Here is a 114465-nt window from a genome sequence, read left to right on the forward strand (position 1 = left end):
CTTTACACCTTTACCATGATTTTTCTTACCTAACTTCTCAACAACATCTGTAGCAAAATTACCACGCATTGCCGCTACACCTTCTACTTCAGCAGCTGCAATACCTGCAATTACTTCGATTACTTCTGGTGCAATTTCTACTTTCCCAAGAGTTGTATCTTGACCCATATCTAACATATGTTCAGCCATGAAAAAAACCTCCTTTAATGTATCACTGCGTCACAAGTTCATGCTCTTCCAAAAATTTCGTGTTAAACTCACCTTTTACAAAATCAGGATGATCTAGCAATTGCAAATGGAACGGGATTGTTGTATGTACGCCTTCAATGACAAACTCACTGAGCGCTCGCTTCATTTTTGCAATTGCCTCTTCACGTGTTTTTCCGTGAACAATTAATTTAGCAACCATCGAATCATAGAAAGGTGGTATTGAATATCCCGGATATACAGCTGAATCGACGCGAATACCAAATCCGCCTGGTGGTAAGTACATTTCTACTTTACCTGGAGATGGCATAAATTTTTTGGCAGGGTTTTCCGCATTAATTCGACATTCCATTGCCCAACCATTAAATTGTACTTCTTCTTGCTGTAACGATAACTTTTCTCCAGAAGCAACAAGAATTTGTTCTTTAATTAAATCCATCCCTGTTACCATTTCAGTAACCGGATGTTCAACTTGGATTCTCGTATTCATCTCCATGAAATAAAAGCTTTTCGTTTTATATTCATAAATAAACTCAACCGTACCAGCACCTGTATAATCAACCGCTACCGCCGCTTTAACTGCTGCGTCACCCATTTGCTTGCGAATATTCTCATCAAGTGCAGGTGATGGACTTTCTTCTAATAGTTTTTGCAGACGGCGCTGAATTGTACAATCACGCTCTCCTAAATGAATGGCATTTCCATGTGTATCTGCCATTATTTGAATCTCAACATGGCGGAAATCTTCAACGTACTTCTCCAAGTATACACCAGGGTTCCCGAAAGCGGTACTGGCTTCTTGCTGTGTAATTTGAATTCCTTTTACAAGCTCTTCTTCATGGCGCGCAACTCGAATACCTTTTCCGCCGCCACCTGCAGTCGCTTTAATGATAACGGGATATCCAATTTGATTAGCAAGCTCGATCGCTTCTTCGGTATTTTTAATAATCCCTTGTGAACCTGGTACAATCGGAACCCCTGCTTCTTTCATTGTATCACGTGCAACGTCTTTTGTGCCCATCTTTGAAATCGCTTCTGGGCTTGGACCGATAAAAATCAAGTTACACTCTCGGCATAATTCTGCAAAATCTGCATTCTCTGCTAAAAATCCATAGCCCGGATGAATTGCATCACAACCTGTTAATTTCGCAACACTAATAATGTTCGTCAAATTTAAATAGCTTTCTTTTGAAATCGTTGGTCCAACACAATACGCTTCATCTGCAATTTGCACATGAAGTGACTCTTTGTCTGCTTCTGAATAAATTGCAACTGTTTCAATATCCATTTCTTTACAAGCACGAATAATTCGTACAGCTATTTCCCCACGATTGGCTATTAATACTTTTTTTATCATCACAAAGACTCCCTTATTACGCTTTTACAAGAAATAGCGGTTGTCCATACTCAACAAGCTGTCCGTTATTAACAAGAATTTCAACAATTTCGCCCTCTACATCTGCGTCAATTTCGTTAAATAATTTCATAGCTTCAACAATACATACGATAGAATCTTTCGATACTCTGTCCCCAACACTTACATATTGAGGTGTATCAGGCGAAGAAGAGGAATAAAATGTCCCTACCATCGGTGATGTGATTTTATGTAGGTTTTCATTTTGAACAGCTTTCTTCTCTTCTTGTTTTTGCACTTCTACTTGCGCTGCCGCTACTGTTGTTTCTACTTCAACAGATGCTGCTGGTTGTAATACCTGTTTCGTTACCGGTGCTTGCACAGCAACAACTTCATTACCACGTTTTTTCATTTTGATTGTTGTACCGTCTTTTTTGTATTCAAATTCATCAATATTAGAGCTATCAATTAATTTAATTAATTCACGAACTTCTTGAATTTTAAACATGTAAAATCCACTCCCATACTCTTGTTTGTCCCGTTTTTACAGATTGGCATCAAACTGATTTACTGTAAAAATACGATGTATTCTATTAGAAAATTTATTCCTATGACATTTACTAATAGAAATATTTACTATTTCCATCTTACGCTAAATTTTTTAAACATTCCAATTTATATTTCTCTATTATAAATCGAAATTCCTGTAAAAATATTATTCCACCAAAAAATTATTACCTAGTAATAATACCAAGTTTCACACAAAATTGGCAAGACCACTTCCTAAAAAACATTCTTTACTTTTTCAAAACTGTAAAGTGTAAAAACGTAATTCCCTCAGCATTCTTCATTTTATCTACGTTGAAAAAACATATTTTTACCAAATATTATTTTTTTGTTTACGTGCCGTTCATTCTTCCTTCATAAAAGAATAGTATGTTCAAAGTGTAGAAAATTTATTGTAGTGAGGTGCGGACATATGATATGGCTCATCCTGTTCTTGCCTGCCGTAGTGATTTGGGCATTGGTCCTCTTCATTCACGTCAAATCTGGAAAAAGTAATCACCATCATCATGAACCATTAATCTTTTACTCACAGCGTATTTCCCCGTTTCCAATTGAAAATACTAAATACAACTGCAAAGATGAAATAGAAAAAAGCTATCGAAAACGATAGCTTTTTTCTATTATTCTTTTATCTAATTTGACGCAAAAACACCCATTATAATGAATATGCCACTTTATTTTACTGATGGATCAAATTTCACACCTACATCTTTTGAACCACCTTCACTTCTTACGAGCTGAATAATTTTATTCGCTTCTTTTTGTGAATGCTTTGCCGATTTAACCGTTACTTTAATGTCCGTTCCATCAGCTCTTACAAGAGCATCCTTATATCCACCTTGAGATTTAATCACTGTCTCAAGTAATTGTTGCTTCGTTTCCATTGTAGTGATTGCATCCAGATTATCTTTCGCTTTACTCTTTTCTACTGCTGAAGATTTTGATGACTTCATTACATTTTGTAACTTTTCTTTCTCTACACTACGCTGATCTTCCATTTGCATACGTAACGCTGTGAAATTCTCATCGCTTGATTGAACTGTTACGCTAGCCTCTTTTTTACTTGTTTCTTTTTTGTCATTCTCTTTTTTGTCTGTTTCTTTATTTGTAGTTTCCTTGCTTGTATTTTCTTTTGTTGTCTCTTTATTTGTAGTTTCTTTCGTTGTTTCTTTTGTAACTGCTTTATCAGCACCTTGCTTTTCTTGTCCCATCTTTTCACTCGTTGCCGGTGCTGCTGTATTCATTTTATCAGGAGTTGTTACGTAATAAACAGATAGTACAACCACTAAACTTAACATCGTTAATAGCCAAACCGTTTGTTTTTTTAACACTTTATTTCCTCCCTATCAATTTTTCGGTGATACTGAAACGCGATGAGCTGGTACATCTAATAATCGCGTCACAGCTTCTTTTACCATTGCTTTTATTTGTATATTATCCACTCCCTTTGCTACGACCAGAACACCCCGTACTTTCGGTTTCTCTGTTCGCAAAACAATTGGAGTTTCTTTATCACCTTCACGTATAATGACTGTCTTTTCATCAAGAGACTCGTCTTCTACTTCCCTTTTACCGCCTGCTTTATCAGTTTCACCTGTCGTTTGTGAACGTTTTACTGTATTTTTCTCGAGTATTTTTTCTTCAGATGAATCTAAGTTCACTTTAATAGTTACGTCTTTTACTCCGGCTATCTCTTCTAAAGAAGCTTTCAATTCTTGTTCATACGCTTTTTCGTATTTTTCTACATTTGACATATTATCATTGTTTTTTTGACCGAAAGTTGGTACATCTTTATCCTGGCTTTGACTTGTCTTTTCTTTAAACACAGGCACTTCTTCTTTTTTAGGTGATAAGAAATTACTAGAAAACATAAGCGCAATTCCAAGTATGAGTAGGACAAGCAAAAACTTAGGTGTTACCTTTTTCCCCTTCTCATTACTTTCTTTTCCATCCCCATTTAATAGGTTTCGAAAAAATGAGAACCTCGAATTTTTATCTTTATTGTCCATTTACGCTACCTGTCCTCCCTTCCATCTGAACTTGGATTTGTTTATCCTCTAGTTGCCACCTGCTTGAAAAGAAATCTTTCATTTCTACATTCGTTTCTTCTATTTTTTTTGGAGGTTCTTTCATATTAATTTCAATTGGCTTTACTGTTTCGATTGCATCATTTTTACTGCGTTCTTTTTCTTTCAACGTCACAACAACAGATTGAATATCTTTCGCTGACTTTACTTCTTCTGCATGTTCCACTGCAACTATTTGTATTTCAGAGACTGTCATACCATACTTTTTCTCAAACTCTTTTCCCACGTCTTTTTTCATTTTGGTAGCCATCTCTTCTAAACTATATGCACGTGTTAGAGCTTGTATTTCTTTTTTCTTCGAATCTATCGAATTTTTTACAGATCCATCTGCTACGTACTTTTCTTCATTGAAATTTGCGATAACTTCATTTACATCTGTTTGTAATAACTTAAATAGAGGCGTTAAAATTAATACGACTAACAGTAGACTTACAACGAATTTAACGTACTTTTGCAAATTTGAATTTGGAAGAATAAGATGAAGCATTGTCGCTAAGAGTAAAAAAACGATAATATTTCTAATCCACTCTGTAACAAATTGCACACTCTTCACCTCCTACCGCATCATGAGAGTAATGTTCCCGGCAGCAATAATAATTGTGATACTTAAAAAGAACATAAATGATACGATAGCTAAGCAAGCAAATACGTAAATGATACTTCGTCCAATGATATCTAAACATTGAATAATTGCTCCTCCGCCTACTGGTTGCAATACTGCTGCTGCGAATTTATAAATAAACGCGATACAAAAAATTTGAATCGCTGGGAAAGCGACAATTAAGCATAAAATAACGAGCCCGATAATTCCCACTGTGTTTTTTAATAATCCAGATGCACTAATAACAGTATCCGCTGCCTCAGTAAACATCCTTCCTACTACAGGAATGAAGTTTCCTGTTACAAATTTAGCCGTTTTCACAGCTATCCCATCAGCAACGGCTGACGCTGTTCCCTGTACAGATAATACGCCTAAAAAAATCGTCAAAAAGATACCAATAATCCCAACACTAACGTTTTGCAAAAGCTTGGACAATTTCGTAACTTTATATTGATCACTCATCGTGCTTACAATACTTAATATAGTTGCAAGTAATAAAAGTGGTAAAACGATATAGTTCATAAGAAGCCCACTCGTATTCATTAAGAAAATGATGATTGGGTGAAAAAACGATACAGAAACAACACCGCCGCCTGTTGCTATGAGTGCAAGTAATATTGGTAATAACGCTAGTATGAAATCTACCATTGTTTGTATCGTCTCTCTTGCATATGTCATGACGACATAAAAACTATTTAAAGCGAAAATAATAAGTACCATGTATACGACTGCATCAGCGATTTTACCCACGCTACTCTTTGAAAAAGCAGATTGCAACGATTGCAACAATGCACTGAAAATCGTTAGCATAATGAGCGTTCCAAGTAACTTTCCATTTGCAACAAGCTCGTGAAATAAATATTTTAGTAGACCTATCATCCACTCTTTTATGGAGAACTCTTTTTCTCCCTTTACAAACTCCATAAAGCTTCCTTTTTGACTCTCTGGTAAATAGCCTCCATACTTTGTAACAAGCCCGTCCCAAAATTGCTTCACATCTTCAATTCCGAGCTTATCCAATTGTTGATCAACGACGTTTGTTTCTATAGGAGAAGCTTGTACAACAATCGGTAAAGAAAAGAAAAGGAAGCAAGCAAATAATAGCTTAGCTCCAAACTTCCTCAACATTCACTCCCCCTTATCCCGTAGGTAAAAAACCGAGAATTGTTTCAATTACAACCGTCAAAATAGGAATTGCCATGACGAGAATTAAGATTTTCCCAGCTAATTCAATTTTCGAAGCGATTGCACCTTGACCAGCATCCTTTGTAATTTGCGCACCAAACTCAGCGATATAAGCAATCCCTATAATTTTCAATAACGTTTCTACATATACGTTGCTAACCTTCGCTTCACTCGCCACTCTCTCAATCATTTGTAAAATAGAATGAATTTGATCGATTAAGAGAAGAAACATCATGCTACCAATGAACACAATAAATAACGATGTAATACTAGACTTATGCTGATTTAAAACAGCAGCTAAAAATGTAGCAACGAGGCCTAATCCGACAATTTGTATAATTTCGATTCGAACCGCCTCCTTTACTGGAAGAGAAAGACACTTTTAATCTTGTCGAATAGAGTATTAATTAAAAATGCAACATGAAACAAAATAACGACAAAACCGACAAGGATAACCCAATTCGCAATATCCTCTCGCTTTAATTCTTTTAGTACAGTATGAATGAAAGCTAAAACAATGCCGATTCCGGCGATTTGAAATATTAATCCAACATCAATGGACATCGCCTTTCTCCCCCCTATAGCAGTAAAATTACGATAAGTAGCCCTGCTAGTACCCCTAAACTCTTTATCATTTTTTCATATTGTAGTTGTAATGCTTTCGCTTCTCCTTCTTCTCTCTCCAAATGTGTAATACATAAGCGAATATGTTTTTGCTGTGATTCACGATCATGCTGTCCAAGTGTTTCACCAAATTGTTGTAGTATTTCATACTCGGTTTGTTTAAATGCCGTTAACGTCCAGTTCTCCTTCAAACTATCAATCCAAGCTTCTCTAACTGTTTGCTCCCCGTCCTCTAGCCGTTTCGAAAAGCTTTGAAATATCCAATTTAACGGCTTCGGCATTTGTTTGACTAAACGCTCTGCAGCCTCAGATAACGGCGTGTGTCCATACATAATTTCAGCTTCTAATGATTGCAATGCAGCCTTCAATAACCTAAGCTGCCGCGGTCTCTCACTGTACCTTTTAGCGTATGAAAATCCGAAAAAGGTGCTGACCGCAACTATTAATACCGCACCAAATATTTTCACCATACGCCTTGAGCCTTTCTATGCGGTAATACTGGCTTGCCATATTTATCTTTCACTTGCATAACCGTTCCTGGTCCTCTCGCCTTTGACAATTCCACAAACCTATCAAATACACCAAGTTCCAACACCGCCTGCAGCGATGGACGTTTCACAACATCATCATAAGAAAATCCGTGTGCACTTATAAAAAGCTGAACGCCTGCATGCACCGCCTCCATAATCGCTTCACTATCTTCTTTACGTCCAATTTCATCTACGATCAAAATATCTGGGCTCATAGAACGAATCATCATCATCATTCCTTCAGCTTTTGGGCAAGCGTCTAATACATCTACTCGCACGCCAAAGTCATATTGCGGGATTCCTTTCACACAGCCCGCAATTTCTGATCGTTCATCAACAATCCCCACTTTACATGAAGGAATTTTCGAAGCACTTACTCCTTGACTCATACAGCGTGCTACATCTCTTAAAAGTGTTGTTTTCCCAGTTTGCGGTGGGCCAATTACCATCGTGTTTAACCATCGTGATTCATAAAGATATGGCAGAAGCGGCTCAGCAATCCCTATTTTTTGACGGGCAATACGAATATTAAAAGAAGAGACATCTCGAATCATTTTCACTTCACTTTTTTCTGTAATGACTTTTCCCGCCAGGCCAATTCTATGTCCCCCTCGTAATGTCACATATCCACGTTTCAATTCTTCTTCCATCGTGTAAATTGAGAATTGACTTAATTTATTCAATAAATGGATTGCATCTTCCGCTGTAGCAATATAGTCATAAAAAAACACTTCTCCATGCGCAATACACTCTAGCGGTCTTCCAATTCGAACACGAATTTCCTCTAAAGTATCGTATTGCTTACAACCTTCCACTAACTGTTTCATCGTTTTCGGTAAAACTTCTAATACTTCTTTCATATGCTTCTCCCCACTATACTCGACTTACTATTTCAACAACGCGATAAAAATACAGCCGATTCCAAGTGCTAGAAAAAAGAGTTTCAAGAAAGAAATCTCACTTGCTACACTCGCTATGCCAATTGTCATTGTTAAAATTAATACGGTCGGTCCAACAAACGCCAACATACCATTTATAAACAATGCTTTCTTCGCATCATTCACGTAAAGCATAAGCAAAGCGGCGAATATTTCCGCGCTACCTGAAAACAACCGAAGTAACCCCATCACAAGCACGGATGTTTCCATTGCCGCTAGCCACTGTTTCATTCTCCCACCTTCTCCCGTAACAGTTACTATTTCCTTATTCTGAAAAAGAATATATTTGTACAACCATATGCAGGGGTTGTCTATTTCAGAAGTAAAAACATAATTTTTCTCTATCGACTTTATTAAGATCTGAATATTCTCATTAATTTATGATATATTTAATAGAAAAGGAGCATAGACGATGAAGCAAGTTACTTTATTACCGCTCGATTTACGATATGCAAATGTGATTTTTGAACTATCAAGCAATCCACATGTAAAAAATGCATTGGGGATAAAAGTAGAATCAGTGGAAGATACAAAGGCATTCATTCTTTTTGCAATTGGAGAGGAACGAAAAAAACACTCCTTATCAAGAGTGATTGTAAGTGAGGAAAATGAAATAATTGGCCTCACGACACTTAAACATATTAATTACGAACAAAAGCACTCACATATTGGAAGTTGGCTCGGCTATCAATATTGGGGAAGAGGATATAACGAAGCTGCTAAAAAAGAGATCTTTAAAATCGCTTTTTTAGACTTGCAACTTACATACGTATTTGCCGGTGCTAAAACGAATAACATTCGCTCTTTAAAAGCACAAGAGAAACTACCTTACATTTCATTACATGTGGAAAAACAATTTCCAGACGAACATGTCGCTTTGGAGAAAGAAGTAAAATCACCTTGCGTACTGCATGTTGTATCATGCGAAAAATTTTCAAATTGGTTGGAAGTACAAAATGAGGGGGGAAAATATGAAGGGATTGAAAATTAGTTTAACAATTGTAGTAGAATTAGCTATTATTTATCTTTTTTCAAAAATGGTCGGCTGGTCATTTATGGAGAGCTTTTTCCTTGGCAGTCTAGCAATATTTGCAATTACGTGGTTAATTATTATGAGTAACTTTAGAAATAACAATATGGATCATGTAACGAATAAAACTTTTACCGGTGTTGGAACTGGTGAAATACGCCCGTTTCAAATTGTTTTGACTCCATATATTATGGGTACCCTTTCACTCGTCACAGTTAGTTTTGTTATAACCGCAATTTACTATCTTCCCTATTTCCTATAAAGTGAAACTATAATCAGTGTGGGGGCATCCCCCCACTGATTATTAGTTGAACCAATCGGGCGTTTACGGGCAGTTTATCTCCCACCTAACTTCTTTGCTCCAGCCGAATTTTGAGGTGGGAGTTTTACTGCCCGCAAATAGCGGGATAAAAAAAGCACTCGTGATAATCACGAGTGCTTTTCTACTATGCACGAGAAACGTATTTACCTTCACCAGTGTTGATGATAAGCATTTCGCCTTCGTTGATGAAGATTGGTACTTGTACAACAAGACCAGTTTCTAATGTAGCTGGTTTTGTTACGTTAGAAGCTGTGTCACCTTTAATACCTGGCTCTGTTTCTGATACTTTTAATTCAACTGTGTTCGGAAGTTCAACACCAAGTACTTCATCTTGGTATGTCATAATAGATACTCCCATGTTTTCTTTTAAGAATTTTAATTCGCGCTCGATTTGGTTTTCGCCAAGTTCGATTTGCTCATAAGTTTCGTTATCCATAAATACGTGAGACTCACCGCTCGCGTATAAGTATTGCATACGACGGTTTTCGATGTGTGCTTTTTCTACTTTTTCACCTGCACGGAATGTTTTCTCTTGAACAGATCCTGTGCGAAGGTTACGTAGTTTAGAGCGAACGAATGCAGCACCTTTACCTGGCTTTACGTGTTGGAAATCCATTACTTGCCAAAGGGCATTGTCCACTGAAATTGTTAAACCTGTACGAAAATCGTTTACTGAAATCATGTAAAAAAATCCTCCTGTGTATTACAAAATAATAAGTTCTTTTGGTGATTTCGTTATTACTTCATTACCTTCACTTGTTACAATGATATCATCTTCAATACGTACCCCGCCAACACCTGGAATATAAATACCTGGTTCTACTGTTACAGCCATACCTGGTTCAAGTACTGTATCAGAACGGAACGCTAAACCTGGTGCTTCATGGATTTCAAGACCGATTCCATGACCAGTAGAGTGTCCGAAGTATTCACCATATCCTTTTTCCGTTATGTAATCACGCGTTAATGCATCAGCCTCACGACCCGTTAAACCAACTTTAATACCGTTCACACCACGTAGTTGTGCTTCTAAAACGATATTATAAATTTCTTTTAATTTATCAGATGGTTCACCGACTGCAATCGTACGAGTAATATCAGAGCAATATCCTTTGTAATAAGCGCCGAAGTCTAATGTAACGAAATCTCCTTTTTCTATCACTTTTTCAGATGCCACGCCGTGCGGTAATGCCGAACGAAGACCTGAAGCAACGATAATATCAAACGAAGAAGATGTTGCTCCTTGTTTTCTCATGAAAAATTCAAGTTCATTTGACACTTCAATTTCAGATACTCCCGGGCGAATGAATGATAGAATATGCTCAAAGGCAGCATCTGCAATCTGTGCAGCTTCCTTTAATATCTTAATCTCTGAATCAGTCTTTATCAAGCGTAACTTTTCTACAAGCCCAGAAGTTGGGATGAATTCAGCTTCGATCGCTTCATTATGCGTTACGTAAGAGCTATATGTAAGAGTATCTTGCTCAAAGCCTAGCTTTTGAATTCCAAGTTCTTTAACTTGTTTCGCAACTTCATCAAGAATTAATCCTGAATGCTGCACTATTTCGTATCCAACCGCTTGTTTACTAGCTTGCTCTACATAACGGAAATCTGTAATAAATAGAGCACGCTCTTTTGAAATTAGTACAACACCAGCTGTTCCTGTGAAATTCGCCATATATCTACGGCTATGTTCATTCGTTAATACGATACCGTCAATACCAGCCTCATCAAACGCACTTCTTAATCTCTCGATCTTTTCCATTACTTTATGCCTCCCTCAATTTCTCCATTAATGCAAATAACGCTAGCTTATAACCATAAAAACCAAATCCAACAATTTGTCCCGCACAAACAGCCGCTGTCACAGATTCATGACGAAACGACTCACGCCCGTGAATGTTAGAAATATGTACTTCAATAACTGGAATCGAAACACTTGCGATAGCATCCCGAATCGCGTAGCTATAATGCGTAAATGCACCCGGATTTAGAATGATTCCTTCATATATGTCATCAGCCTCATGAATAATATCAATAATAGCTCCTTCATGATTCGATTGAAAACATTCTAACTCCACTCCCATTTTCTCTGCTTCTTGTTTCATATCTGTTTCAAGCGTCTCTAACGTTCCTTTTCCGTATACATTTACTTCCCTAACGCCAAGGCGATTTAGGTTAGGACCGTTTACGAGGAGTAACTTTTTCATTTTCTTAAAACTCCTTAATATTAAAGAATGTCTATACGACATTTTAACATAGGAATCACTTATTTGAATAGTTTGTCTTCTCGAGCCCTTCTCCTCTATTTGTATTATTCGATTCGAATGCTACAGAATACGAAATAAAAACACCATATAATATAAAGATACATACTGTCGTTACAATTGTTTCTTTCGGTAAATGGAGTGCACTTTTAATAACAGGTGCCATTAGCCCCATCCCCAAAAATAATAATGCCCACCAAAATAAACCGTATAGTACGCCAGGTAATACTCCTTCAAACTTTTTAAAAAGAGCTTTATAGAGAAATGCCACTAAAATTGAAAGAAGTCCCATACAAACGATACCTAGTACATTTCCCCAAACCCCTTCTTTCCAATCTCCAAATGCAAACGGTAAAAGTAAATAGTTAGGGCCAGCTTCTGTAAATGAGAATATATGAAGGAAATACCATATACCTCCCCAAAATAAGCCACCAAATAAACCAATTTGTACAAAGTTTCTTATTGTTGATTGTTCTTGATTCACATTGACACCTCCGCTCAATAGTATGCCCGAAACTATTTTGAAGCATGTTTAAATCCTGCAAAATTTGTCTATAAAAAGAATAAGAAATGTCCGACTCTCGTAACATTTTCCCTTGTCATCTGCCTGTATTTGTCGATAAAATAAAGGAAACTCGGTGATTGTCTTATTTCAAGATGACAAAACCAAGTATGACAATTGCCTCTTTTTCTACATAAGAGAGAAACAAATACAGGTTGGTGTTAACATGGCAGAAGAGTCAAAACAAATATATGGCGGGCAGGCAGTCATAGAAGGAGTTATGTTTGGCGGTAGAGAATATACTGTTACAGCGGTTCGTCGTAAAGATAAATCGATTGAATTTTATCGTTTACCACGCGTTCGTAATAAAGCATTGTCTCTACTAAAAAAAATTCCAGTTTTACGAGGTATTGCCGCTATTGTGGATGCAAGTGCGAATGGAGCGAAACATTTAAACTTTGCTTCAGAACGATTTGATGTCCACCCAGAAGAAGATGAACAATTTGCAAATAAAAAAGAAGAACATTCAAAATTAACGATGGTATTAGGAGTTGCAGCAGTTGGTGTTTTATCGTTCATATTCGGTAAAGTAATTTTCACAGCAGTTCCTGCACTTTTAGCTGAATTAACGAGACCGATTTTCCCATCTCATACAGGGCAAATCATTGTCGAAAGTGTCATTAAGCTCATGCTATTATTGAGCTATATATACTTCATTTCTTTAACCCCACTTATTAAGCGGGTATTTCAGTACCACGGTGCGGAACATAAAGTAATCAATGCTTATGAGAATAATCTTCCACTGACTGTAGAAAATGTTCAAAAGCAAACTCGCCTCCATTATCGCTGTGGCAGTAGCTTTATTATATTTACGGTCATTATTGGAATGTTTGTTTATTTCCTCGTCCCTACAGATCCGCTTTGGGCAAGGGTAGTAAACCGAATTTTATTAATTCCAGTTGTTCTCGGTATTTCTTTTGAAGTATTACAATTTACCAATCGATTACGAGATGTCCCTGTTTTACGAGTACTTGGATATCCAGGATTATGGCTGCAACTATTAACAACGAAAGAACCAACAGATGATCAAGCGGAAGTTGCAATCGCATCGTTTGAAGAATTATTACGTTTAGAAAACAAACAATAATTATTTAAAAATGGTGTTCAACTCCTTTCCTCATCGTTAATATACTAATTTTAATATATGTTTTTAGGAGGTGTCCCTTATGAACGGTCGTTCGTTTACATTCGCTATATTTGTGCTTATTATCGGATTAGCAATATTCGGCCTTGTTTCATCTGTTATTACAGATCCAATGGGAGTATTGAAAAACATTGGTATCATGTTGGCTGTCGTCGGTATCTTTTACTTACTCTACAAAATGTTTACAAACTCTAGTGGTTCTGCAAATTCGCAAAGCTCATATAAGCGTGCAGCGAAACAATCGAACCGCAAACACGGGAAACAAAATGTAGCACCCCTAAGCAATTCTTTCGTGAAACGAAATGCTTCTGATGACAAGGGGAAAAAGGGTAATTCTCCATCGTTGAAAAGAAAAAGAAAACAATCTCATTTAACTGTCATTGAAGGTAAAAAAAACAAAAAGAAAGACCGTGCTTCCTTTTAGGAAATACGGCCTTTTTTTATCCCGGTTGGTGCGGTGCTAATAATCAGTGGAAGATGAGAAAAACCCTACTGATTAAAGTTTCACTTTATATGTTGAAGCACTTCTTTCAAACTTTTTTCTTTCATACTTTCGATACGAAGGTGATGGTTTTCAAATTGCAAATTTCTTGTCACATCATTAGGCACGACGACACATTTTAATCCTGCTGCAACCGCTGCTTTCAATCCATTTAATGAATCTTCAAATACAACAGCTTCTGACAGTTCAATTCCTAATTCTTCTATCGCAACTTTATAAAGAGCTGGATCTGGTTTTACCTTCTCTACATCTTCTCTCGTTTTAATCACTTCAAAATAATCTCTAATTTGTAGCTCTTCTAAAAAACGAACGACCCACTCCCTAGATGAGCTAGAGGCTAATGCGATTTTCAATCCAAGTTCTTTCGCTTCTTCTAAATATTCTTTTACCCCGTCACGCGCTTTTGGTATTTTCATTTTCTCTTTATGTAAAGTTGTTACTTTTTCCTTTAATGCATGCTCGTTAAATTTTTCTTTTAATTGCTCTTTTAAATATGCATAAAGCACTTCATCTGTCGTTCCAATACATTTTGCAAATCCCTCTAAAGGTAACTCTCCGCCGTATTCACGAACAGCATCTCTGAAAGAGTGAAACCATATTGTTTCTGTGTCCACAATTAATCCATCAAAATCAAAAATAATGGCTTTCATTATTCTCCCGCCCTTTTCGATTTAACTAAAAAAGGAAACGCCACACGTTCCCCTTAATTACTTTTCTCTTCATTTGCTTTTTGAACACCACGAAGTGTTTCTACTCGAACTTCATCTTGTTCAAAGTATTGTACTAAATCACCGATACGGTCAATTGATTCCCAACTTAAATGATGTTCAATTCCTTCTACATCATTATAAATTTTGCTTTCATCCACACCGATAATGCGCATAAACTGTTCTAACAATTCATGACGATATACGAGACGTTCTCCGATTTTTTTACCTTTTGATGTTAATACAAGCCCTCTATATTTTTCATAAATTAGATATTCGTCTTTGTCTAATTTTTGTACCATTTTTGTTACAGAGGATGGATGTACACTAAGCGCTTCAGCAATATCAGATACACGGGCATAACCCTTTTCATCAATCAACAAATAAATTTGTTCAATATAATCTTCCATACTAGGGGTAGGCATCGGTTTCCTCCATCCAATTTCATTTTGCTTATTCCGTACGAAGCAATCAATAAAATGATACACCAGAAAGAATAACGTGACAAGGTGGAAACGAGCCTAAATATATAAAACAAAAAAAGAATACAGATTCCCTTTATGTAAAATATTGAATTTCTGCATCAGGAAAATACTCATATATATAACCTCGTATTGTTTCTTCCAATGTTTCTGCATCATCCTTTTGATATACATATTTACCAATCCCGTATCGTCCCCATTTATATTTACGCTTCTCTTCATCCATTTCAAGCTTTGTATTTGGATAACGCTCTTGAATGACCTTTTTTGCCGGTTTCGTAAAGCGATGTTGAATTAATTCAAATGTTAAATTTGGTATCGCCATATCTTTCAACGCATTGTACAATCGCTCAAATAATTCGCGGTATCCTTCTTCCCACCCTTCATGCATATAAATTGGCGCAACTATAAAGCCAAGCGGATAATTAGCCCCCGCTACTTTACGAGCAGCCTTAATTCGCTCTTCAAACGGCGATGTCCCTGGTTCAAAATTTTTAATTACATAACGTGAATTAATGCTAAATCGAAAACGCGTTTTCCCATTATGCTTTGCATCTAATAAATGATCAACGTGCGAATATTTCGTAACGAAACGTAAACGTCCATGTTCACTTTCTCCGATAAACTCTATCGCCCGCTTTAATGCATGTGTTAAATGATCAATTCCAACGATGTCTGATGTACACGCCGCTTCAAATCTTGTTATTTCAGGTGCCCTTTCATCCATATATTGCTTTGCCTTCTCAAATATTTCATCTAGATTCACATACACCCTTACGTAAGGTTTACTCCCCAGTGTCGTTTGCAAATAACAATAATGACAATGTCCCATACACCCTGTTGCAAGCGGGATTGCATATTCAGCTGATGGCTTTGATGTATCGAACTTTAACGTCTTCCTCACCCCAACGACAAGTGTCGCTTTTGCATTACGATACTTTTGCAATTCATTTTCGCCTGGCAAATTTCTAATTTGATTGTGTGATGTCGTTTCACGAATTTCTAATCCTATCTTCGTAAACTTCTCATAAAGCTCTTTTCCAAGCGGATATTCGAGTGCCCTCGGTTCAAAGTAAACGAGTTTTGGCATAAATGGTTTCATGTGCTTCCCTCCTCTCGTTAGTATGGGAAGCACAAAAAAATTAACACAGATTAAAGTTTTCCACTTCAGTAACTTGTAAAGCAAGTTACTGAATGTTATAATTTGGATATCAGCTACCTTGCAAGGCAAGTTACCTGAATAAAAGGTGGTGAAATCATGCACAGCCAAATGTTAAAAGGCGTACTAGAAGGTTGCATTCTATACATCATTTCACAAGAAGAAGTGTACGGATATGAACTAAGTACAAAATTAAATAAACACGGCTTTACATTTGTAAGTGAAGGCAGCATATATCCTTTATTGTTACGCATGCAGAAAGAAAAGCTGATTGAAGGAACGTTAAAAGCTTCTTCTCTCGGACCAAAGCGAAAATATTATCACGTAACCGATAAAGGATTAGAACAACTTGAAGAATTTAAAAAAAGCTGGGGAATGGTTTCAACGACGGTAAACAACTTATTACAAGGGGAGTGATAGGGATACTACTAATCGGCATTTCCTTTTTATTTATAAAAAAGCCCTATACTACTTTACAAATCTCACCTTGGATTGGCACTTTACTCGCCGTCTCTTGCTATGCACTATATAAAATTTTTTTCAAAAAAGAATACCTAGAATTTAAAAAGGAGTAATGAGGTTATGACCGAAAAAGAAATGGTTAAGTTAAACAATAAAAAACGAAAGTTATTAACACCTGAAAACGAATCTGCTTACGGTGATATGCTTATTTATTTACGCTTTACTAGCGTTCCGCAAAAGCAAATGGAAGAACTGCTATTAGAGATATTAGACCATCTTTTAGAAGCACAAGAAGATGGTAAAAATGCACATGATATTTTCGGAGAAGATTTAAAAGCTTACTGTGATGAATTAATTACCTCTTCAGAACATCAAAATTCTTTCCAACAAGCCGCCGTTATTGGATTTGCAGTTAGTTTATTCTTAGCTATTCAAATTGGATACGATACATTTACTACTCTTATGCAAAAACTATTTACAGATACAAATCACTTAGGAATTCCATTTAGTATTCCTGGAACAATATTATCTGCTATCGTTTTAACAATTGGTTCTTTCATAACCTTCTCGTTATTCAGACGTTTTTCTTTTACAATACTAGTATCTTGGCAACAAAAAGTACTCCTCATACTATCAGTGTTCATACCTTTTGTCTTATCAGTTTTTTCAAACGTATTTTTCAAAACACAACCGTACTTATTTTATAATTTATCTATTTGGCAAGGTGCTCTTGTCACACTTTCTTTTTATATCCTATACAAATTTTTATATAAAACATCTAAATTTTAACAGCCTTTCAAAAGGCTGTTTTTCTTCTGTCTAATTTTACAAATTGAAAAATTTCATAAAGAAAATAAGAAAAATGCAAAATAATTAAAGTTAATTGTTGACGTGATGCTTTTATTATCGGTATCATAAATCTTCGTGAGCAATTATTTTTCGTTATACGATTTTTTTATTATTACTGAGTTTTTGAGAGGAGAAATTTGATGTCAGTTAAGAAGAAAACGCAAGTACGCACCGGCAAAATGGTACGTGAACTAATGTTAGCAGACGAAGATGTAAATGCTTCGCTAATTATGGTATATAGTGAAAACGGTGTAAACGCAGAAATTAAAATCGAGGGCTTAACGCCGAAATGTAACGAAGAATTATTTTTGAGCGGAAACGTGGATTGGAACAAGAGTGTTATTTATAAAATTGTTGATTTCACTGGGAACGCGGAAGTTGGTAAAGTTACATTAACAGCGATGAATAAAAACAATGTTTCTCTAGAGATTGAACGCGTTATGTGGAGCAAAGAAAATAAAGAAGCTGCTGAGCAAGAAGAAACAGTTGTAGAAGCTACTCCTAAAAAAGAAGTAGTTGTAGAAGCTCCTAAAGCAGTTACACCCGCTCCAAAACCTGTTATGCGTGTAGAAACACCTGCTATAGCACCTAAGCCTACTCCGGTACCAACGCCGAAGTCAGTAAGTGTTGAAGCAGCTGTAGAACTATCTACTCCAGCACCTGTGAAAAAAGCAGTACCTACTCCAGTTACAAAGCAAGAGACAGCACCGGTTACTCCTACAAAACCGAAGCAACCTGCTTTGACTGAAACAAATACAAAACTACAAGAAAATTATGTTAAACTTGTGAAAAAGACAATTGAAGTTTGTCAAGATTACGAGCTTGGCATCGACATAGATGATTCTATTGAAGGATTAAAAAAAGAGCTACAAAGCCAAGGTATTAGCGTTACATTCGACAAAGAAATTATGGACGTTGTAAATCGCCTTCGTTCTTTACAAGATAAAGGAATCAAAGTAGAAAAAGTACTTAATTTACTATAAAAATAAGGAGATGGCGGTCGCCATCTCCTTATTTTTTATAATTCCATTCATTACTTTCATACTTCTCTTTTGCTAAAGTTTGAACTTCATGAAGCTGTTCTTCTGTTAGCTCATACGGCACAAGCTCTATATCTAAACCTTTTTCAAATCCAGTTTCAAACGCTTTAATTAACTGTTCAATCGTAAATGTACGGTCTGTCAACTCATTAATCGCTACCGCTTTAGAAGAAAACATGTTTTTCATACGCTCTTTTACACGTTCATTCGGGAATAAAAATAGATCGTATAACTCATCTAAATCTATTTCTAACGGAATAGAACCGTGCTGTAAGATAACACCTTTTTGACGTGTTTGAGCACTACCTGCGATTTTTCTTCCTTCAACTACAATTTCATACCAAGATGGTGCATCAAAACATACTCCTGAACGCGGATTTTTTAAATTCTCACGATCCGCTTCTGTTTTCGGAACTGCATAATACGCTTCTAATCCTAATGCCTTAAAACCGTCTAATAAGCCTTGCGAAATAACGCGGTATGCTTCTGTAACTGTTTTTGGCATTTCCGGATGATCTTCAGACACAATAACACTGTACGTTAATTCTTTGTCATGTAGTACACCCCTGCCGCCTGTTTGACGACGAACGAATCCATATTTCTTTTCGTTAACTACATCCATATTTATATCTTTTTCAACACGCTGGAAATACCCGACTGTTAATGTTGGTACTTCCCATTCATAAAAACGAATTGTTGGTGGCATTTTCTTTTCACTTTGCCAATTTAATAAACATTCATCTAACGCCATATTAAATGCTGGTGAACATTGACCAGAGTTAATATAACACCATTTTTCTTTTCCCATCCTACACCTCATATAACCAATTATTTTTCACATTCTCTAGTCTACCAAATTCGACAAAATTTGTGAAAGAATACGAAATTTCTTCTTATATACAAACGAATCTGTTGCATAAATACATATGGGCATTATAATATTGAAAGTAGGATAAGAAAAAAGGGAGCGATAGAATCGTGTCAACAAACTTGATTATTATACTAGCCGCAATTGCAGCATTCATCGGCTACACTGTATGGATGTATTTCTATCAGAAAAAATTAATTAAAACACTTTCAGAAGAAGAATTTCGCGCTGGCTACCGTAAAGCACAGCTTATCGATATTCGCGAAGCAGATGAATTTAACGCGGGACATATTTTAGGTGCGCGTAACATTCCATTATCACAAATTCGCCTTCGCTACAAAGAACTTCGCGAAGATCAACCTGTTTATTTATATTGCCAAAGCGGATTCCGTACAGGTCGTGCAGCTCAATACTTAAAAAAACAAGGCTACAAAGATTTCTACCAATTAAAAGGTGGATTTAAATCTTGGTCAGGCAAAATTAAAAAGAAATAACATACAAAAACTAGCTGTATAATTCAGCTAGTTTTTTATTCCATATTGTTCGCAATGTACAGTAGATTTTGTTTAATCACATCTTCATCTTTCTCATCCACATTACGATATAATAGCTGATATTCAATCCCCTTCTCTTTCCATATAAGCGTAGCAAATTCGTCCCCTCGCTCGTAATCATCCTTATTTTTAAAATAAGCAGGTGCTCCATTATTCAATTTCATTTGTTCTTGAAATCGATTCTCTTCTACGAGGTATGGAAAACTGTAAGAAAAGTTGGCCACTGTTAATTCTATATAATCGTGCCTTCCTTTCTCTTGTTGCTTATATTTGATCGTTAAGACAGCATTCTTCTTTCCCATCGTTCTTACCTCTCCCTTCACATCACTCGTAATGTCATAAGGTAAAAACGTTGGAACTTTAAACTTCGCTGGAAAATATTTTGGAAGTTCCTTTAGGGGAATCGGATCAGTAACACGGTCCTTAGCCCCTCCTGTTGTTCCTACAAATGTTTTTTCTTCTTGCATCGTTTGCTGAAATGAACATGAGCTAAGTATTACACTAGAAAACACGAAACAAATGATTCCTTTTTTCAATTTGTTTCCGCCCTTTCATACCGCTCTCTTAACGAGCGAAGCGTTTATACTCTCTTCTATTCGCTTCGTTATCAAACGCCTCCTCCGAAAACTTTCCACGTTATTCTCACACATTTTGACAAAAATTCTTTGCAGACATATAAAAAAAGACCCCGCTATTCTTACGCCCAAATAAAAAGGTTACGCGAATAACAAAAGTCATGCTTATAACATAGATTGTGAAAAGCTTTTCAGGTCAAGATTTTTTCATTCTTATTATTTTCCCCCTATAATTAAGTAAAGAGGTGATACATATGGCCAATATAAAACAAATTGCAAAAACTGCTGGTGTATCCATATCAACGGTTTCCCGTGTCCTTAATAATCATCCTTACGTAAAAGAAGAAAAACGTAAGCGTGTTCTAGATGCAGTTGAAGAATTGAACTATGCAAAAAATATTAATGCTATCCATTTAATAAAAGGCAAAACATATACAATTGGCGTTATGCTACCTTTTATTAATCTTCCGTACTTTAGCACAATCATTGAAGGAATCGGAAACGAAGCATTATTAGCTGGATATCATATTAATTTATGCCAAACGAATTACGATAGTATTGAAGAAATTCGCGTTCTTGAAATGATGAAAATGAAACAATTCGACGGGATGATTATTTGCTCTCGAACGAGTTCATGGGAACAAATTGAACCATTCGCAAAATTCGCCCCTATTATTTCATGTGAAAAAATGAACCATCCCCTCATTTCATCTGTCTATGTAGATCATTATGAAGGATTCCGTCTCGGTACTGCATTTTTACTAAGTAAAGGTCATGAAAAAATCGGCATTTGTTTAGCAAGAAAAACAAGTGTTAATTCAATCGAGCGTGAAAAAGCTTTCGCCGATACTCTTCGTCACGAAGGAAAAACAGTGCACCCTGATTGGATTTTCCATCAATGTTATACGATGCAGGACGGGGCAAAAATACTTCATCGTATTTTAAACATGAAAAATCGTCCAACCGCTATTTTCACAGCGAACGATCAAGTAGCTGCTGGTTTATTAACAGAGGCAAAAAAACATGGCATTCGCATACCTGAAGACCTCGCTATCCTGGGATTTGATAACCACGAAATTTCAAAAGCATTAGAAATTACAACTATTGAACATCCCGGTCTCACGATGGGATCACGTGCTTTTTCTTTATTCCATAAACAGATGCAAAACGAACAAATTATTGGGAACTCAGAAGAACTTTCATTCCATTTAATTGAGCGAAAAACAGTCTGAAAAAGGAGCGTTAATTACAGCGCTCTTTTTTCAACTCTTCACCTATTGACTTTATATTTTTCATCCCATACAATTAACCTAACGAACGGTAGGTAGGGGATGAAAATGACAGCAAACCGCATTAAAGCTGTAGCACTTTCTCATTTCGCACGTTACGGCTACGAAGGAACTTCATTAGCAAATATTGCTCAAGAAGTTGGGATTAAAAAACCATCGATTTACGCACACTTTAAAGGAAAAGAAGAGCTATATTTTACATGCTTGGAATCCGCTCTTCAAAAAGATTTGCAGAGCTTCACAGACGATATCGAATTTTTTTCAAAATCGTCTACTGAAGAATTGCTCTTACATTTATTAAAAGGCTATGCAAAACGATTTGGTGAAAGTGAAGAATCAATGTTTTGGTTACGAACTTCTTATTTTCCGCCGGATGCATTTCGCGAACAAATTATTGATAAAGCGAATGTACACATTGAAAATGTCGGAAAACTTTTATTCCCTGTGTTTAAAAGAGCAAGCGAACAAGATGAACTGCATAACATTGAAGTAAAAGACGCTTTGGAGGCTTTTTTATGCTTACTTGACGGCCTTATGGTTGAACTACTATACGCAGGTTTAAATCGTTTTGAGACACGTTTAGAAGCTTCTTGGAAAGTATTTTGGCGCGGACTTTCAAACTGACGGATTGCTCCTTTGCAATGCGTCGTTTTTAAGCCCTTTACCTAACGACTGGTAGGAAGGAGAAATAACATATGGCATGGATTTATGTTATCTTAGCTGGTATTATTGAAATTTTTTGGGTGATTGGACTAAAACACGCGGAGACACCACTCGAGTGGCTAGGTGTCGCTCTATTAATTACAGTAAGTTTCGTCTTATTATTTAGAGCTTATAAAGATTTACCTGTCGGTACTGTGTACGCAGTCTTTACTGGAATCGGTGCAGGTGGTATCGTTCTGACAGAGATTTTCGTCTTCGGAGAACCTTTCTCTATCGTAAAAGTATTATTAATCGGTTTAATCTTCTTCGGAGTAATTGGTTTAAAACGAGTAACAGAAGAAAAAGAAGCGAAGGAGGCTGCATAAAATGGCTTGGGTATTTTTAATTCTAGCTGGTATTTGTGAAATTATTGGTGTACTCTTTATGAAAGTAGCCACTGAAAAGAAAGGCTGGGCACCAAAAGTTATTTTAATCGCTAACTTCGGCGTAAGCTTCTTCTTCTTATCTCTTGCAATGGATACATTACCGATGGGAACTGCTTACGCAATTTGGACTGGAATCGGAACTGCCGGAAGTGCACTTCTAGGTATTCTTATTTTCCGTGAATCAGCGGATTGGCGCCGCCTTGCCTTCTTAAGCTGCATTCTATGCGGCGCTGTTGGCTTAAAACTATTAGGCTAACGTGAGGTGAATGTCATGTGGAAAGAAAAAGGAAAACAAATCTTAACATGGATCACACTTGGGATCGTCATTCTATTGCAAATAAGTTTTCATATAATAGAATGGTTGTTTCATAAAGTAATATCCATTCTTACATTCCTTCCCAACATGGCACTTGAAATTGCATCTATCGCTTGGTCAATTATTGCCTCCATTGCAATCGTAATTATATGGAGTATCGCCAAGCTTTGGAACAAACTATATAAAAAGGACAGTTCTTCTGAAAAGAAGTAACTGTCCTTTTTATATTTATTTAGATTTTCTATAGAAATTTGATGTGATAAGACAAAACAGACCAACTATGACAACACTCATACCAAGCCCTTTATGCAAATTAGGAAATAGCGGTGGTATATCCGAGTAAAAATTTGCTAATATGAGACCAATTGAAAATAAAAGTACTCCTATTCTATATAACCATTTTCTTTTTTTCATCATTCTCCCTCCTAAAATTTTTCATACCCTTTTTTCTTTTGGACATACTACCTAAAAAAGGAGTGGATAGTATGCAGAATTCTATACATAAGCAAATCCTATTTTTATTTTTCCTCTTTCTCATTCTCGTTATCGTTTTCAGCTTTATATTACATACTCCGAAAGATGTACCTAATAGCGTTTCTTTGTATAAACTTTTGCTCTCGTATTGTCGTTATTGAAGAAGGTGCCTTTTACGAGGCACCTTTTAAAATTCTCTTTTTTCATATACTCTTACTGAAATGAAGACCGATACTGTGAACATGCATATTGAACTAACGAACAATATGCTATTATATAGTTGAATTTGTTCCAGGTTGATTTGAAAGAACGTCTCTACAATAACAATCGGTGCTATAAATATGAATATCGTAATAAAAACAGTTTTTTTATATGCTAGCCAAAATGATATCGGTAAAACAAAGCTTAAATACACTAAAGTAAAGCTAATACTAGCAACCACTGTCGTTTCAATAAATTCAAATACATTAGCTCCATTCTTCATTCCCATCGTGAAACAACCAATCGTTACGCTTATGAAAAGAATAATAATTGCCACTATATATTTCGCAAACACAATTTGTTTTCTCAATATTGGTAAACTATTTAATATAACTTCACTCTCATTTTTACTATCTGCTTCAAATATTTTTACTGTTGCCCCGACTGTAAAAATGACTGACATAATTATGAATAAATTTTTCGTATCTGTTAAAGCCATATAAAAGAAAATAGGATACAGCATGTACCAAATTAAAAATTTCCAATGGACGATGAAATCTTTTAAAATTAGTTGTTTCAACAACATTCCCCTCCCCTCACAAATCACGCTCATTATACAAATTAATTGAGAGTACCATCGACATGACATATAAAAGAAGCAGCCCGGCTATGAAACAAATATTTATGACTATACTCGTGTTCCAAGCATTCTCTACATCTAACCATACGTTACTTACAATCAGTCCACTTAAATATCCAAATGCAATTCCGATAAAAGGAGCAATTTGTTTTGCACTGCTATACCCTACTGAAAATTCAATCGGAAGTACGATTACGCTATAAACAAAACCACCTGTTATTCCTCCGAGAATCGCTCCCCACAGCATAAATACAGTTATATGTTCATTTTGTAACTGGATTAAACCAACTACAAGTGAGAAAATGCCACCTAAAGCAATTAAAATGCTTACAAATATGTATTTTGCTATGACAATTTCTTTACGCTGAAACGGTAAACTATTTACTATCATTTCACTTTTATTTTTCCCCTCATAACTCATTGACAGTATCATGCCAAGAATAGGTATAGATATGCTAAAAGTCATAAGGAAGCTATCGCTACGGAAATCAACAATGACAAGAAAAAACAAAGATATAAGATACACAAATCCTAACTTTCTTTGCAACATCATATCTTTTAAGACTAGTTGCTTGATCATTTGTTACACCTCCTAGTATTAAAAGATCCTCTTCTATAATTCTGCCTTCTGAAACATTTTTATTGAGAAAAACATGGATATAACTATAACTACTAGCGACCCGATACCAAGAACACTCATCGAAAATGTAGCATCCTCAGAGTGAAGTACTTTTAACATAATTGTTTTATCACCAAAAACATTGCACATAAGGCCAATCATACTCATTAAAGGAAAAATCATTATAACATTCAAGACAGTAGTAGCTTTATATCCTCCGATGTAATTAGTAGGTATCGTTACTGCACAATAAATCAAAGTTGCTAATATTGCTGAAAACATTGCATATCCAGGAATAACTATATCTCTGTTCAACAAAATATTTCCTAATATTACGACTATAAAAGTTGCACTCAAACCGACTATAATAAATAATGTGGTTGAAATATATTTAGCTATAACTATCTCTTTTCTCGTTATAGGCAAACTCACTAATACTTTTTCTGTTTTACTTTTCTCTTCATAATAAAAAGAAATATATATAATCATACTACATGTTATAAATAATCCTATTGCAATCCCCATTGGTTCTACGGAATTCCTAAAAATAGATAAAATAGGTATTAAAAAATAGAAAGGAAGCATCTTCTTCTGTAAGAAAAACTCCTTCAAAATCAACTGTTGCATATGAATTCTCCTCTCTATAAATCACGCGTTTCATAAATTTTAATTGTAAGAAACATAGAAATGATATAGACACTAGCTAATATAATTCCTCCAACTATAAATACACCAATATGCATTGGATTCATAAGCCAACCAATGAATGAAGGTGTTGTTTCATTCAGCCCATCACTAATAAATATCCAAAGGATTCCCCCCACTCCTATTGATGCTGCTGATACTATACTTCTTACTACCTTCGATTTTGTACCATAATAACTAGGGAAAAACGTGACAACCAAAAATACGGCGTAAACAACTCCATTTATTACTTCATACCATGGAATTTCAATATATAGATTAGGATGATATGCACCGATATCACCAATGACCACAATGCCTCTTATAAGAAAAACAACTAACATCGTAGAGAGCATGCCACCTACAATAAATATTGCACAGGAAATATATCTAGCAATTATGATATCCTTTCGACTTACCGGTAAACTATTTATAATAATGTCACTTTTATTCCTTTCATCCATAAAGATTAACGTCATAACGGAGGAAAGGGTTATAAATAGACAACTCATCGAAAATAACAATTCACCACTTGGATCTAACATAAATAACACAAGAGGCACAACAAAATTCACTAACCAAGTTACCCGAAAAAAGAATAAATCTTTATATACGAGCTGACGCATAGGCACCTCTCCCTTTCGCAGTGTATACGATGATATCATCTAATTTAGGATTTTCTAGTACGACCTCATTTCCAAACCAATCTATAATTGCGTTTTTATCCTTCGCTAAACCTTCGAAACCAAACTTATTTTTTCGTAATCCAACAAATAGCTCTTTTCCTTCTTGATCTAATAAATCATTACTTCCCTTTACGATTACGTAGTTCTCCATTAATTCGTCTTTCTCACCAGTAAATATAATTTCTCCATCATTGATGAACGTAATATAATCTGCGATGCGTTCTAAGTCTGTAGTAATGTGTGTGGAAAATAAGACAGACACTTCATCTTCCATTACAATTTCTTGCAACATATCAAGTAATTCACTTCGAACAACCGGATCTAATCCTGCTGTCGGTTCATCCATAATAATGAATTCCGCATGATGTGAAAGTGCGATTGCAATCGCAAACTTCATTTTCATCCCTTTGGATAACTCTTTAATCTTTTTATACTTTGGAACTTGTAATCTCTGCATATACGATTGATACTGATTTTCATCCCACTTTTTATATAACGGTGCAATTATACGCTTCATTTGCTCACACGTTAAATCTTCGTAATAATGATTTTCATCATATACAAAACCAATATTTTGTTTTATTTCCTTTTCGGCTTTCTTATTGTCCTTACCAAAAATTTTTATATCTCCACTATCTTTTCTAATTAAATTCATAATCATTTTGATTGTCGTACTTTTCCCGGCTCCATTCGGTCCGATAAATCCCATAATATATCCACGTGGCAATATAAAACTTATATTTTTCACTGAGAAATCTTGATAAGTTTTACAAACGTTTTTTAGCTCCAACATCTTTCTCATTCCCCCTCGTATAAACACGCAATCATCTGTTGCAAATCTTCAAGTGAAAGCTGTAACACTTTACTTTCATTCACAATCTCTTCAGCTTTACTTTCCAATAGACGTAGCCGCTGTTCTTTTAATAGTTCATTATTTTTACGTGAAACATAAGTCCCCTTCCCAGCAACAGTTTCTATATATCCTTCTTTTTCAAGCTCCTCGTACGCACGCTTCGTTGTAATTACACTAATTTGTAACTCCTTCGCTAAGCTACGAATTGACGGTAATTGGTCTCCCCCCTTTAAACCACCATTTAAAATAAGCTGGCTTAATTGTTTCCTTATTTGCACATAAATAGGGTCTTGGGAAGAATTCGAAATAATAATATTCATGTTTCCCTCCAGTGTGTATATACTGTGTATACCTTATATGCACAGTATATACACAACTCCCTATTTTTGGCAAGAAAAAAAGACCAACATTTTCCTGTTGGTCTTTCGTATATGTATCACTTTTCAAAGCGATCTAACATTTCGTCTCTCATTCCGAAACTCACAACCGCAATTCCTACATACATAAATAGAAGGAATGCTGGATGAACTGTATTGTACCAGCTGCTATCAACAATTAAATAAATTGTTAACGCCACAACAAGAACAAACGCTAAAATAAACATATAAAAGTGTCTTGTACTACCCATGATAAACTCCTCTCTGCTCTCTTCACCATTCAACAGTATATTTTATCGAATAATTCGATATGACTCAAGGCTAACTTTCTGTTATGTAATCAAGTTCTACCTTTACAATGTCCTCACACGCTATTGAAATGATCGTTCCTTGTTTATCAATCGCCGTCAATTCTCTATTGTCCATTACACGATGTGCTACTCTTTCTAACACTTTTCCTTGGTCTCGATAACAAAATTCTTTTACATCTTTAATTGTTTCTCCGTTTTCTAAATGGTATACCATTCTATAACATCGATATCCCACACTTCCACCCCCGTCTTGCTCGTTTTTTCACATATACATAAAAATGAGTAATTTTTGCCTCATCACATCTTCTTAATTTCAATAAAATTCTAACAAAAATAAATACTTTTATCAAACCGACTTTTCCAACAAAATCACCTATGAAACTGCATCATTACAGCAATATGAAACAAAAAATAAAAATTTATAACATTTTTTTCATTCTATCCGCACCAATGTTGCAAAAAAAAAGAACTCGCATGTAGCGAGTTCTTTTTATTCCAATCACACTTGTACAGGTGCTAGCTTTTCATAACGTAAAACTGGTTTACGAGCAGCCAATGTTTCATCCAAACGTTTTATTACCGTTGTATGTGGTGCTTCTTGTACAACTTCTGGGTTTTCTTCTACCTCTTTAGCAATTTGAATCATCTTATCAATGAAACCATCTAATGTTTCTTTTGATTCTGTTTCTGTTGGCTCAATCATAATACATTCTTCCACATTTAATGGGAAGTAAATTGTTGGTGGATGGTAACCGAAATCAAGCAGACGTTTTGCAATATCTAATGTACGCACACCAAGTTTCTTTTGACGACGACCTGATAATACAAATTCATGCTTGCAATGTCTGTCGAACGGAAGATCATAGAATGGTGCTAATCTTCTCATCATATAGTTCGCATTTAATACAGCGTACTCAGTTACTGCACGTAGTCCATCTGGACCCATAGAACGAATATATGTGTATGCACGAACGTTAATTCCGAAGTTACCATAGAATGGTTTCACACGCCCAATTGCTTCTGGACGATCATAGTTGAAGTGATAGCCATTTTCCGTTTTCTCTAAAATCGGTTTTGGTAAGTACGGAATTAAATCAGCTTTCACACCTACTGGACCAGAACCTGGGCCACCGCCGCCATGCGGACCTGTAAATGTTTTATGAAGGTTTAAATGCACAACGTCAAATCCCATATCTCCTGGGCGTGCTTGGCTTAATACAGCATTTAAGTTTGCACCATCATAGTATAATTTACCGCCTGCGTTATGGACAATTTCTGCCATTTCTAAAATATTTTCTTCGAATAGACCTAATGTATTTGGATTTGTTAACATAAGTGCTGCTGTTTCTTCGTTTACAACACGTTTTAAATCATCTAAGTCAACAAGACCATGTTCATTTGATTTTACCGTAATTGTTTCAAAACCAGCTACTGTTGCAGATGCTGGGTTTGTTCCGTGGGCAGAGTCAGGAACAATTACTTTCGTACGGTTAAAGTCACCATTTGCTTCATGGTATGCACGAATTAACATTAAACCTGTCCATTCTCCGTGTGCACCAGCTGCTGGTTGTAATGTAACAGTATCCATACCTGTAATTTCAATTAAATGTTCTTGTAAATCGTACATTAATTCCATTGCACCTTGCACTGTTTTTTCATCTTGAAGTGGATGAATATTTGCAAAGCCTGCGAAGCGAGCTACGTTTTCATTAATTTTCGGATTATATTTCATCGTACAAGATCCAAGTGGGTAGAATCCAGAATCCACGCCGTGGTTACGGTTTGAAAGCGCTGTGTAATGGCGCATAATATCAAGTTCAGATACTTCTGGAAGCTCTGCATCTTCAACGCGAATATAATCGCTCTCAAATACATCTTCTAATTTTACTTCTTCTACATCTAATTTGGGTAAGCTATATCCTACGCGTCCTTCTTTAGTCACTTCAAAAATAAGTGCTTGGTCTTGGTTCTTCATTGGATAGCCCCCATTTCGTTTACAAGTGTGTCAATTTCTTCTTTTGTACGAAGCTCTGTTACTGCTACAAGCATATGATTTTCATGCTCTTTATAATCACGGCCTAGGTCGTAACCACCGATAATATTCTTTTGTATTAATACATCATTTATTTCTTTAACTGGACGTTTGCAATCTACAACAAATTCATTAAAGAATGGTCCAGTGAACGTTACAGTGAAGCCTTTCGCTTCGAATTGACGTTTTGCATATTGTGCTTTAGAAATATTTTGACGTGCCATATCTTTCACACCTTGTTTTCCAAGTGCAGTCATTGCAACTGATGCTGCTAATGCATTTAACGCTTGGTTTGAACAAATGTTAGACGTCGCTTTATCACGGCGAATATGCTGTTCACGTGCTTGTAACGTTAATACAAATCCACGTTTACCATCTGAATCTACAGTTTGTCCGACAAGACGTCCTGGAATTTTACGCATAAATGCTTTCGTTGTTGCAAAGTAACCACAATGAGGTCCACCAAACTGCGTTGGGATACCAAATGGTTGTGCATCACCGATTACAATATCAGCGCCAAATTTTCCTGGCGGTGTTAATGCGCCTAATGATAATGGATTTGAAGAAACGATAAATAATGATTTTTGTTGATGAACGATTTTTTCGATATCAGCTAACTTTTCCACTTGTCCGAAGAAGTTTGGATATTGAACGATTACGCAAGCAACTGTATCATCTACTTCACTTTGTAATACATCTAAATCTGTTACACCGTTTTTATGATCAATTTCAACAACTTCAAGATTTTGACCTTTTGCATATGTTTCAAGTACTGCTCTTGATTCTGGATGAACTGCATTAGACACAAGAATTTTCTTTTTGCGAGTATGACCAGCCGCTAGCATTGCCGCTTCAGCCAAAGCTGTACCTCCGTCATACATAGAAGAGTTTGCTACGTCCATTCCTGTTAATTCACAAATCATTGTTTGAAATTCAAAAATTGCTTGTAATTCCCCTTGTGAAATTTCTGGTTGGTATGGTGTGTAAGCTGTATAAAATTCTGAACGAGAAATAACATGATCAACAATTACTGGAGCGTAATGATCGTATACACCTGCTCCTAAGAAAGAAGCATATTCTTTTAAGTTCGCATTTTTGCTAGCCATTTGAGATAGCTCTTTTAAAAGCTCTGGCTCTGATTTTGCTTCTTTAATTTTTAAATCCCCTTTAAAACGAATACTCTCTGGAATATCAGAGAATAATTCATCAATCGTTTGAACACCGATTGTTTGTAACATTTCTTTTTTGTCTTCTTCTGTCATTGGAAGATAACGATGCAACATGAAATCTACCCCTCTCCCCGTTACTTTGAACGTTTATAAAATGGTGTTGGAACAACTACTGCTTTGACGCGTTTATTACGAATTTCAATTTCTACTTCTGTATCAACTGCTGCGTATTTTACATCAATTAGTGCTAAACCAATGCTTTTCTTTAACGTTGGAGATTGTGTACCACTCGTTACTTCCCCGATTTTTTCTTCTCCTATAAATACAGGGTAATGCGTACGAGGAATACCGCGTTCGATTACTTCGATGCCGACTAATTTACGAGATGCACCGTTTTCTTTTTGCTCTTTTAACGTTTCTTTTCCAAAGAAATCTGCTTCTTTATTTGGTTTTACCGCAAAGCCAATTCCCGCTTCAATCGGTGTAATATCTTTTGATAACTCTTGTCCGTATAACGGAAGTGTTGCTTCGAAGCGAAGTGTATCACGAGCACCTAAGCCACATGGTTTTAACCCCTCTTCTTCTCCAACTTCAAGAAGTTTCACCCAAAGTTTTGCAGCATCTTCACTCTTACAGTAAATTTCGAATCCATCTTCACCTGTATAACCTGTACGAGATACAAGTGCAGGAATTCCATCTACAAGAATATCGTTTTTAAATTTAAAGAACTTAATTTCTTTCAAATCTTCTGACACAACTTTTTGTAAAATGTCTTGTGCTTTTGGTCCTTGAATTGCAAGTTGCGCAATTTCACTAGAAACATTGACTACCTTTGCATCGCCTATTACATGACTTGCTAACCATTCGTAATCTTTCTCGATATTTGATGCATTGATTACTAATAAATAGTCTTCTTCACCACGTTTGTAGATTAATAAATCATCTACTGTGCCACCATTTTCATAGCACATAGCTGTATATTGTGCGCCTCCTACCTTTAAGGTAGAAACGTCATTTGTAACAACACGTTGTAAAAATGCTAAACTATCTACACCCTTTACCTCTACTTCTCCCATATGAGATACATCGAACAAACCTGCTTCTGTACGTACAGCTTCATGCTCTTCTTTAATGCTTGAAAATTGAACTGGTAATTCCCAACCACCGAAGTCGATTGTTTTCCCACCATACTTCGCGTATACATCAAATAACGGTGTACGTTGTAATGTAATCATGCTCTTTCCCCCTTATGCTCTGACAAATCAATAAAAGTTGCTTCCCATATCTAAACATTTTCATTCTGAAAAGATAAGGTTATACGGAATCTCAGTATATTTTTTTATGAAAGCGTAAATAAAAAGTTACTTTCTTGGATAAAATACGAAAGATTCCACACATTTCACACCATTATCCTAACATCATTCGCTATATTTCATCAATATTCTAGCATAAAAAATAATTTAGAATTTTTTATTCTTAATCTTATTAAATACAACTTTTGAAATTTAGCCCTTTATCCCGCATTAACGGGCAGTAAAACTCCCACTTCAAAATTCAGCGAATGCGAGGAAGTTAGGTGGGAGATAACTGCCCGATTGGTGAAGGCTAATAATCATTTTGGGATGGACAAAACCCCCAATGATTAAAGTTTCACTTTATCATTGCTTATTCTTTAACTTTTAGTAATTGTGATAGTGCCTTATTACGAGGCTTGTAATAAAGATTTTTTAAATAATCACTTTAGTTTATAAAAGGTGGGGGAGTCTTAATGAATGTCGATATTTCCGTAGATCGAACGTGGCAAAACAATTTTTTAAAAAGAATTGATGAAGATGGTCCTTGGACAAATTGGGATTTATATCATTTAGCTTATAAAACAGAGAAATCATTACTCGTCCCTACTTTTGATGGATTGCAAGCACCGAAACATTTATCACATTTCACGCCGCTTCCACATCAATTAGAGGTTGCTCAAAATGTCATTGAACAAATGAATGGTAAAGCGATTCTAGCAGATGAAGTTGGACTTGGAAAAACGATTGAAGCTGGACTTATTTTAAAAGAATATATGGTTCGAGGACTTGTAAAAAAGGTACTCATTCTCGTTCCAGCTTCTCTCGTATCTCAGTGGGCGTATGAACTAAACACAAAATTTTTTATTCCTGCGGTCGCTCAAAAGAAAAGTTATTCTTGGGAACAAGCTGATGTCATCGTTTCATCAATTGATACTGCGAAACGTTCACCGCATCGCGATATCGTTTTAAACCTAGAGTATGACCTTATTATTATCGATGAAGCACATAAACTAAAAAATAATAAAACAAAAAACTATGAATTTGCACAGCGATTAAAAAAGAAGTTTTGTTTATTACTAACTGCAACTCCTGTTCAAAATAAAATTGATGAAATCTTCAACCTCGTTTCTTTATTAAAACCAGGTCATTTAGGCAATCAATCTAATTTTGAAGAATATTATGCTTCCAAAAATCGTTCCACTGAATCCGATGAAGATTTAAAAGCTCTTATCAATAAAGTAATGGTTCGAAATAGACGCCATAACACTGGAATTGATTGGCCGAAGAGGCATGTACGAACAATCTTCATTGAATTTAATGAAGAAGAACAAGCTTTGTATAATGAAATTGAAAATTGGCGTGGACAAAATGCCTTCACATCTGCTTTCTCATCCTTAACTTTAAAACGGGAAGCATGTAGTAGTCGTGAAGCTGTTTACTATTCATTAAAAAAACATGTAGAAAAACGGCAGAAAGAAAATGAGCATTACATAAAGGACCCACATATTGATGTGCTTATGGATAAAGTTAATCATATTCCGTTCAACTCCAAAGCAAATAAAGCACTAGAGCTTATAAAAGAAATTGACGATAAAGTCATTATTTTCACTGAATATAGAGCTTCACAAATGTATTTACAATGGTTCTTACAACAACATGGCATTTCCTCTGTCCCATTTCGCGGTGGATTTAAGCGCGGAAAAAAAGATTGGATGAAGGAGCTTTTCCAAACTCATGCCCAAGTATTAATTGCGACCGAAGCTGGTGGTGAAGGAATTAACTTACAATTTTGTAGCCATATGATTAATTACGACTTACCGTGGAATCCAATGCGACTTGAGCAAAGGATTGGACGTATTCACCGCCTTGGACAAAAAAATGATGTTCATATTTATAACTTAGCAACAAAGCATACTGTTGAAGAGCACATTTTAAAACTACTATATGAAAAAATTAATTTATTTGAACGTGTAATCGGTGAACTCGATGAAATTTTAACGAGAATCAACATGAAAAATATTGATGCGCATATTCAAGAAATTTTCGCTCAGTCAAAAAGCGAAGGTGAAATTCGAATCAAGATGGAAAATTTAACATCTATTATCGATTTTGCGAAGCGCAATGAAGCAGAGGTGCAGGACTATGCAGCAAAATGAAATTCATAATTACTTATACAACTTTTTTGAGGCGAATAACTGCGAAATTTTAGAACGTTCCCCCCACCTATTAGACGTGCAGTTAACAATTGAAATGGATAAATTATTAATGAACCGCCCTTTCTATTGGCACTATCTTGAAAAAACAGGAGGCGTTCCGAACCCGATGCGCCTTACTCTTATTACAAATCCAGAAAACGAAGAAAACGACGGTGAACTTATTCATTACGGTTCACCACGTTTGCATCAAATATTTGAAACGACAAAAGAACTAGGCTCATATATACGTTTATATGAGGAAGTGAAACATAGCGGGGCAACTCATACCCCCCTTCATCCTTGGCTTGGTGTAAATATAAAAGTATCTTATCAATGCGATCGAAAAAAAGACATACTTCATTCCATCGGTATTCATCTTATTTCCGGGACAATGATTGCAAACTTTCATGACACTTTAGCAGAGATCAAACTCACACCGAAAATACCTGATTTTTGTTTTACGCTCTCACCTATCATTAAGCCACAAAGTGGCTTACAACGTATAGAGGATGCTTTAAAAAGTATAATCGCTGAAGATGACCACACGTGGGCAAAAGAAGCGAGAGTGCGTTGGAATCACGATTTAGACCTTTTAAATCGCTTTTACGAAGATAGCGATGAACTTCCAGAAAGCTATGAAATTGAAAAGCAAGCATTACAAGAACAATACGAACCACGCATTACAATACAAATTATAAACGGCGGTCTCTTTTATGTTACCGCAAATCATTTTCTATCTTAAAGAAAGCTCCTTCAACTGTTGAAGGAGCTTTCTTTAAGATGTTTTTCCATCCTATTCTCTATCGTCATTACGCTCTTGTTGTTTTTTCTCTGTCATACGTTTTTGATATGCACGATCCTTCGCGCTTACATGATTTGCATCAGTTGGAAGATTTTCTTTTGAACGACCAATTCCATTGCTCATCTTTTTCCCTCCTTTTTACACACTTCAAAATGCACCTTTATTTTCAGCTAAAAGCACAATCCTTATACAAAAAAATAAGAGCAGCCATTAGCTGCTCTTACTCATTCACGTATTTTTGAAACATATCATGGATGCCTTGATTTACGAGGTTCGAGATCTGTTCGTCAGATTTATTTGGATAACGATCACGCAATCTGATAGATGCCTTCACCATTAAATTTTCTAATACAGAACGGCCACCTTCTCCATAAATAGTTTCAGCATACTTAACAAGTCTTCCATCCTCTAATGTTGCTGGATTATGATTGAAGAAAAATTTACTCATTGTCTCCACCTCTCTCTTTGATAACGTTTACATTTATATAGATTATTTATGTTATTTATTTCACAATATTGTATGCATGTATATTTAATTAGTTTCATTATAAAGCAACATATCAATAGTAAATATGTGATTTTCCGTCCATTTTGTGAACAAACCAAAAATGAAAGCGTTTCCTTTATTGTACACTAAAAAAACTTACTACGCTAGGGACAATTTTTTTAATCTACTAATCATCTACTTTTCTTTTTTTTATTAAACCTTATACAATTTTCAGAAATTATATTATAAAATATATGTATGACTTAAGGAGGATTTGTATGAATCAAAATAAAAAAGCTATATTAGATCTTGTCTTTTATCTCGTATTCCCATTCCTCATTTGGAAATTTGCAAAGCCTTATATCGATCCTTATTACGCAATGTTAATTTCCTCTGTTCCGGGAATTATTTATACACTGTATACCTTTAAAAAAGAAAAACAGTTTAACGTTACAGGGTTCTTTATTTTAATTACACTCATTTCTAATACAACGGTAGACTTAATATCTGGATCAGCGGAACGAATGCTATGGAATGATGCATATTATCATATCGTACTTGGCTGCATCGTTATATGTACAATCTTTATAAAAAAGCCACTCATGTTATATTTCGCAGCGGACATTTCAGCACTGCAAGGTCATGATCGTGATAAAAGTCGTGAACTTTATCGTGATAGTCGTATATATCCAGCACTGCAATATTTAACACTATTTTTCGGTCTTCAATTTATATTAAAAAGCTTCTTGAAAATCTATTTCATCTCTGTTTTCGGTGTAGATGGATATGGTGAAATGAGAGCTATTATGACCGCTGTTGGCTGGGGGATTTCTATTTGTATCGGAATAGGGTTTGTATGGGTAAATAATAAGATACATGCGGTTACTGAAGAAAAAGAATCTGTGCAACAATAAATAAAGATCCCCTAGCAGCTTGTTGCACTAGGGGATCTTTATTTTGCTAGACATACTACCAAAAAGTTAGCTTGATTTTTTTCTTTTATTTTTTACATTTCGATAAAACAAAGTAGCGCTCAGTGGCATAACACCAAACCATTTATTTAAGAATGGCTCTTTCTCCGCACGACGTTGTTGTTTCTGTTGTTTTCGATCCTCTTTTGGAGCATCCATATATGACACAAATTGCTGTGTCACAAAGCGTACATAATCATTAGTAGACATATTATCATCACCTCTACTTGATTAGTATGTCCACTTTTTTATTCATTAATCTTTTGCTTTAATTCATTCATAATCTGCTTTACCGACTTATTTGTCGTATCGATATGAATATCAGCCTCTTCATAATAAGCTCGGCGCAATTCAAATTTCGTTACAAATTCATCTATATCTTTCTTCTGAAATAGTGGACGTGTCGTATCTTCACGAAGCCTGTCTGCAATTACATGTGGATCACAATATAAATACACAACAGTTCCATTTTCCCTCATCCACTTTCGATTTTCCTCTCGTTCAATAATCCCTCCACCAGTTGTAATAATTACATTCTGAACCGGTAGTGAACGTAACATTTCACTTTCATATTCCCGAAAAACCATTTCGCCTTCTTCTGCAAAAATATTCCGAATCGCTTTCTCTTTCTGCTCTTCGATTTTTTGATCTGTATCTACAACTTCCATATAAAGTTCTTTACTTAACGCTTTTCCAATTGTTGTTTTCCCAGCTCCCATATAGCCGGTTATGTATATAGATTTCATTTTCGTTCCTCTCAACCATCCGTTATTATTTGTTATTATAACGAAAGATGTTACTTTATTTAATAAAAAAACGTTTTGTTCTTCTTATGCTATGAAGAACAAAACGTAACATACTCACTATTTTCTCGCAATCAAACAAGCTGGCTCACTTTTACTTATAAGTACCTCTTCTCACCCACTGCGTTGCAATCCATTTCTCACCTTTCGTTACAGGTGCTCCTCCATGTAACGTAAGCTCATTTAGTGATTGATCTTGATAAAAATACTCAAAGTATACTGCCATTCCCTTTCTAGGGTGTACAGAAAGATTTAATTTCGGAAAGAATGTTTCCCCGCCTTCTTCTACATCATTTAAGTACATCACAAGAGTACTTATACGATTATTAGCAGCTGACCTGCTATGTTCTGCAAAATAATCATAGTGCGCTTTATATTCTTGATCCACTTCATAATTTAAAATGTGCAATCCTTCTCCATGCGCTACAGGAACATTCGTGATAGATGAAATTCGTTTTTCAACCTTCGAAGTAAGTTCATTCTCTTCCAAAAATGCACCACTACTTGTTCGAATATCATTTACATCACGTGATGAACCAACTTTAGAACGTTTCATATTATCTTTAGACAATTCAATCAATTCATCGCACTCTTCATCACTTAATACATTTGCTAATACGACAATAAGAGGTTCTTCGAATTTTGAAATAATTTGTATTTCCCTATCCTCTGTCATAATCGTATTTCCTTTATGATCAAAAATAGTTTGTTCCTTATTTTCACCTATTTGATTGTTATTTGTCATTTCCTAATCTCCCTAGAAAAAATGTTTGGATAGCATGAATATATCATATTCTTTCAACCTTTATCTTTTTGAGAAAATTCAAACTTTTATTCATCCTTTTTATCCCTTTCCACAAAGAAATTGACTCACTCCACAATGGGAATTAATGGTTTTCTCCCGCTTATTTTACACATTATCCTTCTACCCAATCCAATATTTTATTATCCTGTTTCCTATAGCGAAAGCTCACTGTGTAGAAAACTCTCTTTTTTGTAACACATTGCAACGAAATGATAATACCATCATTTGCAAAGACGTACTTTCCACTCACTTCTCCTCTTTCATACTGAAATAAAAAAACATCCTCTTTTTCTTTTTGCTGTAAGTCTCTTTTTATATCTGAAATAGCTCGATCAACAAGTTCCTCCATGAAAAAACTTTATTCTATTTCAGAATAAAATTTTTTATCCGAAAGTAACATATTCGTTTCGTACATCAAAAAAGAAATGAATAAAATAAGAAAAATAATTGTTCCTGGCATTGCAAATCCATCTTGTTTTCTCATGTTTCTATCTCAATTTCACTATAGCGCACAGCCACGCCTTCATATATTTCACCACTTATATCTTTCACATATATATATAACAAATGAGGTGTTAATTTATACGAAATCGCTTCAATCCTTTGTAATATAAATTCCCTTCCGCGTATATTTACTTTTCTTATTAAATTACTATTCACCTTTTCATACGTCACCTGATCACCATTACGAAGTTGGAAGCGCAAAATATTCCCACCATTTTCTAGTGCTATCTTCCTCCCACTTGATACTTCACGAAACTCTAATTGCATTTGTCCTAAAAACACATCCCACTCCCAGTCATTTAATCCTTTTGAATGTGTATTTTCTATCCCCATAATATGAAGACGTGGTAAAAGTAAAAAGAACATTGATAAAAGCAACAAACATGCAATCATTTCTATTAATGTAAATCCCGCTTCTTTTTTATTTTTCCTTTGCATAAAGGCATTGCTCCATCGCTTTTCCTCTCATATCTTTCCACATCGTACAAACTTCATCTCCTCTCCAATATGTGTAATATACAATTCCTTTTATGACTTGCTCTTTTACTCGCTTTTCCTCATTCTCATACATAAATACGGCCGCTTCTTTTTTTAATAATATTAATGCTTTATAGCTCATTTTTATATTTTTTCTTTCTTGCATAATTAATAATGTTTGCGGGAGCAATAACGATACCGCCATCATTATTAAACTTAACGCTACAACCATTTCAACCATTACTGATCCTTTTTGACACTTCACGATACGTAAATCTCCCTCTTCCAAGCTGAAATACAATCTCATATTTATACCCCCGATAAGAAAGTAAAATCGTACCACCTCTATTAATATTTCCACTCGGATTATATGTCATTGGATTTGGAAAGGTATGCAGATCAATTTGGAAATCTTTATCATATTCTCTCTTAGCAATTAAAAATCCGGTCTCCGATTCCGAGATATAATACATATGTTTTTCTTTAAGCCAGCGTAACGTATAATGTTTTTGACGCTTAATCGCTAACTGCTGCATATATAAAATATCATTTGAAAACTGTTTCAAAAGCTGCTCAACTTTTTGCTTTTCATGTAATGAAGTAACGTTAAAATGCGTAACAACACTCAGTACAGAAATAGCAAATAAGACAAGTAGCATTTCTAAAAGTGTAAAACCTTTTTGCTTCACGATTTCCCAGCTGATACCGTACCATCATCGGAAATATGGATTGGTTCACCTTTCGGGCAAGTTTTAGAAGTAATATACTTTCCTGTTTCAAGTTCCTCTATTGATGGAATCTTATTATGTTGCAAGTGATATGCTTGTATTTGTGCTTCTATAGATTTCACATAGGCTGCACATCCTTTTCCTTGGACGGATGAGCGCTGTGTAACTACATTTGGAATAATTAATAGTAATAATACAGTTATGACAACCATAACTAATAACATTTCTAAAAGAGTAAAACCCTCCTCATTCTGCATGTAAATGCCCCCTAAATAGAATTCATCATTTGAAACATCGGCATAATCATCGCTAAGTACATCAAAATGACTATAACCCCAAGACATGTAAATAAAATGGGTTGAATCACAAACAACATACGTTTAATTTTTTGTTCTACCTTTTCAATAATGAGCTCACTGTAATCACCAAGCTCATTTGCTAAATTACCGTTTGCTTGTCCATGCGTAATGATATAAGAAAGTTCTTTCTCGTAATAACCGCTTTTATCAATAATAGATTGTAACGGTTCTCCTGCAATTAATTGCCGCTCAATTCGGGCTGCTTCATACTGAAAGAACGGATGATACTTTTGCTTCATCATTATTGTTAATGCTTCGTGTACCGACAATCCACCGTGTAATAAACCACTTAATTGAGCGGAAAAATAATGCGAATGCTTTAAAATAAGTAAGGTTTTCATAAGGGGAATACGGATCATAATCTTTACCTTTTGAGTAGGCGGAAGTTTTCGGAAATAAAAAATATATAAACTAAATCCCGTTATAACGATAAGAAAAATGATATAAATGAAGTAAGGTAATAATTTAATTGCAACTAAAATTTGCTCCGTAAGTGGTGATGCTGTAGAACGTAAAGAACTATACATCATTTCAAACTGAGGCAATAAAATGAGGTTAAAAACAGAAAGCATAATCATTAAAAAAAATGATAAAAACATAGGATATCGCATCACTTTCATCATATCTTTCCTATATTTATCTTTCTTGTAAAGAAGTACGCTCCCTTGTTGCAAAGCAAAAGAAATGTCACCGTGTCGCTCTGCATAAAACAAATAACTTAGCACCTCTGGATGAAACATTAATTGGTGAAAAGAAGCGTGCAAACTTTGTCCATTTTTCAATCCCTCGATCATACGCTGTAACTGTAATTTCTTCCCTAATGGTAGTTGAAACTGCAAAAATTCTAGTGCCTGCAAAAGTGAGTAACCTTTCTCTAATAAATCACTTAATCTTTTCCATAATGATACTTGATCACTTAAACTCTATTTTCCCTTAAACGTATACATCTTCTTCTAAAAAGCCTAAAGCATACCCTTTTCGCACCGACGATTCCAACGTTTCATAGTGATACGTAACATGTTCTCCACTTGCTTCTTTAATCGCTTGTTTTAATTCGTATCCATATAACAGTTCATAAATGCTCGCCTGCCTTACTTGCCTCATTGATTTACATAAAGTTGAACATTTCCCTCTGCAAAATGGACATTTTAATTCAACGAGTCGCTGAGCAGCTACAGCTAATAATGATTGTTCAATTTCTTGCCTTGTAATACCATAATCCATAAATCGTAGTATCGCTCCTTTCGCATCATTTGTATGCAAGGTTGTCATCACTAAATGTCCCGTCAGACTGGCTCTTACAGCTACTTTTGCTGTTTCTTCATCACGAATTTCGCCAACTAAAATAATATCTGGATCGTGACGCAAAATAGCCTTTAATCCCGTTTCATATGTGATACCAGCTTTTTCATTTATTTGAATTTGTAATAAACCGTCTTTTCTTCTCTCAACTGGATCTTCAAGTGTAACGATGCGACGTGTTTGCCATTTTCTAGCTACTTCTAATAACGCATACATTGTTGTTGTTTTTCCAGAACCAGTCGGCCCAGTAAATACGAGTAACCCATGCGGATGCTTTAAAAAAGAGAGTAATTTTTCCGCTGTACTTGGAAATAACGAAAGATGAGACAACGGCTGAACAGATGCTTGTAAATGGAGGCGAATAACTAGACTTTCTTGATATACTGTTGGAAGGGTTGAAAGGCGTAAATACACTTCTGATCCATCAATTTGCAAATATAATGAACCATTTTGAGGCTTTCTCCTCTCTCCTATATCCATTGATGCTAAAAACTTAAAGTGCGAAACAAGCTTTTCTCCAAATTCCTTTTCAATACACCGTTTCGTAATTAAATCTTTCCCTATACGTAATTGAATCGCCACATCCTTCTGCCTGGGCACAATATGTAAGTCTGATGCTTGCACCCTACAAGCTTCTTTCATAATCATATTTGCAAAAAGCTCGACACTATTCATCAAGTTTCCCTCCTCACTATGTATATATCATGAAAAAATGCACAAGAAAAATTAAGAATTTTGTATTTTCACTAAGAGAAAAAGGAAAAATATGTTTGTGAATTTATGAACAATTTCCGAACTATTGTCTGAAATTACCTATATAGAAGTTTATCTGTATTATAATGTTAATATCTTGGATAAAGTGATAAAGGTGGAGATCCTAATGGAACAAGCTTTAAAAATTACAGGTGTGTTATCTGACCCTACTCGTTATTACATTTATAAATATATTTCTCAAAAGCATAATTACGTAACTGTACAAGAAATTGCAGATGAGTTTAACATTCATCCAAACGTAGCGCGTTTACATTTATCTAAATTAGAAGATGTTAATATGCTCAAATCAGAAACAAAAAAAACTGGGAAAGGCGGCAGACCAAGCAGACTATACGTCTTGTCTCAAGATGTCATCCAGTTACAATTCCCATTTCGCGATTATCAATTATTAGCGCAGATAGCATTTAATTCACTGCTAAGCTTAGGTAGCGCTGGTGAAAAAGCGCTATATGAAACAGGGAAACAATTCGGCAAAGAATTAATGCAACAACATATGCATCGCTTAAATGTAAGTGCAGAAGCATTGACGATAGAACAAAAAATGCAAATCGCAAAAGAAGCATTCTCAACAGCTGGTTTATCTCCTGCTTTTGAAATAAGTACGGATGGCACAAAAATTTTCTATGATGTACACAATTGTCCGTTTAAAGAAGTTGCTGCACATCATCCGACTGAAATTTGTAATATGCACGGAGATATGATGAAAGGGATTTTTGAAATCCTATTCCCGAACGTGGAATTAACACGAAACGATAGTCTACTAGATGGATGCAAATCTTGTAACTATAAAGTTCAAATTTAGTTTTTCAACTAAGAAGAAGTCAATATTATAATTGGCTTCTTTCTTTTATGTGAATGAATATTTACAATAGTTAGAAAAATAAACTATAATGAAAAGAGGTTTTACTTTTTTTAGAAAAGGAGGGAGATGGCATGGAGCGCATGTTTCGCGTTCTCGGCTTTTGGACTGGAATTTTCTCGGTTATGTTTTACGTAGGGGATATGAATTCAGCAGCACTACTATTTTTAGGACAAACAGGTTTCTTCGTACTTTTAAGCTATTTAAAATTAACAGAGCGTATGTATATATACGTATTCGGGGCATATTTAACCGTTTTCTTCATCGGATTTACATGGTACACAACATTTTTACTTGTCCCTGGAGCTGGACATTAAAAGATGGCAATTTGCCATCTTTTTTTAAATTCCGCGATTTCCTAGTTGACTTATAGGTTTTGTTACCTTATATTCTATATAACACATTGGAATTAGGGGGAATTACCATGAATACACTGCTTGTCGGAATTAACGTTGCCGTCATGCTCATTTTAGTTGGCGTATTATATTATATGCAACGTAAGCATGTATCTTTTAATAAACGTGTATTTACTGCTTTAGGAGTCGGAATTATATTCGGTCTCACATTACAATTTATTTATGAGCCTACTTCTAAAGTAATTATCGAATCAAATAACTGGTTTAGTTTAATTGGTAACGGTTATGTAAAATTACTTCAAATGATTGTTATGCCACTTATTTTAGTATCTATTATTTCAGCATTTACAAAATTACAGTTAACGAAAAATCTTGGTAAAATCAGTGGTCTTATTATCGGAATTTTAATTCTTACTACAGGAATTGCCGCAGCTGTCGGTATAGCTGCAAGCGCAGGATTTGATGTATCAGCAACAGGTTTACAACAAGGTGATGCAGAATCTGCTCGTCTGAAGCTAGTTGAAGAAAGATTTACTTCTATCGAAAAGACAACAATTCCAGACAAATTATTAGAATTGTTGCCTACAAATCCGTTTCTTGATTTAACAGGCGCTCGGCCAACATCAACAATTTCTGTTGTAATATTTGCAGCCTTTATCGGTATCGCCTTTATCGGTGTAAAACGAAAATATCCAGAACAAGCAGAGCTATTTAAGAAGATGCTTGATGCTGTGTATGCAATCGTAATGCGCATGGTAACATTAATTTTACGTCTTACTCCATACGGCGTATTAGCTCTTATGGCAAAGACAGTTGCTGGTAGCGATATTAACGCTATTTTAAAACTTGGTAACTTCGTGTTAGCGTCTTACGTAGCACTTATCGTAATGTTCGTTATTCACTTATTATTAATTGCTCTATCTGGTTTAAATCCAATTCAATATTTGAAAAAGGTGTTCCCGGTATTAACATTTGCCTTCACTTCTCGCTCTAGCGCTGGTGCAATGCCATTAAACATTGAAGCTCAAAAAGAAAAACTTGGTATTTCCGAGGGTATCGCAAACTTTGCAGCTTCATTCGGGGTATCTATCGGTCAAAACGGTTGCGCAGGTATTTATCCAGCAATGCTTGCAATGATGGTCGCTCCAACTGTAGGAATTGATCCATTACAACCACAATTTATTTTAACTTTAATCGCTGTCGTTGCTATTAGCTCATTCGGTGTTGCCGGCGTTGGTGGCGGTGCAACATTCGCAGCGTTAATCGTACTATCTACAATGAACTTACCAATCGGCATTGTCGCTCTTGTTATATCGGTTGAGCCATTAATCGATATGGGCCGTACAGCTCTTAACGTAAGTGGTTCTATGACAGCTGGTCTTATTTCTAGTAAATGGCTTGGTGAATTAGATCAAGATACGTACAATCAAGACGATGTAAAAACTGGGGAAATTGCTTCATAATAAAAAAGGACGCTAACATAATAAACTGTTAGCGTCTTTTTCATTATATTCCATCTCTATACATCTTACTTTGAAAGTTATCACGCTAAGTATTCTTCTAGTTGCTCTTTTAACTCCAATGTAAACTCTTGTTCTTTATACTTCATTTCCGACTCCTTAAACATGGAAAAAGAGAATACAATAACATATTCTCTTTTTCTCAAATATATTTCATTATCTCAAAGCCCGTCCTTTTACAAATAACCATTTTGCTCGCACCATTTATGAAATTGTCCTACATCTACTCCAACTAACACGATATCCTTTAGCTCTACAGCAATACTTTGTTCCCCAATTACAATAGCAAAGTGGGTTTCTAATTGTTTTTCATTTTTCTTTACAGTTCCAATTCGGTTCCGATGCGGCCCATCTTTTATATATGCTTTTTGTCCTACAATATCAAAGTTCAAGATTCTCACCTCTTTTACTGCGCTCAAATTGGAAATACAATCTCCACCTCGGAAAATTTCCTTTCATTGCACTATTTCTCTATATATATGACGAAACAATAAAAGAGTCCTTCCTTCTTTACAATTATTTTTTCTTTGTTTCATTTTTATGATTGAAACGTAAAGTTTATAATAAAATACACTTGGAAGCGCTTTCTACGTAATTTTTTATGTTATAATATATAAGTAGAACTTCGTAAAGAGGGTTAAAAAATGAATACAAAAATGATTAAAAAAGTAATTGAAGCATTAAAAGTATATGGCTTTCAGGATGTATCATTCTGTGAAGAAACGAAGCAATTTTTATTTCATAACGAAACCGATATTATGAACGGCTATGCAGAAATAACATATAGTAGTCAATTCGAAAAATTCAACGTACAAATTCATCCAATTGAAACGCATCACCAAGCAGAGTTACAAGAGGTTGAAAGACATATACAAGCTTGCATACGAAAAGTAGAGTATTTAAATGCACTTCTTACTGGACAAACAAAGCTAGATGATAAAATTATTATTATGTAAAAAAAAAAGAACGTGAAGCTATCACGTTCTTTTTTTAAACACCCATCTTTTCTTTTAAATGCAAACCTGTTACAGACTCTAATACATCCATTGCTTCTCCAAACGTCATATCAAAAATTGTCTTCTCTTCTATATATGGGAACTGTCTAAAACGCTTTTCTAACATTTTCACTGCATCCGATGTGAAATTTGCGCTATCAATGCCAAATTCTGTTTCAAGAAGCACGATCCAATCTAACACATGAAAACCTAATCCATTTACGAATGAAATAAGTTTTTCTTCTGGCTGTGAAGATAAGAATACGTTTCGCTCCATCTCACTAAAAAGTTCTTCTCCTAAAATTCCTGCTAACTCATCATCATGTTCACGTTCAATAATCTCTTCATAACCGTAATCATCAACAAGCTCTTCTACTTCTTCACTATCCGCAAAAAGCAATTGACTAAGAATTGCATCTTTCTTAAATTCACTGTTTTGTACAACTTCTAAAAAACTTGTTTCCCATCCATTTTCTAATTTCATATGTATAACTCCTTTATATACTTTACTTATAATAACTGTGCCCAAAATAGACTAATGGTAACCTTCACTCTTTTTTGCAAGAAATATTTCTGGCTACATTCCCACGTCTAACATTCCACTTTATTCAATATATATGAGACAAGCCCCTCAATTTCTCCTTCAAAAACATCAACTTCTTGTAAATGGTAAAACGTAGTTTGCAATTCATTGTCCTTGTGATATATATAAATTTTCTTTTCTAAAGCAATTGCCATCCCTAACTCTGTATGACTTCCATTCCCACCCTCTAGTATGAGTAAGAAGACATCAGCTTCTCGTATCGCCTTTTGTTCTTCTTCACCAATCTTTTGCAATTGTTCTCTATTGGTTGCTCTTTCATTTTTCGTCCAATCATATGTATGCTGCCATCCCACTTCTTTCAACTGGCTTGAAACGAAACGTACAAGATGTTTATTTTGAAATCCCGAAGCAATATAAAACTTCATTTATATCCACTCCTTAAATATGTATGGGGAAACTCCTTTTTTAGCGTTAATGGGATTTTTTCAAAAAAAAACCCATCTTTAGAACTTATTTGCGTTTAAATGATGGGATGCTTCATGGTCTTCTTTTATTTTTTGCTTTTTATAACTTTCATCAGCTAACATTTCTAGTTCAGCTGTTATTTCTGATTTTTCAAGCTCTCGTTCTTGTGAAAATTTCCGTGAAATATAAACAATAACACTACCAACGTACAACACAAAGCATATAATAAGTGCAGTATTTTCATAGAGGCTTAGCTCCAACACAGTCACTCCTAATCCATTCGTATTTTCACGCTTAATCAATTGGAATTTCCCTATTAACCATTTGTTATTGTAACATAAAAATATCAATTCTTGGAATCTTTCATCCTATTAAAAAAGACATGATTGTATAATCATGCCTCTGAAATATGTTGAATGATAGTTTTAATCGCTTCTTTTCCATTATATTTTTTTAATGCTGTTTTATACGTCTCATTATTACTATATAGCTCTTCTATATGCTTTATAAGCGAGTTCACCGTTACATCCTCTTCATATAATACCGATGCATACCCTTGTCTTTCAAAAGATTCAGCATTTAAAATTTGATCTCCACGACTTGCAAATTTCGATAACGGAATTAAAACCATCGGCTTTTGCATTGTTAAAAATTCAAAAATCGCATTGGATCCCGCACGTGAAATAACAAAATCTGTTGCTGCTAATATATCCGGCAACTCTCCATGTACATATTCAAATTGTCTATATCCTTCTTTATTTTGTAAGGATTCATCAAGATTCCCTTTTCCGCAAAGATGCACAATTTGATAATTTTTCAGAAGATCTGGAAGTGCCGATCGAACAGTTTCATTAATTTTCTTTGCTCCTAAACTTCCTCCCATAACAGTAATAACTGATTTCTTACGGGAAAACCCTAGAAACTTTAAACCTTTTTCAAGATTTCCTCTTAGTACTTCTTCACGTACTGGTGATCCTGTATATAATACTTTCTCTTTCGGTAAGTGCTTCGCAGCTTCTTCAAATGTAACAAATATTTTCGAGGCAAAACGGAGCGCAATTTTATTTGCTAGTCCAGGTGTCATATCAGATTCATGTAGCAAAACTGGCACCCTGTTTAACCATCCTCCAATTACGACTGGTACAGATACGAAACCACCTTTGGAAAAAATAACATCCGGTTTTAGTTTACGAATTGTTACGTACGCATCCATAACACCCTTCATCACGAGAAAAGGATCTTTTATATTTTTTAAATCAAAATAACGACGTAGCTTTCCGCTTGCAATACTATGGTACGGAATTCCTTCTTTTTCTATAATCGTTTTCTCAATCCCTTGATGAGAACCAATATAAGAGATATCCCAGTTCTGCTTTTGTAAATGTGGAATAATTGCTAAATTAGGTGTTACATGTCCTGCCGAACCGCCACCTGTAAAGACTATTTTTTTCATACGTCTCCCCCTTCTACACTATAGTACACTAAAATATCTTGCCTCAGGGTGAGAAAATACCATAGCCGTTACAGATGCTTCTGGCTCCATCATAAATCCTTCTGTTAATGTAATACCTATTTCCTCTGGATGAATTAAGCGAAATAATTTTTCTTGGTCAGCAAGTTCTGGACAAGCTGGATAACCAAATGACACGCGTATTCCTCTATATTTCGTACGGAAACGTTCTTCCATCGTCAGTTCAGGTGAGTCTGGAATGCCCCAGCGGTCACGAATAAGCATATGTGTTTTTTCAGCAAGTCCTTCTGCTAATTCAAGAGTTAACGATTGAATGGCGTGACTGCGTAAATAATCACCCTTCGCCTTCCACTCTTCAGCAATGTCCCGAACCCCTTCCCCAACGGTAACAGATAAGAAAGCGACATAATCCATCTCATCTCCAATAGGGCGTATATAATCTCCTAAAGTACGGTATGGTGCTTTCCCTTGTCTCGGAAATTCAAATCGCTCTATGATACGTGTGTGATCTTCCGGGTCGTATATAATTATATTTTGTCCATCACTTTGCGCCGGGAAAAATTGATAAACCGCTTTTGGACGTAACCAAGATTGTCCTTCTTGTAATAATTCATCAATTAAATCATTTAGCTCATGCGCTCTTTTATCCCCTTCTTGCAGGAGTTTTTTTACGTTTCCTTTTAACCCAAGGTGGTGTCCAATTAACATTTGTCTATTTAAAAACGGTGCAAGATGAAGGGTAGGAATATCCCGTAATACAACTCGTTTCGTCGAATCTGGTATCATAACAGCTGCTTTTGGCAACGGCTCAATAACTGCTGGAATTTCTACTTTTTTCTCCTCTTGTTTCACAATATGAAGATGGCGTTCCTTTTTATCTTGCTTCATCTTTTCACGTTCTTCTTCTTTTTGTAATTTGTTAATAATATCAAGACCTGTCATTGCATCACTTGCATAGCATACGAGCCCTTTATAAGATGGAGAAATACGATTATCTGTAAATTTCCTCGTTAGTGCTGCACCACCTACAACAATTGGAATATCAATATTTGCCGCTTTTAAATCTTCGGCAGTCGTTACCATTTGTTGCGCTGATTTTACTAACAAACCAGAAAGACCAATAATATCAGGTTTCTTTTCTTGTACTTCTTGAACAATTCGATCCGAACGAACATTAATTCCTAAATTAATAATTTCATATCCGTTATTTGATAAAATAATTTCAACGAGGTTTTTCCCAATATCATGTACGTCACCTTTTACAGTCGCTAATAATACTTTCCCTTTTTTTGCACTATCACTAGATTCCATATGTGGCTCTAGATAACTTACGGCAGCTTTCATACTTTCAGCACTTTGCAATACTTCAGCAACGATAAGCTCATTACCATTAAATAATCGCCCCACCTCATCCATTCCTGTCATAAGTGGACCATTAATAATATCCAGAGGTTTTCGTCCTTCTGTAAGCGCGAGACTTAAATCTTCTTGTAGTCCTTGCTTCGTACCTTCTACAATATAGTTTGCCAGTCGTTCATCAAGCGTTAGCGTTTCTTGTGTAGCGACTTCTTTCTTTTTGGCAACACGATAAAAGTTTGTAAATTTTTCTAACGTCTCTTTCGTCGTTTCAAATAATAATGCATCCGCAAGACGTTTTTCTTCCTCTGGAATTGACGCATAGCGCTCTAATTTTTCCGTGTTAACAATCGCATAATCTAATCCTGCTTTCGTTGCATGGTATAGAAAGACAGAGTTTAATACTTCACGTCCAGCTGGTGGTAAACCAAAAGATATGTTACTCACACCTAGAATCGTTAAACATTCTGGTAACGCTTCTTTAATAAGACGAATTCCTTCTATAGTCGCTGCCGCTGAACCTATATATTCTTCATCACCTGTTCCTACAGGAAACACAAGCGCATCAAAAATAATATCAGATGGGCGTATACCATACTTCTTCGTTAGTAATTCATAGCTTCTTTTAGCAATCTCTATCTTTCTTTCTGTACTAACTGCCATACCATCTTCATCAATTGTCCCTACAACTATCGCAGCACCGTATTTCCGAAGAAGGGGGGTCACTTTTTCAAAACGTTCTTCTCCATCCTCTAAATTAATAGAATTGATAACACCTTTTCCTTGAATATAAGTAAGAGCTTTCGCCATAACATTTTCATCTGTTGAATCAATCATAATCGGTACTTTTAACACTTTCGTAACTTCTGCCAAGAATCTTTCCATATCTTCTATTTCATCACGATCAGGGTCTGCCATACAAATATCAATAATATGAGCATTTTTCTTCACTTGCGCTCTTGCCACTTCAGCAGCCTCTTCAAATTTCCCTTCTGCTACTAATCTTTTAAACTTACGCGAGCCAATTACATTCGTCCTTTCTCCAACAAATAAAGGCCTCATAGAATCATCGTATTGTAACGCTTCTAGCCCACTAATTCCATGTCCAACCCTTTCATGATGCTCACGAGGATTAATCGAGGCAAGCGCTAATTTCATTGCACTTATATGTTCTGGTGTTGTGCCACAACAACCACCAATAATATTAATCCATCCTTCTTCAGCAAAACGCTTCACTTTTTCAGCAAGTGACGCCGGAGATTCATGATAATGCCCATCTTCATCAGGAAGACCAGCATTTGGATAACAAGAAATATAACACTCCGATAAATCAGATAGAGAACGAATATGTTCCCTCATAAATTCCGGACCAGTAGCACAGTTTAATCCAACCGATAACGGCTTCATATGCTCTACCGATAAATAAAAGGCTTCGATCATTTGACCCGCTAACGTCGTTCCCATCGGTTCAATTGTTCCGGAAATCATAATGGGTACTATTTTGTTTAGTTCTTCAAACGCCGATTGAATTCCAAGGTAAGCAGCTTTCACATTACGCATATCTTGACTCGTCTCAACGAGCAATACATCAACTTCTCCTCTTAATAACCCTCTCACTTGCCTTGTATACGCTTCGATTAACTCTTCAAAAGTCACACCGCCTGTAACACTAATTGCTTTCGTTGTTGGTCCCATTGCTCCCGCAACATACACTTCTTTCCCGCTTTCTTTAACCGCTTGCTTCGCCAAAAACGCTGCCCTTTCGTTTAACTCTTCATCTAAATGAGACAATGCATAATCACTTAATACAATATTCGTCGCGCCAAATGTATTCGTTTCAATAATATCGGCGCCAGCCTCAATATAGGCTTTATGAATATTTAAAATAACGTCTGGTCTTGTTTTCACTAAATATTCATTACAACCTTCGTATTCTTCTCCTCCGAAATCTTCTGCCGTTAGATCTTCTTGCTGAATCATCGTTCCCATTGCACCATCTAATATTAAAATTTCATGTTGTAATCTCTCTTCTATTCGTTTCATCAATTAATACCTTCTTTCACTTCTTGCTTTTCTCTCACATATTTCACGAGATGTTCTGTAATTTCATATTTTAAAAACGGTGTAATAAGATAAATACCGTTAAAGTATTTCATCGCCGCATCGATCAATTCTTGTGAAATACGAATTCCTTCCTCTATGGCTGCCTCTTTCGTTTCATGTCCATCCATTCTTTGTCTTATCTCTTCAGGGAGAGTAATACCTGGCACTTCAAAATGAAGAAAATCTGCGTTCAGCTTACTTACTAACGGCATAATTCCAATAAAGATAGGTTCTTCCAAATGCTTTGTCGCTTCGTATACTTCTTTAATTAAAGCTACATCATAAATTGGCTGAGTTAAGAAATATTCTGCTCCAGCATCAATTTTTCGTTCCATTCGTTTTACCGCTGCTTTTAAATGCCTTACATGAGGATTGAATGCCCCTCCGACAGAAAATCTTGTTGCCGGACCAATTGATTTCCCTAAAATAGAGCGACCGTCGTTCATCTCTTTAATCATTTTAATTAGCTCTATAGATGACAAATCATATACAGAAGTTGCACCTGGAAAATCACCAACGCGCGCTGGATCACCAGTTAAAGCTAACACTTCCTCCATACCTAATGCTGATAATCCAAGTAAATGAGACTGCAGTCCAATGACGTTATGATCTCTACACGTTAAATGCGTCAATACCGGAATATCATGCTTCGTTAATAATGCACCCATAGCCATATTCGAAACGCGAGGAGATGCTAATGAATTATCTGCTAGAGTAATAGCATCCGCTCCAGCCCTTTTCAGTGCTCTTGCCCCTTCAAAAAATCGCTGCGTGTCTAAAGTTTTCGGTGGATCTAATTCCACTACAACTGTCGTTTGTTTCTTTGCCTTCTCTGCGAGAGTAACATGAGCTCTCGAACGCTTCTCATGTGTATGGACCACTGTAGGCCTTTGAATCGTCTCCTTTGCTATTACAGGTACAACATTTGCAATAGCACGTTTCATTCCTTCAATATGTTCCGGGGTAGTACCACAACAACCACCTAATAAACGAATACCTTGTTCAATAAATTTTGGTGTCATCTCTTCAAAATATGCTGGACTTCCCTCATATACGTAACGCCCCTCCACATAATTCGGAAGACCTGCATTCGGATATGCTGATAAATAGCCATTTTGAGGAATCGATATCATTTTGAAAGCTTCCGTCATATGAAGTGGCCCCAGTTGACAGTTCAATCCAACAACATTGGCACCGTAATCTAAAAGCTGTTTTAATATTTCATTGACATCATTCCCATTTTGAGTCGTACCTGCCTCATGTAACGCTAACTGAGCAACAATCGGAATATTCGTTTGTTTACGCAATACTTTAACGGCATGCAATAATTCAAATTCATCATAAAAAGTTTCTAATAGTAATCCATCAACCTGTTCTTCTAGTAAAGCACCTGCCTGCTCAAGTAACATAAATTCTCGCTCTATATCAGTCGTTGTAACAGCACCAATATGTTTCATACCTCCAATTGTCCCTAAAATTGCATTCCGCTCTGTTACCGATGCTTTCGCAATATTCACTGCCGCTTTATTAATTTGGACAACTTGATTTTCTAGACCATACATGCGGAGTTTCGCTTCATTCGCACCATACGTATTCGTTTGAATAACATCCGCTCCAGCAGCTACATATTGTTTATGGATCGATATAATTAAGTCCGGATCAGACAAATTCAATTCTTCAAAACTACTTTGTAAACCATGCGAATGTAATAAAGTTCCAACTGCTCCATCACCTATTACAATTCCTTTTGATAATAAATCTAGTAATTTCACGAATCTCCCTCATTTCTATCAATATAAAAACCCCCTCTTCACTTTGAAGAGGGGGACATAATTGTTCCTCCTCTTATTATGCAAAACACACGTTTTGCAGGTTTTAGCACCGTTTCAAACATTTAGTTTGCAGGTTGCCGGGTTTCACAGGGCCTTTCCCTCCACCGCTCTCAATAAGAGTTTGTCTTTATTATTTTATTTATGTAGCTAAAAGGAAATACGTTCCCCTTTTAACAATGTCTGTTAATTTTTTAATAAATTTAGCATGCACAAAAATAAAAGTCAATGACACTTGCGGAAAAATAAAAATAATTTAAAATAAAGTTGCAATTCAATTATCTTTTGTTGTAAAGTTAAAAACATAATAAAAATTTCATACGAACATTCTTATCTAGAGAGGTAGAGGGACTGGCCCTATGACGCCTCAGCAACCATTAACATTCATTCGTTAATAAGGTGCTAATTCCAGCAAATTGTGAAAGATTTGACAGATGAGAAGAAGACTCTATTCAAACCGAAAGCCTTCTTCTTAGAAGGCTTTTTTTATTTTAAATTCACTTAGTCGTTCACTTTAAAAAGGGGGAATTTTCACATGTCAACAATCGAAACAAAACTAGCACAAATCGGGAACCGTAGCGAAGCTACAACAGGAACTGTTAATCCACCTGTTTATTTCTCAACTGCTTATCGTCACGAAGGAATTGGTAAATCTACTGGCTTTGACTATTCAAGAACTGGAAATCCGACTCGCGGTCTTTTAGAACAGGCAATTGCAGATTTAGAAATCGGTGAGCAAGGGTATGCCTGTAGCTCAGGAATGGCGGCTGTCCTCCTTGTCCTTTCACTATTCCGTTCCGGAGATGAGCTTATCGTATCTGAAGACTTATACGGAGGAACATATCGTCTATTTTCCGAACATGAAGACAAGTGGAATATTCGATGTAGATACGTAGATACACAATCTATTAAACAAATTGAGCAAGCAATCACATCTCAAACGAAGGCTATTTTCATAGAAACACCGACTAATCCATTAATGCAAGTAACTGATATCGCCAATGTAGCAAGTGTAGCGAAAAGGCACGGACTACTTCTTATTGTAGATAACACGTTCTATACACCTTATATACAGCAACCATTAACAGAAGGTGCAAACATCGTCCTTCATAGCGCAACTAAATATTTAGGCGGGCATAACGATGTACTAAGCGGACTTGTCGTTGCGAAAGGGAAATCTCTTTGCGAGGAGCTTGCTCATTATCATAATGCCTCTGGTGCTGTCTTAAGCCCGTTTGATTCATGGCTATTAATTCGAGGCATGAAAACTTTAGCACTTCGCATGAAACAGCATGAAGAAAATGCTCATGCAATTGTTGCTTATTTAAATGATGAAGATGGTGTGACAGATGTATTTTATCCAGGAAGAGGTGGTATGATTTCATTTCGCCTTCAAGATGAAACTTGGATTAATCCTTTCTTACAATCTTTATCCTTAATTACATTTGCTGAAAGTCTTGGCGGCGTCGAAAGTTTAATGACTTATCCAGCAACGCAAACTCATGCCGATATTCCTGAAGAAGTTCGAACAGCACGTGGTGTGTGTAATCGTCTTCTCCGTTTTTCAGTCGGCATCGAAAATAGCAATGATTTAATTCAAGACTTAAAGCAAGCAATTAAAATTGTAAAAGAAGGTGTAAGAATATGAGTTATTCCATAGATACGCTTTTACTGCATAATCAATACAAGCATGACACACACACAGGAGCTGTTAACGTTCCCATCTATAACACATCAACATTTCATCAGTTTGATGTAGATGCTTTCGGAAAGTACGACTATAGTCGATCTGGAAATCCGACACGTGAAGCTCTTGAAGATATCATTGCTTTATTAGAAGGCGGGACAAAAGGATTCGCCTTTGCATCAGGTATTGCAGCAATTTCTACTGCATTTCTCCTTCTTTCACAAGGCGATCACGTACTCATTTCAGAAGACGTATATGGAGGCACTTACCGAATTATAACTGAAGTTCTCTCCCGTTACGGTGTTTCACATACATTTGTTGATATGACCAATTTAGAAGAAGTGAAGCAAAATATTAAATCGAATACAAAGCTCTTTTACATCGAAACACCTTCTAATCCGCTATTAAAAGTCACGAATATTCGTGCCGTTTGTGAATTAGCGAAATCAATTGATGCTCTTACTTTTGTAGATAATACATTTTTGACACCACTATTTCAAAAACCGCTTGATCTTGGCGCTGATGTCGTTCTTCATAGTGCAACAAAATTTATTGCTGGTCATAGCGATGTCACCGCCGGATTAGCTGTCGTAAAAGATGAAGAACTCGCTCAAAAGCTCGGCTTTCTACAAAATGCTTTTGGTGCTATTTTAGGACCTCAAGATTGTTCTCTCGTACTTCGCGGCATTAAAACATTGCATGTACGTCTCGAACATTCAGCTGCAGGTGCCAACAAAATCGCACATTTTTTACAGGAGCACTCTAAAGTTCAAAATGTCTATTACCCTGGATTTCAATCACATCTTGGCTATAGCATTCAACAATCTCAAGCGACATCCGCTGGAGCTGTCTTATCTTTTACTCTGCAGTCAGAAGATGCACTCCGCCAATTTTTATCGAAAGTAAAATTACCTGTTTTTGCAGTTAGTTTAGGAGCCGTCGAGTCAATTCTTTCCTATCCAGCTAAAATGTCACATGCGGCTTTATCACAAGAAGCTCGTGATGAAAGGGACATTTCGAATTCATTACTTCGCTTATCGGTCGGCCTTGAAAATGTTAACGATTTAATATCCGATTTTGAAAATGCTCTTTCTTATGTAGAAGAACCGGTAAATGCATAGAGAGAAAAGAAGATATGAAATTAAGTTTTCATATCTTCTTTTTATGCTGTCTAGCATATTCATTTTAATGTTTTTTCTTTTTGTATAGTTCATTAAAAAATAAAAGTATATCATCTATTTCCAAGTAATGGATTAATTGATATATTAAGAAATAAAAAAGGGGTAAAAATAATGGATACTTGTGCAGATATTTTAATCGTTATCGATTTACAAAATGGGGTATGTTATAGCGGAGAGCATTTATTTGATTTACAAAACTTGCTTACAAAAGTAAATAAAAGAATTTCTTCATACAGAAAATCAAATAAACCAATCATTTTTGTTCAACATTGTGATGATGATTTAGTACCCGAAAAAGAACCTTGGGATATTCATACCAATCTAGATGTTCAGGAACAAGATTTCTTTGTAAGAAAAACACATGCAAATTCATTTTATAAAACAAACTTAAAAGAGATTTTAGAAAAATTATCTGTACATCGCATTGAATTTTGCGGCGCCCAAACAGAATACTGTATGGATGCTACGATTAAATTTGCCCACGGACTAGGATACGAAAACTTCATGGTACAGAAAGCAACCTCTACTTTGAATAATTCATTTATGTCTGCAAAAGAGACAATTGATTTTTATGAGAATATATGGAACCACAGATTTTTAAAGTTGATAAAAGATGAACTCTAGAATAAATGACTAATGACTTGATTATTCTAAGATTTATCAGTTACATCCAAACATTTCTTTATCACCATAAAGAAGCTAATCATAATCAGCTTCTTTTCTTTTAACCTGTTATATATTCTATATATAACATTATAATTCCTTTGTCATATTATTTTAAAAATTTTGTATATTCATTTGAAAGAATAAGAAAATCATGATAAAATTGTGTTACGAATATATCTATATCTTTCAATTTTTGAAACGCATCAAAATTTTCACCCAAAAATGTCATTTTACAAAACTGTGCAAATTTATCTATTTTATTTACATCAGGGTCTCTTTTCTTACAATTTCTTTACTTTAGGACTTTTTTTCTGCAACAACTGTTTTCTTTTCTTTGATTTTTTGGTATGTATAGTATGGTATAACAGCTCACACGGAGGTGGAAAAGAACATGTTAGAAACCTTTCAAAAAGAAATAGAACTATATGAAAGCAATGCAGAATTATTGAAAGTGCTTGCTCATCCTGTTCGCTTATGTATTGTAAAGGGATTAATTGAACGTGGCCCAAGCAACGTTTCTACAATGTACACAGGCTTAAACATGCCACAATCTACAATTTCACAGCATTTAGCAAAGTTAAAAAGTGCTAAAATCGTTTCTAGTGAAAGAAAAGGATTGGAAATTTACTACAAAGTAGAAAACGAAACAATTATTCAACTCGTTCGCGTATTATTAGGTTAGGGACCTATAGACAGAGAAAAAGAGCGTATTCTATATTTTTCATCTCATATCTTTAATATAAATATATATCATGAGAGAAAATATATAATGCTACATAATTAAAAGTCGTATTAAAAAACAAGACACAGAAAATACTGTGTCTTGTTTTTTTCATATTGTTAAATATTGATTCAAAAGTAAATTCTTCATATCTTTCGTGTGTATAACAACATCGAAAGCATTACCTAATCCTCCGTTCAAAATCATAGAGCGAATAGCTCTATTTAGTTTTTGAGTTTCAGAAAAAGGGTTGGTATCTTGATGGCTAGCAAGCTGATCTAATATTCCTGCTGCTAACAAAAACTCTGATTGCTTCCTATGCCATATCGTATTAATTCCTTGTAGCTCAAAATTCATCTTCAACTCATCCCAATGAACATGCGTAGTAAGGTCCATTTCTCCTGGATATGCAAGAGGATTACGAATTAGCTTGTGCTTATAATATCCTCTTAAACTTCCTTCACGATGTGCAGGATGCATCCATTCTTCTTTTGTATATCCATAATCAACTGTAATACATATACCTTTCTGAAACCATTTCGCAATCTCTTCTATATACTCTTCCATTGCAATAGGCACTTCAAAACGCTGTCCCTCAGCAATATGAATGTTATATTTCAATAAGTAACGACCGACTCTTTTCTCTATCGGTCTAAATACTTCTGTAAGGTTTCCCTCATCTGTATACGTGATACGTACTTCATACAAAATTCCATTTCTTTTCTCAACTATCTCAACAGGAAATGCATCAAATAATTCATTCGAAAAAATAATTCCTTCGAAAGACTCTCCCATTTCAATATAAGATGTATAATACGACACATTATCAAATAAGCAAAGCCTCTCCTGTTGTAGCCTTCTATGAAAAGGGCTCACTTCAATAATTGAATAGTTTAAATTTACAAAGGTTTCCGGAGATAATTGTTTCCATTCTTGTAAAACATCATAGGCAAACTTTCCTGTTCCCCCACCAATCTCACAAATATTTGGAGAAACTTCTCCCTTTTCAACAAGCCGAATAAAAAACTTAGCAAAAGTCTTCGCAAATACAGAAGATACATTGCTACTCGTAAAAAAATCTCCCTGTCTTCCAATTTTTTCACGTTCTCTCATATAATACCCATGTTCCTCTGCATATAATACGAGGTTCATATACGTACTATATGAAATCGAATGATCCTTTTCTTTTCCCATCCATTCTCTTAAATTGAGCTCCATCCCCATAATGACTCCTTATTGTAAAAATGGATTATTTTCTTTTTCAAAACCAATGCTTGTTTCTGGACCGTGTCCACATAGCACCGCTGTTTCATCTGGTAATACAAATAATTTCTCTTCAATACTTCCAATTAATTCAGCAAAACTTCCACCAGGTAAATCCGTTCTTCCAATACTCATTTGGAACAATACATCTCCAGAAAATACAGCATTCGCTTCTTTACTGTAATAAGAAATACTTCCTGGAGAATGTCCTGGTGTCTCAAAAATTTCAAAACTAAAAGAACCGATCGTTAATGTACCCTCTTCGTCAATAATATGATCTGCTGGTTTTGCTGTAATACTGCGGTTCATCATAAAAATTTGCGAGCCATTCACAGTTGCATCGCCTAACCAATCCGCTTCTTCTTTATGTACGTATACAGGAATATGAAAAGCGTCTCTCACCGCATCAACAGCACCGATATGATCGAAATGAGCATGTGTTAATAAAACCGCAAGTGGTTTTAACTGTGCTTCTTGTAAATATGTAACAAGTTTTTCTCCTTCATGGCCAGGATCAAAGATAATACACTCATTTTGATCATTCGTTAAAATATAAGCATTTGTTTGTAATGGGCCTAACGGCATTTGTATCCATTTCATATGAAAATCTCCTCCAGTTATTTAATTTACTTTTAATGATACAACATTTCTTTCTCTTAGGAAAAGAAGGGGTGTTATCTCGACAATCATTTTTAAAACATGTACAATATAAAAGAGTAAATATTCTAAAAACTCATCCTGCGGAATGAGTAGACAGAGGAGGATATTGTATGGGCCTTGTTATTATTTTTACGCTAGTCACTCTGTTAGCTGTATTTGCTACGCTTAGAACACTTCGCGAAAAAAACTTATTCGCGGGCGGCTTTGCTATTGCAACCGTACTTGTTTTCGGATGGTTTACAATCATGACTGTTCTATATAATGGGTACCCACCAGCAGCTTAATCCATTTACATTTTTATTCTCCAACAAGATCTTGCATAAAAAGAGGAAGGGGGCCCCTTCCTCTTTTTATTATTCACAACTTATATCATCTTCGCCTCGTATTTGTGCTTTTTTACAAGCCACGCTCCTCCAATTACACCTGCATCATTACCAAGTATTGCAATTGCTAACTTTGTGCTCTTTACAGCACGAGAGAAAGCATATTGCTCGAAATAACGTTGAATTGGCTCTAATAGTGCATCTCCAGCTTTAGATACGCCACCACCAATTACGATTTTCTCTGGGTTCAACGTACTAGCAAGGTTCGCTACAGCTAATCCTAAATAAGAAGCTACTTTTTCCACTACTTCACCTGCTAGTTCGTCACCCTGTCCAAGCGCTTCAAACACATCTTTTGATGTAATAAGCCCTTCTTCTGCTAACATAGAACGTAAAATACTTTCTTTATCTGTCTCTTGTATTTTTTGCATAGCAACACGCACAATACCTGTTGCAGAGGCTACTGTTTCTAAGCAACCCGACTTCCCGCAATTACATGGAAAAGCGTTCTCTGTAACAACTGTAATATGTCCAATCTCACCAGCAGCACCGCTTATACCATGTACAATCTCACCATTGGCGATAACACCACCACCAACACCAGTGCCAAGTGTCATACAAATTAAATCTTTTGCTCCTTCACCAGCACCTTTCCACATTTCACCAAGCGCCGCTAAGTTTGCATCATTATCAATAACAACAGGTAATCCCGTTTCTACTTCTAGTAAATCTTTTAACGGATAGTTTTTCCATCCTAAATTAACCGCTTCATAAATCATTCCAGATGCCACATGTACTGGACCAGGAGCTCCCATACCAATACCAATTAGCTTGCTTTTTAATTCACCTAATTCTTCTAACTTTTTATCAATAGCTTTCGCTACATCAAGTGTAATATGTTTTCCTTGTTCATTTTTATTCGTAGGGATTTCCCACTTATGTAAAATTTCACCGTACACATTAATAAACGCTAATTTAATCGTTGTACCACCAAGGTCAACACCAACTAACCATTTCTCTTCCATGTTACGTACCTACCTTTATCTAATTCTTATTTATCTCTTTTTGAATTTCTTGCTTCAACAAAAATAAAGCTGTTTGATAGTCTTGTGGATCGATTAGCTGTGATTGATTTAATTCACGCAATTCATCTTGCATTAATTGTAAATCAGCGATTCGATCACCCGTATAAATAATCGTGCCAAATTTCTTTAGCAATTGCTGAATATCATAAATGGATATCATTTCATCACCCTCTATGCTCACTTACTATAAAAAAATTATAATAAGAAAACGTTCACATATTTTATTATAATCAAGAAGAAAAAGTCTCGTCAATTTTTATTTGTCTATACAAGCCCATTTATAACCATTGTTCCTTTTTCTGTAATAATTTTTTCTACATTTTTATCAAACGGCTCTACCGGAATATGTTTTACAATTTGAAAATCATAAGCTAATGACAGCGTTTTCCCTTTATAGTGCACGAGATAACGATCATAGTAGCCACCGCCATATCCAATCCGTTCTCCTCGCTGTGTATAAGCTACTCCTGGTACGACAAGAAGATCAATTTCACACGCATTCACTTCTTCCGTAAGCGCTGGAATCGGTTCACGTAAATTCATATATACTGTTTCTAATTGATTAAAATTACTAATTTGTCGGAAAGACATCGTTCTTGCCCCTTTATTACACTTCGGAACAACAATTTTCTTTCCTTCTTCCCAAGCTTTTTCGATAATAGGATATGTATTCACTTCATGCTCCATCGAGAGAGTGATTCCAATTGTTTTAGCTTCAACCCACTCTTTTTGTCCATACACCGAAACTGCAATTTGTTCCGATAAAGTTGTATACTGTTCTTCAGATAAAGAATTCATGTGTTCTATTATTTGTTTGCGTAAACGTATTTTCTCTTCTTTCACACACTTTTCCCCCTTGCAGTGACACTTTACTCTACGAAGATAGTGTATCACTTTTACGTAGGAATCGCATAAAAAAAAGAAACAGTAGGAAAATATTCCTACTGCTTACTTTGTTTCACGGTGTAACGTAGACTTCTTGTCACGCTTGCAATACTTTTTAAGCTCGATACGCTCAGCGTTGTTACGTTTATTTTTCTTTGAGATATAGTTACGATCTCCGCATTCTGTACATGCTAGAGTAATATTCACACGCATTCTTATTTCCCTCCAGTCACTAATAACTTAAATCAGACTATACTATAATACCACTTTTAAAATAAAAATTCTACACCTTTTGATATTGTCTAATTTTTTCTATAAGATTTTTCATGTTTTCCCTTGCTATTACTGGGTTTCTAGCATGTGAATACACCAAAATTTTTGGTTGTTTTGTATCAGAAACGATATAAGACCACTCTTTTTCTGTATATTTGAACTGTATCCCTTCAAATATACCTTCTTCTTTTCTTTCCATATCGGCCAATAATTTCCTCATTACTTTCCCTTTTTCCTTCCATGAACATACAACTTCATCATAAAGTAGATACAGTGGAGGTGATTGCTCTGCTATGCTAAGTAATGTTTTTCCTTGCAACGCTATTAATTCGAATAATTTTCCAATTCGATATAAAATATCTCGCTTCCATCTTAATTGAAAAGAGTTTTTTTCATTATGCATATAAAAGAGGAGATAACATTCCCCTAATTTCAAAGACATCGGGTAAACATTATCTGCTGATTCGAGTAATAAATCTGGAATATCTACTTCTTCAAAATCAGTTCCTTGGTAAATATTACTGTGAGTGTCATATAATTCGAAGCGATTTCCGTGTTCAGAAAACATAAGCGCCATATTTGCTTTACTCGATTTCATCAAAGCTTTCACATGATCTTTTTGTTCACTCGCATAAATCCATGTAACTGTGCATCCAAGCCTTTGTAGAAAGAGCATAAGTAAATGTTGTAACATATCATTTCTCTTATTAATAAGAAGATGAAACTTCTGTTTTTGTATCGTTTCAATATCAATACGCTCTAACACAGCTTCTACATAATTTTTTACAGAAACGTGAACTAGCTTATTTCGTCCCATTTCTTTCTCAGAAGCGTAATAAAACGACTCAGACATATATACTTGTTCTATCGCTTTTTGCTGCTTATACGTTAAAAACGAGCCCTCCTTACCATACAGTTGTATAACAATCCCTCTTTCGCTTTCCACTTGAACGAAAACTCCACCTGCACATTGCAAATTGTGAATGGCATACTGAAAAAGCGACTCATTCATTTCTTTACATTCCATCGTATGAATCCCGCTGCCATGAATGGCATGGAGGAATAAATTTTTAAAGGAAGTTGTTTCTATATTTTCCTGACTTCCAATCAATATACTCTCTCCTTTGGCAAAAAGAGATCCATAAGCCATTGCAACTTTCACAATAAATTGAGGAGTAATTTCAACATTACCCCTTCCTACAATCCGGCTTTTTTGTAACCATCCTGCACTCTTTTCACTCTCTTTAACACCGGCAGAACCCACTATCGAATGACTATCTATCTCCTTATATGGCCATATTTTTCCTTTTTGTTTAATTACTGTACTTTTCCCTATATGACAATGATCCGCTACAATACTTTTTTGAAAAAGTGTAACATCATCTTCGACCATTGTATGATCTCCTATTGTTGTTTCTAACAACTCACAATTTTTCCCTATATGAGAGTTTGCAAAAATGATGCTTTTTTGGAGATGAGAATAACTTGAAACGATACTATTTTTCCCGATAATAGAGTACGGTTCAATTACAGCCCCCGCACCAATCATTGCTCCTTCTCCAATAAAAGAAGGGCCATGAATTTTCGTCCCTTTTCCTATCGTTACGCCTTCTCCCATCCACACCATCGGTAATACTTCTGTATATGGAATAGGCACCTTCAATTTTTTCGTCAACAAATCGAATTGAGCTTGCCGATATTGATCAAGTGTACCAATATCTAGCCAATAGTCTTCTGATAAATATGCAAATAAAGCATTTTTATTTGCCAATAACGGAAACACATCATGACTGAAATCCGAAAATCCCATGGATGGTATGTAAGAAAAGATTTCTGGCTCCATTATATAAATACCTGTATTCACAATATTAGAAACTACCTCATTCCAGCTCGGCTTTTCTATATATCGTATAATTTCTTGTTCTTTATTCATTACAACTAAGCCAAATGAGAGTGGGTTTTCTACTTCTTTCACAAACATCGTTACCATCCTCTTCTTCTGTTCATGAAATGCAATTCCTTCTGATAATTGAAAGTCAGTTAATGCATCCCCACTAATAACAACAAATGTTTCATCTAAAAAACTTTCCGCTTGCTTAATACTCCCTGCTGTTCCAAGCGGAGGAGAATCTTCAAAATAATACAAGTTAACTCCCCACTTACTACCATCACCAAAGTATTGCTTAATGGCAGTACTCATATATTGAACTGTAATTGCAATTTCGCGAATACCATGCTGACGTAATAATTCAATATTATATTCAAGAACTGGTTTTTCTAACAATGGTAACATCGGTTTTGGAGTATTACATGTTAATGGTCTAAGGCGTCTCCCTTTTCCTCCAGCTAAAATAACCCCCTTCATATACTTCAGCCTCCACTTATATAATGTTCAAGAACTCCGTATATCATTTATCCCACATTAACTGCAGTAAAAGTCCGGTTTGGTATGATCTAACAATCAGTGAGAGACAACCCCACTAATTAAAGCCTCACTTTATGAATAAATGTACCTTTTAACTCCCAACAAAAAAGAAAGCGTTTACCAATAACTTGGTAAAATAATTAATAAGACGTAACTAACACATATGTACTTATTTTCCCATTAATTATGATACATCTTATCATCATAGACTAAAGGAAACAACGAGCTTTTTTTGTCATGTTTTGACTAAAAAAAGCAGGTGATTTCTCATCACCTACTTTTCCCCCTACTCATTCAATAAATAATGCTTTCCTTTCACTAAATAAAATACATTCTCGGCAATATTTGTAACATGGTCTGCTACACGCTCAATATATCTTGCAACAAAGGATAGTTGTGTAATTTGTGTAATCGCTTCTGGTTGTCCAGGGATAGAGGAAATAAATTCACGAATCGCCTTCCCATAAATTTCATCAACTGAATCATCCATTTCAGCAATTTGTTTAGCAAAAGTTAAATTTTCTTGCTCATATGCTTCTAATGCTAAATTTAACATCTTATGAGCAATCTCAAACATTTCCTCAAGATTATGCAAGCTAACAACCACTTCTTTTTCACCAAGACGAATTGTTGATTTCGCAATATTAACAGCATGGTCTGCAATACGTTCTAAATCTGTCGCTGTTTTAATTGAAATGAAAATTCTTCTTAAATCACTTGCTACAGGCTGCTGCTTTGTAATAAGCATAAGCGCAAGGTCATTTATTTCCTCTTCTAAATTATCCATGCGATAATCCCCATCAATGACTTCTAACGCTTTCTCTACATCCCTGTGGTGAAGACCTACCATAGCAATCAATAAAGCTTCCCTTGCTAACTCACCAAGCTCGATCACCTTTTGCTGTAACGTTTTTAAATCACATTGAAACTGTTCTCTTACCATCGTTTCTTCCCCCTCAATATTATGTGCCATTATATATAAATCCCCTATCCAGCCTCTTGTACGTTTATTAAGCCTTGAGAAAAGAGAAATATTACTCCCCTATTAAAATGAGGTGAAAGTGAGAAATGCCCTCTGTTAAGAGGGCATTTACTCTTAGCCTTACAACGATATCAACCAAATCGTCCTGTAATGTAGTCTTCTGTACGCTTATCTGCAGGTGTTGTAAATAATTTGTTTGTATCTGTATATTCCACAACTTCTCCACTTAAGAAGAAAGCTGTTTTATCTGAAATACGTGCCGCTTGTTGCATGTTGTGCGTTACGATAACAATACTAAAGTCTTTCTTTAGCTCCTGAATTAATTCTTCTACTTTTAATGTTGAAATTGGATCTAGCGCTGATGTTGGCTCATCCATTAAAATAACGTCTGGCTCAATTGCTAAGCAGCGTGCAATGCATAGACGTTGTTGCTGACCACCAGATAAACCGTATGCATTATCGTGCAAACGATCTTTTAACTCATCCCAAATAGCTGCGCCGCGCAAGCTATTTTCAACAATTTCATCAAGAGTTTTTTTGTCACGAACACCATGGATTTTCGGACCATATGCTACATTTTCATAAATAGATTTTGGGAATGGATTTGGCTTTTGGAACACCATACCCACATGCGTACGTAATTCTTCAACCGGATATGATTTATCGAATATGTTTCGTTCTCTATATTCGATAACGCCCGTAGTTCGAACGATAGGCACTAACTCTACCATACGATTTAGCGTTTTTAAGTATGTTGATTTACCACAACCACTTGGACCGATAATCGCTGTTACTTCATTCTCATGAATACTTAAGTTGATATCTTTTAAAGCATGGTCTTCCCCGTACCATAAATTTAAATTTTTCGTATCAAATACTACTTTTTTTGGTGCTGTCTCAATCTTTTTCTCTTTTTTCACCTGTACATTTACTACTGTTGCTACCATTTGAATTCCCCTTTCATCCACTTCCAACTTATTTTCGATTTCGTAACCATAAGACAAATATATTTATAAAGAGCAACAATCCTAGCAAAACAATCATCCCAGCTGCTGCTACATACTGAAATTCTTCTTGTGGTCTACTCATCCAATTAAAAATTTGAATTGGTAAAACCGTAAATCTATCAAACATACTGAACGGAACATAATTTGCAAAGGCAAGGGCCCCAATGACTAATAATGGTGCTGCCTCACCAATTGCTCTCGATACCGCTAACGTACATCCCGTTACAATCCCTGGCAAAGCTACTGGCAATACAATTTGATACATCGTTTGCCACTTCGTAGCACCTAATCCGTAAGAAGCCTCTAGTAATGAGCTCGGCACAGTTCGAATCGCTTCTTGACTAGCTACAACAACAGTTGGTAAGACGAGTAAACTCATCGTCAGTGCCGCTGCAATTATGCTCTCTCCTAAATGGAGAGCGTATACGAAAATAGTTAACCCGAGTAAACCAAACACAACGGAAGGTACCCCTGCTAATGTTTGATTATTTAATTCTATTAACTTTTTAAAAACGGACTCCTTCGCATAATGCTCTAAATAAAGAGCTGTTCCGACTCCAAATATAAAAGAGACCGGTATAACAATGCTCATAAATAGTATTGTTCCTGACAAAGCAGCGACAATCCCAGCTTCTCTCGGATTACGTGAGGCGAAGTTTGTAAAGAAATCTATTGAAAGATAACTTATACCTTTTTCAAAAATTTGAAAAAGCAATATAAAAAGTATTACTACTGAAAACAAAATTGCTATATAAAACAAACACTTGTAAATCCGGTCCTTTAAAAAACGCGATGCCATATTTTCTTGTATTTTCTTATGGTTTAACATTCGCATATTATGTCACCCTCCTAAAACGGCGCATAATATATTGCGAAATGATATTCATAATAAAAGTAAACATAAATAACGTTGCACCTACAGCATACATGCTGTAATAAGTAATCGTTCCGTGCGGAGCATCACCTAAACTCACTTGTACAATATAGGCTGTTAATGTTTGAATAGAATGAGTCGGATTTATCGATACATTCGGTGTTGATCCAGCTGCAATAACAACAATCATCGTTTCACCAATTGCTCGAGAAGCTGCTAATATAATCGCTGCCATTATGCCCGTAAAAGCCGATGGAAACACCACTTGTTTTACCATCTCAAAACGAGTTGCTCCTAGCGATAATGAGGCTTCTTTAATTCCTTTTGCTACAGCTCTCATTGCATCTTCAGAGAGAGACGCAATCGTCGGTATCATCATAAACCCTATAACAATACCTGGACTAATAGCATTAAAAAACTGCAAATCTGGTATAATCCGTTGTAAAAGTTGTGTGACAACTGTTAACGCGAAAAAACCATATACAATTGTCGGGATGCCTGCTAGTAGCTCTAACAACGGTTTTAATATTTTCCGAGCGCCATTCGAAGCGTATTCGCTTAAAAACACGGCACAACCTAAACCAATAGGAATTGCTACGAACATGGCAATTGCTGTTACAAGGATTGTTCCACATATAAGTGGTAATATACCGAATTTCGGATCTTCAAAAAAAGGTAACCATTCTTTTTCTGTCAAAAAAGAATACAATGATATCTTTTGAAAAAACATGATTGTTTCATTTGCCAACGTAATAATAATTCCAAGTGTCGTTACAATGGACACGCTAGCAATGGCTTTTAGTATTAACGGAACAATTCGATTGATTCGCTGCGTTTTTTTTCTTCTATTTGTATTTCTCTCAATCAAATGTTGTACAGAAAATGTAATTTGACTTTTGTCATTATGAGCCAAAGATGAAAACCCCTTTCCACCCTGACATTACCTTTTTATTTCTGTTAACATTCGCAGCTGTTCATTATATTTTCCCTTTGGTAATTTTACATATCCGACCTCTTCAGCAAGGCTTCCAACATGCTTAATCATAAACTCAACATAATTGGCTACATTAATTTTATTTCTGATAGATGCATGATTCACATACGTAAATAGCGGCCTAGATAATGGCTTATACGTACCCGACTGAATGGTCTCTTTCGTTGGAAATACACCATCCACCTGTATTGCTTTTACCTTATCTCGATTGGCCATATAATAAGCATATCCTACAAAAGCAATGGCATTTTTATCATTCATTACCCCTTGCATAATAACTTGATCGTCTTCAGACAAAGAAACCGTTTTTACAAGGCGATTATTTTGTAAGACAACATTTTGGAAATAATCATAAGTACCAGAGTCTACGCCTGGCGCATAAAATTCAACTTGTTCACGTGGCCATGATGAATGAATTTGTGACCATCGTTTCAATCTTCCATTTTCACTCCATAATAGACGTAACTCGTCTAGCGTCATATTGTTTACCCACGTATTTTGACGATTCACAACAATCGTTAGACCATCATAAGCAACCTCAAATGGTGTAAATTGAATGGAGTTTTTCTGCATTGCATTTTCTTCTACCGGTTTCATCAATCTCGAAGCATTGTTTATATCTACTTCTCCTTTACTGAAACGATTAAATCCTCCTCCTGTCCCAGAAATACTAATAGAAATTTTCACGTTTGGATGGGCCTTTGTATATTCCTCTGCTACTGCCTCTATAATAGGAAAAACCGTTGAGGATCCATCAACTCTCACTTCTCCCATTTCATTTGTAGCGAATGCAGTAGACATGTTAAAACAAAGGAAACATGTCGACAATGTCAAAACTTTAATCGATGCGCTCATCCATTTCACGTGTTCTTCCTCCTAGAAGCAACCGGAAATAACAGGATTACAGATATAAGAATACTGCTAAACTATTAATTCGGTTTTAATTGTTTGTAAAAGTTTTGTAAAGTTCCACAAAAACAACTGTATACACAAACTTGATTTTCATTTTTGCACTTTAGATGCAATAAATTTTCTAATCATCCATAAAACTGCTATCTCCTATCACACAAGACAAAGTTAGAGCATATGCACTAATCTTGTTATGTTCATCGTTTTTGAAACTACATGTTTTTCAACATTTTACGCTTGTCCACATTTACTAGACCATATGCATAAAGCATAAAAAAAAGCACACTATCTTTTCAGATAGTGTGCTTTTTTTACAACTTTTTTATTCATCATCTTGTGCATTACTTTTTTTCTCTTTTCCATCTTTCGGAGCTTCACCAGTTAATGCTTGTTGTTTTAACTCAAAGTAAGCATCCATAATTTCACGACCAATATATCCATTAATTCCTGTTTTATCATCATGTACCCATGGCACAACAACAGAAAATGCTACTTCTGGATCTTCAAGTGGCGCATAACCTACTAATGTTAAGTTATATGTTTCAACACGCTCACCTTTTGCATTTCTACCAATCTCTTTATCTCCGCCATATACAGTTTGAGCTGTACCTGTTTTCCCAGCTGCTTTATATGGTGCACCTGCAAAGTATTTTGTAGCTGTACCACCTGAATCGTTATACACTTGTCTAAATCCTTCTTGAACACGTTTAATTTGCGATTCAGGCATATCAATGCGATTTAATACTTTCGGTTCCATGGATTGAACAACTTTTCCAACTTCCTCTGGCTTCGCCGATGGCTCACGAATTTCCTTTACAACTTGCGGTTGCATACGATATCCACCATTAGCAATCGTCGAAATATATTGTGCTAATTGAAGCGGTGTATACGTATCATACTGTCCAATTGATAAATCTAATAAGAAACCTGGTATATGATCTGTTCTACCTCTTTGTCCAGCCGTTTCATTCGGTAAATCAATGCCAGTTTTTACACCAAGTCCAAATTGACTGAAATAGTAACGCATAGTATCATATGATTTTTGTGGTATATCTAACGTACCGCCTCGCACATAGGGGACACCAGCGATATTCATCGCTGTTTTAAACATATAAACGTTTGAAGACATTTTTAACGCTTCAAGGTCATTAATGTATCCCATCGTTTTCCAAGATGATTTTGTTTGTGTACCTTTTAATTTAATTGGTTCATCTAACTGTACAGATCCAGGTTGAATCGCGCCAGTTTGATATCCCGTAAGTACAGTCGCACCTTTTACAGTTGAACCCATCGGATAAGAACTTGTCATGGTACCTAAAGCAAAGTCATTTACTTTCGTTTGACCATCTTCGTTAACTAATTGTTTCCCTGCCATGGATAAAACTTCACCATTTTTCGGATTCATCATTACAACGAAAGCGCGATCTAAAAGCGGTTCTGATCCTTTAAATTTATTTAAGTTTTTCTCAAGAATCTCTTCTACACGCTTTTGTAATTCCATATCAATTGTTAAATTCAGATCGTTACCTCGTTGTCCTTGTGACACATTAATAGTTTCTAAAATATTTCCGTCTTTATCTGTAACATTTCTCACTTCGGATTTTGTACCGTGTAAACTATCTTCGTACTGTTGCTCAAGGTAACTTTTTCCTACGCGATCATTACGATTATAATCACGAACAAGATAGTAATCTAATCTTTCTCTCGGTAACCCTTCATCAGAAGAAGTTACACCACCAAGTACACTTCGGAACATATCATCATACTTATATTTTCGTTCCCAGTCGACATTTGTATCTACACCTGGCAATTTCGCCAAATTTTCACTAATAATCGCATATTCTTCTTCTGTTGCACCTTTTTTAACGATTTGCGGCGTCATTGCATATCCGCTTTCCATCTTACTTTTGATCGCCAATATTTCTAAATCTTTTGCTGACAGTTGATTAATCTCTTCTTCTGTTACACGATTTCGTTGACGTTCATCTAGTTCTTTATCGTCAATTTTATTCGCTTTAAACTCTTCACGATCTTTTTTTGTGATTTTTGCTTCTGCTTCTTCTTTATGTAAAGCAAGCCAATAATCTTTTTTATCGCGATCTGTTAACTTATCTGTTGGGACTTCAATTAAATCTGCTAACTTTTTCGCCGTTTCTAAGCGATCTGCTGCAGTTGATCCCTTCATTTTTGTAAATGTAATTGTACGAATAGGCTCATTATCTACGACCGCTTCTCCATTACGATCAAATATTTTCCCGCGTGGTACAGGATTACTTATCGTTGAATTTTCTTTTTTCTCAACTTCATTTTTATATTCCTCACCACGAACAATTTGTACGTATCCAAGCCTTACAATAACCGCGGAGAACATTAAAAACACGCAAAAAAACAACACGTTTAACCGAAAGGGAACGTGGGTTTTTGTCTTTGTCTGGTTCTTTTTCTGCTTCTTGCTCATACAAACCCCCTCTACCAACAGCTATGTAATGTGAAAGGGACACCTTCATACAGGTGCCCTCACTGCTGTCTTACATCTTTTTCTATTCTAGCATAAAACAAACGATAAGTTAACCTTCTGGTTCAGTTTGATTCTGCGTGGTTCCCTGCGCTACAACGCTGGTTTTGTTCACATTTCCCTCATCATATTTGACATTTTTAACTGCAAAATAAATAAGAAAATGTCCAGCTCCTAAAATACATAGTAAGAACGGTAAACTTTTTTCAGGTGGAAAGAATGTTACAGCACATAAAAAACTTAAAATGGAACAAATTCTTCCGGCATTTAACCATAATTCCCTGACAACTACGTATTCTACACGCCATTCTCTCGCCTGTTTTGCTCTACCAATTACATCGTATGTCATAGATCCGTACGGAACGAGTAAAATAGGATATGCAACCGCAATACATGCTGCATAAATAAGTAATTTCGTATATGTAACATTGAAAATAACTAAAAATACGACCGCATATAAAATAATGCCACCAAGTAAAATTGCTTTTTTCCGCCATTCTTTCTTTAACATACGAGCAACTAAATAATAGCATACAAATGATACTGCAGAGTTCACTAAACTATACTTCCCTAGTGCTAACTCGCTACCAGATGCTAAATAGACGTATACCGAAATAACGAAAATAAACGTTCCCTCTCTCAAACCTTGGAAGAAATGAGCACGCGTAATTCTTCCCCAGTTTTCATCAACTTGCCGCTCTTTCAATACTTGCACAATTTCATAGCGTCCTTCACATTCCCTCTTCGATAAAAAAAAGCTTAGAACGACTGCAACCGCAAATAGCATTAACGAGAGGAAGAAAACAACAGTATAACCACTCCATTTTTCCATACGTGAAATTGTATATCCTGCTGCTATCGGTCCAATCATTCCAGAGAACGATGTAAGAAGTCCTAGAAAACCGTTAAAAAAATCTCTTGTTTCTGGTTCTGTAATCTCAAATGTCAACAAGTTAAAAGCAAGCCAATAAAAACCATAACCAACTCCTAAAAGGGCTCCCATTAGTAAAATATAGTGAGATGCACTTTTCCCCGCTACTAAAACGACGATAAAAAAAACAGCTAACGTGCCTACACCGATTCTCAATAAAACCGAGCGATCAATACGTTTCGCTAATTTCCCGCCCACAAGAAATGTTAGAGGCTGCAATACAACGCTGGCCAAATTATACAAGCCCAGATTCACATAATTTTGTGTTTGCTTCCATAAATAAATGTTTACAAACGTATTCGATAAAGAAATTGCGAGCGTGTATAAACCTCCTATAACGAGCAATAATACTAAATCCCGATTCACTTCAACATCACCAATTACATGTTTCCACTTCATACACAACTCTCCTTTACTTCATGTTCTAGTCTTCCAAAGACAAGCTCAATTATGTAAAAGGAGAGCATAGAAAAAAGCTAGGAGAAAACTCCTAGCTTTTTTCTAGCTTTATTAACTTTAATTATTTTGCTTCTTGATAAAGTTTTTCAGCAACGTTCCAATCTACAACGTTCCAGAATGCACCGATGTAGTCAGGACGACGGTTTTGGTAATTTAAGTAGTAAGCATGCTCCCAAACATCTAAACCGATAACTGGAGTTTTACCTTCAGTTAGAGGAGAATCTTGGTTTGGAGTGCTTGTTACTTCTAACTCACCATTGTTTACTACTAACCAAGCCCAACCAGAACCGAAGCGAGTTGCGCCAGCTTTTGCGAATTCTTCTTTGAATGCATCAAAGCTACCGAATTTCGCTTCAATCGCAGTTGCAAGTTCGCCTACTGGTTGTCCCCCGCCGTTTGGAGATAGGATTGTCCAGAAGAATGTATGGTTAGCATGTCCGCCACCATTGTTACGTACTGCTGTACGGATTGCTTCAGGTACTTCGTTTAAGTTTGCAACTAATTCTTCAACGCTTTTGTCAGCTAATTCTGCATGACCTTCTAAAGCAGCGTTTAAGTTTGTAATATACGTGTTGTGATGTTTTGTATGATGGATGTTCATTGTTTCTTTATCAAAGTGAGGTTCTAAAGCATCATACGCATAAGGTAAATTTGGTAATTCGTGTTTTGCCATTGTTATATTCCTCCCGGTTTATGTATTGTCACTACATATGTGACCTACAACTTCATTCTACCCTAATTGCCATAGGGTGCAAACAAATAAATCGCTTTGTCTTGCTATCATTAAAGTAGCAAAATTCCCACTTCTTTTCAATTAAAATGCTCATATATCCCGTAAAAAAAGCTTCCTTCTACAAGGAAGCTTCCTGCTGACATAATAAACATATGAAATGGATATGGACCCTGTAGGACTCGAACCTACGACCGGACGGTTATGAGCCGTCTGCTCTAACCAACTGAGCTAAGGGTCCACGATTATGTATGTAACATTAAAAACAACTAAATTCCCATCGGATATATCGTTTGAAAAATGTAAGATAAATTTACCATATACAAAAGAAAAGTGTCAATTGTATTTTTCTCTACTAGAAGAAGTAAATTAATAAGAAGAAATTTAGTCCTCTCTACTATATGTAAGTATAATATATCTTGAGCTTCTCTAGATTCGTACGTTACAATGATTTTATACATACATAAAGGAAGTGAATCTATGTCCATTTTTACACAGCTAGCAAAAAGCGTATATTCGCCTAAAGATATGGCGCTTTTCCGTTTTCAAAAAATCGGTAAAACCATTTTGTATATTATGCTTCTTTGCCTAATCACTACTATTCCAAGAACTTTCTTGTACGGTAGCGTCATCCAAGATGGTGTTAACATGGTAAATAAAGTAATCGAAAAAGATTTACCTGATTTTAAAATCGAAAACGGCGAGCTACAAGCTGATATTGATCAACCTATCGAAAAAGAAGACGGAAACGCCCTTTTCGTATTTGATCCAAATTCAACAGACTTAGAAAAATATCAAAATAAAACAGGTTTATTTGTTTTAAAAGATAAAGTAGTCTCCATGGGAAATGGTCAAACACAAACATACTCCTATAATGACTTATTAGGCGCATCTCTTGAGAAAAAAGATTTACAAGACTTCATTTCGTTATTTGACAGTATTTATCCAATCTTATTATTCGTTATTGGGTTCTTACTGTACTTGTTCCAATTATTTATTACCTTTGTAGGAGTTACACTGCTTGCCTTCATCGGTTCTGCGATGAGCGGTCAGCGCAAATTATCTTATAAACAAGTTTGGACATTAACTGCTTACAGCTACACAATTCCAACAATCTTCTTTATGATTATGGATTTATTCAAAATAAACGTACCTGGTGCAACATTCATTTACATTGCAGTTGTGTTAATCGTTCTATACTTAACAATTAAAGAAGTTCCAAAACCGAAAGAAAAACAAGAACTATAAAAAAAAATGCCTAAATAGGCATTTTTTTTTTGGACAAGCATATATTCCTAGCAAAGGAGTGAAGGATATGAAGAGATTAGGTGTACTCTTATTCGTGCTTGTCCTCGGTTATATATTTTATTACGACATAAAAATCGGTACTTTACCGATGTTAAGTTCATACAAAAAAACCTCTGCTGCCCAAACGATAAAAAAAGAAAATACAGATGCAAAACAAAATAAAGAGAAAGAAACAGAAAAAGAAACGGATACAGTTTATAAAGCAATCGAAGTAAAAACTGGCGAGACCGTTCTTTCTATTACAGAACAAATTAATAAGAAAAAAATCCCTTCTATTGAAAAAGTAATTGATGATTTTAAGCAATTAAATAAAAATACATCTGCTACAAAAATCCAAGTTGGAAAGTCTTATAAATTCCCGTTATATCAATAAGCAATCACTTAATCCTTGTCAATTACATAAAGGCGCTGATACAATAGTAAAAGTGAAACCGAGTACTTTGGTTTCTATAGCCCTTTCTCACACATACTATCATTGATGTAAGGGACTAAAATAAGAAACTTCTTTTATAAGGAGAGCGATCAATTCGTGAATGAAATGACTCAACGTACAAAAACACGTCCAGTTAAAGTCGGTAATTTAACAATTGGCGGTAACAATGAATTAATTATACAAAGTATGACGACAACAAAAACACATGATGTTGAGGCTACAGTTGCTGAAATTAAACGTTTAGAAGAAGCTGGCTGTCAAGTTGTTCGTGTTGCTGTTCCAGACGAACGCGCAGCAAATGCTATTGCTGATATTAAAAAACAAATCAACATTCCACTTGTTGCTGATATTCATTTTGATTATCGCCTTGCTTTAAAAGCAATCGAAGGCGGCATTGATAAAGTACGTATCAATCCAGGTAACATTGGACGTCGCCATAAAGTAGAAGCTGTTGTAAATGCAGCGAAAGAGCGTGGCATTCCAATCCGTATCGGTGTAAATGCCGGTTCATTAGAACGTCATATTTTAGAAAAGTATGGATATCCAACTGCTGATGGTATGGTCGAGAGCGCACTGCACCATATTAAAATTTTAGAGGACTTAGATTTCCACGATATTATCGTATCAATGAAAGCCTCTGATGTTAACTTAGCAATTGAAGCATACGAAAAAGCTGCTCGCGCTTTTGATTATCCATTACATTTAGGTATTACAGAATCAGGAACATTGTTTGCTGGAACTGTAAAAAGTGCCGCCGGTCTTGGAGCAATTTTAAGTAAAGGCATCGGAAATACACTTCGTATTTCTTTAAGTGCTGATCCAGTTGAAGAAGTAAAAGTTGCACGTGAACTATTAAAGTCATTCGGTCTTGCATCTAATGCCGCAACACTTATTTCTTGTCCAACTTGTGGTCGTATTGAAATCGACCTAATTAGCATTGCTAATGAAGTCGAAGAATACATCTCTACGCTTCAAGTTCCAATTAAGGTTGCAGTACTCGGCTGCGCCGTAAACGGTCCTGGTGAAGCTCGTGAAGCTGACATCGGTATTGCCGGTGCACGCGGAGAAGGTTTATTATTCCGTAAAGGGCAAGTCGTTCGTAAAGTACCAGAAGAAACAATGGTAGAAGAACTGAAAAAAGAAATTGATGTAATCGCTGCTGAAATGGCTGCCGAACGAGATAAAGAAAAAGAAAAACAAGAACAATAAAAGAAGGTTGCCCACAATTTTTGTGAGCAACCTTTTTTTACATTTAAATTAAAAGCTCGTCAATTATATAACCGACGAGCCCTCTCATTTTGCACATTTTGGGCAACGACCATATATTTCAAACTTATGCCCGGTTACCTCATAACCTTTAAAATCTTTATTCATAAAATCCATTGGGCAAGAAGTGATTTTTTTCGTACCACCACAATCTAAACAAATGAAATGGTGATGATGTTCCATAATTGAGCATGTAAAACGAAAATGCTTTTCACCATTTAATTCCGTTTGCTCTAAAACACCGACTTCAGCAAAAACCGTTAAGTTACGATAAATCGTATCAAAACTAAGTCCTGGATAATCATCCTTCATATGCTCTAAAACATCTTTCGCAGTTAAATAACGATTATGCGCCGCGAATAATCTTAGCATCTCTTCCCTTTTCCCCGTATGTTTATATCCTTTTTCCTTCATTAGGCGTAAAGCTTCTGTTAGATTCATACCTATCCCTACTTTATGCAGTTTTTTTCTTCTTCCATAAAATCGCACCGATTAAAATAAGAACCGCTATCATAACAATTGTACCACCTGGTGCTAGATCAAGTTGATACGAAGCAAACATTCCACCAATTACTGCAATTTCACCAAATAAAATGGAAAAGAAAATTGTTTGTTTAAATCCTTTTGCAATACGAATACTTGCTGCAACTGGTAACGTCATTAAAGATGATACGAGAAGAACACCTACAACCCGCATTGAGACCGCAATTACAAGAGCAACTAATATAATGAAAATAAAGTGAATCCACTTTGCACTCAAACCCGTTGATACAGCGTATTCCTCATCAAATGATAGTAAAAACAACTCTTTGTATAATAAAACAATCGTTGCAATAACAACAATTGCTACAACACCGATAATAATTAAATCCGTACTTGTCACAGCACTTACACTACCAAATAAATAACTAAATAAATCTGTGTTAAATCCATTTGCAAGTGAAATAAAAATAACACCGATTCCCATCCCTGCTGAAAGTATAATCGGAATTGCTAACTCTTGATAATGTTTATATACAGTACGTAATTTTTCAATTAGCAATGCTCCACCGATTGAAAAAAACATTCCCATATATAAAGGGTTTAAAAACCCACCAGTAAAGATTGTCTTTTCAAGTAATAAACTAGCTGCAATTCCTGATAACGTCACATGACTTAATGCATCCGCAATAAGCGACATGCGGCGAATTACAACGAACACGCCGATAAGTGGTCCGACAAGCCCTATTAAAACACCAGCGTATAAAGAATTACGTAAAAAATCATATTGTAAAAAATCCTGTATCATTATATCCTCCCGTGATGCCCATGTTCATGTTCTAAGCGATGAACATGATGTCCATATAAAATCGACATTTCTGCATCTTCTAACTCTCGGAATTTCTCTACATTCCCATGGAAATGTAGATGCTGATTTAAACATGCAACATGCGTCACCTTCTCTGTTACAGCACCCATATCGTGCGTAACAAGAATTAACGTGATTCCTAGCCTTTTGTTTAAATCCTCTAGTATCTCATAGAAGCTTTCCACATTTTTTACATCGATCCCAACAGTAGGTTCGTCCAAAATAAGCAATTCCGGATTGCTTACAAGTGCACGAGCAATAAATACACGCTGTTGTTGTCCACCAGAAAGTTCTCCAATGTTACGACCTTGAAACTCACTCATACCTACATCAGCAATCGCTTGTTCTACTTTCGCATTATCGTCTTTCGTAAAAAAGCGAAAAAGCCCCTTTTTCGAAACAAGCCCCATTGAAACAACTTCAAAAACAGTTGCCGGGAAACCTGAGTTAAAACTACTTGCCTTTTGGGATACATAACCAACTTTATTCCACTCTTTAAATTTCTTACTATCAATGCCAAACAATCGAATACTTCCTTGCTTTGGTTTTAAAACACCCAATAAACATTTAAGTAAAGTCGATTTCCCTGAACCATTTGGTCCAACTAAACCTAAAAAAGCTCCCTTCGGAACTTGCAAATTAATATCTTCTAACACGTTGCGATCTTCATATCGAAACGTTAATCCTTCTATTTCCAATATATTATTCATATCATCTCACCTATTTTAATTCAGAATGATTCCGATTTATCTCTATTTGAATTATAGTACAGCTTATTATAGTTGTAAACCAATCTGCCTAAAATATATTCTTTATTTCAAGAAACCTTATTATTATAACAAAAAGCAGAGAAGAATTCTCTGCTTTCAAAAGATATTACAATTAACTTTTTAGTGAATTGCTGATTTAAACTTACCACCATTTGTCTCTTGTGTATTCATAATCGTAACAAATGCATTTTCATCAATTTCATGCACAATTGATTTTAACTTCGTCACTTCCAGACGTGTTACAACTGCATAAATAACTTCTTTTTCTTTATCTGTATAGCCACCTTTAGCAACAAGTTTTGTTGTTCCACGACCAAGGCGGTGTAAAATTGCATTTGACACTTCCTCATATTGATCCGATACTATTAAAACTGCTTTCGTTTCGTCCAATCCTTGAATTACCGTATCAATTGTTTTGAATGCGATATAGTACGTCATAACAGAATACATCGCTTGTTCAACACCAAAAACAAATGCTGCCCATGCAAAAATGAATAAGTTCACAAACATTACGAATTCACCAACAGAAAACGGTAATTTCTTCGTTAATAGAATTCCCATAATCTCCGTCCCGTCTAACGATCCACCATGACGAATAACAAGTCCTACACCAATCCCTAAAATAAGACCGCCAAAAACTGTTGCTAAAATCGGCTCTGTTGTAAATGGCGGGATAGCATGCAACGTTGATTCAATAAATGCTAAAGCTACAATTCCAAATGCTGAAGATAACATGAATGTTTTTCCAATTTGCTTATACCCAGAGTACATAAACGGAATGTTGAGGACAACAACTAAAGTAGAAAAACTTAACCACCAAATATTAGGAGTAAGATAATCTAATATAAGAGAAATACCAATAATTCCACCATCAATAATTTTATTTGGCATTAAAAATAGTTCAATCGCTACCGCCGCACACGCTGCCCCAAAGACAATCATAACTAAACGATATACAAGATGAATAACACTTTCTTTTCGATGTTGCTTTTTTTCCATAAGTCCTCCTTATACTCTTTATCTATAGTTTTGTCCTTATATTATAACATAAGCTTCTTTTCCCCATTGAAAAAATGCACCTTGATACGAATATGTACAAGCTATGGGTACATATATTTCGATAGAAGAACGTGTGAAGGAGGACAACACGATGAACCTCATTAAACAAATTGTGAACAAAAAATTAAATCATATTTCTACAAAAGAGTTATTGAAATATAGTAAAGAATACGAAGTTCCAATCACAACTGCACAAGCTGATAAAATCGTTTTACTTATGAAAGGGAAAAACATTAACATTTACGATAATACCGAGCGACTAGATTTGTTAAAACAAATCGCTAAAGTAACTACTCCTGCCACTGCCCAACAAGTAAATATTTTATTTCAGCAGCTATTAAAATAAGGAGGGGAAAATCCCCTCCTTATTGCGCTTTAATTTTCCCAAGAATTCCTTCATCAAAAGTACCATTTTTCAGCATTTCGATTTCTAATTTATATGGTGGCTTCTTATCTTTTTTATCTTCACCTACATACGGCGTTTCAAGAATTTTTGGTACGTGCGTAAGTTGTGGGTGATGCACAATGTGATGCAATGCCTTATAGCCAATATGACCAAAACCAATATTCTCATGACGGTCTTTTCCAGCTCCGCATACATTTTTGCTATCGTTAATATGAAGTACTTGTAAACGATTTATCCCAACAATTTTATCAAATTCGTTTAACACACCGTCAAAATCATTTACAAGGTCATAACCTGCATCATGCGTATGACACGTATCAAAACATACAGATAGTTTTTCATTATATTTCACACCATCAATAATTTTCGCAATTTCTTCAAAGCTACGACCGCATTCTGTTCCCTTTCCTGCCATCGTTTCTAGCGCAATATTAACCGTTTGTTCTGGCGTTATTACTTCATTAAGCCCTTTAATAATTTGTTGAATACCAGCATCGGCTCCTGCACCAACGTGAGCTCCTGGGTGAAGAACAATTTGTCTTGCTACCCCTAATGCTGCCGTTCTTTCAATTTCCATACGCAGGAAATCAACACCTAATTGGAACGTCTCAGGTTTCGTCGTATTCCCAACATTAATAATATACGGAGCATGGACGATAATTTCCTCGATACCGTTTAGTTCCATATGTTTTCTTCCTGCTTCTATATTCAATTCTTCAATTGGTTTTCTTCGTGTATTTTGTGGCGCACCTGTATAAATCATGAACGTTGTTGCACCGTATGAAACAGCCTCTTCACTTGCTGCTAATAACATCTTCTTACCACTCATTGAAACATGAGATCCAATCTTTAACATACAATCACCTCTTCAATATACAATAGATATAATGATAGCATAATTTGTAGAAATATGTAGCGAATTGTTTGTTCACACAAAAGGCACTACACAAATTAAACTGACTATTTAAACAATCTGCACTCTACACCTAAATTAATTGGATAAAGTGAAACTTTAGTCAACGTTTTTTCTACCCCTCACTAATTATTAATCTGCATTAATCGATTTTCTCTCAAGTAGTGAGATAAAAAAAAATAAGGGAAATCCCTTATCTTTTTTTATTGCTATATTTTTTCTTCACTTTGTCACGTTCTGTGGCAAGTTTTCGTTTATAGTTTGGTTTTACTTTTTTCGGCTTTTTAACAACTTTTGTTGCCATAACATCTAGTCCATCATTTGGTTTTTTACGGCTCTTACGACGACGACGGTCACCTAAATCCGCCCATTCATCTCCGCGTAAATCTACATGCTTAAACTCAATATTACGTTGTTTTTCTAAGCTATCTAATGCTTCTTCGTTTGCTGGATCATAAATCGTCACTGCAATACCTGAATGACCCGCACGTGCAGTTCTTCCAACACGGTGAACGAAGAAATCTAAATCTGGTGGAAGTTCATAGTTAATAACATGGCTAATTCCTTCAATATCAATACCGCGTGCCGCCAAATCTGTTGCGACAATGTATTGGAACTCTAAATCACGAACTTGTTTCATCATTTTTCTACGATCACGTGGTGATAAATCACCGTGTATACGCCCTACTTTTAACCCACGTTCTGCTAATCCATCGGCTACTTCATCAGCCTTCTTCTTTGTGTTTGTAAAGACAATTGCTAAATATGGTTTAAATTGAAGTAACATATTTTTTACTAATTCAATTTTATTACGGTGTCTTGAAGGCACAAGGTAATGATCAATATTTCCTGCTGCAACTTGCTTCGGATTAATATGAATATGTTCTGGATTCTCCATATATTTCTTCAAAAATGGTTTTAATTTTTGAGGAATTGTTGCAGAGAAAACTAACATTTGCAGGTTTTTAGGCATACGTGCTGCAATTTTATCTACATCTTGAATGAATCCCATATCAAGCATTAAATCCGCTTCATCGACAATAATAGTATCCGCTTTATAAACAAATAGCGCCTTTTCTTCTACTAAGTCTTTAATACGTCCTGGCGTTCCAACTACAATATGAGGTTGTTTTTTCAACTTTTCAATTGATCGTTGTTTATCAGTTCCACCAATTAAGCAACGTGCTGTAATCATTTGATCTTCTGCACAGAACTTTGTTAATTTCACAATTTCTTGATAAATTTGTTGTGCTAACTCACGAGTAGGCGCTGTAATAACAAGTTGTACTTCTTCACGACTTGCATCAATTCTGTTTAATGTAGGAAGTAAGTATGCATGTGTTTTCCCAGAACCAGTTTGGGATTGTCCAATTACACTCACACCTTTTTTCACGACTGGGAAAATTTTCTTTTGAATTCCTGTCGGCTCTGAAAAGCGTAGTTCACGAATTGCATCTATTAAAAATGGTTTAAAATCATACTGTGTAAAAGTTTGTAGTGTCATAAGTTACACCTTCTTTCTAAAATTTCTACTGCGCACAAATCAGTCAAGTCTACATTATATCGAAGTCTACAAGTAAAATCCATCTTTAGTTTAGGTTTTCATCTCAAAAACTAACCTTCTTTCCTTCTATTGCATATTGTATGTGTATATACCTAACTGAAGAAAGGAGGATTTCTCATATGTATCCGAAATCCCCAATAGGGCAAATGTATCCTAATCAAGGACATCATTCTTATACACCATACCCAATTCCACAACTACCACCAATGGCACAAAAAAAGAAAAGTTTTCTTTCTAAACTCTTTAAAAAACACGATCCTACGGAGCCTTTCATGCAAATGGCCCCTCCCTATCGGCAAATGGAAGAGCCGCCGATGATGCACCAGCAGCAAGCGTACCAACAAAGGCAATCATACCAGCAACCGTACCAATCACAGCAACCATACCAACAACCGTACCAACCACAGCAACCATATCCTCAACAAATGATACCCCCTCAAATGTATGAAGCAAACGAAACGCGTGGCGGTACAACAACTACAGCTGCGGCGACATCTAGCAGTGGCATCGGAAGTTTTTTTTCTAACCTAATTGCAAATCCAACTAATATGATAAATAACATCGAAAAAGTATCACAAGTTGTTCAATCTGTAGGACCTGTCGTTGAGCAATACAGTCCAATTATGCGTAATCTACCCAGTATTGTTAAAATCCTCACCTCTGGAAAAGGCACGGAAGAAAAACAAGCTGAAGACCAGCCTGGAGAAGTTGAAGTGACCACTCCTCCTCCACAAAAAAAGAAAAAAAGAAAAAAAATCGTAATAGAACCAGTAATAGAAAAAGAATTACCGGAAGAGCCTGTTCAACAAATAGCTACAAAACCAAAACTATATGTGTAACTATCCTTTGTTTTCTCTCCACTCCTCCTTTATAATGTAATGGACTATGCACAAAAGTATCCCTTGTTTAGAAGGAGAGGATTACTCACATGAAGATTGTTAAAATTTCCCCTCGTGGTTATTGCTACGGCGTTGTTGACGCGATGGTTATTGCACGTAACGCCGCATTAGATAAATCATTACCGAGACCCATTTATATTTTAGGTATGATTGTTCACAATAAGCATGTAACAGATGCTTTCGAAGAGGATGGCATCATTACATTAGACGGTCCAAGTCGATTAGAAATTTTAGATAAAATCGATTCTGGTACTGTTATTTTTACTGCACACGGTGTTTCTCCAGAAGTTAAACAACGTGCAAAAGCAAAAGGTTTAACGACAATTGATGCAACTTGCCCAGATGTTACAAAAACACATGACCTTATTGAAGCAAAGAAAGCTGAAGGATACCATGTCATTTATATCGGCAAAAAAAATCATCCAGAACCAGAAGGTGCAGTTGGTATTGCACCTGATATCGTTCATCTTATCGAAAAAGCTGACGATTTAAAAACATTAGAAATCCCAACGGATAAAATTTTAGTTACAAATCAAACAACAATGAGTCAATGGGATGTTCAACATTTAATGGAGGACATTCAGAAAAAATTCCCAACAGCAGAATTCCACAAGGAAATTTGTTTAGCAACTCAAGTTCGCCAAGAAGCTGTCGCTAAACAAGCTGATGTTGCAGATTTAACAATTGTTGTTGGTGATCCGAAAAGTAACAACTCCAACCGTTTAGCTCAAGTATCACAAGAAATTGCTGGTACAAAAGCATACCGTGTTGCAGACGTAAGTGAAATCCAATTAGAGTGGCTACAAGGTATCGAAAATGTTGCAGTTACAGCGGGGGCTTCTACTCCAACACCAATCACAAAAGAAGTTATTGCTTTCTTAGAGCAATATGATCCGATGAATCCAGCTACATGGGACAGAATTCGAAAGGTACCACTTCAAAAGATATTGCCACGTGTAAAAGTAAAAAAACAACAATAATAAAAACCGTTGCCTACATGAGCAACGGTTTTTATTTTTCTTATACAAATGTGAACGGATCCGTATGTAACTGTGAAGCATGAATTTGTACATTGAAATTCTTTTCATCTACTTTAGCTTGCAATTGTTTTTGTACACCTTGCTTCATTACTTTTTCAACGTTATGTCCTGGATCGACTATATTTAAACCAATCATCATCGCATCGTGAGCAACATGATAATACATATCACCTGTTACATATACATCTGCTCCTTTGAATTTCGCTTGGTTTATATATTTATTACCGTCACCACCAAGTACAGCTACTTTACGCACCTTATCATCTAACTTTCCAACAACTCTTGCACCCTTTACATGTAATGATTGTTTCACATGTGAAGCAAACTGTTCAAGCGTCATTTCTTCTTGTAAATATCCTATTTTACCAAGACCTAATGTTTCACCTTTATTATCAAGCGGATATACATCATATGCCACTTCTTCATATGGATGGGCTGCCAACATCGCTTTAATAACTTTTCTTTGTAACGAAGCTGGAATAATCGTTTCGACACGCGCCTCTTCTACACGTTCTAACTGTCCAGTTTCTCCGATATAAGGATTTGTACCTTCTTGAGGGATAAACGTACCTACCCCTTCGCTACCGAACGTACAGTGGCTATAATTACCGATATGACCTGCATCCGCATCTCCAAGAGCTTTGCGCACTTCTTCTGCATGGGTTACTGGAACAAATACAACAATTTTTTTCATTTCTTCTGCATATGTAGGAGCTAATACTTCTGTATTTTGTAACCCTAACGCATCAGCAAGTAAATCATTTACCCCGCCCTTAGCAATATCTACATTTGTATGTGCGGCATAAATTACAATATCATTTTTAATACACGTTTCAATAATTCTTCCGTACGCCTTATCTGTATGAATCGCTTTTAATGGATTAAAGATTAAAGGATGGTGCGCTATAATGACATTCGCTCCTAATTGGATCGCCTCGTCCACAACTTCCTCAGTTACATCTAATGCGATTAATACGTGCTGCACAGGTTTATTAAGCGCTCCAATCTGTAAGCCAATCTTATCCCCTTCCATCGCTAAATGCTTCGGATACATACTTTCAAATAAAGAAATAATTTCATGGCCATTCGGAATTTTACTCATGATAAAACCTCTCCTATCATTTTCATTTTCGCTTCTACTTCTGCACGCTTCGCTTTTGTCTCTTCAGACTCCGCTGCACGCTCTAACTGTTTTAAAATATTTTGGAAGTTTTTCAATTCCCCTTCCCACTTTTCAACAAAAGCTTCACTTTTTTCTTTTATTAGAAATGGACCCATAAACAATTCAGCTTGTTTATTTTCAGAGTAAGGTACTGCTGTATCTCCCCGCTCTCCGACTAAAATCTCGTAAATCTTTCCATCTTCTATTACAATTTTCTCACGGATAAGCTCCCATCCATTTTCAATAAACCATTCACGGATATGGTGCGCTGCAATATTCGGCTGTAAGATTAAACGTGTTACACCTTCTAATTTTTCTTTACCACTTTCTAAAATGTCACGAATTAACGCTCCACCCATACCAGCAATCGTAATAACATCTACTTCTCCTGGTGTAATAACAGCTAATCCATTCCCTTTACGAACGTCTACTTTATCTTGTAAGCCACTTTCAGCTACAGTTGCTTGTGCAGAGCGAAACGGTCCATCTACAACCTCTCCTGCAACTGCTTTTGTAGCAATATTATTTATAATTGTATAACACGGTAAATACGCATGATCCGATCCAATATCAGCTACTGTAGAGCCTACAGGAATCTCCCTCACAACTTCTTCTAATCGTTTTGAAAGCTTTACTTCATTCATGTATTTCCATTACTCCTTCTCTTGTCAGTCTGTCTCCATGATAATGAATTTATAGTGGTTGTTGCAAGTCTATAACAACACTTCAATTCTCTATTACTAATCGTATTTTAGATAGTATAGAAAAACAAGCCTTTTGCAAAAAGCAAAAGACTTGTTTTTCTATACTTTATCCCGCTATTTGCGGGCAGTAAGACTCCCACCTCAAAATTCGGCTAGAACAAAGAAGTTAGGTGGGAGACCAACTGCCCGTAAACGCCCGATTGGTGAGGGCTAATAATCAATGGGGGATGAACCCCCCACTGATTAAAGTTTCACTTTATTTTTTCTTCGATAACCAATCAGCTACTTTAGCTGCTTGATCAGCTGGAACTACATTTGGTGGCATATTCCCTTTTCCTTTTGAAAGAATTTCTTTAATTTCATCTTTTGAAAGTTTCCCACCAATTTTTTGTAAATTAGGTCCTACCGCCCCTTGTAACTGATCACCATGACAGCTCGTACAGCTTTGCTTTACAATATCCTCTGGCTTTGATGCTGTTTGTGCTGGTTTCCCGCCATTTTTTGCATCAGCTAACTCTTTAGATTTATTTAGCCCCTGAAATGAAAATACAAACATAACGATAATACCTAATGCTGCAATAAGAGCGAACGGAATCAACGGATTACGTTTCATATCTCTTCTCCCCCCTCTATATCCCTAAATAGTTAGATGATTCAGTCATTTATATTGTACTTGAAAACGCTCTATCAGAAAAGAGCAAACTACTACTTGTTAAAAATATTCCGTAAATTCATTTTATTGATTTTCACTATTATATCGCATATTATTTCGATAATTACTAACGTTTCTCATCATATTTTTTACTTTTCTACATATTATTTTGTATAGAATAAACAAAATTAATCGAAAAATCTAAAAATGAGCATTTGCAAATCAAAAGACAATTCTGTAAAATAAATTACAAGAAATTGTAATCGTTGCCGATAGCTAAATGTTAACAAAAATTAACAAAAGAAAAAAGTTTACTTCACAATCGTGAAGTAAACTTAAAATAACCTATTCTAAGAAATCCTTAAGACGTTTACTACGGCTCGGATGTCTTAGTTTGCGAAGTGCTTTCGCTTCAATTTGACGAATACGTTCTCTCGTTACGCCGAATACTTTCCCAACTTCTTCAAGCGTACGAGTTCGTCCATCATCTAAACCAAAACGAAGACGCAGAACATTTTCTTCACGATCTGTTAGTGTATCTAACACATCTTCTAATTGTTCTTTTAGCAATTCATACGCTGCATGGTCCGCAGGCGATGTTGCTTCTTGGTCTTCAATAAAGTCACCTAAATGGGAGTCGTCTTCTTCACCAATTGGTGTTTCAAGAGAAACTGGCTCCTGTGCAATCTTTAAGATTTCGCGTACTTTTTCTGGAGCAAGATCCATTTCTTCACCAATCTCTTCAGGAGATGGTTCGCGTCCTAAATCTTGTAATAATTGACGTTGTACACGAATTAACTTATTAATGGTTTCGACCATATGAACTGGAATACGAATTGTTCGCGCTTGGTCTGCAATCGCACGTGTAATAGCTTGGCGAATCCACCAAGTTGCATACGTACTAAATTTAAAACCTTTACGATAGTCGAACTTTTCAACCGCTTTAATTAGACCCATATTTCCTTCTTGGATTAAGTCTAAGAAAAGCATACCGCGGCCCACGTAGCGCTTTGCAATACTTACTACAAGACGTAAGTTTGCTTCTGCAAGACGGCGTTTTGCTTCTTCATCGCCTTCTTCAATACGTGTCGCAAGTCGAATTTCTTCTTCAGCGGATAGTAAGTCAACTCGACCAATTTCTTTTAAGTACATACGAACAGGGTCATTGATTTTCACACCTGGTGGCACACTTAAATCATTGAGGTCGAATTCTTCTTCCGTTTTTGTAATTTGGCGATTATTAGGACCTTCGTCGTTGTCATTGTCACCAACTAAGTCAATCCCTTGTTCACCTAAATATTCGTAGTATTCATCCATTTGGTCGGATTCAATTTCAAATCCATTCATGCGTTCTGCAATCTCTTCATATGTAAGAACGCCACGTTTTTTTCCAAGCTCAGTGAGTTGTTCTTTCACTTGCTCAAGGGTCATTTCAGTTTCAATTTGTTTAGAACGAGCTGGTTTATCAGCCATCTGTTCCCCTCCTTACGCGAGATACAAACATTCATTATACTAAAATTTTATCGAAAAAGCTATTTTCTTGCTTTTTGACTTTGTAAATATGCCACATAATATTTAGCAGCCTCTACAGGATCTGTTTTTTCCATTTGTTTTACTTTAAAGATAATTTCCATCTTTTCAAGTTTCTCTTTATGGCGTCTTAACGCCTCCAAATGACCTTGTAACGCTTCTTCTGTGTACTCTGGATTAATAAATTCATCCGTCGAAATATCAGTGATAATATTTTTCAACTTTTCATCAGAGAGCCAACTTAAAAATGTTCCGACTGAAGGTTCATTTCCCTTTTCATAATATGCGTATAGTTCATATAAAATCCCTTTATGTTCTTCTGTATAAAAATCTTCTATATGAGGTTCCATACGTACTGTCACTTCTGCACTTTGCAACATATGGTAAATAATTTCTCTTTCTGCCCTTTCAAAACCTGTTAGCTTCGGCTTCGTTTGAACAATTTGAGATGGCTTAGAAACCTGCTTTATTTGTTTTTGCTGTACCTTTTGTTCTTTGCGATATTGGTGCAATTGATTCAAAAGTGTTTCCATTGAATACGAAAATTCTTGCGATAATGATTTTAAATATGATTCCGCCTGCATCGCATCCTGTAGCAATGATAACTCTTTTAAAACACTTTTTACATATTCTTCTTTGCCAGACTCATCTTGCAAATTTTTCCCTAAACGCAAATAATTTATTTTGAAACCAACAAAACTTATACTTGATTTCACAAGATTTTCAAAAGCGGTTGTCCCATATTGTTGCACATATTCATCAGGGTCAAGCTTATCTGGCAAGGATGTAACTTTCACTTGGCAACCAACTTGCAATAGTAATTGCCCTGCTTTCATCGTCGCTTCTCGCCCTGCTTTATCACCATCATAGCAAAGAACAACAGTTTCAACGTTACGTCGCAGAAGTTTCGCTTGTTCTTCAGTTAAGGCTGTTCCCATTGTCGCAACAGCTTCTTCCACACCACTTTTCACCGCGGCTAGTACATCGGCATAACCCTCAAAAAGGACAACCTGCCCACGTTTTCTAATAAACGGCCTTGCTTGGTGGAAATTATACAACAGCTTACTTTTGTAAAAAATCGGTGTTTCAGGGCTATTTAAATATTTTGGAGTGTCATCTCCTAACGCCCTTCCACTAAACGCTATCACCTTACCTTGTAAAGTATAAATCGGAAACATAACTCTTCCGCGGAAGCGGTCATAATGACTGCCATCCTTCTCACTTCTTACAAGAAGGCCAGCTTGTTCCATACTAGATAGCGACAAACCTCTTTTTTGTAAAATTTTCGTTGCTGCATCCCAAGCTGGTGATGCATAACCAACTTCAAATTTCTCAATCATCTCTTTTGTAATACCACGTTTTAATAAATATGAAAGTGCTTCATTTCCTTCTTCTGTATTTACTAATAAATGATGATAATACTTTTTCAAAAGTTCATGAGCCTGTTGCATGATGACAGTGTCATCAGATATGTCTTCTTGTTGTTGTTGTCCTTGCCCTGATGTATATTCTGCAACTGCAATTCCATTTCTTTCGCCAAGCTTTTGAACAGCCTCGGTGAAAGCAAGTCCTTCCATTTTCATAAGAAAAGAAAATACATTTCCACCTTCTCCACATCCGAAGCAATGAAAAATTTGCTTATCAGATGAAACAGAGAATGAAGGAGAATTCTCACCATGAAATGGACAAAGGCCGAAATAGTTACGTCCCTGCTTTCTAAGTTGAACATACTCACCAATCACTTCTACAATATCAGATGATGTCCGAATCTGTTCAACAACTTCTTCGGGAATTCTGTTCCCCATAAATCCATCTCCGTGTCGTATTTTGTATTCGATATAAATTAAAAGATTCCTTTATAATTCGACAATATTTTTCTAAATTTGTTAGAAAGTACTGTCAATCACATTGTGTAAACGATTTTGGACCTTTCGTATAAGTCCCTAGTCTGCGTAAATTCGCAGATACATACTACTATATAAAATTGTATCCATTTGCTCATCTGTTACAAATGTATCTCTTGGAGACAATACATATACTCCTTTTTCACAAGAAGACTAGCAAGCACTATAACCTGTATGATCATGAGATCTGTAGCTTTTGCATGTTAATAAATATAACAGTCAACTTCATCTTGCTCAGAATCTACATAGACCCAATTACCTTGCTGTTTTCTTGAACGATGAGCATAGGATGCGACAAACAAAATTTCGACATAAAATTTTGTTCCAACTTGCACAATTGCATTCTTCACGGGATACGCATCTGCATCAACTAATATTTTACTGATGTTTTGCATATTTCTGTATTCTACATCCCTTCTGTGAATCCTTCCATAATGTGCGTTTTCTTGTCTAGATTTTGTCGATTTAACGTAAATACATGTCTTTTTCGAAAATCCTATCCCTAGTTTATTCTGAAAAATTAAAGTCTAAACGTAAAATATAGGTTTTTATCACAATTTTTTATTATAATATATTTTCTTCAACTACGCTACATATCCCTTTAATTTTCATCTTACATTTAAAGATAACGAAATCGTTCCTTTAGCATAATTAAAAAACAGAAGAATATAAGTATAACCATTCCGCTATATTCTATTACTAAGCCGAAAGTTCATGCTCTACTTCGCATCTTCCTCTACCGCCTTCTCACGAGCGAAAAAAGCACATTCACCTTTGGTAAATGTGCTAAAACATTTTTTGGCTTTGCACTGCATTCACAATAATATTTGCTGTTTCTTCAATCGCCTTATTTGATACATCAATCACTTGACAATTTATTTTACTAATTACTTCTTCAAAATGATCAATTTCTTCTTGAATACGATTAATATTTGCATATGTTGCTCCATCACTTAATCCAAGTGATTTCAATCGTTCTTTTCGAATATGATTTAACTTATCCGGTATAATTTTCAAACCGAAACATTTCTCTTTTGCCACTTGATATAATTCCTCAGGCGGATCCACTTCCGGTACAAGTGGTACATTGGCAACTTTCAAACGTTTGTTATGCGCTAAATATTGTGAAAGTGGTGTTTTTGATGTACGTGAAATTCCAATCAACACGATATCAGCTTTTAAAATACCACGTGCATCTCTACCATCATCATACTTAACTGCAAATTCAATCGCTTCAATTTTTTTAAAGTACTCTTCATCTAATTTTCGAACGACACCTGGCTCATACCTTGGTACTTGCCCTGTAATTCCTTCAATTTGATCGATAAGAGGTCCGATAATATCGTATGCCTCTACTCCTTCTTTTGCCGCTTCTGTCAATAAATATTGACGCATATCAGGCTTTACTAACGTAAAACAAATAAGCGCTTGATTGCTCTTGGCAATCGAGATTACTTCTTTTAATGTCCCTGTATCTTCTACATACGGTACACGTCTAATATCAGGAGCGAATGGGAACTGTCCCATTGCCGCTCTAACAACCAAATCAGCCGTTTCTCCTACAGAGTCAGATACGACATATACGATTTTATTATCCATTACATTACCTCACTTTAAACAAATTACACTTATTCGTTATTTACTAAATTTACAAACGCACGTGTAATATTTGTTTTTGTAATTCGCCCAATCACTTCTAAACCTTGTTTCGTATCCTTCACAACTGGCAACGCATCAATCTGTCTTTCTATTAATTCCATCGCAATATCATATAAAGAATCCTCCCTGCGACACATCGCAATGTTTGGCATCCTTGTCATGATAATATTAACCGGAAGAGAGGTTAAATCCTGCTTTCCTAAGCTAGCTCGTAATAAATCTTTACGAGATACAACGCCAACTAATAAAGTAGATTGATCTACAACAAATAATGTACCAACGTCCTCTAGAAACATCGTACAGATTGCATCGTATACTGATACATTTTTATCAATTACAGCCGGTCTAGATTGATAATCTTGCACTTTAATTTTCTTAACAGCTTCAGATAATAGCTGTCCCCCAGTTTTACCCGTATAAAAATAACCTACGCGTGGACGCGCTTCTAAATAACCAGCCATCGTTAAAATTGCTAAGTCTGGTCTTAGCGTTGCACGTGTTAAACCCAATTGCGCAGCAATTGACTCCCCCGTAATAGGACCGTGATCTTTTACAATCTGAATGATATGTTCTTGCCGTTTATTCAGCTCTATGATAATCACCACCTTTAATGCACAACGAAAAAAGTTATACTATCTCTTAAATATTATATACTAAATATGCTATTCGAAAAAGAAAGTATGTAAAAAGGACCGTATACGGCCCTTTTTATATTTGAAACTTATCAAGTTGTTCCAAGAAACGCCTTGATTTCAAATAAATCCCACAATATTCATCATAATATGTATTCAATACTGTGCGCATTTGTTTTTTTGTACTATCCTTCACCGATACATTACCGAGCCGGTGTAGATCAAAGTGAAAAAAGAGACGTAATAATTTATGAACAGCCTCTCCCACCGGAATACGATACGGATCTTGCTCCGCATGACGCGAGCACAGAAAACCGCCTTCCCGGACAGAGAAGGCGACAAAATCTGTTTCTTGATGACAAATAGCACATGTATCAAAGTACGGGCGCATCCCTAATACCGGAAGCATTTTCGTTTGATAAATTAATGATAATACTTCTGGGTCAACACCCTCACACATATAATGCAACGTTTGATATAACATTTCAAATAAATACGGATTATGCTTCTTATCTTCTGTTGCTTTATCAGTTAACTCAATAACAAATGATGCATAAGCAGTTAAAAATATATCCTCTCGAATTTCTTTCATAGATGAAATAATCTCGCCTTGTTGCAAAGTTCCAAGTCCAGATCCCATTTGAATAAGAAAATGACCATGTGTCATAAGTTGCGAAATAGCTGCTAACCGACTCTTCGGTTTTTTCGCCCCTCTTGCCATTGCACTTACCTTACCAAATTCCCGTGAGTATATTGTAACAATCTTATTCGTTTCTCCGTAATCTGTCGTACGGATAACAATGCCCTCAACTTTTTGAAACATGTTCGTCACCATCCAAGGTTTGAACAAAACGGGTCAAGAAATTGGAGAGTCTAGATGCGCTAACTCCTCTTCATGTTGATCCATCTCATCGTTTACGTCTTTTTCCATTTCTTTCAAAAGCAAATACGTTTCAATGCTTCCTGTTTTGGAGAAAAACTTCCAGGTAAAATCTAGCATAAGAATCCACCTTTCTCAATAAGCGTAGCCTATAAACCAATTTCTTTTGTTGTTATTAAATTGACCCATTTTGTTCATTTTCATGTGAGAAAAATTTTTCCTAATTTATCAAGGTTCATAAAAACCAATAATCAGTGGATGAACACAACATCCACTGATCATAACTTTACTTCATATTAATACTCGTCTTCACGGAAACCAAGGTCACGAAGCTGTGACATCTTATTACGCCAATCTTTTTGCACTTTCACCCATACTTCTAAAAATACTTTAGAACCAAGAAGTGCTTCAATGTCAAAGCGAGCTCGCTTACCGACTTCTTTTAACATCTTCCCTTGCTTACCTATAATAATTCCTTTTTGTGATGCACGTTCAACAACAATCGTTGCGTTTATATAAACCGCTCCGCCCTCACGTTTTTGAATCGCATCAATAACAACCGCTACAGAATGCGGTACTTCTTCGCGTGTTAAATGTAATACTTTTTCACGAATAAGCTCTGCAATAATAAATCGCTCCGGATGATCCGTTACTTGATTATCCGGGTAGTATTGTGGTCCTTCTGGTAAATACTTTTTAATTGCTCCAATTAACGCTTCCACGTTATTACCGTCTAATGCAGAAATTGGTACAATCTCTGCAAACTCATGTAGTTTACGGTATTGATCAATTAACGCTAATAATTGTTCTGGATGAACTTGGTCAATTTTATTGATTACCAAAAATACCGGTTGTTTCGTTTCTTGTAATTTCTCAATAATAAATTCCTCACCACGACCAAATCCTTCAGTTGCATTGACCATAAACAGAACAATATCAACTTCTTTCAATGTCGTTTGAGCCATCTTCACCATGAAATCGCCTAGTTTATGTTTAGGTTTATGTATTCCTGGTGTATCAATGAAAACTACTTGTGAATCATTTTCTGTATATACACCTTGAATTTTATTACGAGTTGTTTGTGGCTTATCGCTCATAATGGCAATTTTTTGACCGATAATACGATTTAAAAATGTAGATTTCCCAACATTCGGTCTGCCAATAATAGAGACAAAACCTGATTTATAACCTTTTCTATTCATGTAAATCCTCCGCTAAAAATGCTCCTGGTAACAATTCTCCGACTGTTGTCTCTTGAACATCACCATGTAAGTTTGATAGGTATACTTTCGTATCCTGTTTACATAATTCTACCATAACTTGTCGACATGCTCCACAAGGAGGTACCGGACGCTTTGTATCCGCTACGACTGCAATAGCTACAAACTCGTTATCTCCTTCAGAAATCGCCTTAAATAACGCTGTTCTTTCTGCACAGTTACATAAACCATATGATGCATTTTCAACATTACATCCACGATATATTTTTCCATCCTGAGTTAGTAAAGCTGCACCTACTTGAAATTTAGAATATGGTACGTACGCTCGTTTACGCGCTTCGGTTGCTTCTTGAATTAATTGTTTGCTATTCATTTCCCGCATCCTTTCCGTTCACAGATGTGAATAGATACACTCGTTCATTAAAGGCCTTCACGGCGCTCCCAAAGCTTAATAAAAGCTTCGGAATGCAACTATACCATATACGGTAAAAAGATAATAGCACCAATTACAGCAGCTATAATTGCAAACAATAAAACCGCACCCGCTGCAACATCCTTTGCAATTTTTGCAAACGGATGAATATCGGCGGTTGCTAAGTCTACCGTTTTTTCAATAGCCGTATTCACCATCTCTAAACTCATTACAATCCCTATCACAATAAGTAATACAATCCATTCCATTGTTGTAATATGGAAATAAAAGCCGCAGCATATAACAATGACTGCGGCTAAATAATGAATTTTCATATTTCGTTCATGACGAAGACAAAAGTATATACCAGCTATAGCATATCCAAAACTATCTAAAAGTTTTCCTTTTTTCATCGTCCTAATCCAAAGGCCTCTAAAATTTCTTTTTGTCTTCCAAACATTTCTTTTTCATCTTCTTCTGTCATATGATCATAACCAAGCAAATGCAAAAAGCCATGTAGTGCTAAAAACCCAAGTTCTCGATCAAAAGAATGTCCATATTCTTCAGCTTGTTCTTTTGCTCTTGGAATAGAAATAATAAGATCTCCTAACATACGCGGCATCTCCGCACCGACAATTTCCATTTCGCCTTCTCCCATTTCTTCCATAGCGAAAGAAATAACGTCCGTAGGCTGATCCTTATCTCGGTAATCACGGTTTATTTCACGAATACGTTCATTATCTACAAACGTAACCGATAATTCTGCTCCTTCTTCTATGTTTTCCATTTGGGCTGCTTTCTCTACCAGCCCTCGAATCAAGCTTATATACTCGTCTTTCACTTCTTCTGTTTCATCAATAAAATCAATTAATAAACTCATTCTTTCTCCTTTTCTTCCGGCGGCTCCGGATATGTAATACGGGAATGGAAAATACCATTTAACGTTTCACATAACGTTTTTCCAACGATTTGTAGTTCCTTAAATGTCAAATCACATTCACTAAATTGACCATCTTGCAAACGATCTCTAATGATACTTTGCACTAAATTATTGATTTGATCTGGCGTTGGATGATTCATTGAACGTACCGCCGCTTCTACACTATCAGCAATACCAACGATCGCCGACTCCTTAGAAGTTGCTTTTGATCCTGGATAGCGGAACATTTCCTCAGTATATTTCTCTTTATCTTCTTTAATAGCCTTATAGTAAAAATATTTAAGTAGCGTTGTACCATGATGCTGTCCAGCGATATCAATAATTTCTTGAGGTATATGGTGTTCTTCTAACATTCTCACCCCATCGGTTACATGAGCAATTATAATATCTTTACTCGTTACAGGGTCTAATCTATCATGCGGGTTTTCAATCCCCATCTGGTTTTCAATAAAAAACCGCGGTTGTACTGTTTTCCCTACATCATGATAATACGCCCCTACACGAGCTAATACCCCGTTTGCTCCAACTGCTTCACATGCAGCTTCTGAAAGATTAGCTACCATTACACTATGGTGATATGTACCTGGTGCTTCTAATAAAATTTTGCGCAAGAGCGGGTGATTCGGACTTGAGAGTTCCATCAACTTCATACTTGATACAATCCCAAGGCCACTTTCTAAATACGGTAAAATCCCCATAGCTAGAACAGAAGAGATAATCCCTGAAACTGCAGCCATTAATAATTGTATCCCAATTTCAAGAGGCGAAAAGTTCCCATTTCGCAATAATAACAACGCCGCTAATACGACTACATTTAATACAGAAACGAGTATACCGGCTTGTAAAATCATCGTACGACGATTTTTTTCTCTCAAGAAAATACTAACTGATAATGAACTTAATAAAACATAAATCCCCACACTATAATTCAGTGTACTCGTTACACCTTCATTAAACATAATACTTCCGCACACAGAAAAGATCATACTCGTTAAAAATACAAATCGATCACCAATCATTAATTTTACAAGGATTGTTCCCATCGCAACTGGAACAACATACGCGATTCCTGCATATTCAAGCTTTTGAAACAAACTAATGATTTTCATTAAAACAATCGTGATAGATAAAATTGTGATATACGCTAAAACATACGGCCTATCTTCTCTTTTTCGCTGTAAAAACACTTCAAACTGCTTATGCATAAAGTACAATAACACACAAATAAGTACAGCCAGACCAACATAAGGTTGGAAGGTATTGCCCTTCTCTAACAATCCGGCTAACTTCAACTGCTCATATGCTTCTCGTGAAATCGTATCGCCTTCTTTCACAAGAACTTGCCCTTGAAGGATAAAAACTGATGCAACTGAATCTTCTGCTATTTTTTGACTATCTTTCGTCGCAGCTGAATCATAAAAATAGTTCGCTGTAATCGCATACTTCCCTAGTGTATTCACCGCAACTTTTAAATCACTGCTTATACTTACGCTACTCATTTCAGTAACAAATCGTTCTCTTGCGGCTTCTTCTTGATCCATCTTAATGTGTTCACTCATAATTTTATTAACCGCTGTTACAGCCGCATCCTTCGCCAATGACAATTGACTTGAATCAGCATTAATAAATTTCAGCAATATCGAGTCTGTTAAGCTTTTCGCTAAATCTGTTGGTAATTTCTTCTTTAACTTGTCCAATTTGTCCACATCAGAAATTTTTTTATACTCGTCTGGGCCAGTCGATTTAGCCTCTGCCTCTACTTCACTTACCGCATCAAAGACGGAATTTACAATATCCACTTTATTTTGCTTATATTCGCCTTTATATGTATATTTATCCTCAACCTTTTGAGCGGCTTCTTTTTTCTTTTTCGCTGTTGCGGCTTTATCTTCAATTTTAATAGGAGAGTGAATTGTTTTTTTAGCAATATCGAGCTCTTTAACATCTAATTGCTCTGGTTTCACATTATTCATAAGTGCAAAAAACAGTACCGCTCCTAATAAAACGTAAGAAATCCAACTTAGTTTTTTCGAATGTTGTAAATTACGAAACCACTTAGAAATTTCTTGAGATCTTGACATGATTTCAATACCTTCTCCTCTCCAGAAATAAAGTGAAACTATTTATAGCTTTCATTTCTTCCAGCCAACGATGCTTTTTCGGACCATATTTTTATAGACCATCACCTATAGTTTATTTCCCTCGTCTTTAATGATAGTAAAAAATATGTCATTCGCCAACCTTATCATACAAAAAGAAATGATCCTGACAAATAGGATCATTCCATTTTATCATATGCCTCAATAATACGTTGCACTAACGGGTGTCTCACAACGTCCGTTTGTTCCAATGTAATGAACGAAAGACCTGATACACCAGATAAAATATTAGCAGCAATAGAAAGACCTGACTTTACCCCTTTTGGTAAGTCTACCTGTGAGGGATCCCCCGTAATAACCATTTTAGAACTAAAACCTAATCGCGTTAAAAACATTTTTATTTGAACACCAGTTGTATTTTGCGCCTCATCTAGTATAACAAATGAATCATCAAGAGTACGCCCTCTCATATAAGCAAGAGGTGCAATTTCAATTACACCACGTTCCATCATACGTTGTGTATATTCTTGTCCAAGAATATCATGTAACGCATCATATAGTGGACGTAAATACGGATCTACTTTTTCTTTCAAATCACCTGGTAAAAACCCTAAGCTCTCTCCAGCTTCTACAGCAGGTCTTGTTAAAATAATTTTCTTTACATACCCTTGCTTTAAAGCTCTCACAGCCATTACTACGGCTAAGTATGTTTTTCCTGTCCCAGCAGGTCCTATCCCAAATACAATATCATTCTTTTTCATTGCATGAATATATCGTCTTTGCCCCATCGTTTTCACACGAATGGATTTACCTTTTGCCGTTTTAAAAATTTCCTCTTCATATAACTCTTCGAATTGAGCAATTTTCCCTTGTTGCCCAAGCTGAATCGCATACGCAACATCTCTTTCCGAAATTGATACACCTTTACGGATAACAACAAGTAACTGTTGTAAGATTTTTTCTACGAGCACCACCGTTTCATCTGCCCCAGATACACGAACAGATTCTCCTCTAGTCACAATCGATACACTAAGTTCTCGTTCAATTACTTTTAAATGAGCATCATTTATCCCAAAAAGAGCGATTGCTTCGTCGGGATTTTCCAATTGTTGGTTCATTTCTACTAATTGTTCTGCCATTACTCAGTCTCCTTGAATATCGGATTCAGATATTGGTTGTGGCTCTGCAATATTTTCAATCACTGTATAATGTAATGTGACCTTTAGGTGATCCGCCTCAACCTCTTTACTCAAAATGTTATCACTTACAATCATAGCATGTTCATCCAATTTTTTCTTCAGTTCTTTTTCTGCCATCTCTTTCGCTACTTTCATTGCTTGTTTTTCGGTATATTCTCGGTTCGCTTCTTCCTCTTCTCGTACAATATCTTTCTCGTATGCAACTGGTAATGTGAATCCAAATAATTTCACATCATGTTTTACACTTTCAGTACGAAAGCGCTTATACTTATCCTGTTGAAATCCCCATATTTTTATTTTAGCACTCCCAAATTTAAGGAAATATTCATTGTATGAATTACCAGTATACACTTGAAACTGTGTCTTTAACGGAACATCCACCTCAGATTTGTACCACGTTTCTCCATATACAATCCCTTTAGCCGAAACAACTGTCGGATTCTCCTCATTACCATACATCCCCGATACGAGAAGTTGCCCCTTTTCTACATGGTCATTTTTCATGACAACGGGCTTCCCAACTTCCACAAATGTTTTTGTAATAATCCCTTCTTTTTTTGCTACTAAGTTTTGTGGCTGTTGTTCACTTTCTTTTTTCGGTTCATTTTTTTCAACAATCTTAAAATGATATGTTGTCCCTCTTATTTCTAATCCCGCCCAAGTAATCGCATTAATATTGTCTGTCAAATGACGTTGAACATCTTCTACACTCGGCATTTGGAACTGTAATTTCCCTTTTTTTATACCCATTTTGTCCAATTCTTTCATCAATATATATTCTGTTTCAGGTTTCGCTCCTGTAATTTCAATTTTCCACACCATATTTGACAATGCGATCATTCCGAAAAAAAATATTAAAAACCCAATTAAAAATCCACTATTTTTAATTACACGCTTATTCCAAAACGGAAAACCGTAACGTCCAATAAAATATAATTTACATTCATTTTTTCTATAAATTGGTTTTATCTTTTTCACATCTCGTAATAACATACAAAAAACTAACGTTTCATCAGCTATCTTCTTTACATCCCAAACGAGTAATTTCCTCCGCACACACTCGTTAACAAAGCGTTCCGCTCCTCTACCTTCAATTCGCACCTTTACATACCCAAGCCATTTTATAAACCATTTATTTTTCATCGACTATCTCCACTACCTTTCTAAAAGTAGATACACTACTTTTCAATTCGATTATCAAACTAGCTCGTACTAAAATTTTAATTAGTAGATTCCTTGATCCTCACTAATTATTAACCTTCACGAGCCAGTTTTTTACGTGAAACTCAATTCCCACCTATCTTCTTTGTACGAACCGAATATTGAGGCCAGAACGTTACCACCTGTTAATATAAGGTAACGAAGAAAAACTTCACAAACGGAAGTTCCTCCTCACTCCTCTTTCTTTTCATTTTCTAGAAACGTCACTTGTTCAATAATCCCTTCAAGCAACAGTTCTTCTGGAAGGATTGTTTTAATAACAAAGGATTGACCTTTAATTAATAATTGACCATGTTTCAATAACAATCTTACCTCTTTATCTGAAAACACTAATAATCCTCGATGATTTTCTATATAGATATGTACTTGCCCAACAAGCGTGATCCGAGGTAGATCCATTAACACATCCACTGGCAGGTCTATTTGCTTCGTTAACCAATTCTTCATTTGTTCTAATTTTTTCATCTCAAAAGACCCCCTCTCATCCCATATGTATGAAAAAAGAGCTTGTAATATCACGTCCAAACTGAAAAAAGCATAAAAAAACGTCTCATACGAAATGAGACGCTTTTTTATGCTAATAGCTGGATAACCAGCTTATTCACAAGTGATCCGTCTGTTTTACCTTTTACTTTCGGCATAACAGCAGTCATCACTTTACCCATATCTGCTTTAGATGTAGCACCAACTTCAGAAATAACTTGCTTAATTATATCCGCTAGTTCTTCTTCTGTTAATTGCTCCGGCAAATATGCACTTAAAATCTGAATTTCACTTTGCAGTTTATCAACAAGGTCTTCACGACCAGCTTTTTTAAATTCAAGGAGGGAGTCCTTATACTGTTTTACTTCACGAGCTAAAACTGTTAATTCCTCTTCTTCAGTAAGAGTATGTTGCAGTTTAATACCTTCATTTTGTAAAGCAGCCTTAACCATACGAATAACGGTTAATTTTTCTTTTTGTTTATTCTTCATCGCTTGTTTCATATCATCGTTTAAACGACCGAGAAGACTCATAACTTACACCCTCTCTTAGAACTTACGCTTTCTTGCCGCTTCAGATTTCTTCTTACGTTTTACACTTGGCTTTTCATAAAACTCGCGCTTTCTTGCTTCAGCAAGTGTACCAGTTTTAGAAACCGATCTTTTAAAACGGCGAAGTGCATCCTCCAAAGACTCGTTTTTACGAACGACTGTTTTTGACATTCTCTTTCCCTCCCTCCGAAACATCACACTTACATACTAACTTCAGCATGCAAAAAGAAACACTTCTTCAGCATGTCTTTTAAGATTATAATACATTTTATCACTTCAGGTCAACTATTTGGCAGAATAAAAGAAGAATTGATGCTCTTCCTTTTTCAAAAACTATGTTGATAGCCGTTATCTCTTCCCCTAAAAATAAATATATTTTTATCACTGGATCTTTTTTATACAAGGATACGCTCAAAAACCACTCATTTAACGAACAACCCACTGCATCTTCTTTCAATACTTAACTTCTCCATGAACGAAAAAAGCATGCAAACCCTTGCCGTTTGCATGCTTTTTATTATGCGCTTGCTGATTCTTTTTTTACATCATCTTCAAGAACACGAACAAACTGCGCTTCGTTATATGGATAACCAGCTTTTGTAATTTTCACTTTTACTAGCTTACCAATCAATTCTTCAGATCCTTCAAACACAATTTTTAAATAGTTATCTGTATAACCTACATATAAACCTTCACGATCACCATCTTTAAATGTCTCTTCCGGAATGATTTCAAGTACTTCACCTTCAAATCCAGAAGCATACTCTTTCGCTAATTGATTTGATAGCTCAATTAAACGGTGAACACGATCGTTCTTCACGTCTTCAGGAATTTGATCTTCCATACGTGCTGCTGGTGTACCTGTACGTTTTGAATAAGGGAAAACGTGTAATTCAGAGAAACGATTCTCTTTAATGAAATTGTACGTTTCCATGAATTCTTCTTCTGTTTCACCTGGGAATCCAACAATTACGTCTGATGTAATCGCAAGACCTGGTAACGCTTCTTTCAAACGATCTAAACGCTCTTGGAAAAATTCCATCGTATACTTACGGCGCATACGTTTCAATACAGTATTAGATCCTGACTGTAATGGAATATGCAAGTGACGTACAACTACTTCTGATTTATCTAACACTTCAATTACTTCATCAGAAATTTGACTCGCCTCAATAGAAGAAATACGAAGACGTTTCAATCCGCCTACTTCCGCTTCCATATCGCGCAGTAATCCCGCTAAGTTATACTCTTTTATATCTTCACCGTACCCACCTGTATGAATACCTGTTAATACGATTTCTTTATAGCCCGCATCTACTAATTGCTGCGCTTGTTTAATAACTTCTTTTCCATCACGAGAACGCATTAAACCACGCGCCCAAGGAATGATGCAAAATGTACAGAAGTTATTGCAACCTTCTTGTATTTTTAAAGATGCACGTGTACGGTCCGTGAAATATGGTACATCCAACTCTTCATATACACGTGTTTTCATAATATTGCGGACAGCATTAATTGGTTGACGTTCTTTACGGAATTCTTCGATGTATCCTAACATCTTCTCACGATCTTGCGTACCAACAACAATATCTACACCTGGAATTGCCATAATTTCTGCTGGAGATGTTTGCGCATAACATCCAGTTACACAAATTACCGCATCTGGATTTTGACGTACAGCACGTCTAATTACTTGACGGCTTTTTTTATCTCCAGTATTTGTTACTGTACATGTGTTAATAACATATACATCAGATTTTTTTTCATATTCAGTTCTTTCATAACCACCTTGTTTAAACAATTGCCAAATCGCTTCTGTTTCATAGTGGTTTACTTTACAACCTAACGTGTGGAACGCAACAGTTGCCATTGATTATCACCCCATCAATTCAAAATGATAAGAAGCGGCACTTAACGCATAAAGCGGAGCCGTTTCTGTTCTTAAAATTCTTGGTCCTAAACTGCATGGTACAAATTTATGTTCACGAAGTGCGGTTATCTCTTCCTCCGCTAAACCACCTTCTGGTCCAAATACAATTAACAGCTTTTGACCCGGTTTAATCGTCGCTAAAGCTTTCGCAAAATTAGATTTCTCACCTTGTTTCGCTTCTTCTTCATACGCAACAAGACAAACATCATACTCGCTACTCATCGACAGCAATTGTTTAAATGATGAGGGAACGTGTACTTCTGGAATTTCACTTCTATGCGATTGTTCTGCGGCTTCTTTCACAATTTTTTTCAAACGCTCAACTTTTTTATCTGCTTTTTTTGCATCCCACTTTACAATAGATCGAGATGCTTGAAATGGTAAAAATGCAGCTGCCCCAAGCTCAGTTCCCTTTTGAAAAATTAACTCAAGCTTGTCTCCTTTCGGCAGTCCACTTGCAATCGTCACGAACACAGGAAGTTCGCTTGACGCCTCTACCCATTCTACAATAGCGGTATCTACAAATTCACTGGTAATTTCAGCAATTGAACATTCCGCTGTTTTGCCATTCACACAGCAATAAATATGGTCACCAGCTGACATACGCATCACTCTTGCGATGTGATGGACATCATCACCCATTATGCGAATACTTGTCTCATTTACATATTTCTCTTCTACAAAATAACGTTGCATATAATCACCTTAGTAGAGTTTCGTTCCTTTCGTAAGTCAACACTTACGAAAAGAACGAAACGTTATCATTTTCATATAACAAACGGCAAGTCTCTCACCTTATATGGTGAGAGACTCCCCTGTTCTTTATAGACTAAAATCTATATTACGCATTTCGTGCAATAATTGCTACCCAATCTTCCATTCGAAGCACTTCTTCAATTGTAAATCCAGCTTTTTCTAATGCTTCAGAAATTACTTTTTCTTTCGCCCCAATAATACCAGATGTAATAAATAATCCACCTGGCTTCACAACTCTCGCTGCATCTTCAGGGAATAGAAGAATAATTTCCGCTAATAAATTTGCAACGATTAAATCAACTGGACCTTCAATACCTTCTAATAGACTATTCTGTCCAACATTGACGATGTCATCTGTTTTATTTAAGCGCACATTCATTTCTGCACTTTCAACTGCAACTGGGTCTAAATCATATGCTTGAACAGAAGCCGCACCTAATTTCGCTGCTGCAATACTAAGTACACCAGAACCTGTTCCTACATCAATTACCGTGTCACCCAGCTGAACCGTTTTTTCTAACGCACGAATACACATCGTTGTTGTTGGATGTGTCCCTGTACCAAACGCCATACCTGGATCTAACTCAATAATTTTTTCATTTGGAGAAGACGGTGTATATTCTTCCCACGTCGGCACAATTGTGAATGTATCAGAAATTTGAACTGGATGATAATACTTCTTCCAAGCAGTAGCCCAATCTTCCTCATCGACTTCATTAATTGTAATATTTCCTGTACCAATTTCGATGTCGAAAGATGGTAGTGCATCAATAGATGATTTTACACCCGCAACCGTTTCGTGTAAAGAATCCGTTTGTGGGAAATATGCTTTCACTAAAACACCTTCACTTGGGTATTCATCAGGGTTAAGTGCATAAATCTCACCGTATTGTTGCTCACGCTCTTTCGTTAACTCCGCCGGGTCCTCAATTGCAACCCCGCTAGCGCCTGCTTCATGCAAAATATGAGAGACAGCTTCTACTGCTTCTTCTGTTGTATGAATACTAATTTCTGACCATTTCACAATTTACCAACTCCATTTTTCATTTCCATTATTCCCCTTTGAAAGCACGTTTAAGCTTTCCGAATAAGCTATCATCTTGATTTTCCTGACCAGCGAACTCACGCAATAATTCTTTTTGATGCGAAGTTAATTTCGTCGGTACAACAACGCGAACTACTACGTATTGATCTCCTTGACCATATCCACGTACGTTCGGAGCACCTTTTCCTTTTAGACGGAATTCCGTTCCTGTTTGTGTTCCTGCCGGAATTTTCAACTTCACTTTTCCATGAACTGTAGGCACTTCTACTTCAGCACCAAGCGCTACTTGTGCGAATGTCAATGGCATTTCACAAATAATATGATCACCATCACGTTCGAAGAATTCATGATTTCTCACATGAACAACTACATATAAATCACCTGCTGGTCCACCATTCACACCTGCTTCACCTTTACCAGAGACGCGAATTTGTTGGCCATTATCAATACCAGCTGGAATTTTCACATTAATTTTTTTGCGTTTACGCACTTTACCAGAACCGTGACATGTCGTACATTTCTCTTTAATCATTTGGCCTGTTCCTGAACAATGGCTACAAGCTTGACGGTTTACAATACGACCAAATGGCGTATTTTGCTCTACACTTATTTGACCTGTTCCTGAACAATGTTTACATGTTTCTTTTGAAGTTCCTGGCTTCGCCCCATTGCCGTGACAAGTATCACATGGATCCTCCACTGGAATCTCAACGTTTAATTCTTTACCAAAAATAGCTTCTTCAAACTCTAAAGTAACTTGATATTGTAAATCAGCACCTTGACGCGGAGCATTCGGATCACGACGTCTGCCGCCGCCACCACCAAAGAATGAACTGAAGATATCTTCAAATCCGAAACCACCGCCGAAGTCGCCTCCACCGAAACCTTGATTCGGACCCGCGTGACCAAATTGATCATACTGCGCGCGTTTTTGATCGTCACTTAATACTTCGTATGCTTCTTGTACTTCTTTAAACTTTTCAATTGCATTTTCTTCTTTACTTACGTCTGGATGGTACTTTTTAGCCAACCGACGATACGCTTTTTTTATTTCATCTTTAGAAGCGCCCTTGCTAAGTCCAAGGACCTCATAATAGTCTCGTTTATTCATAAATTTGCAACCCCCGAATCTTTCACATAAACGTAATTTTAACACCGAAAGAAAGTGCTTTGCAACAAAGTTTCCTCACTTACAGTATGCAAAATAAAAAACTTAAGATCCTCACACATTTCTTCTTATTCGTGAAAAAAGCCAAAGCCAAGGCACGCTTGACTTTGACTTTTTGTCATCTTACTTATTTTATTTCACTGTATTATTTGTCTTCTTTTACTTCTTCAAACTCAGCGTCTACTACATTATCTTTTTTCGCGCCAGCGTCTTGTGCTCCTTGTGCTTGCCCTGCAGCCGCTTGAGCTTGCTCGTATAATTTAACAGTTAATTGTTGTACGATTTCTTGAAGAGCATCTTTTTTCACACGGATTTCTTCAAGTTCGTTTTTCTCGATTGCCGCTTGTAATGCTTCTTTCGCTTCCGTTGCTTTCGCTACTTCAGCTGCATCTACTTTACCTTCTAAATCTTTTACAACTTTGTCTGTTTGGAATACAAGTTGGTCAGCTTCGTTACGAAGTTCAACTTCTTCCTTACGTTTTTGGTCAGCGTCAGCATTTGCTTCAGCTTCTTGTACCATACGATCTACTTCTTCATCAGAAAGACCTGAAGAAGATTGGATTGTAATAGTTTGCTCTTTGCTTGTTCCTAAGTCTTTTGCACGTACGTTAACGATACCGTTCGCATCAATATCGAATGTTACTTCGATTTGTGGAATTCCACGTGGTGCTGGCGGAAGGTCTGTTAATTGGAAACGACCTAATGTTTTGTTGTCAGCTGACATTGGACGCTCACCTTGTAGTACGTGAATGTCTACCGCTGGTTGGTTATCAGCAGCTGTTGAGAATACTTGTGACTTACTTGTTGGAATTGTAGTGTTACGCTCGATTAATTTCGTGAACACACCACCCATAGTTTCGATACCTAAAGAAAGTGGAGTTACGTCTAATAATAGAACGCCCTCTACATCACCAGTAAGTACGCCCCCTTGAACTGCAGCACCTAATGCTACAACTTCATCTGGGTTTACACCTTTGTATGGCTCTTTACCAGTTTCACGTTTAATTGCTTCTTGTACAGCTGGGATACGAGTAGAACCACCAACAAGGATAACTTTATCTAATTCGCTTGGAGAAAAACCAGCGTCTTTTAATGCACGACGAGTTGGCTCTAATGTTCTTTCAACAAGACCAGCTGAAATTTCTTCGAATTTAGCTCTTGTTAACGTTAATTCTAAGTGTAATGGCCCAGCAGCTCCAGCACTAATGAATGGTAATGAAATTTGTGTTTGTGTTACACCAGAAAGATCTTTTTTCGCTTTTTCAGCCGCATCTTTCAGACGTTGAAGTGCCATTTTATCTTGGCTTAAATCAATGTTATTTTCTTTTTTGAATTCAGCTACTAAATGATCGATGATAACTTGGTCAAAGTCATCTCCACCAAGACGATTGTCACCAGCAGTTGAAATAACTTCAAATGTTCCATCTGCTAACTCAAGGATAGATACGTCAAATGTACCGCCACCTAAGTCATATACTAGAATTTTTTGTTCTTCATCTTGTTTTTCTAAACCGTAAGCAAGTGCTGCTGCTGTTGGTTCGTTAATGATACGCTCTACTTCTAAACCAGCAATACGACCAGCATCTTTTGTCGCTTGGCGTTCTGCATCGTTGAAGTATGCTGGTACTGTAATAACAGCTTTCGTCACTGTTTCACCTAAGTACGCTTCAGCAGAAGCTTTTAAGTTTTGTAAAATGATTGCAGAAATTTCTTGAGGTGTAAAATCTTTACCTTCAACTTCTACTTTATAGTCTGTACCCATATGACGTTTAACAGACATGATTGTATTTGGGTTTGTAATTGCTTGACGTTTCGCAACTTCCCCAACTTGACGTTCTTCATTTTTGAAAGCTACAACAGAAGGTGTTGTACGGTTTCCTTCTGGATTTGGGATAACCTTTGGTTCTCCGCCTTCCATAACAGCTACACAAGAGTTTGTTGTACCTAAGTCAATACCGATAATTTTACTCATAGCTAATCCTCCTACATTTATGTAAATTATTGATTTACTTTTACCATTGATGGGCGAATCACACGGTCTTTTAGTTTATAACCTTTTTGGAATTCCTCCACAACCGCGTTTGATTCAAACTCACTGTCTTCTACTTGCATAACAGCTTGGTGCTCATGAGGATCGAACTGTTTACCAACAGCTTCAATCGCTTCAACACCTTCTTTAGTCAGCGCTTCTAACAATTGACGATGCACCATTTCCATACCTTGTAATACGGACTTCATTTGCTCATCCGTTGCTTCCACTTGCATTGCTCTTTCAAAATTATCAAGAGCTGGCAGAATATCTGACACAAGACTTTGTGCTCTATATTTTTCAGCAGCCTGTTTATCCATTTGAACGCGGCGCTTATGATTTTCAAAATCAGCTTGTAGACGTAGTGTGCGACCTTCCGTTTCCGTTAGTTTCGCTTGTAACTCATCTACTTTTTCTTGTAAAAGAGCAGCTTCACTTTTTTCTTCTACAGCTTCTTCACTGTTGTCTGTCGTGACAGCTTCTTCAACTTGCGCTTCTTTCACTTCTTCTACCACTTGTTCGTTACGCTCTTCCACAATTTTCACCTCCTTAAAAGGTATTAGGTATCCCGCTTAGCACGATTACCTAAGCATTATATATTACACACAGCAATGAAATTTCCATCACTTGAGCGAATGTATTACTCTCATTTATTTTTTAAGTCCATCAGTAAATTGCCTTGTAAATAACTGTAACAAACTAATTACACGAGAGTATTGCATTCTCGTTGGACCTAAAATCGCAATTGTTCCAAGTTGCTCTTCTCCAATCGAATACGTTGCAGAAATTAAACTACAATCTTCCATAGCTATCGAAGAATTTTCCCTGCCAATTTTCACTTGAATACCTACTTGTTTATGACGCAAAATATCATAAAACTCAGCTTCGTTATCAATCATCGTCAGCAAGGATCTTACTTTTTGAATGTCATGGAACTCTGGCTGCGAAAGCATATTTGCTTTTCCTCCAAAGTATATCTTTTCCGATAAAGGAACTTGAAATGTACCATCTAACATTTTTATTGCACTATCGTAATTATGAACATACCCACGCAAGACTGTAACAATCTCTTTAAAGATTTTATTATGAAGTTCTGCCATAGGTATACCAGATAGCTTTTCATTTAAAATATTAACCATTTTTTCTAAATCTGATAAATCAACAGATTCCGGAACGGTAATCGTTTTACTTTGCACATGCCCTGTATCTGTTACAATAATAGCGACTGCTGTTTGACGATCAAGCGGTACAATTTGTACATTTTTAAGTCTATTTGTGCTCAATTTCGGACCAAGAACAATGGCCGTATAATTCGTAAGCTCTGATAAAATTTGAGCTGATTGTTGTGCAATTTTCTCTGCTTCAAAAATTCTTTCAGCAAATAAATCTTTAATTTGTACAATTTCATCGGTCGGTAAGTTTTGTGGCGCTAAAAGATGGTCTACATAAAAACGATACCCTTTTTCAGAAGGAACACGCCCAGAAGAACTATGCGTTTTTTCAATAAATCCTAGTTCCTCTAGATCAGCCATTTCATTTCGAATAGTAGCTGAACTAAACGTAATTTCATCTTTCTTAGCCAACGTCCTCGACCCAACTGGTTGCGCTGATCCAATAAAGTCATCAATAATTGTTTGTAAAATTAAGAGCTGACGTTCCGTAAGCATCTCATCATCACCTCTGTTAGCACTCTTTGTCTTCGAGTGCTAAATCTATTAATAACTTACCAAAATTGACATTCAATTGTCAACGGAAACGTCACGAAATAACGAAACTTTTTCACCCTTATGGCACATTTAATTAATCAATCAAAAATGACTGGAATACTTCATTCCCTAATAGTTTCCCTTTCCTCGTTAAATAAACATGTCCATCTCTGTTTTCAAGTAATCCTTGTTCTTGATTACTTTGTAACTGCTTTGCAAAAACATGGTCCATCTCCACATTAAATTTCTTTTGGAATTCTAACTTAGAAACACCTTTTGTTTTTCTAAGCCCTAAAAACAACTCTTCTTCCATTTTTTCTTTCGCAATCACTTCATGGACATCTAAATACGGAAATCCTACTTCGTCAATTTTAGTGAAATATTGCTTAAGCGGACCTACATTTTGAATTCGTTCTCCATTCACATAACTGTGCGCTCCAGCTCCAAATCCATAATACTCTTCATTATTCCAGTATGTGAGGTTATGTCTACTTTCATAGCCACCTTTTGAAAAATTACTAATTTCATACTGGTTATAACCATGTTTCTCCATTTCATCCATTACCATTTCGTACATTTTCGCTTCATGGTCTTCACCTGGAAGTCTTAATTTCCCTTTATTCATTAAGTTATAAAATACGGTTTTTGGTTCCACAATTAAGGAATATGCCGAGAAATGTTGCACACCAAGCGTAAAGGCAATGTCTAATGTTTCCTTTACATCTTCTATTGTCTGTCCTGGCAGAGCATAAATTAAATCTACATTAATATTTGTAAAACCGAATTCCTGCGCTTCTCGAATTGCTAAAAATGCATCTTCTCTCGTATGTTGACGTCCAATCTTCTCAAGTAGCTCATCACGAAACGTTTGTACACCAAAACTAATTCGGTTTACTCCACCTTCTAGCAATAAGTTCAACTTCTCTTTCGGTAAATCACCTGGATTCGCTTCAAATGTTAATTCACAATTCGGCGCAAATGGACGCAAACGACGGTTAATGATGTCGAGTAGTTTTTTTGTTTGCTCCATATTTAAAGCTGTCGGAGTTCCTCCGCCAACAAAAATCGTTTTCATACTTTCAAACGGTACTTTTTGAACCGTATTTATTATTTCTTTCTCTAAATATTGTAAGTATTGATCAACCGGTTGGCGTTCAATAAATACTTTATTAAAATCACAATAGTGACAAATATGCTGACAAAATGGAATATGAATATATGCAGCTTGTACCAAATATAACTCCTACCTTTCTAAAAAGAAAACCTCCGCGCTCCGGAGGATTCTTTACTTTTCTAACGTATCACGAATTTGTTCCATTCGCATTTTTCCCCAATCATACATCATTTCAACGATTGGTAAAAGCGACATACCTAATTCCGTCATATAGTACTCAACTCGCGGAGGGATTTCTGGATATACTGTTCGATCAACAATCCCATCCTCCATCAACTCTTTTAATTGATTCGACAACACTTTATGAGAAATGCTCGGGAATAGTCGCTGCAATTCACTAAAACGATGAGGCCCTCCCACACCGAGGTGCCACAATATCACAACTTTCCACTTCCCACTAATAATAGAAAGCGTCAATTCCTTTTCACAATTAAAATTACCCTTTTGTATTTTCTCTCGAATATCTTTTCGAATATTTTCGGACATTAATAGTCTCCTAACTCTATATCAATCACTAAAAAGCTCTCTCACTATTGTAAATGAGAGATGCTAAGATGTCTAAAAAGTAAGCACTTAGCATATAAAAAAGAAGCCGAACGAACGGCTTCTACTTTTATCCCGATTGGTGTGGGCTAATAATTAGCGGGAGATGGAAAAATCCCCACTAATTATAGTTTCACTTTATTAGTTATCATCCATTTTCAATACAGCCATGAATGCTTCTTGCGGCACTTCTACAGAACCAACAGACTTCATACGTTTTTTACCTTCTTTTTGCTTATCAAGAAGTTTACGCTTACGAGAAATGTCACCACCGTAACATTTTGCAAGTACGTTTTTACGCATCGCCTTAATGGTAGAACGAGATACAACTTTATTTCCGATAGTCGCCTGAATTGGCACTTCAAACTGTTGTCTTGGAATTAATTTTTTTAATTTCTCTACAATTACTTTACCACGGTCATACGCTGAATCACGATGTACAATAAATGATAAAGCATCCACTTGTTCATTATTTAAAAGAATATCCATTTTCACAAGTTTAGACGGTTTGTAGCCGATTAACTCATAGTCAAATGATGCATATCCCTTTGTATTTGATTTCAATTGATCGAAGAAATCATATACGATTTCTGATAACGGGATTTCATATGTCAATGTAACACGTGTTTCATCCAAATATTGCATATCAATAAACGTTCCACGTTTACCTTGGCAAATTTCCATTACAGCCCCAACATAGTCATTTGGAACCATAATCGCAGCCTTAACAAACGGCTCTTCTACACGATCGATAGACTGTGGATCTGGCATATTAGATGGATTATCGACAATAATATCTTCACCGCTCGTTAAATAAACTTTATAAATAACACTTGGCGCTGTTGTAATTAAGTCAATCTTGAATTCACGTTCAATACGTTCTTGAATAATTTCCATGTGAAGCAGTCCTAAGAAACCACAACGGAAACCAAAAC

135 protein-coding genes, 1 tRNA gene, 3 pseudogenes and 2 riboswitches (2 of these 141 running past the window's edge) are annotated in these 114465 nt (G+C 36.0%); of the genes and pseudogenes, 34 read left to right on the forward strand and 105 right to left on the reverse strand.

Annotation, left to right across the window (positions count from 1 at the left end):
- The 3 genes in view from MR071_RS01905 to accB are tightly spaced (at most 22 nt apart) and all read right to left on the reverse strand, a layout consistent with a single transcriptional unit that may run on beyond the window.
- A protein-coding gene (locus tag MR071_RS01905) for an Asp23/Gls24 family envelope stress response protein (protein ID WP_000807630.1) crosses the window boundary here: on the reverse strand, positions 1 to 189 show its start. It extends 204 nt beyond the left edge of the window; the window shows 189 of its 393 coding nt (coding positions 1-189); it begins with the start codon at positions 187 to 189; the stop codon falls past the left edge of the window.
- Between the two features lie 22 nt (positions 190 to 211).
- Complete coding sequence (accC, locus tag MR071_RS01910; protein ID WP_002122429.1) at positions 212 to 1564, reverse strand: acetyl-CoA carboxylase biotin carboxylase subunit; 1353 nt, start codon at positions 1562 to 1564, stop codon at positions 212 to 214.
- Between the two features lie 16 nt (positions 1565 to 1580).
- Complete coding sequence (gene accB, locus MR071_RS01915) at positions 1581 to 2069, reverse strand: acetyl-CoA carboxylase biotin carboxyl carrier protein (protein WP_242234725.1); 489 nt, start codon at positions 2067 to 2069, stop codon at positions 1581 to 1583.
- Positions 2070 to 2540: 471 nt separating this feature from the next.
- Between accB and MR071_RS01920 the strand changes: the two genes are divergently transcribed.
- Complete coding sequence (locus MR071_RS01920; RefSeq protein WP_105584549.1) at positions 2541 to 2738, forward strand: DNA recombination protein RecO; 198 nt, start codon at positions 2541 to 2543, stop codon at positions 2736 to 2738.
- Between the two features lie 64 nt (positions 2739 to 2802).
- Here the strand turns inward: MR071_RS01920 and MR071_RS01925 are convergent, their stop codons facing one another.
- The 9 genes from MR071_RS01925 to MR071_RS01965 are packed head-to-tail and all read right to left on the reverse strand — an operon-like array spanning position 2803 to position 8324.
- On the reverse strand, positions 2803 to 3459 hold the full coding sequence (locus MR071_RS01925; RefSeq protein ID WP_105584548.1) for a SpoIIIAH-like family protein: 657 nt from the start codon (positions 3457 to 3459) through the stop codon (positions 2803 to 2805).
- A 15-nt stretch (positions 3460 to 3474) separates the two neighbouring features.
- Complete coding sequence (spoIIIAG, locus tag MR071_RS01930) at positions 3475 to 4137, reverse strand: stage III sporulation protein AG (RefSeq protein ID WP_002088572.1); 663 nt, start codon at positions 4135 to 4137, stop codon at positions 3475 to 3477.
- On the reverse strand, positions 4127 to 4759 hold the full coding sequence (spoIIIAF, locus tag MR071_RS01935; protein ID WP_002015059.1) for a stage III sporulation protein AF: 633 nt from the start codon (positions 4757 to 4759) through the stop codon (positions 4127 to 4129). The genes spoIIIAG and spoIIIAF overlap by 11 nt, the downstream gene beginning before the upstream one ends.
- Positions 4760 to 4771: 12 nt before the next feature.
- Complete coding sequence (spoIIIAE, locus tag MR071_RS01940) at positions 4772 to 5944, reverse strand: stage III sporulation protein AE (protein ID WP_105584547.1); 1173 nt, start codon at positions 5942 to 5944, stop codon at positions 4772 to 4774.
- Positions 5945 to 5954: 10 nt separating this feature from the next.
- Entirely contained in the window at positions 5955 to 6338 is a 384-nt protein-coding gene (gene spoIIIAD / locus MR071_RS01945; protein ID WP_078172833.1) for a stage III sporulation protein AD, read from the reverse strand.
- A gap of 23 nt (positions 6339 to 6361) precedes the next feature.
- Positions 6362 to 6565, reverse strand: coding sequence for a stage III sporulation protein AC (gene spoIIIAC, locus MR071_RS01950; protein ID WP_000020914.1), 204 nt, complete (start codon positions 6563 to 6565; stop codon positions 6362 to 6364).
- 14 nt (positions 6566 to 6579) lie between these two features.
- The gene (spoIIIAB, locus tag MR071_RS01955; RefSeq protein WP_002088574.1) at positions 6580 to 7095 is read right to left on the reverse strand and encodes a stage III sporulation protein SpoIIIAB; all 516 of its coding nucleotides are present in this window, start codon (positions 7093 to 7095) and stop codon (positions 6580 to 6582) included.
- Positions 7089 to 8015 (reverse strand): stage III sporulation protein AA, encoded by a 927-nt coding sequence (gene spoIIIAA, locus MR071_RS01960; RefSeq protein ID WP_105584546.1) that lies wholly within the window; start codon positions 8013 to 8015, stop codon positions 7089 to 7091. The genes spoIIIAB and spoIIIAA overlap by 7 nt, the downstream gene beginning before the upstream one ends.
- Before the next feature lie 27 nt (positions 8016 to 8042).
- A complete protein-coding gene (locus MR071_RS01965; protein WP_000816054.1) occupies positions 8043 to 8324 on the reverse strand; it encodes a YqhV family protein in 282 nt (93 codons plus the stop codon).
- 181 nt (positions 8325 to 8505) lie between these two features.
- Between MR071_RS01965 and MR071_RS01970 the strand changes: the two genes are divergently transcribed.
- Together MR071_RS01970 and MR071_RS01975 are read left to right on the forward strand one after the other, a co-directional pair.
- A complete protein-coding gene (locus tag MR071_RS01970; protein WP_105584545.1) occupies positions 8506 to 9084 on the forward strand; it encodes a GNAT family N-acetyltransferase in 579 nt (192 codons plus the stop codon).
- Positions 9065 to 9385, forward strand: a complete 321-nt coding sequence (locus MR071_RS01975; RefSeq protein ID WP_105584544.1) for a hypothetical protein — start codon at positions 9065 to 9067, stop codon at positions 9383 to 9385. The genes MR071_RS01970 and MR071_RS01975 overlap by 20 nt, the downstream gene beginning before the upstream one ends.
- A 184-nt stretch (positions 9386 to 9569) precedes the next feature.
- On the opposite strand, the gene efp is transcribed toward MR071_RS01975, so the two are convergent.
- From efp to MR071_RS01995, 4 genes are read right to left on the reverse strand one after another with little or no spacing between them, the layout of a single operon-like run.
- Positions 9570 to 10127 (reverse strand): elongation factor P, encoded by a 558-nt coding sequence (efp, locus tag MR071_RS01980; RefSeq protein WP_193645094.1) that lies wholly within the window; start codon positions 10125 to 10127, stop codon positions 9570 to 9572.
- A gap of 21 nt (positions 10128 to 10148) precedes the next feature.
- Entirely contained in the window at positions 10149 to 11210 is a 1062-nt protein-coding gene (pepQ, locus tag MR071_RS01985; RefSeq protein WP_242234727.1) for a Xaa-Pro dipeptidase, read from the reverse strand.
- Positions 11211 to 11214: 4 nt separating this feature from the next.
- On the reverse strand, positions 11215 to 11655 hold the full coding sequence (gene aroQ / locus MR071_RS01990; protein WP_105584541.1) for a type II 3-dehydroquinate dehydratase: 441 nt from the start codon (positions 11653 to 11655) through the stop codon (positions 11215 to 11217).
- Positions 11656 to 11710: 55 nt separating this feature from the next.
- The gene (locus MR071_RS01995) at positions 11711 to 12196 is read right to left on the reverse strand and encodes a YqhR family membrane protein (protein WP_002122457.1); all 486 of its coding nucleotides are present in this window, start codon (positions 12194 to 12196) and stop codon (positions 11711 to 11713) included.
- 244 nt (positions 12197 to 12440) lie between these two features.
- Here MR071_RS01995 and MR071_RS02000 point away from each other — a divergent pair, with 244 nt between their 5' ends.
- Together MR071_RS02000 and MR071_RS02005 are read left to right on the forward strand one after the other, a co-directional pair.
- The gene (locus MR071_RS02000) at positions 12441 to 13361 is read left to right on the forward strand and encodes a DUF1385 domain-containing protein (RefSeq protein ID WP_105584540.1); all 921 of its coding nucleotides are present in this window, start codon (positions 12441 to 12443) and stop codon (positions 13359 to 13361) included.
- 79 nt (positions 13362 to 13440) lie between these two features.
- Complete coding sequence (locus MR071_RS02005) at positions 13441 to 13842, forward strand: SA1362 family protein (protein WP_105584539.1); 402 nt, start codon at positions 13441 to 13443, stop codon at positions 13840 to 13842.
- Between the two features lie 80 nt (positions 13843 to 13922).
- Here MR071_RS02005 and MR071_RS02010 read toward each other — a convergent pair whose 3' ends face one another.
- The 3 genes from MR071_RS02010 to splB all read right to left on the reverse strand — a co-directional run bounded on the left by MR071_RS02010 (position 13923) and on the right by splB (position 16211).
- On the reverse strand, positions 13923 to 14570 hold the full coding sequence (locus MR071_RS02010) for an HAD family hydrolase (RefSeq protein ID WP_142395753.1): 648 nt from the start codon (positions 14568 to 14570) through the stop codon (positions 13923 to 13925).
- 53 nt (positions 14571 to 14623) lie between these two features.
- Entirely contained in the window at positions 14624 to 15052 is a 429-nt protein-coding gene (gene mntR / locus MR071_RS02015; protein ID WP_001143080.1) for a transcriptional regulator MntR, read from the reverse strand.
- Between the two features lie 133 nt (positions 15053 to 15185).
- Complete coding sequence (gene splB / locus MR071_RS02020) at positions 15186 to 16211, reverse strand: spore photoproduct lyase (protein ID WP_255832958.1); 1026 nt, start codon at positions 16209 to 16211, stop codon at positions 15186 to 15188.
- Between the two features lie 156 nt (positions 16212 to 16367).
- Between splB and MR071_RS02025 the strand changes: the two genes are divergently transcribed.
- The 4 genes and pseudogenes from MR071_RS02025 to MR071_RS02040 all read left to right on the forward strand — a co-directional run bounded on the left by MR071_RS02025 (position 16368) and on the right by MR071_RS02040 (position 18562).
- Entirely contained in the window at positions 16368 to 16685 is a 318-nt protein-coding gene (locus tag MR071_RS02025) for a PadR family transcriptional regulator (protein ID WP_000556081.1), read from the forward strand.
- Positions 16685 to 16843: pseudogene (locus MR071_RS02030) on the forward strand (DUF1129 family protein); the annotation flags it as partial. The gene MR071_RS02025 and the pseudogene MR071_RS02030, both read left to right, overlap by 1 nt.
- A 7-nt stretch (positions 16844 to 16850) precedes the next feature.
- A complete protein-coding gene (locus MR071_RS02035; RefSeq protein WP_242234729.1) occupies positions 16851 to 17519 on the forward strand; it encodes a DUF1048 domain-containing protein in 669 nt (222 codons plus the stop codon).
- Between the two features lie 200 nt (positions 17520 to 17719).
- Positions 17720 to 18562: a hypothetical protein gene (locus MR071_RS02040; protein WP_105584535.1), complete on the forward strand. Its 843-nt coding sequence runs from the start codon at positions 17720 to 17722 to the stop codon at positions 18560 to 18562.
- Between the two features lie 28 nt (positions 18563 to 18590).
- On the opposite strand, the gene MR071_RS02045 is transcribed toward MR071_RS02040, so the two are convergent.
- Complete coding sequence (locus MR071_RS02045) at positions 18591 to 19427, reverse strand: lipoate--protein ligase family protein (RefSeq protein ID WP_105584534.1); 837 nt, start codon at positions 19425 to 19427, stop codon at positions 18591 to 18593.
- Between the two features lie 170 nt (positions 19428 to 19597).
- Between MR071_RS02045 and MR071_RS02050 the strand changes: the two genes are divergently transcribed.
- Positions 19598 to 19981: a rhodanese-like domain-containing protein gene (locus tag MR071_RS02050; protein ID WP_071747101.1), complete on the forward strand. Its 384-nt coding sequence runs from the start codon at positions 19598 to 19600 to the stop codon at positions 19979 to 19981.
- Between the two features lie 35 nt (positions 19982 to 20016).
- Here MR071_RS02050 and MR071_RS02055 read toward each other — a convergent pair whose 3' ends face one another.
- Positions 20017 to 20553, reverse strand: coding sequence for a DNA polymerase III subunit delta (locus MR071_RS02055; RefSeq protein ID WP_078181004.1), 537 nt, complete (start codon positions 20551 to 20553; stop codon positions 20017 to 20019).
- A 317-nt stretch (positions 20554 to 20870) separates the two neighbouring features.
- On the opposite strand from MR071_RS02055, the gene MR071_RS02060 reads away from it, so the two are divergent.
- The 5 genes from MR071_RS02060 to MR071_RS02080 all read left to right on the forward strand — a co-directional run bounded on the left by MR071_RS02060 (position 20871) and on the right by MR071_RS02080 (position 23522).
- Entirely contained in the window at positions 20871 to 21848 is a 978-nt protein-coding gene (locus MR071_RS02060; protein WP_105584533.1) for a LacI family DNA-binding transcriptional regulator, read from the forward strand.
- A gap of 99 nt (positions 21849 to 21947) precedes the next feature.
- Positions 21948 to 22529 carry a TetR/AcrR family transcriptional regulator gene (locus MR071_RS02065; RefSeq protein WP_142395752.1) on the forward strand — a complete coding sequence of 194 codons (582 nt, stop codon included), beginning with the start codon at positions 21948 to 21950 and terminating at the stop codon, positions 22527 to 22529.
- A gap of 71 nt (positions 22530 to 22600) precedes the next feature.
- Positions 22601 to 22933: a DMT family transporter gene (locus MR071_RS02070; protein WP_105584531.1), complete on the forward strand. Its 333-nt coding sequence runs from the start codon at positions 22601 to 22603 to the stop codon at positions 22931 to 22933.
- Position 22934: 1 nt separating this feature from the next.
- Entirely contained in the window at positions 22935 to 23249 is a 315-nt protein-coding gene (locus MR071_RS02075; RefSeq protein WP_105584530.1) for a DMT family transporter, read from the forward strand.
- Between the two features lie 15 nt (positions 23250 to 23264).
- The gene (locus MR071_RS02080) at positions 23265 to 23522 is read left to right on the forward strand and encodes a DUF3975 family protein (protein WP_105584529.1); all 258 of its coding nucleotides are present in this window, start codon (positions 23265 to 23267) and stop codon (positions 23520 to 23522) included.
- A 15-nt stretch (positions 23523 to 23537) separates the two neighbouring features.
- On the opposite strand, the gene MR071_RS02085 is transcribed toward MR071_RS02080, so the two are convergent.
- The 12 genes from MR071_RS02085 to gcvT form a co-directional block, all read right to left on the reverse strand.
- Positions 23538 to 23723: a hypothetical protein gene (locus tag MR071_RS02085; RefSeq protein ID WP_105584528.1), complete on the reverse strand. Its 186-nt coding sequence runs from the start codon at positions 23721 to 23723 to the stop codon at positions 23538 to 23540.
- 247 nt (positions 23724 to 23970) lie between these two features.
- Entirely contained in the window at positions 23971 to 24567 is a 597-nt protein-coding gene (locus tag MR071_RS02090) for an ABC-2 transporter permease (protein ID WP_142395751.1), read from the reverse strand.
- 13 nt (positions 24568 to 24580) lie between these two features.
- Positions 24581 to 25204 carry an ABC-2 transporter permease gene (locus MR071_RS02095; RefSeq protein WP_242234731.1) on the reverse strand — a complete coding sequence of 208 codons (624 nt, stop codon included), beginning with the start codon at positions 25202 to 25204 and terminating at the stop codon, positions 24581 to 24583.
- 33 nt (positions 25205 to 25237) lie between these two features.
- Positions 25238 to 25870 carry an ABC-2 transporter permease gene (locus MR071_RS02100; protein WP_242234733.1) on the reverse strand — a complete coding sequence of 211 codons (633 nt, stop codon included), beginning with the start codon at positions 25868 to 25870 and terminating at the stop codon, positions 25238 to 25240.
- A gap of 14 nt (positions 25871 to 25884) precedes the next feature.
- The gene (locus MR071_RS02105; protein WP_105584523.1) at positions 25885 to 26553 is read right to left on the reverse strand and encodes an ABC-2 transporter permease; all 669 of its coding nucleotides are present in this window, start codon (positions 26551 to 26553) and stop codon (positions 25885 to 25887) included.
- Positions 26534 to 27406: an ABC transporter ATP-binding protein gene (locus MR071_RS02110; RefSeq protein ID WP_242234735.1), complete on the reverse strand. Its 873-nt coding sequence runs from the start codon at positions 27404 to 27406 to the stop codon at positions 26534 to 26536. Before MR071_RS02110 ends, MR071_RS02105 begins: the two co-directional genes overlap by 20 nt.
- A 5-nt stretch (positions 27407 to 27411) precedes the next feature.
- Positions 27412 to 27786: a GntR family transcriptional regulator gene (locus MR071_RS02115; RefSeq protein ID WP_078172820.1), complete on the reverse strand. Its 375-nt coding sequence runs from the start codon at positions 27784 to 27786 to the stop codon at positions 27412 to 27414.
- A 116-nt stretch (positions 27787 to 27902) separates the two neighbouring features.
- Positions 27903 to 28094: a hypothetical protein gene (locus tag MR071_RS02120; RefSeq protein WP_000535934.1), complete on the reverse strand. Its 192-nt coding sequence runs from the start codon at positions 28092 to 28094 to the stop codon at positions 27903 to 27905.
- A gap of 70 nt (positions 28095 to 28164) precedes the next feature.
- A complete protein-coding gene (locus MR071_RS02125) occupies positions 28165 to 28368 on the reverse strand; it encodes a DUF3929 family protein (RefSeq protein ID WP_142395767.1) in 204 nt (67 codons plus the stop codon).
- Between the two features lie 285 nt (positions 28369 to 28653).
- Positions 28654 to 30129, reverse strand: a complete 1476-nt coding sequence (gene gcvPB, locus MR071_RS02130) for an aminomethyl-transferring glycine dehydrogenase subunit 2 (protein ID WP_002122485.1) — start codon at positions 30127 to 30129, stop codon at positions 28654 to 28656.
- Positions 30126 to 31469: an aminomethyl-transferring glycine dehydrogenase subunit 1 gene (gcvPA, locus tag MR071_RS02135; RefSeq protein WP_105584520.1), complete on the reverse strand. Its 1344-nt coding sequence runs from the start codon at positions 31467 to 31469 to the stop codon at positions 30126 to 30128. Before gcvPA ends, gcvPB begins: the two co-directional genes overlap by 4 nt.
- A 20-nt stretch (positions 31470 to 31489) precedes the next feature.
- Positions 31490 to 32590, reverse strand: coding sequence for a glycine cleavage system aminomethyltransferase GcvT (gcvT, locus tag MR071_RS02140; protein WP_242234737.1), 1101 nt, complete (start codon positions 32588 to 32590; stop codon positions 31490 to 31492).
- Positions 32591 to 33123: 533 nt separating this feature from the next.
- On the opposite strand from gcvT, the gene MR071_RS02145 reads away from it, so the two are divergent.
- Positions 33124 to 34806 carry a DEAD/DEAH box helicase gene (locus MR071_RS02145; protein WP_105584518.1) on the forward strand — a complete coding sequence of 561 codons (1683 nt, stop codon included), beginning with the start codon at positions 33124 to 33126 and terminating at the stop codon, positions 34804 to 34806.
- The gene (locus MR071_RS02150; RefSeq protein ID WP_002088611.1) at positions 34793 to 35587 is read left to right on the forward strand and encodes a YqhG family protein; all 795 of its coding nucleotides are present in this window, start codon (positions 34793 to 34795) and stop codon (positions 35585 to 35587) included. Before MR071_RS02145 ends, MR071_RS02150 begins: the two co-directional genes overlap by 14 nt.
- A gap of 51 nt (positions 35588 to 35638) precedes the next feature.
- Here MR071_RS02150 and MR071_RS25450 read toward each other — a convergent pair whose 3' ends face one another.
- Together MR071_RS25450 and MR071_RS02155 are read right to left on the reverse strand one after the other, a co-directional pair.
- The gene (locus tag MR071_RS25450) at positions 35639 to 35770 is read right to left on the reverse strand and encodes a hypothetical protein (protein ID WP_000064671.1); all 132 of its coding nucleotides are present in this window, start codon (positions 35768 to 35770) and stop codon (positions 35639 to 35641) included.
- 97 nt (positions 35771 to 35867) lie between these two features.
- Positions 35868 to 36095, reverse strand: coding sequence for a hypothetical protein (locus MR071_RS02155; protein ID WP_105584517.1), 228 nt, complete (start codon positions 36093 to 36095; stop codon positions 35868 to 35870).
- 72 nt (positions 36096 to 36167) lie between these two features.
- Between MR071_RS02155 and MR071_RS02160 the strand changes: the two genes are divergently transcribed.
- Positions 36168 to 36284 (forward strand): GTP pyrophosphokinase, encoded by a 117-nt coding sequence (locus tag MR071_RS02160; RefSeq protein WP_105584763.1) that lies wholly within the window; start codon positions 36168 to 36170, stop codon positions 36282 to 36284.
- Between the two features lie 128 nt (positions 36285 to 36412).
- Positions 36413 to 37048 (forward strand): VC0807 family protein, encoded by a 636-nt coding sequence (locus MR071_RS02165; protein WP_002015010.1) that lies wholly within the window; start codon positions 36413 to 36415, stop codon positions 37046 to 37048.
- Between the two features lie 66 nt (positions 37049 to 37114).
- On the opposite strand, the gene MR071_RS02170 is transcribed toward MR071_RS02165, so the two are convergent.
- The 10 genes and pseudogenes from MR071_RS02170 to comGA all read right to left on the reverse strand — a co-directional run bounded on the left by MR071_RS02170 (position 37115) and on the right by comGA (position 42758).
- Entirely contained in the window at positions 37115 to 37315 is a 201-nt protein-coding gene (locus MR071_RS02170) for a YqzE family protein (RefSeq protein ID WP_105584516.1), read from the reverse strand.
- A gap of 38 nt (positions 37316 to 37353) precedes the next feature.
- Positions 37354 to 37851 carry a shikimate kinase gene (locus MR071_RS02175; RefSeq protein WP_105584515.1) on the reverse strand — a complete coding sequence of 166 codons (498 nt, stop codon included), beginning with the start codon at positions 37849 to 37851 and terminating at the stop codon, positions 37354 to 37356.
- Positions 37852 to 38002: 151 nt separating this feature from the next.
- Entirely contained in the window at positions 38003 to 38653 is a 651-nt protein-coding gene (locus tag MR071_RS02180; RefSeq protein WP_105584514.1) for a 2OG-Fe(II) oxygenase, read from the reverse strand.
- A gap of 172 nt (positions 38654 to 38825) precedes the next feature.
- A pseudogene (gene comGG / locus MR071_RS02185) lies at positions 38826 to 39197 on the reverse strand (competence type IV pilus minor pilin ComGG).
- Positions 39194 to 39655, reverse strand: coding sequence for a competence type IV pilus minor pilin ComGF (comGF, locus tag MR071_RS02190; protein ID WP_105584512.1), 462 nt, complete (start codon positions 39653 to 39655; stop codon positions 39194 to 39196). Before comGF ends, comGG begins: the two are co-directional and overlap by 4 nt.
- Entirely contained in the window at positions 39639 to 39935 is a 297-nt protein-coding gene (locus MR071_RS02195) for a competence protein ComG (RefSeq protein ID WP_105584511.1), read from the reverse strand. Before MR071_RS02195 ends, comGF begins: the two co-directional genes overlap by 17 nt.
- Complete coding sequence (gene comGD, locus MR071_RS02200) at positions 39928 to 40383, reverse strand: competence type IV pilus minor pilin ComGD (RefSeq protein ID WP_105584510.1); 456 nt, start codon at positions 40381 to 40383, stop codon at positions 39928 to 39930. The genes MR071_RS02195 and comGD overlap by 8 nt, the downstream gene beginning before the upstream one ends.
- On the reverse strand, positions 40380 to 40679 hold the full coding sequence (gene comGC / locus MR071_RS02205; RefSeq protein ID WP_002088623.1) for a competence type IV pilus major pilin ComGC: 300 nt from the start codon (positions 40677 to 40679) through the stop codon (positions 40380 to 40382). The genes comGD and comGC overlap by 4 nt, the downstream gene beginning before the upstream one ends.
- Before the next feature lie 11 nt (positions 40680 to 40690).
- Positions 40691 to 41704: pseudogene (gene comGB / locus MR071_RS02210) on the reverse strand (competence type IV pilus assembly protein ComGB); the annotation flags it as partial.
- A gap of 10 nt (positions 41705 to 41714) precedes the next feature.
- The gene (gene comGA / locus MR071_RS02215) at positions 41715 to 42758 is read right to left on the reverse strand and encodes a competence type IV pilus ATPase ComGA (protein ID WP_242234743.1); all 1044 of its coding nucleotides are present in this window, start codon (positions 42756 to 42758) and stop codon (positions 41715 to 41717) included.
- 205 nt (positions 42759 to 42963) lie between these two features.
- On the opposite strand from comGA, the gene MR071_RS02220 reads away from it, so the two are divergent.
- The 3 genes from MR071_RS02220 (at position 42964) to MR071_RS02230 (ending at position 45535) form a co-directional block, all read left to right on the forward strand.
- Positions 42964 to 43659: a helix-turn-helix transcriptional regulator gene (locus MR071_RS02220; RefSeq protein WP_105584507.1), complete on the forward strand. Its 696-nt coding sequence runs from the start codon at positions 42964 to 42966 to the stop codon at positions 43657 to 43659.
- A 131-nt stretch (positions 43660 to 43790) separates the two neighbouring features.
- A complete protein-coding gene (locus tag MR071_RS02225; RefSeq protein WP_105584506.1) occupies positions 43791 to 44033 on the forward strand; it encodes a DUF2626 domain-containing protein in 243 nt (80 codons plus the stop codon).
- Between the two features lie 107 nt (positions 44034 to 44140).
- Complete coding sequence (locus MR071_RS02230) at positions 44141 to 45535, forward strand: L-cystine transporter (RefSeq protein ID WP_242234745.1); 1395 nt, start codon at positions 44141 to 44143, stop codon at positions 45533 to 45535.
- 233 nt (positions 45536 to 45768) lie between these two features.
- Here the strand turns inward: MR071_RS02230 and MR071_RS02235 are convergent, their stop codons facing one another.
- Positions 45769 to 45984: a DUF3912 family protein gene (locus MR071_RS02235; protein ID WP_002111839.1), complete on the reverse strand. Its 216-nt coding sequence runs from the start codon at positions 45982 to 45984 to the stop codon at positions 45769 to 45771.
- A gap of 252 nt (positions 45985 to 46236) precedes the next feature.
- On the opposite strand from MR071_RS02235, the gene MR071_RS02240 reads away from it, so the two are divergent.
- Positions 46237 to 46548: a hypothetical protein gene (locus tag MR071_RS02240; protein ID WP_105584504.1), complete on the forward strand. Its 312-nt coding sequence runs from the start codon at positions 46237 to 46239 to the stop codon at positions 46546 to 46548.
- A gap of 34 nt (positions 46549 to 46582) precedes the next feature.
- Here the strand turns inward: MR071_RS02240 and MR071_RS02245 are convergent, their stop codons facing one another.
- From MR071_RS02245 to MR071_RS02270, 6 genes are all read right to left on the reverse strand, one after another.
- Positions 46583 to 47071, reverse strand: coding sequence for a hypothetical protein (locus tag MR071_RS02245; protein ID WP_142395750.1), 489 nt, complete (start codon positions 47069 to 47071; stop codon positions 46583 to 46585).
- A 107-nt stretch (positions 47072 to 47178) separates the two neighbouring features.
- Positions 47179 to 47556 (reverse strand): nucleoside 2-deoxyribosyltransferase, encoded by a 378-nt coding sequence (locus tag MR071_RS02250; RefSeq protein ID WP_105584502.1) that lies wholly within the window; start codon positions 47554 to 47556, stop codon positions 47179 to 47181.
- Positions 47557 to 47634: 78 nt separating this feature from the next.
- Positions 47635 to 47895, reverse strand: coding sequence for a DUF3966 domain-containing protein (locus tag MR071_RS02255; protein WP_000817964.1), 261 nt, complete (start codon positions 47893 to 47895; stop codon positions 47635 to 47637).
- Positions 47896 to 47990: 95 nt separating this feature from the next.
- The gene (locus tag MR071_RS02260) at positions 47991 to 49049 is read right to left on the reverse strand and encodes an undecaprenyldiphospho-muramoylpentapeptide beta-N-acetylglucosaminyltransferase (protein ID WP_105584501.1); all 1059 of its coding nucleotides are present in this window, start codon (positions 49047 to 49049) and stop codon (positions 47991 to 47993) included.
- 18 nt (positions 49050 to 49067) lie between these two features.
- Positions 49068 to 52466, reverse strand: a complete 3399-nt coding sequence (gene metH / locus MR071_RS02265) for a methionine synthase (protein ID WP_242234747.1) — start codon at positions 52464 to 52466, stop codon at positions 49068 to 49070.
- Entirely contained in the window at positions 52466 to 54298 is a 1833-nt protein-coding gene (locus tag MR071_RS02270) for a bifunctional homocysteine S-methyltransferase/methylenetetrahydrofolate reductase (RefSeq protein ID WP_242234748.1), read from the reverse strand. The genes metH and MR071_RS02270 overlap by 1 nt, the downstream gene beginning before the upstream one ends.
- Positions 54299 to 54368: 70 nt before the next feature.
- Positions 54369 to 54478, reverse strand: a riboswitch (SAM riboswitch).
- Between the two features lie 204 nt (positions 54479 to 54682).
- Positions 54683 to 54796: riboswitch (SAM riboswitch) on the forward strand.
- Positions 54797 to 54890: 94 nt separating this feature from the next.
- Between MR071_RS02270 and metI the strand changes: the two genes are divergently transcribed.
- The 4 genes from metI (at position 54891) to MR071_RS02290 (ending at position 58571) form a co-directional block, all read left to right on the forward strand.
- On the forward strand, positions 54891 to 56003 hold the full coding sequence (gene metI, locus MR071_RS02275) for a cystathionine gamma-synthase/O-acetylhomoserine thiolyase (protein ID WP_105584498.1): 1113 nt from the start codon (positions 54891 to 54893) through the stop codon (positions 56001 to 56003).
- Entirely contained in the window at positions 56000 to 57163 is a 1164-nt protein-coding gene (metC, locus tag MR071_RS02280; protein WP_242234750.1) for a cystathionine beta-lyase, read from the forward strand. The genes metI and metC overlap by 4 nt, the downstream gene beginning before the upstream one ends.
- Positions 57164 to 57334: 171 nt before the next feature.
- Positions 57335 to 57847, forward strand: coding sequence for a cysteine hydrolase family protein (locus tag MR071_RS02285; RefSeq protein ID WP_105584496.1), 513 nt, complete (start codon positions 57335 to 57337; stop codon positions 57845 to 57847).
- Between the two features lie 433 nt (positions 57848 to 58280).
- Complete coding sequence (locus MR071_RS02290; RefSeq protein WP_000894375.1) at positions 58281 to 58571, forward strand: ArsR/SmtB family transcription factor; 291 nt, start codon at positions 58281 to 58283, stop codon at positions 58569 to 58571.
- A 150-nt stretch (positions 58572 to 58721) separates the two neighbouring features.
- Here the strand turns inward: MR071_RS02290 and MR071_RS02295 are convergent, their stop codons facing one another.
- Together MR071_RS02295 and MR071_RS02300 are read right to left on the reverse strand one after the other, a co-directional pair.
- The gene (locus MR071_RS02295) at positions 58722 to 59834 is read right to left on the reverse strand and encodes a class I SAM-dependent methyltransferase (protein ID WP_105584495.1); all 1113 of its coding nucleotides are present in this window, start codon (positions 59832 to 59834) and stop codon (positions 58722 to 58724) included.
- Positions 59835 to 59843: 9 nt separating this feature from the next.
- The gene (locus MR071_RS02300; protein WP_002015137.1) at positions 59844 to 60473 is read right to left on the reverse strand and encodes an MBL fold metallo-hydrolase; all 630 of its coding nucleotides are present in this window, start codon (positions 60471 to 60473) and stop codon (positions 59844 to 59846) included.
- A gap of 170 nt (positions 60474 to 60643) precedes the next feature.
- Here MR071_RS02300 and MR071_RS02305 point away from each other — a divergent pair, with 170 nt between their 5' ends.
- Positions 60644 to 60817 carry a DUF2759 domain-containing protein gene (locus MR071_RS02305; protein ID WP_002111850.1) on the forward strand — a complete coding sequence of 58 codons (174 nt, stop codon included), beginning with the start codon at positions 60644 to 60646 and terminating at the stop codon, positions 60815 to 60817.
- A gap of 80 nt (positions 60818 to 60897) precedes the next feature.
- On the opposite strand, the gene glcK is transcribed toward MR071_RS02305, so the two are convergent.
- From glcK to MR071_RS02375, 14 genes are all read right to left on the reverse strand, one after another.
- Entirely contained in the window at positions 60898 to 61881 is a 984-nt protein-coding gene (gene glcK, locus MR071_RS02310; RefSeq protein WP_105584494.1) for a glucokinase, read from the reverse strand.
- A 19-nt stretch (positions 61882 to 61900) separates the two neighbouring features.
- On the reverse strand, positions 61901 to 62101 hold the full coding sequence (locus tag MR071_RS02315; protein ID WP_002173470.1) for a YqgQ family protein: 201 nt from the start codon (positions 62099 to 62101) through the stop codon (positions 61901 to 61903).
- Positions 62102 to 62205: 104 nt separating this feature from the next.
- Positions 62206 to 62784 carry a 5-formyltetrahydrofolate cyclo-ligase gene (locus tag MR071_RS02320; RefSeq protein WP_105584493.1) on the reverse strand — a complete coding sequence of 193 codons (579 nt, stop codon included), beginning with the start codon at positions 62782 to 62784 and terminating at the stop codon, positions 62206 to 62208.
- Positions 62785 to 62889: 105 nt separating this feature from the next.
- Complete coding sequence (gene rpmG, locus MR071_RS02325; protein WP_001265616.1) at positions 62890 to 63039, reverse strand: 50S ribosomal protein L33; 150 nt, start codon at positions 63037 to 63039, stop codon at positions 62890 to 62892.
- Between the two features lie 70 nt (positions 63040 to 63109).
- Entirely contained in the window at positions 63110 to 65464 is a 2355-nt protein-coding gene (locus MR071_RS02330) for a sugar phosphate nucleotidyltransferase (RefSeq protein ID WP_242234752.1), read from the reverse strand.
- Between the two features lie 346 nt (positions 65465 to 65810).
- Positions 65811 to 66467 carry a phosphate signaling complex protein PhoU gene (gene phoU, locus MR071_RS02335; protein ID WP_105584762.1) on the reverse strand — a complete coding sequence of 219 codons (657 nt, stop codon included), beginning with the start codon at positions 66465 to 66467 and terminating at the stop codon, positions 65811 to 65813.
- A 170-nt stretch (positions 66468 to 66637) separates the two neighbouring features.
- The gene (gene pstB, locus MR071_RS02340; RefSeq protein ID WP_105584491.1) at positions 66638 to 67453 is read right to left on the reverse strand and encodes a phosphate ABC transporter ATP-binding protein; all 816 of its coding nucleotides are present in this window, start codon (positions 67451 to 67453) and stop codon (positions 66638 to 66640) included.
- 28 nt (positions 67454 to 67481) lie between these two features.
- Positions 67482 to 68348 carry a phosphate ABC transporter permease PstA gene (gene pstA / locus MR071_RS02345; RefSeq protein WP_002145719.1) on the reverse strand — a complete coding sequence of 289 codons (867 nt, stop codon included), beginning with the start codon at positions 68346 to 68348 and terminating at the stop codon, positions 67482 to 67484.
- Between the two features lies 1 nt (position 68349).
- The gene (pstC, locus tag MR071_RS02350) at positions 68350 to 69300 is read right to left on the reverse strand and encodes a phosphate ABC transporter permease subunit PstC (RefSeq protein ID WP_242234754.1); all 951 of its coding nucleotides are present in this window, start codon (positions 69298 to 69300) and stop codon (positions 68350 to 68352) included.
- A gap of 27 nt (positions 69301 to 69327) precedes the next feature.
- On the reverse strand, positions 69328 to 70245 hold the full coding sequence (locus MR071_RS02355; protein ID WP_242234756.1) for a PstS family phosphate ABC transporter substrate-binding protein: 918 nt from the start codon (positions 70243 to 70245) through the stop codon (positions 69328 to 69330).
- A 367-nt stretch (positions 70246 to 70612) separates the two neighbouring features.
- Entirely contained in the window at positions 70613 to 72748 is a 2136-nt protein-coding gene (locus tag MR071_RS02360) for a peptidoglycan D,D-transpeptidase FtsI family protein (protein ID WP_105584488.1), read from the reverse strand.
- Between the two features lie 109 nt (positions 72749 to 72857).
- Entirely contained in the window at positions 72858 to 74135 is a 1278-nt protein-coding gene (locus MR071_RS02365; protein WP_242234758.1) for an MFS transporter, read from the reverse strand.
- A 121-nt stretch (positions 74136 to 74256) separates the two neighbouring features.
- Positions 74257 to 74868 (reverse strand): superoxide dismutase [Mn], encoded by a 612-nt coding sequence (gene sodA, locus MR071_RS02370; RefSeq protein WP_001052033.1) that lies wholly within the window; start codon positions 74866 to 74868, stop codon positions 74257 to 74259.
- Positions 74869 to 75092: 224 nt separating this feature from the next.
- Positions 75093 to 75166: transfer RNA gene (locus MR071_RS02375), tRNA-Ile, on the reverse strand.
- A 239-nt stretch (positions 75167 to 75405) separates the two neighbouring features.
- Between MR071_RS02375 and yqgB the strand changes: the two genes are divergently transcribed.
- From yqgB to ispG, 3 genes are all read left to right on the forward strand, one after another.
- On the forward strand, positions 75406 to 76173 hold the full coding sequence (gene yqgB, locus MR071_RS02380) for a protein YqgB (protein ID WP_105584486.1): 768 nt from the start codon (positions 75406 to 75408) through the stop codon (positions 76171 to 76173).
- Between the two features lie 67 nt (positions 76174 to 76240).
- A complete protein-coding gene (locus MR071_RS02385) occupies positions 76241 to 76606 on the forward strand; it encodes a hypothetical protein (RefSeq protein WP_105584485.1) in 366 nt (121 codons plus the stop codon).
- Between the two features lie 165 nt (positions 76607 to 76771).
- Complete coding sequence (ispG, locus tag MR071_RS02390; RefSeq protein WP_181149439.1) at positions 76772 to 77875, forward strand: flavodoxin-dependent (E)-4-hydroxy-3-methylbut-2-enyl-diphosphate synthase; 1104 nt, start codon at positions 76772 to 76774, stop codon at positions 77873 to 77875.
- An 84-nt stretch (positions 77876 to 77959) separates the two neighbouring features.
- Here the strand turns inward: ispG and MR071_RS02395 are convergent, their stop codons facing one another.
- The 4 genes from MR071_RS02395 to MR071_RS02410 form a co-directional block, all read right to left on the reverse strand.
- Positions 77960 to 78373 (reverse strand): Fur family transcriptional regulator, encoded by a 414-nt coding sequence (locus MR071_RS02395; protein ID WP_105584483.1) that lies wholly within the window; start codon positions 78371 to 78373, stop codon positions 77960 to 77962.
- Between the two features lie 13 nt (positions 78374 to 78386).
- Positions 78387 to 79220, reverse strand: coding sequence for a metal ABC transporter permease (locus tag MR071_RS02400; protein WP_105584482.1), 834 nt, complete (start codon positions 79218 to 79220; stop codon positions 78387 to 78389).
- Complete coding sequence (locus MR071_RS02405; RefSeq protein WP_105584481.1) at positions 79220 to 79990, reverse strand: metal ABC transporter ATP-binding protein; 771 nt, start codon at positions 79988 to 79990, stop codon at positions 79220 to 79222. Before MR071_RS02405 ends, MR071_RS02400 begins: the two co-directional genes overlap by 1 nt.
- 180 nt (positions 79991 to 80170) lie before the next feature.
- Positions 80171 to 81049, reverse strand: coding sequence for a YitT family protein (locus MR071_RS02410; RefSeq protein ID WP_105584480.1), 879 nt, complete (start codon positions 81047 to 81049; stop codon positions 80171 to 80173).
- A 151-nt stretch (positions 81050 to 81200) separates the two neighbouring features.
- Between MR071_RS02410 and MR071_RS02415 the strand changes: the two genes are divergently transcribed.
- Complete coding sequence (locus MR071_RS02415) at positions 81201 to 81455, forward strand: DUF2624 domain-containing protein (protein WP_002088657.1); 255 nt, start codon at positions 81201 to 81203, stop codon at positions 81453 to 81455.
- A 19-nt stretch (positions 81456 to 81474) separates the two neighbouring features.
- Here MR071_RS02415 and MR071_RS02420 read toward each other — a convergent pair whose 3' ends face one another.
- Positions 81475 to 82371: a deoxyribonuclease IV gene (locus MR071_RS02420; protein ID WP_105584479.1), complete on the reverse strand. Its 897-nt coding sequence runs from the start codon at positions 82369 to 82371 to the stop codon at positions 81475 to 81477.
- A 250-nt stretch (positions 82372 to 82621) separates the two neighbouring features.
- Positions 82622 to 83932, reverse strand: coding sequence for a DEAD/DEAH box helicase (locus MR071_RS02425; RefSeq protein WP_242234760.1), 1311 nt, complete (start codon positions 83930 to 83932; stop codon positions 82622 to 82624).
- Positions 83933 to 84111: 179 nt separating this feature from the next.
- Here MR071_RS02425 and MR071_RS02430 point away from each other — a divergent pair, with 179 nt between their 5' ends.
- On the forward strand, positions 84112 to 84831 hold the full coding sequence (locus tag MR071_RS02430; protein WP_242234762.1) for a YqfQ family protein: 720 nt from the start codon (positions 84112 to 84114) through the stop codon (positions 84829 to 84831).
- A gap of 89 nt (positions 84832 to 84920) precedes the next feature.
- Positions 84921 to 85871: a 4-hydroxy-3-methylbut-2-enyl diphosphate reductase gene (locus MR071_RS02435; protein WP_105584476.1), complete on the forward strand. Its 951-nt coding sequence runs from the start codon at positions 84921 to 84923 to the stop codon at positions 85869 to 85871.
- Between the two features lie 40 nt (positions 85872 to 85911).
- Here MR071_RS02435 and MR071_RS02440 read toward each other — a convergent pair whose 3' ends face one another.
- The 31 genes from MR071_RS02440 to lepA form a co-directional block, all read right to left on the reverse strand.
- Positions 85912 to 87033, reverse strand: a complete 1122-nt coding sequence (locus tag MR071_RS02440; protein ID WP_242234764.1) for a Nif3-like dinuclear metal center hexameric protein — start codon at positions 87031 to 87033, stop codon at positions 85912 to 85914.
- The gene (locus MR071_RS02445; protein WP_105584474.1) at positions 87030 to 87737 is read right to left on the reverse strand and encodes a tRNA (adenine(22)-N(1))-methyltransferase; all 708 of its coding nucleotides are present in this window, start codon (positions 87735 to 87737) and stop codon (positions 87030 to 87032) included. The genes MR071_RS02440 and MR071_RS02445 overlap by 4 nt, the downstream gene beginning before the upstream one ends.
- Before the next feature lie 316 nt (positions 87738 to 88053).
- Positions 88054 to 88410, reverse strand: a complete 357-nt coding sequence (cccA, locus tag MR071_RS02450; protein ID WP_105584473.1) for a cytochrome c550 — start codon at positions 88408 to 88410, stop codon at positions 88054 to 88056.
- A 384-nt stretch (positions 88411 to 88794) separates the two neighbouring features.
- On the reverse strand, positions 88795 to 89922 hold the full coding sequence (gene rpoD, locus MR071_RS02455) for an RNA polymerase sigma factor RpoD (protein WP_000764062.1): 1128 nt from the start codon (positions 89920 to 89922) through the stop codon (positions 88795 to 88797).
- 59 nt (positions 89923 to 89981) lie between these two features.
- Positions 89982 to 91784: a DNA primase gene (gene dnaG, locus MR071_RS02460; protein WP_105584472.1), complete on the reverse strand. Its 1803-nt coding sequence runs from the start codon at positions 91782 to 91784 to the stop codon at positions 89982 to 89984.
- Positions 91785 to 92086: 302 nt separating this feature from the next.
- Positions 92087 to 92278 (reverse strand): PIN domain-containing protein, encoded by a 192-nt coding sequence (locus MR071_RS02465; RefSeq protein ID WP_242234767.1) that lies wholly within the window; start codon positions 92276 to 92278, stop codon positions 92087 to 92089.
- A gap of 391 nt (positions 92279 to 92669) precedes the next feature.
- Entirely contained in the window at positions 92670 to 93482 is an 813-nt protein-coding gene (locus tag MR071_RS02470) for a pyruvate, water dikinase regulatory protein (RefSeq protein WP_105584471.1), read from the reverse strand.
- A gap of 29 nt (positions 93483 to 93511) precedes the next feature.
- Complete coding sequence (locus tag MR071_RS02475; RefSeq protein ID WP_105584761.1) at positions 93512 to 94144, reverse strand: transcriptional regulator CcpN; 633 nt, start codon at positions 94142 to 94144, stop codon at positions 93512 to 93514.
- 106 nt (positions 94145 to 94250) lie between these two features.
- Positions 94251 to 94997, reverse strand: coding sequence for a DNA repair protein RecO (recO, locus tag MR071_RS02480; protein ID WP_105584470.1), 747 nt, complete (start codon positions 94995 to 94997; stop codon positions 94251 to 94253).
- A gap of 33 nt (positions 94998 to 95030) precedes the next feature.
- Positions 95031 to 95174, reverse strand: a complete 144-nt coding sequence (locus MR071_RS02485) for a YqzL family protein (RefSeq protein WP_000883924.1) — start codon at positions 95172 to 95174, stop codon at positions 95031 to 95033.
- Positions 95175 to 95350: 176 nt separating this feature from the next.
- Positions 95351 to 96256 carry a GTPase Era gene (era, locus tag MR071_RS02490; RefSeq protein WP_002111885.1) on the reverse strand — a complete coding sequence of 302 codons (906 nt, stop codon included), beginning with the start codon at positions 96254 to 96256 and terminating at the stop codon, positions 95351 to 95353.
- Positions 96249 to 96647 (reverse strand): cytidine deaminase, encoded by a 399-nt coding sequence (locus MR071_RS02495; protein ID WP_002111886.1) that lies wholly within the window; start codon positions 96645 to 96647, stop codon positions 96249 to 96251. Before MR071_RS02495 ends, era begins: the two co-directional genes overlap by 8 nt.
- A 98-nt stretch (positions 96648 to 96745) precedes the next feature.
- Positions 96746 to 97099, reverse strand: coding sequence for a diacylglycerol kinase family protein (locus MR071_RS02500; protein ID WP_105584469.1), 354 nt, complete (start codon positions 97097 to 97099; stop codon positions 96746 to 96748).
- Entirely contained in the window at positions 97096 to 97566 is a 471-nt protein-coding gene (ybeY, locus tag MR071_RS02505) for an rRNA maturation RNase YbeY (protein WP_002088675.1), read from the reverse strand. Before ybeY ends, MR071_RS02500 begins: the two co-directional genes overlap by 4 nt.
- Complete coding sequence (locus MR071_RS02510) at positions 97563 to 99707, reverse strand: HD family phosphohydrolase (protein WP_105584468.1); 2145 nt, start codon at positions 99705 to 99707, stop codon at positions 97563 to 97565. Before MR071_RS02510 ends, ybeY begins: the two co-directional genes overlap by 4 nt.
- Before the next feature lie 197 nt (positions 99708 to 99904).
- Entirely contained in the window at positions 99905 to 100864 is a 960-nt protein-coding gene (locus tag MR071_RS02515) for a PhoH family protein (RefSeq protein WP_105584467.1), read from the reverse strand.
- A gap of 3 nt (positions 100865 to 100867) precedes the next feature.
- Complete coding sequence (gene yqfD, locus MR071_RS02520; protein WP_242234769.1) at positions 100868 to 102067, reverse strand: sporulation protein YqfD; 1200 nt, start codon at positions 102065 to 102067, stop codon at positions 100868 to 100870.
- A gap of 249 nt (positions 102068 to 102316) precedes the next feature.
- A complete protein-coding gene (gene yqfC, locus MR071_RS02525; protein WP_002088680.1) occupies positions 102317 to 102610 on the reverse strand; it encodes a sporulation protein YqfC in 294 nt (97 codons plus the stop codon).
- Between the two features lie 107 nt (positions 102611 to 102717).
- A complete protein-coding gene (locus MR071_RS02530) occupies positions 102718 to 103161 on the reverse strand; it encodes a GatB/YqeY domain-containing protein (protein ID WP_000054578.1) in 444 nt (147 codons plus the stop codon).
- A gap of 15 nt (positions 103162 to 103176) precedes the next feature.
- Complete coding sequence (rpsU, locus tag MR071_RS02535) at positions 103177 to 103350, reverse strand: 30S ribosomal protein S21 (RefSeq protein ID WP_000048061.1); 174 nt, start codon at positions 103348 to 103350, stop codon at positions 103177 to 103179.
- Positions 103351 to 103450: 100 nt separating this feature from the next.
- Positions 103451 to 103636, reverse strand: coding sequence for a hypothetical protein (locus MR071_RS02540; protein WP_242234771.1), 186 nt, complete (start codon positions 103634 to 103636; stop codon positions 103451 to 103453).
- A gap of 60 nt (positions 103637 to 103696) precedes the next feature.
- On the reverse strand, positions 103697 to 105049 hold the full coding sequence (gene mtaB, locus MR071_RS02545) for a tRNA (N(6)-L-threonylcarbamoyladenosine(37)-C(2))-methylthiotransferase MtaB (RefSeq protein WP_105584465.1): 1353 nt from the start codon (positions 105047 to 105049) through the stop codon (positions 103697 to 103699).
- Between the two features lie 6 nt (positions 105050 to 105055).
- A complete protein-coding gene (locus MR071_RS02550) occupies positions 105056 to 105805 on the reverse strand; it encodes a 16S rRNA (uracil(1498)-N(3))-methyltransferase (RefSeq protein ID WP_002190700.1) in 750 nt (249 codons plus the stop codon).
- A 145-nt stretch (positions 105806 to 105950) separates the two neighbouring features.
- Entirely contained in the window at positions 105951 to 106889 is a 939-nt protein-coding gene (gene prmA / locus MR071_RS02555; protein WP_105584464.1) for a 50S ribosomal protein L11 methyltransferase, read from the reverse strand.
- A gap of 28 nt (positions 106890 to 106917) precedes the next feature.
- Positions 106918 to 108021 carry a chaperone protein DnaJ gene (dnaJ, locus tag MR071_RS02560; RefSeq protein ID WP_242234773.1) on the reverse strand — a complete coding sequence of 368 codons (1104 nt, stop codon included), beginning with the start codon at positions 108019 to 108021 and terminating at the stop codon, positions 106918 to 106920.
- Positions 108022 to 108223: 202 nt separating this feature from the next.
- On the reverse strand, positions 108224 to 110050 hold the full coding sequence (gene dnaK / locus MR071_RS02565) for a chaperone protein DnaK (RefSeq protein ID WP_242234776.1): 1827 nt from the start codon (positions 110048 to 110050) through the stop codon (positions 108224 to 108226).
- 26 nt (positions 110051 to 110076) lie between these two features.
- Positions 110077 to 110643 carry a nucleotide exchange factor GrpE gene (gene grpE, locus MR071_RS02570; RefSeq protein ID WP_105584461.1) on the reverse strand — a complete coding sequence of 189 codons (567 nt, stop codon included), beginning with the start codon at positions 110641 to 110643 and terminating at the stop codon, positions 110077 to 110079.
- A gap of 114 nt (positions 110644 to 110757) precedes the next feature.
- On the reverse strand, positions 110758 to 111774 hold the full coding sequence (gene hrcA, locus MR071_RS02575; protein ID WP_105584460.1) for a heat-inducible transcriptional repressor HrcA: 1017 nt from the start codon (positions 111772 to 111774) through the stop codon (positions 110758 to 110760).
- 133 nt (positions 111775 to 111907) lie between these two features.
- Entirely contained in the window at positions 111908 to 113047 is a 1140-nt protein-coding gene (gene hemW, locus MR071_RS02580) for a radical SAM family heme chaperone HemW (protein ID WP_242234778.1), read from the reverse strand.
- Between the two features lie 51 nt (positions 113048 to 113098).
- Complete coding sequence (locus MR071_RS02585) at positions 113099 to 113473, reverse strand: winged helix-turn-helix transcriptional regulator (protein ID WP_242234779.1); 375 nt, start codon at positions 113471 to 113473, stop codon at positions 113099 to 113101.
- A gap of 198 nt (positions 113474 to 113671) precedes the next feature.
- Positions 113672 to 114465: the 3' end of an elongation factor 4 gene (lepA, locus tag MR071_RS02590; RefSeq protein WP_105584457.1), read on the reverse strand. 1030 nt of this gene lie beyond the right edge of the window; only the last 794 of its 1824 coding nucleotides appear in the window; its start codon lies beyond the right edge, outside the window; the stop codon is at positions 113672 to 113674.

The sequence above is a fragment of the Bacillus cereus group sp. BfR-BA-01316 genome (genome assembly GCF_022664195.1).
Taxonomy (GTDB): domain Bacteria; phylum Bacillota; class Bacilli; order Bacillales; family Bacillaceae_G; genus Bacillus_A.

Coding starts and splice junctions, on each gene's coding strand:
- accC (WP_002122429.1), bottom strand. CDS start 1,564: ATGATAAAAAAAGTATTAATAGCCAATCGTGGGGAAATAGCTGTACGA.
- accB (WP_242234725.1), bottom strand. CDS start 2,069: ATGTTTAAAATTCAAGAAGTTCGTGAATTAATTAAATTAATTGATAGC.
- MR071_RS01920 (WP_105584549.1), top strand. CDS start 2,541: ATGATATGGCTCATCCTGTTCTTGCCTGCCGTAGTGATTTGGGCATTG.
- spoIIIAG (WP_002088572.1), bottom strand. CDS start 4,137: ATGGACAATAAAGATAAAAATTCGAGGTTCTCATTTTTTCGAAACCTA.
- spoIIIAE (WP_105584547.1), bottom strand. CDS start 5,944: ATGTTGAGGAAGTTTGGAGCTAAGCTATTATTTGCTTGCTTCCTTTTC.
- spoIIIAC (WP_000020914.1), bottom strand. CDS start 6,565: ATGTCCATTGATGTTGGATTAATATTTCAAATCGCCGGAATCGGCATT.
- spoIIIAB (WP_002088574.1), bottom strand. CDS start 7,095: ATGGTGAAAATATTTGGTGCGGTATTAATAGTTGCGGTCAGCACCTTT.
- spoIIIAA (WP_105584546.1), bottom strand. CDS start 8,015: ATGAAAGAAGTATTAGAAGTTTTACCGAAAACGATGAAACAGTTAGTG.
- MR071_RS01965 (WP_000816054.1), bottom strand. CDS start 8,324: ATGAAACAGTGGCTAGCGGCAATGGAAACATCCGTGCTTGTGATGGGG.
- MR071_RS01970 (WP_105584545.1), top strand. CDS start 8,506: ATGAAGCAAGTTACTTTATTACCGCTCGATTTACGATATGCAAATGTG.
- MR071_RS01975 (WP_105584544.1), top strand. CDS start 9,065: ATGAAGGGATTGAAAATTAGTTTAACAATTGTAGTAGAATTAGCTATT.
- efp (WP_193645094.1), bottom strand. CDS start 10,127: ATGATTTCAGTAAACGATTTTCGTACAGGTTTAACAATTTCAGTGGAC.
- pepQ (WP_242234727.1), bottom strand. CDS start 11,210: ATGGAAAAGATCGAGAGATTAAGAAGTGCGTTTGATGAGGCTGGTATT.
- aroQ (WP_105584541.1), bottom strand. CDS start 11,655: ATGAAAAAGTTACTCCTCGTAAACGGTCCTAACCTAAATCGCCTTGGC.
- MR071_RS02000 (WP_105584540.1), top strand. CDS start 12,441: ATGGCAGAAGAGTCAAAACAAATATATGGCGGGCAGGCAGTCATAGAA.
- MR071_RS02005 (WP_105584539.1), top strand. CDS start 13,441: ATGAACGGTCGTTCGTTTACATTCGCTATATTTGTGCTTATTATCGGA.
- MR071_RS02010 (WP_142395753.1), bottom strand. CDS start 14,570: ATGAAAGCCATTATTTTTGATTTTGATGGATTAATTGTGGACACAGAA.
- mntR (WP_001143080.1), bottom strand. CDS start 15,052: ATGCCTACCCCTAGTATGGAAGATTATATTGAACAAATTTATTTGTTG.
- splB (WP_255832958.1), bottom strand. CDS start 16,211: ATGAAACCATTTATGCCAAAACTCGTTTACTTTGAACCGAGGGCACTC.
- MR071_RS02025 (WP_000556081.1), top strand. CDS start 16,368: ATGCACAGCCAAATGTTAAAAGGCGTACTAGAAGGTTGCATTCTATAC.
- MR071_RS02035 (WP_242234729.1), top strand. CDS start 16,851: ATGACCGAAAAAGAAATGGTTAAGTTAAACAATAAAAAACGAAAGTTA.
- MR071_RS02040 (WP_105584535.1), top strand. CDS start 17,720: ATGTCAGTTAAGAAGAAAACGCAAGTACGCACCGGCAAAATGGTACGT.
- MR071_RS02045 (WP_105584534.1), bottom strand. CDS start 19,427: ATGGGAAAAGAAAAATGGTGTTATATTAACTCTGGTCAATGTTCACCA.
- MR071_RS02060 (WP_105584533.1), top strand. CDS start 20,871: ATGGCCAATATAAAACAAATTGCAAAAACTGCTGGTGTATCCATATCA.
- MR071_RS02065 (WP_142395752.1), top strand. CDS start 21,948: ATGAAAATGACAGCAAACCGCATTAAAGCTGTAGCACTTTCTCATTTC.
- MR071_RS02070 (WP_105584531.1), top strand. CDS start 22,601: ATGGCATGGATTTATGTTATCTTAGCTGGTATTATTGAAATTTTTTGG.
- MR071_RS02075 (WP_105584530.1), top strand. CDS start 22,935: ATGGCTTGGGTATTTTTAATTCTAGCTGGTATTTGTGAAATTATTGGT.
- MR071_RS02080 (WP_105584529.1), top strand. CDS start 23,265: ATGTGGAAAGAAAAAGGAAAACAAATCTTAACATGGATCACACTTGGG.
- MR071_RS02085 (WP_105584528.1), bottom strand. CDS start 23,723: ATGAAAAAAAGAAAATGGTTATATAGAATAGGAGTACTTTTATTTTCA.
- MR071_RS02095 (WP_242234731.1), bottom strand. CDS start 25,204: ATGATCAAGCAACTAGTCTTAAAAGATATGATGTTGCAAAGAAAGTTA.
- MR071_RS02100 (WP_242234733.1), bottom strand. CDS start 25,870: ATGCAACAGTTGATTTTGAAGGAGTTTTTCTTACAGAAGAAGATGCTT.
- MR071_RS02105 (WP_105584523.1), bottom strand. CDS start 26,553: ATGCGTCAGCTCGTATATAAAGATTTATTCTTTTTTCGGGTAACTTGG.
- MR071_RS02110 (WP_242234735.1), bottom strand. CDS start 27,406: ATGTTGGAGCTAAAAAACGTTTGTAAAACTTATCAAGATTTCTCAGTG.
- MR071_RS02115 (WP_078172820.1), bottom strand. CDS start 27,786: ATGAATATTATTATTTCGAATTCTTCCCAAGACCCTATTTATGTGCAA.
- MR071_RS02120 (WP_000535934.1), bottom strand. CDS start 28,094: ATGGGTAGTACAAGACACTTTTATATGTTTATTTTAGCGTTTGTTCTT.
- MR071_RS02125 (WP_142395767.1), bottom strand. CDS start 28,368: ATGGTATACCATTTAGAAAACGGAGAAACAATTAAAGATGTAAAAGAA.
- gcvPB (WP_002122485.1), bottom strand. CDS start 30,129: ATGAAGAACCAAGACCAAGCACTTATTTTTGAAGTGACTAAAGAAGGA.
- gcvPA (WP_105584520.1), bottom strand. CDS start 31,469: ATGTTGCATCGTTATCTTCCAATGACAGAAGAAGACAAAAAAGAAATG.
- gcvT (WP_242234737.1), bottom strand. CDS start 32,590: ATGATTACATTACAACGTACACCGTTATTTGATGTATACGCGAAGTAT.
- MR071_RS02145 (WP_105584518.1), top strand. CDS start 33,124: ATGAATGTCGATATTTCCGTAGATCGAACGTGGCAAAACAATTTTTTA.
- MR071_RS02150 (WP_002088611.1), top strand. CDS start 34,793: ATGCAGCAAAATGAAATTCATAATTACTTATACAACTTTTTTGAGGCG.
- MR071_RS25450 (WP_000064671.1), bottom strand. CDS start 35,770: ATGAGCAATGGAATTGGTCGTTCAAAAGAAAATCTTCCAACTGATGCA.
- MR071_RS02155 (WP_105584517.1), bottom strand. CDS start 36,095: ATGAGTAAATTTTTCTTCAATCATAATCCAGCAACATTAGAGGATGGA.
- MR071_RS02160 (WP_105584763.1), top strand. CDS start 36,168: ATGCATGTATATTTAATTAGTTTCATTATAAAGCAACATATCAATAGT.
- MR071_RS02165 (WP_002015010.1), top strand. CDS start 36,413: ATGAATCAAAATAAAAAAGCTATATTAGATCTTGTCTTTTATCTCGTA.
- MR071_RS02170 (WP_105584516.1), bottom strand. CDS start 37,315: ATGTCTACTAATGATTATGTACGCTTTGTGACACAGCAATTTGTGTCA.
- MR071_RS02175 (WP_105584515.1), bottom strand. CDS start 37,851: ATGAAATCTATATACATAACCGGCTATATGGGAGCTGGGAAAACAACA.
- MR071_RS02180 (WP_105584514.1), bottom strand. CDS start 38,653: ATGACAAATAACAATCAAATAGGTGAAAATAAGGAACAAACTATTTTT.
- comGF (WP_105584512.1), bottom strand. CDS start 39,655: ATGCAAAGGAAAAATAAAAAAGAAGCGGGATTTACATTAATAGAAATG.
- MR071_RS02195 (WP_105584511.1), bottom strand. CDS start 39,935: ATGGTTGAAATGGTTGTAGCGTTAAGTTTAATAATGATGGCGGTATCG.
- comGC (WP_002088623.1), bottom strand. CDS start 40,679: ATGCAGAATGAGGAGGGTTTTACTCTTTTAGAAATGTTATTAGTTATG.
- comGA (WP_242234743.1), bottom strand. CDS start 42,758: ATGAATAGTGTCGAGCTTTTTGCAAATATGATTATGAAAGAAGCTTGT.
- MR071_RS02220 (WP_105584507.1), top strand. CDS start 42,964: ATGGAACAAGCTTTAAAAATTACAGGTGTGTTATCTGACCCTACTCGT.
- MR071_RS02225 (WP_105584506.1), top strand. CDS start 43,791: ATGGAGCGCATGTTTCGCGTTCTCGGCTTTTGGACTGGAATTTTCTCG.
- MR071_RS02230 (WP_242234745.1), top strand. CDS start 44,141: ATGAATACACTGCTTGTCGGAATTAACGTTGCCGTCATGCTCATTTTA.
- MR071_RS02240 (WP_105584504.1), top strand. CDS start 46,237: ATGAATACAAAAATGATTAAAAAAGTAATTGAAGCATTAAAAGTATAT.
- MR071_RS02245 (WP_142395750.1), bottom strand. CDS start 47,071: ATGAAATTAGAAAATGGATGGGAAACAAGTTTTTTAGAAGTTGTACAA.
- MR071_RS02250 (WP_105584502.1), bottom strand. CDS start 47,556: ATGAAGTTTTATATTGCTTCGGGATTTCAAAATAAACATCTTGTACGT.
- MR071_RS02260 (WP_105584501.1), bottom strand. CDS start 49,049: ATGAAAAAAATAGTCTTTACAGGTGGCGGTTCGGCAGGACATGTAACA.
- metH (WP_242234747.1), bottom strand. CDS start 52,466: ATGAAACGAATAGAAGAGAGATTACAACATGAAATTTTAATATTAGAT.
- metI (WP_105584498.1), top strand. CDS start 54,891: ATGTCAACAATCGAAACAAAACTAGCACAAATCGGGAACCGTAGCGAA.
- metC (WP_242234750.1), top strand. CDS start 56,000: ATGAGTTATTCCATAGATACGCTTTTACTGCATAATCAATACAAGCAT.
- MR071_RS02285 (WP_105584496.1), top strand. CDS start 57,335: ATGGATACTTGTGCAGATATTTTAATCGTTATCGATTTACAAAATGGG.
- MR071_RS02290 (WP_000894375.1), top strand. CDS start 58,281: ATGTTAGAAACCTTTCAAAAAGAAATAGAACTATATGAAAGCAATGCA.
- MR071_RS02295 (WP_105584495.1), bottom strand. CDS start 59,834: ATGGGGATGGAGCTCAATTTAAGAGAATGGATGGGAAAAGAAAAGGAT.
- MR071_RS02300 (WP_002015137.1), bottom strand. CDS start 60,473: ATGAAATGGATACAAATGCCGTTAGGCCCATTACAAACAAATGCTTAT.
- MR071_RS02305 (WP_002111850.1), top strand. CDS start 60,644: ATGGGCCTTGTTATTATTTTTACGCTAGTCACTCTGTTAGCTGTATTT.
- glcK (WP_105584494.1), bottom strand. CDS start 61,881: ATGGAAGAGAAATGGTTAGTTGGTGTTGACCTTGGTGGTACAACGATT.
- MR071_RS02315 (WP_002173470.1), bottom strand. CDS start 62,101: ATGATATCCATTTATGATATTCAGCAATTGCTAAAGAAATTTGGCACG.
- rpmG (WP_001265616.1), bottom strand. CDS start 63,039: ATGCGTGTGAATATTACTCTAGCATGTACAGAATGCGGAGATCGTAAC.
- MR071_RS02330 (WP_242234752.1), bottom strand. CDS start 65,464: ATGAAGGGGGTTATTTTAGCTGGAGGAAAAGGGAGACGCCTTAGACCA.
- phoU (WP_105584762.1), bottom strand. CDS start 66,467: ATGGTAAGAGAACAGTTTCAATGTGATTTAAAAACGTTACAGCAAAAG.
- pstB (WP_105584491.1), bottom strand. CDS start 67,453: ATGGTAGCAACAGTAGTAAATGTACAGGTGAAAAAAGAGAAAAAGATT.
- pstA (WP_002145719.1), bottom strand. CDS start 68,348: ATGCGAATGTTAAACCATAAGAAAATACAAGAAAATATGGCATCGCGT.
- MR071_RS02360 (WP_105584488.1), bottom strand. CDS start 72,748: ATGAGCAAGAAGCAGAAAAAGAACCAGACAAAGACAAAAACCCACGTT.
- MR071_RS02365 (WP_242234758.1), bottom strand. CDS start 74,135: ATGAAGTGGAAACATGTAATTGGTGATGTTGAAGTGAATCGGGATTTA.
- sodA (WP_001052033.1), bottom strand. CDS start 74,868: ATGGCAAAACACGAATTACCAAATTTACCTTATGCGTATGATGCTTTA.
- yqgB (WP_105584486.1), top strand. CDS start 75,406: ATGTCCATTTTTACACAGCTAGCAAAAAGCGTATATTCGCCTAAAGAT.
- MR071_RS02385 (WP_105584485.1), top strand. CDS start 76,241: ATGAAGAGATTAGGTGTACTCTTATTCGTGCTTGTCCTCGGTTATATA.
- ispG (WP_181149439.1), top strand. CDS start 76,772: ATGACTCAACGTACAAAAACACGTCCAGTTAAAGTCGGTAATTTAACA.
- MR071_RS02395 (WP_105584483.1), bottom strand. CDS start 78,373: ATGAATCTAACAGAAGCTTTACGCCTAATGAAGGAAAAAGGATATAAA.
- MR071_RS02400 (WP_105584482.1), bottom strand. CDS start 79,220: ATGATACAGGATTTTTTACAATATGATTTTTTACGTAATTCTTTATAC.
- MR071_RS02405 (WP_105584481.1), bottom strand. CDS start 79,990: ATGAATAATATATTGGAAATAGAAGGATTAACGTTTCGATATGAAGAT.
- MR071_RS02410 (WP_105584480.1), bottom strand. CDS start 81,049: ATGGAAAAAAAGCAACATCGAAAAGAAAGTGTTATTCATCTTGTATAT.
- MR071_RS02415 (WP_002088657.1), top strand. CDS start 81,201: ATGAACCTCATTAAACAAATTGTGAACAAAAAATTAAATCATATTTCT.
- MR071_RS02420 (WP_105584479.1), bottom strand. CDS start 82,371: ATGTTAAAGATTGGATCTCATGTTTCAATGAGTGGTAAGAAGATGTTA.
- MR071_RS02425 (WP_242234760.1), bottom strand. CDS start 83,932: ATGACACTACAAACTTTTACACAGTATGATTTTAAACCATTTTTAATA.
- MR071_RS02430 (WP_242234762.1), top strand. CDS start 84,112: ATGTATCCGAAATCCCCAATAGGGCAAATGTATCCTAATCAAGGACAT.
- MR071_RS02435 (WP_105584476.1), top strand. CDS start 84,921: ATGAAGATTGTTAAAATTTCCCCTCGTGGTTATTGCTACGGCGTTGTT.
- MR071_RS02440 (WP_242234764.1), bottom strand. CDS start 87,033: ATGAGTAAAATTCCGAATGGCCATGAAATTATTTCTTTATTTGAAAGT.
- MR071_RS02445 (WP_105584474.1), bottom strand. CDS start 87,737: ATGAATGAAGTAAAGCTTTCAAAACGATTAGAAGAAGTTGTGAGGGAG.
- cccA (WP_105584473.1), bottom strand. CDS start 88,410: ATGAAACGTAATCCGTTGATTCCGTTCGCTCTTATTGCAGCATTAGGT.
- rpoD (WP_000764062.1), bottom strand. CDS start 89,922: ATGGCTGATAAACCAGCTCGTTCTAAACAAATTGAAACTGAAATGACC.
- dnaG (WP_105584472.1), bottom strand. CDS start 91,784: ATGGGGAACAGAATTCCCGAAGAAGTTGTTGAACAGATTCGGACATCA.
- MR071_RS02465 (WP_242234767.1), bottom strand. CDS start 92,278: ATGCAAAACATCAGTAAAATATTAGTTGATGCAGATGCGTATCCCGTG.
- MR071_RS02470 (WP_105584471.1), bottom strand. CDS start 93,482: ATGGATAATAAAATCGTATATGTCGTATCTGACTCTGTAGGAGAAACG.
- recO (WP_105584470.1), bottom strand. CDS start 94,997: ATGTTTCAAAAAGTTGAGGGCATTGTTATCCGTACGACAGATTACGGA.
- MR071_RS02485 (WP_000883924.1), bottom strand. CDS start 95,174: ATGCTAGATTTTACCTGGAAGTTTTTCTCCAAAACAGGAAGCATTGAA.
- era (WP_002111885.1), bottom strand. CDS start 96,256: ATGAATAGAAAAGGTTATAAATCAGGTTTTGTCTCTATTATTGGCAGA.
- MR071_RS02495 (WP_002111886.1), bottom strand. CDS start 96,647: ATGAATAGCAAACAATTAATTCAAGAAGCAACCGAAGCGCGTAAACGA.
- MR071_RS02500 (WP_105584469.1), bottom strand. CDS start 97,099: ATGAAAAAAGGAAAACTTTTAGATAGTTTTGGATATGCTATAGCTGGT.
- ybeY (WP_002088675.1), bottom strand. CDS start 97,566: ATGAGTTTATTAATTGATTTTATTGATGAAACAGAAGAAGTGAAAGAC.
- MR071_RS02510 (WP_105584468.1), bottom strand. CDS start 99,707: ATGTCAAGATCTCAAGAAATTTCTAAGTGGTTTCGTAATTTACAACAT.
- MR071_RS02515 (WP_105584467.1), bottom strand. CDS start 100,864: ATGGCAGAACAATTAGTAGAAATGAACCAACAATTGGAAAATCCCGAC.
- yqfD (WP_242234769.1), bottom strand. CDS start 102,067: ATGAAAAATAAATGGTTTATAAAATGGCTTGGGTATGTAAAGGTGCGA.
- yqfC (WP_002088680.1), bottom strand. CDS start 102,610: ATGAAAAAATTAGAACAAATGAAGAATTGGTTAACGAAGCAAATAGAC.
- MR071_RS02530 (WP_000054578.1), bottom strand. CDS start 103,161: ATGAGTCTTCTCGGTCGTTTAAACGATGATATGAAACAAGCGATGAAG.
- rpsU (WP_000048061.1), bottom strand. CDS start 103,350: ATGTCAAAAACAGTCGTTCGTAAAAACGAGTCTTTGGAGGATGCACTT.
- mtaB (WP_105584465.1), bottom strand. CDS start 105,049: ATGGCAACTGTTGCGTTCCACACGTTAGGTTGTAAAGTAAACCACTAT.
- MR071_RS02550 (WP_002190700.1), bottom strand. CDS start 105,805: ATGCAACGTTATTTTGTAGAAGAGAAATATGTAAATGAGACAAGTATT.
- dnaJ (WP_242234773.1), bottom strand. CDS start 108,021: ATGAATAAACGAGACTATTATGAGGTCCTTGGACTTAGCAAGGGCGCT.
- dnaK (WP_242234776.1), bottom strand. CDS start 110,050: ATGAGTAAAATTATCGGTATTGACTTAGGTACAACAAACTCTTGTGTA.
- hrcA (WP_105584460.1), bottom strand. CDS start 111,774: ATGCTTACGGAACGTCAGCTCTTAATTTTACAAACAATTATTGATGAC.
- MR071_RS02585 (WP_242234779.1), bottom strand. CDS start 113,473: ATGTCCGAAAATATTCGAAAAGATATTCGAGAGAAAATACAAAAGGGT.